Source organism: Hoeflea sp. TYP-13, from assembly GCF_040932035.1.
In the GTDB taxonomy this organism is placed as follows: domain Bacteria; phylum Pseudomonadota; class Alphaproteobacteria; order Rhizobiales; family Rhizobiaceae; genus Hoeflea_A.
Map to the genome: position 1 here is coordinate 289,429 of NZ_JBFRBB010000003.1, position 115,343 is coordinate 404,771.

Consider the following 115,343-nt stretch of genomic DNA (forward strand, 5'->3'; position numbering starts at 1 on the left):
GCCGCATCCACAAGGGGCAGAACTTGGGCCGCCGCTTCGCGGACGACTCTTGCAAAGTTTACCGACCTCAAGTCTGAGTTTGGAGATCTGGATGCATCCTCTTTTCTAGCCAAATTCAACACCTGACCGACAATGCGGGTCAGATGGGCAACGTCCCTTTCTATTTCCTGCCATTCAGCATCGCCGTTACGGTATCGCTGCAGGTGCAGACTCAGCACAGAGAGGGGGGTGCGCAGTTCATGAGCTACATTTGCGGTAAGACGCTGTTCTGCGAGATAGGCTTGTGCAAGCCGGTCGAGTGCTTTGTTCACGGCCTCCACCAGAGGCAGCACTTCACCGGGTAATCCTGCTGTCCCTATCCGCGCCGATGGGTTGCTGGGGCCTGCCAAGGCAGCTTCTCCAGAGGCCCGTCTCAGAGGTTGCAGGCTGCGACTGCTGATCAGCCACATAACGAGGATTGAAACCATGACAAAAGGCAGAAACACCAGGAATTGCTGATAATCTTCTTCCAAGAGCACGCTTTCTGCCAACAATGACGGATCAGCACGCGTTCGGGCAACGATGAGGATGTGGCTGGCCGGAGCCCTGGCTGCCAGCAAGGCGCGTTGGGATGCCCCAATCCCGGTAAATTGAACCGTGCCGTATTGATCCTGATCGGATAATTCCAGGAAAGGAAGTGGTGTTTTCAGGTTAACTGAACTTGTCACCGGCAAACCTGATCCGTCATACAGAGTGTAGGCGTAATCGGTGTTTGCATCCGAGTAGGCTTCTAACCATTCGGGGCGCTCGAACAGTTCTATTTTCCGGGCCTGATTTAAGTGCATTCCCTGTAATAGATCGCGCGCCTGTCCCTGAAGGGTCCGCTCTCGAAGATTTTCCTGTGTGCTCCGCACATCGAAATAGAAATATGTGGCGGATGCGCCGAGGCCCAGGAAAAAGACAAGCAACATTGAAAATGTCAGCCTGCGACGCAGGCTGAAGCCCCGTCTCACGCTTCGGCTCCCTTGGTCAGGCGGTAGCCAATGCCTCGCCTTGTTTCAATGCGTATATTGGTATCCGTGCCTTGGAACTTCCGGCGTAGGCGCGAAACGGCTGCCTCAACAGCGTTGGGAGTTACGGCTTCGTTAAAGCCATACAGGCGCTCTTCGAGAACGTCCTTTACAACGACGCGGCCCGCTGCGGATATCAACTCTTCCAAAAGGGCGGTTTCACGGCGACTGAGGTCAAGCGGGACGCCGGCGACCGACGCTTGTCGCGAAATTGTATCGAACGTCAATTCGGCGTAGTCGTAAGTGGTATTGTCCCTAACACCCGGTCGACGCATTACAGCTCTCAGGCGCGCTTCCAACTCCGACAGATCAAAGGGCTTTACGATATAATCGTCTGCGCCGGCATCAAGACCGTGTACCCTGTCGCTGACAGAATCCCGTGCCGTCAGGATTAAAACAGGCAGATGTTGTGTTATTCCGGTCCGCAACTCTGCCAGGATCGATAAGCCATCCATATCGGGTAGCCCGAGATCCAAAATAACTAATGCATAGTTTGCGGTACGGATGGCGCTGAGTGCCTCATCACCAAAAGCAACTGCGTCAACAGTAAATCCTCTTTGATTCAGATGCCCACTGATCATTTCATGCAATTCGGGATGATCTTCGACCAAGAGGATCCTCATCACATCAGGTCTCAAACAATCCTGGGTTAGACGTTCCTTCGTCCTCAATTTTTGTACATGACGAGGGCCTGACAGCATTTTCAATATGTCTTCCCGCAACATCCATGTGTTGTTCGTCGTTAAAACTCACGATTTGTATCGGCAAGAAGTGATACGGCTCGGGAACGCTCGGTATTGCCATCATTATCATGGTCGCTGCCACTTGCTTCTGTGCACCGGGAGCCGCCTGGTTGCAGCTCTGTGGATTGTCACACCTAGTGTTTAAACATTACTTAATGTTTAAACACTAGGTGTGACGATAACAACATCTAACAATTTTTTTGTATGGGGAATAACTTACGGCATAACGAACATTGCGTTCTGGAGATCGGAAGGATCAGGTTTGGATGCCTGGCTCAAGATCCAACGTGAAGTTGTGGAAATTGACCGGGATTATCTTCAACCGGATTGGATCTCATCAAACCAAGGGGCCGGATTTGCTTCCCTTTAAGTTTCAATTCTCGCACGAAGCAATATACCGACGGCCACCCAACTCACCGGGATCGTTCTCTTGTTGGCTAGAAAGTCTTCTTTTTTCTTCGCCTTTACGCCAAAATGTGAAGGTACTCCGTAGTCTGATGGGGCGGGGTACCGCTTGGGTGCTTTGCAAGCTCAGCCGTAATAGGCAGAAGTTGACAGTAACCAGGCATAGTCGGACCGCGATTGCCGTCAGCAGTCAAATGACCGACGCCGTTTAATTTTGGGGTGACTATGGCACGAATTCTGGTGATTGATGACGAGCCGCTCATTTGTTCCATGCTCGACATTGGACTTACACGGGCGGGCCATGAGGTTATGACGGCATCTAACGGCGAAGAGGCAATTTCCCTTTACACAAAGGCACCGGCGCAGATCGTTATCGTTGACGTGATAATGCCTGAGAAGGACGGCCTTGAGACCATTCGGGAGTTGCGCGACAAGAATCCTGGCCTGAAGATCATCGCCATTTCGGGTGGTTCGAGGATCGGAAACCTTGACTTGCTTCAACTGGCACGGGAATTTGGCGCGACCAAAGTCTTTAACAAGCCGTTGGATCACAATCAGCTATTGAGCACAATTGACGAATGCGTTGGGTCGGCTTTAGGGGAGAACGTTGTCGATTTCCAAAAGCGGACCACATAGATTCAGGACGCAATAGTCGATCAAAGCCAATAGATGACGATAGCGGCAATGTGAATCATGGAGCGAACTGTGCTTGCTGCGCGACCCAAGCCCTGTTGCCCTCGGTGGGTTAATCCTGCTGAGTCATTTGGCCGTGCTTTGGGCAAAGCGGCGGACCAACACTATTCAGCCACTTCCTTGACACCCTCGCCACATAGCCGCACTCACTGCAGATTACCTTTATTTGTCGTGTGGTTTGCTTGGTATTTCCTTTCAGATTCGCTGGCTCCATATCAGTGCTTGGCAGCTCGCCAAGGCGCTCTATGATAGGCGTTACCAGCTCGACAAATACCGCTCCCGGCTGCGATTCTTTCTTTCTACCCCGCAATCCGACCGAAATGGCAAGGTGCTTGAATAAGTAACCGTGAGTGTCGCGTGGTCCACTTGCGATACTGCACATTTGATGCGCAATTGCCGCGGTGACCTCGACAGGATCAGTTCTATCCGGCCGCACGTAAATCACGTATGACCCGGTCTCCTGTGCCCAGGATTCAGCCGTATTTCCTCCGCGCGATCCTGTACTTGGAAAACCACTCATTATGTGGATATCCGGAAGGGGAAAACCGATGTCGTCAAACCACGATTTCATGGCGGTTGCAGCAGCAGCGAGCCATTCGTCCCGGGTTTCGGAAATTCGCTTTTCTGGTTTAGTTCGACTTGCTCGCATATTGATATCGGTAAATTCTGAATGCTCTATCCGTGTTCGGTTGATGCGGCCACGAATCATATTCTCGGCTGACTATAAACCCTTTTATTAAGCAATCCGAAACATCGGGTGGTTGTCGCAGTGCCCCATGTTATGCCGGGTTGTCTCAATCTACGCGCCGGCAGTTGCGTGATTGATCTTCACTTCGATGCGTTAAGTTCGGAACCAAGTCTGGAACTAGCCTTTCCTATCACCAAAACGCGCGCTTCTTGGCGTTGTGTGCGTAATCAAATCAAAAATTGTCATCAGATAATGTTCAATTAACACACTATGTTTAAACAATATAGAGCGTTTAAACATAGTGTATTGTGAATCGGGATAGTTTTTGTCTGGTTCTCGGCACATTGGAGCTGGTGACGGCTATTATGACTATGAAGGTAAAATCGAACATTCGACGTGCCCCATCCGGGAGATACGGACCGAAATGTGGCGCAAATCCCTTCGTACCGATCAGTTTTCTAATCCTCTTTTTTCAACTAAGTGTCTTCAATTTTGGCGTTTCATCGGCCGAAGAAATTCCCTTCCCGGAATTAGGACTGACCAGCTCCGAGCAATCATGGCTCGTGGACCATCCCGAGATTCGCCTGGCAGTGGATGTATCCTGGCCTCCATTCGAGTTTGTTGATGGAAGTGGAAACTATCGGGGAATGGCCGCTGAATATGTCCGATTGGTGGAAAAGAGGCTCGGAATAAGGGTGAATGTAGACATAGAGCGGTCGTGGCCGGAAATGATGGAGGCTGTCAAAAACCGAGAACTAGATGCGTTTTCCTTGATAGCCAAAACTCCGGAGCGGGAAAATTTTGTGAGCTTCACAAATCCGTATCTTTCCTTCCCAATGGTCATTGTAACTCTGGATGACGAACAAGCTGTCGATGATATGGAAATTCTGAAGGACAAGACCGTTGCTGTTGTCAGGAGTTACGCGTCACACGAAATTCTAGCAAAGAACCACCCTGATATGCATCTCCTTCTTGAAAACACAGCCCGAGCCGGCCTTGAGGCTGTCTCTGGAGGAAGGGCGTTTGCGTTTGTCGGCAATCTTGCGGTCGTGAGCCAGGTTATCCATGATGAAGGGATTACAAACCTAAAAATTTCAGGCCAAACCCCATACCGTTTTGAGCTGGGTATGGCGGTGCGAAAGGACTGGCCGGAGCTGGTCTCGATCCTTCAAAAAGCGCTGGATTCGATCTCCGTCGAGGAACGGGACACGATCTACAATCACTGGGTTCATGTCCGGTATCAGGAAGAAATTGATTATCGGATCGTCCTGGCCGTAATAGCGGTCGGGCTTGTGATTTTACTCTTCATTCTGGGATGGAACCGCCTGCTGCAAAAAGAGATCCAACGGCGGCATAAAGTCGAAGCCGCGTTGGATCAGAAGCGGCGGAGATTGCAGGATATCATCTGGGGCACCGACGTTGGCACATGGGAATGGAACGTCCAATCGAACCACTCAAAGTTCAATGATCGTTCAGTGGAAATAGTCGGCTACACTCTGGAAGAACTTGAGCCAATAGACATGCGAACCTGGTTCGGTTTTGTACATCCCGATGATCTGGAAGTTTGCAACGATTTGATTGAAAGGAATTTCTCATGCGAACTTGAACACCTTAATTGCGAGGTTCGCTTACGCCACAAAAACGGAGATTGGCTCTGGGTTCGTGTTCGTGGAAAAGTGGTGGAGTGGTCCGCTAACAAAAAACCGTTGCGTATGTCGGGCACGCTTTACGACATAACCGAACAAAAACAAAATGAAGCAAGTTTGCAGCTTGCCGCCAGCGTTTTCACATCAGCGCTTGAAGGCATAGCGATTACCGACCCTTCGGGAAACATAATCGATGCCAATGAAGCGTTCACGCAAATTACCGGTTATGCGCGCTGCGAAGTCCTCGACCAAAATATTCTTGATCACAGTTCAAATCGGAACGATCCGGCGTTCGCTAAGTCTCTGTGGCAGCAGCTGGAGCAAACAGGCAAGTGGACCGGTGAGGTCTGGAAAAGACGCAAGGACGGTGACGAATATGTCGAGATGCTGACCGTAAGCGCAGTGTGCAATGACAAAAATGAAGTGTGTCACTATGTTGCTCTGTGCTCCGACATAACCGAAACAAAGAACCATCAACGTCAACTTGAGCATCTGGCGCATTTTGATGCGCTGACCGGGTTGCCGAACCGCGTATTATTGGCAAACCGTTTATGCAAGCTGATGAATCGGGCGCAGCGGCGGGGGCAGAATTTGGCGGTTGCCTACATCGATCTCGATGGATTCAAAGCCGTTAATGATACTCATGGACACGAAGCCGGCGACAATCTGCTCATCACGATTTCTGATCGTATGAGAAAAGCTCTGCGCAAGTCTGACACGCTTGCGCGGTTGGGCGGCGATGAGTTTGTAGCCGTTCTTACCGATTTGAGAAGCGTAGATGCTGCAAGGCCGATATTGGATCGGTTGCTCGGGGCAGCTACAATTTCACTGGATGAATCGGGGCTTTCGCTCAGCGTCTCCGCAAGCATTGGAGTGACCTTTTTTCCGCAGCCTGAAATCGTGGAAGCAGATCAGCTTTTACGTCAAGCCGACCAGGCCATGTACCATGTAAAGTTGACTGGAAAAAACCGCCATGACGTTTTTGACGACGAAGCAAACAGAGCAATCAAAGGACGTCATGAGGAGCTGGCAGAGGTCAGTCGCGCAATTGAGAAAGAAGAGTTTACCCTGTACTACCAGCCGAAAGTAAATATGCGCACGGGGGCGATTGTCGGAGCTGAAGCCCTTATCCGGTGGAAACACCCCGAGCGCGGCTTGCTGCTCCCCGGCGCGTTTCAATGGGCACTTGATGATCATCCTCAATCTATCGCGCTTGGGGAATGGGTGGTCGATTCGGCGCTCTCGCAAATTGAAACGTGGCAAAGTGCTGGATTAGATATTCCGATAAGCGTCAACATCGGTCCCAGACAGCTTCGTCAGGGTGACTTCGTTTCTCGTCTGCGTGCCATCCTTTCAACCCATCCAAACGTCGATCCGAAGTGTCTGGAACTTGAGATTCTTGAGACCGACAAACTGGAAAACGCATCGCAGGTGACCAAAAACATGGTTGCGTGTCAAAAAATGGGCGTTGGATTTGCATTGGATGACTTTGGCACCGGTTATTCTTCACTCCTACACCTGAAACGGCTGCCCGTTACATCGCTTAAGATTGATCGAGCTTTTGTGCTCGACATGCTGGAAGACCCGGAGGACTTTGCCATCGTTCAAGGCATAATGGGCTTAGCCACCGCGTTTCAGATCCCTGTAATTGCAGAAGGAGTGGAAACTCCCGCTCATGGGCAAATGCTGCTCTGGTTGGGGTGCGAATTGGCGCAGGGATACGCCATAGCCCGTCCGATGCCGGCGGAGGAGTTTCCGAATTGGGCAAGCACTTGGCATCCCGATCCGGATTGGTGGAATGTCAAAAAAGAAACGATCAAAACCGCGGCCGTTCTTGCCGAGGTGAAACTAAGTAAGGCAAGTTAAATTCGCTTCGGCCGCAGTTGTAATCCTGAAGCGCTTGCTTCTTCAGAGGTTACCCCAAAGGCGGTCATACATTTGTCAATGTTGTTTTCTGAAGGTCTTTATCCGCGCCTAAGAGACATTAGCAGAAGGGTTTGTTTCCTTCTGGCCTGAAGCCATCTGATGCATTCGGCGAATTTCCAGTCGCACGCAGAGCTCGTTCATTATCTCAACTCGCCGCAATGCGGCGCGCCGTGTATTTCAATCATCAGTGGCTTCAGTGCTGATGTTATGGCCGCTTTTCTGTCACGTGACGATGTTGTCGACATTGTGCAATAGCCGGCAGTTTTGAGGTGCCTTTGCCCCTGAAGTTGACGCCGAGATTCAGCAGAGGCTCATCGATGGCAAGGGAGTGTTTTTCGGGAATAACATTCGATTAACCAATTTTGTTTAAACAAAATAATGCGTTTAAACAGATGCATCTTTGTTCAGCCAAATGCATGGTTGCACTGGTTAAAACGGTATCGAGGCAAAGGGCCCACCTTGGGATATGCGGATGAGTGACCGGAAACACAGTATTGCGTCTGTTACCAATGCATTTCCCTTGGCGGTGCCTGCCCGATGGATTGGGCAACCTGTCACTATCGAACGATATTCCCGGTTCGGACAGTGCCCCTTGAAAACACATCTTTGAATCGAAGTCGGTGAAACCGGGGGACACTTCAATGAGTATAGTAATGGACGAAACCATGAGTATTGAACCAACTGCAGCCCAAGCTTCATCAAGAAGGTTTGGCGTTGCCGCCCGTTTGATATCGGGCCTTTCGGTTATCACCATTTTGTGTGGTTTGGTTGGAGTGCTGGGGTTGTACTACATCAGCAAGATTGAGGGTACGCTGAATGAAATTACGGATAAAGCAGCGCCCACGGTCGAATTGGCCGATGATCTCATTGCAAACATTTGGGAGGCGACGAAGGTTGCGGAAGAAATCATTGCAGATGAGGAAATCGAAGATGTGCAGCAGCTAGCAAAGGAATTTGCTGAGCAGGATGCGGCTTTCGTTCAGATACACGGCGAACTCGCGGCAATTGTCACTGATAAGAAACTGACGGCCCGGTTGCAGGCGGTTGCAACGGAGCACGAGCAGTTTGTTCAGTATTCCCAGCAAATGTTCGCCTTTCATCTAAGCGAACTGCAAGAGGAGGCAAAAGGCAAAGAACTTCTCGCAGCCTTCGATGAGATCGGAGCAACGCTTATCACAGCACTTGAGGAATTTGCCATAGAAAACGAAGCGGAAATGGCCAGGGCCGAAGAAAAAGGGGATAGCCTTCAGGCCTCAGGCGCTTCTGGCGCAGCCGTCAACAAGATATTGGGCGAACTCTTTGATCAGGATTATCCGGTTGTTGAGGCCGCTCTTAAGCTGGAACGCCTGACAATGGAGATGCAGGACACAGCCGGCGAATACTTCGCCGAAGAGTCGATTGAAAACCTTGGCAAGATCCAAAGCAATTTCATGGATTTGTTTGCCGAGACCTCCAGTCATATCGCGATCCTCAAAAATCTGGCAGAAACGCAGGAGGATACGCAGGATGCAGCAAACATCGAGGTTATGTTCAGCAGTTGGGTTGCATCAGCCAACGATGATGAAAAGCTTTTTGACACTCATAGGGACATGCTTGAGGCCGAAAGCCAGGCAGACGATATGGCCGAAGTCCTGGAAGATGAAGCAGACTCAATCGCGGCAACGCTTGATGCCATAGCCGAACAGGCTGACGCTATAAACGACAGCGCCGACGAACAAGCGGCAGCAACTACAAGTAACGCAAACATGATCGTCGCGATTGCCGTTGGCTTGGCGCTGCTTGCGGCCGTTGCATTGATCATCACCATCTTGCGGACAGTAATGCGTCCAATTAAGGCGATGACCGAAACGATGGCGGCGCTTGCCAGCGGAGATAATACTGTCGAAGTACCAGCTTTGGAACGGTCTGACGAAATCGGCGATATGGCCAATGCTGTCCTCGTGTTCAAGGAAAATGCGCTTGAGAACGAACGCCTTGAAGCTGAGCAGAAAGTTGCCGAGGAAAAGGCGGAACAGGCTCAGCGCGAAGCCGCCAAAGAGGCAGAAGCGAGGCAAATGCAGTATGTTGTCGATGCGTTTGCCGACGGGCTGACGCGCCTTTCGGAGGGGGACCTGACGGTCAGTCTGGACCAGCCGCTGATGGAGGGATTGGATCAACTACGTACGGATTTCAATGCTTCGATAGCGAAGCTCAACGAGACGCTTTGCGAGATCTGGGACAATACCGGCTCCATCGACAACAACTCCCGGGAGATACGAACTGCAGCGGACGATCTATCGCGCCGGACTGAGCAACAGGCGGCAGCGCTGGAGGAATCGTCTGCAGCGCTTGAAGAAATCACTTCCGCTGTAAAGGGTACGTCAGAACGGGCCAGCGAAGCGGCTCAGATGACAAACGCCGCACAAACAGACGCGGAGAAATCGAGTGAGGTCGTGGCCGAGGCCATCAGTGCGATGGAAGGTATAGAATCGGCGTCGAGCGAGATTTCCAACATCATCAACGTCATCGACGAGATCGCTTTTCAGACAAACTTGCTGGCGCTCAATGCCGGGGTCGAGGCGGCACGCGCGGGTGAGGCGGGTAAGGGTTTTGCCGTAGTTGCCCAGGAAGTCCGTGAGCTTGCGCAACGGGCCGCGCACGCTGCCAAGGAAATCAAGGATCTAATCACCAAGTCGGGTGATGAGGTAAACAACGGCGTAAAGTTGGTAAAGGCAACCGGTGATGCCTTGGGCCAGATTTCAGAGCACGTCACCAACGTCAACTATGCGATCACCGCAATCGCCACCGCAGCCAACGAACAACTAACCGGTGTACAGGAAGTCAACGCAGCGGTAACGCAAATGGATCAGGTCACGCAACAAAATGCAGCAATGGTCGAGGAAACAACGGCCGTTACCCATCAGTTGGCGGAAGATGTGAGTGGGCTGTCCCGTCTGGTTGGCGAATTCAAGCTCTCCAATACAGAGCCTGCTCCGATCAAAGAGGCAGATCAAACCAGCGAGAGCGTTCCGTCGCCAGCGCGCCGGATTGTTAAAGCCGTGACTCAGGCGTTCGGATTTGACGGCAATGCGGCTAAGTCCGAACAGGAACAATCGTGGGAGGACTTCTAGGCGGGATTGAATCCAATAGATCCCGCTTCGCGGCGTCCGGTTGGGTTCTGCCGGTTTTGGAGAGGCGCCCGAAACCGGCAGAACCAAGTTTCTTTCAAGAGGAGTGGTTTGCCGGAAGCCGCGCTAAAAACAATGTCCGAGTTCGCAACGAAGGTATCTCGGAAAAGAATATTGTACTGCCGACTAGAACGGAAATTGAGCAGTGTTTCGTCAACGTGAACAATCCGCCTGGAACTGGCTTCGTGACCGCTGGTTGACTAACTCGAAGGTGAAAATTGCATTCACGAGTTCAGAAATCCTCAGCGCTCGTCACTCGCAGCTTATCACTTTCCGCTACTGTACTAATTTACAGCTCAGTTCCTTTCAGCACTGAGTGTTCGGTGGCCCGATGAGGTCCAACTGGATCATGAGCATTCACACAAGCTGGGAAATAGACCTCTACGGTTGTGCCACGACCCACCGCGCTGGAGATCGTTATGACGCCTTCGTGTGATTTCACGATGCCATGAACCACCGCCAGGCCCAGGCCGGTTCCCTCTCCGACAGGTTTTGTGGTAAAAAACGGGTCGAAAATCTTGTCGAGATACTCTCCTGATATCCCACTGCCCTTGTCAGAAATCGTCATATGTATGTAGGGGCCTGTTTCGAGCCCCACATGGTGTGTGGCCTTGCTCGGATCAACGATCGCATTTGCCATTTTTAGTTCTATTTCGCCTTTTCGGTCGGGATAGGCCTGAGAAGCGTTGGTCATCAGATTTACAACAACCTGGTGAAGCTGCGTCTGGTCCGCCATCACAGTCCAGCAATCGTGGTCGATGGAGACTTTCAGGGTTAGAGAAGAAGGCAGAGCTGCACGCAGCAATGTAATTGCGTCTTCAACAACTGTCTTGATTTCCACCGGTATGCGATCCGGCAGCCGCTGCCGGCTGAACAATAAAATTTGACTCACAATCGATTTTGATCGTTGCGCAGCCTGATCGACTTTGAGAAGAAGGTCGCGGCATGGATCGCTTTGGGGTAATTGTTCGAGCGCAAGTTGATTGCAACCAATAATGACATAAAGCATGTTGTTGAAATCATGCGCGATTCCACCAGCAAGCGTACCAAGCCCTTCAAGTTTCTGTGCACGAACAAGCTGCTGTTCGAGAGACTGTCGAACAGTCAACTCTTCCTCCAAATTTTCGTTGGCTGTATGCAACTCAGCTGTACGCTGTTGCACAAGCGATTCAAGACCCTGCGTTGTTTCTGAAAGCCGTTCTTCCATATGGTCGAATGCTGCGCGAAGGCGGTCAATTTCACTGATTTGATCAAGGATTGGCTTTTTGTCTGCATCGTAGCTACTTCCGAGCTTAATCATCGCTTCCGTTATTCGGCCTACAGGGCGTATAATGGTGTTGATGAGAACTGCGATTAGACCGGCCGAGATAATGAGCGCCAGCGACAGCAATGTGACAATGGCCGTTGTTGCCTGACCGACCGCGCCAGCGGCGAGTTCATCTGCGCCCTTACTGATCGCAAGTGCGGAACTGGAAACTTGGTTCAGCGCTTCGGCCACCTTGTCAGCGTCCACTTCCAGTTGTTCTGTGAGTGCGTCTGCACGATACTCTGCGTTGAGCATACGTCGGTGCACATCGAATATCTGCCCGGAGTTGCTTGCTAGCAATAACCAGTTTTTAAACATGGACGCCAGGGCCACCGCATCTTCCTTGTCCTCCTTCGTTTCGGCAAGACGGTCCAAGACTGCGATATGTGGTAAAGCGGCTTCGTGAAGTTGAATAAATTCGTCCCTGATGGACGGGAGGTTGCCGATTGTCTCTTCGGCAACATATTCGCCGGCAGTGTCCTGCATTTCCAGAACCAGGCGCTGGAGTTTTAAAGCGGATGCGACAACCGGATAATCTTCGTCAAACAGGGCACCCAAAATACGATTGATGGCTGCGGCTGTGGCACCTGTCACTTCGAGCCGGTCGCCTTCTTCCTCGGCTACCGCCATCTCACTTTCGTTTTTGCGGGCAAATTCGTCCAAGGAAGCCGTTAGAACTGAACCGGCGGCGTCGAATTCCTTCAATAGTCGGTTCGCAAGAATCTCATTTTCCAGCTCCATGCTGTGTGCAGCGACCATTTCGTGTGTGTGTTTGGCAAACCTCTTTTGTTCATCTCTGGCAACAATCAACTCCGCTATTAATTTCCTGTCGGTTACCATGGATCTGAGGTATGCATATGTCTGGTCAAATTGCGCGGTCAATCCGTTGAATTCCTCGACCAACATAGACACGTCAGCCATCTCCTCATCGGCGATTATCTCCTCTGAGACTTTTGTTGCTTCCCGGATATTGGCTATCAGTTTGTCGGAGTTCTCGACAATTGGTGCCGCGACGTCCGTGATGTTGTTCAGCGTCTTGTTAATTCGATCGACAAAATATAGCCCTGCGCCTCCGACAAGAACGTTGAGAAGGGCTACAGCAACAAAGCCGGCTATAAGTTTTGTCGAAATCCTGATGTTCATGACTGGCGCCGCTTTCCTTCAATAGACGTCAGGACCAATCCCGTAGCACAATGAGTTCAAATTGTATGTGTTAGAGTTCCGTGAAAAGAATATCCAGAATGTGAAACGGTCTCTTAGACGCCGATCTCATGTGCAAGAGTAGTACTCGAACTGCTGCTGTCCAACGGTGCTCTTTATCGGAAATAATGGATTGTAAATGGGGCCCCACCACACCATGCCCGCCGGCAGATTAGCAGCCAAAGAGCGTTTTTCATCTGCCGTTTGTAATCCTGCTTAGTTGGCTGGCGGGTGCCGTTATAACTGCATTGTCAGCTATTCGTCAGGTTCAGCGATAATCATCTATTCTGGAGCATGCGCTACAAAGGAGATTTTCGGTAGGGTGAGCTTTTTTGGCTACCCTCTTCCAATCGAAGATCATTGGCGGAGCTCCAGCCTGAGCCAGTGCCCCGGCAGTGCGCGTCGCATTGCCGGGGTTGCTCTTGGTGCCCATATAGTATTTCAGGATTGCGGTGAGGCCTCGTTGAAACACTGGCTTTATTTCATTGTCAGCTTCGACACTCATCATGATATACGGAGTAGGTTGTCTGCAAAGCTCGTTGAGCAACGGCAGTATCTACTTTACCGTCCAAGTTCTGCAGACGGCAGGCCAGCCGCACTGGGAAATGGAACACCCGTTGCGTTTTTGTCGACAGCCGAGCTAGGGCGCAAATGTATCACGATCAAGCGATGAGGAACGGTGGATTGTGCGAAGGTAAATCCGGACCGGGGCCGCGTTGCGGTCTAAACTATTTGCAGTCTACTATCTCGATCCTGACGGCATCAAGCTGCAAGCGGTTTGCTGCGCTTAAGAGGATCGTCAGCTTCACGTCAGACAAACCGGTAACACTAGGTAGCTGACAACATCAGATGGCGGTTATTGTCTGGGATTACTCTCACGCTACCCTTGCTCCAGGCAAAGCCATTTGGGTTGTCCTAGCTCAACGCAAGCGCCCCGGCAGTGTGATTCATACTGCCGGGGCAGTGGTCGTTGAATGGCTGTGCGCGAGACAATCATGTGTCGGCTCAAGTCGCAGAGGCAGGCTCGAAGGTTCTTGCCCGCGCATGACCAGATCAACCCGATCTTCCGTTCACGCCGATACAAGCTCAACGCCGCCAGCTACCGTCACGCCAGATCCGACGCGTTCGGACTATGGGAAGATTCCACAGTCATGCAGTCGCGACAGCTGACTGGAGGACGAGGAAACACAAACGGGTGCCAACCGGTGAAGCATTCCGGCCGTTACACATTCTTGTCTCTCGATACCGGAAACCGAATTCTGTGGGACCTTGTCTGCCAACCGCAGGTATCAAAGCCTGACAAGAATCGACAAAATTCCGACTTCGTTGGGTCTCCATGTTTTACGACCGGCAGTGTGATCCGCCCCAATCACACTGCCGGGAGATACGTATTGAGCAAGGATGCATCGGAAACATACGCATCTCGTTATTGGGGAACAGATCCAAAGTAGATTGAGCAAATTTCAAGGCCCAAAAAATCCGCCCGACCTGACAGCGGTTCATGGAGGCGTTCCCGGGAACAACTTCTCGTTCAAAGCTGACGGCAAGCTGACGACTGTACAGCCGTGGGAATCGGCGGAGCGATCGGATGGGACACGGTTCGCGGTTGGTGCGGTCGGCGGATGTGAGATCACCCCTGCGGCTACCGACATTTGTGCTCGATTATGGCAAGAATCTCTGCAATGCGATCCACACTGGACGCATCGACGGAAGCCTTGCCGAAGAATTTCTTCTGGCAGCAAACCGCGAGTCGGCTGTCTGTAAATTTCCACTTGCCGCTTATGAGAGCAATGCCCACGACCGCGACATCATGGAAGCTGAGCCGTAGTCCCAGCAATCCAACACCCAGTCGCAAAATCGTATTGGAAGAGAACTCAATACCTATAGCACATCGGTTATCCTGCGAAAGGAAACAAAGTCCCATTCCGATTAGTGCCGCAGACAACATCGCTGACGGTCTGCTTGTTTTGAAATCGTAGATCGTGCGAACAAACCGGCACGGCCGTCACATGCTGTTCTCGATCATGAAAACGGGATTCCGGACATTTCATCCAACATGCGGATGTTGATCTGAAGCGGGAGGGACGCCAAGGAAGCAACCAAATTTCCGCCGGTACCGGCCAGAATGAAGAGAGTTACATAAAACAGTGCCCTTCGGCATGACTGAAACTCACTCTTCAATTAAGGAAACGCTTAGTTGGTAATAACGCAACATTGCCTTTGACAATCGTTGGCTCGACCTTACCACGTCGTAATAGGTCGATTGCTTCATTCTTCTCAACAACGTGCGATGTATCGCCCGACCCCTGCAGAATAAAGCGGTTGGAAATTACCACCAGGTAGTTAGCCACGGCGTCAAGTGTGGCCTGTTTTGCCCCCTCCAGGTTATTTGAATATCCGCATCCAACGACAAGGTTGGCCTGATTTGTAGTCACCATCCAAAACGCGGGACAGAACAGAGAATTGACTGCGGCAACCTTTAGCGTGAACCCACCATGTTCCGCAGCTCGAACCTGCCCGGGGATTGATTCTCCATATATGGGTTCCCAATTTGGCATGAATCCTAAACTCCATTTCCACTGCGTTTTCAGCACAGGTGCAGACCGCGGTCATCATCCCTACAACAAGTTATTCCCGGCATTCGGAACGCTTGCGACATCTGAACCGCGTTGGGAAACCCAAAGAGAAGATGCGGACAGAATGCCTTGCTCAAAAGTTTTGCAGCCTTCGAAAGCGCTGAACCATTCTGCCTGGCGAGCGGGAAAAACTAGTCCTTCACGGTCCCAATTGGGATCGAAAAATTCTGCAGATAGTAATACGGCAAGTCTGACGGGAAGCTGACACCAAATACATAATCAGCTGCCGCAGACTGATGTCGCTTGACATGTGGAACACCGAGCCTCGGATTGGCTCAAAAAGCCATAACCGAAGCATGCATTTTTCTTGCTTGCGAGACTGCACCGCGAAGACTACTAGAAGTGTAAAGCATTTGGGGATGGAGTGTTTTGGACATGCGTGCAATCGTGACTGCTGCCGGTAGCGGGATCGGGAAACATATTACCAAAAAATTGCGTGAGCGCGGCGATGTGGTCTTTGGCTGCGACATTCAGGAAGAATTGCTGGACGGCGCGGGTGTTCAGGCCGATGTCAGTGATGAGGCTTCCGTCGATAACATGATGGCGGCGGCGCTCGACCAACTTGGTGGCATCGATTTGCTCGTCAATGTGGCGGGCGTTGCCGGACCCACTGGCGGCGTGGAGGAGCTGATCCTGGATGATTGGCGCCGCTGTCTGGCAGTTACGCTCGATGGGAGTTTTCTGTGTAGCCGCAAGGCCGTGCCGCATATGAAAAGGCAAGGCGCAGGCTTGATCGTCAACTTTTCCTCGACCGCTGGCATGTTCGGATATCCGGGCCGCAGCCCCTATGCCACAGCGAAATGGGGCATTATCGGTTTTACCAAATCCCTGGCCATGGAATTGGGGCCGCACGGCATTCGAGCTAACGCGATTTGTCCGGGCGCCGTTTCCGGTGACCGGATGGACCGGGTGATCGCCAGTGAAGCGGAAGCGTCCGGACGAAGACCCGAAGAAATTCAGGAAATTTACGAGCGCAGCACGTCCTTGCGCGGCTTCGTCAGCGCGGACGATGTCGCCAATATGGTCCTGTTCCTGGCTTCGCCCGGTGGAGCGATGATTTCCGGTCAAGCGATTGCCGTCGATGGACATACGGAATACCTGACCGGTTAATCTCTTAACGGACGGTCGCCGATGGTCGGATGTGATCCGCATGGTCGCCCCGAATTGGCTTTGATTAGGCGTTGTCACGGTATCAATCGGCAGTGGCATAAAATCTGCAGGGAGAAATCACTCACCCTGCGGCCGTCATGATCTGCCATATGTTCATCGCTTCGCCGCGAAACTGGCGCAATGTATTTCGGGAAATCAGATGACGTTAGACGTTGAAGTTGTTGTAAACGGCAGCGTTGGTGGACAGAAATCGTTGTGCTGAGTTTGCCGATTTGAAGTGCTGCATTATTCGTTCGCGTTGCCTGTCCGGCAGGTGAGAATTGTCTTGATCAGCTCAACCTGCAAGTACTTGTGCCGGTTGAAGCGATCCAGCGGCTCGTCGAGTTCGCGTTCGGCCATATGCGGAACAATCCGGATTTTGTCCGCATCGCCGGTGTTGAAAACACCCAGCGCGGCAAGTTCATCAAAAAGATCCAGCCGGTAGCAAATGCGGTGGTCGATCTGATCGGTACAATCGATGAATTTCTCGATCGGGGCGCGCGGGCAAAGGTTCTTCGTAGCGACATCGATGCGTTTCAGCTATATATTTCGATCCTATCGATGAGCTACCTGCATCCATCCAACTGCTATACGCTTTCGGCGACCCACGGCAGGGATGTGGGAGATTCCGACTGGCTGGATACAAGACGCAATCATGTTGTCGATTTGGTTCTGTCGCATGTCCAAAGCGGAACCTAAGCGTTAACGTACACAGGTCGCAATTCGAACGTTGTATCGGTTACTTGCTTGGTTTTGCGACAAACACAAAAACCGCAGCGTTTTCAGTCGGGGTGTTCAAGCGGTAGCGGTCTCCCGCTACCAATCTTTTCAATGGCTTAGAAAGATTTCGCTGAAAAATGACCGTTTTCGCGTTAACGCGAAAAACCCTTGTTTTTCAATGCTTGTCAGATTTTCCGCATTTTCCGTTTGACATGGATTTGACATGCGGGTGCCTGTTTGTACCCGTTTTGTCTCGCGAAATTTCATGAGACTGTGCAGTTCAATTTCGTGTTGATGTTTGTCAGGAGAACAGAGCCTGCTCAGCCGCTTTGGCGGCGTTTCTTTCGTCCTGGTATTCACGCCACAGATGCCCGTAAATATCCCACGTCGTTTGGATGCTGGCATGGCCAGCCCAGGTCTTAACTTGCTTTGGTGTAGCGCCGTTTTTGATCCACAACGATATTCCTGCATGGCGGAGGCTGTGCATGCCGAAGGGAGGCTTGTCGCGCTCCTTGATAATATCGGCGAAGACCATCAGCGGAACCCAAAGCCGATTGTAGAGATTGGCATAGCTTTCGACTTTGCCGACACCATTGCCGAAGATCAAAGCATTCTGATCTGGAGGGCATGCGAGCATCCACTTGTGGAGCGCTGTGGTCGTGCGAGGCCCAATGGGTACGTCGCGAATGCTGTTCTTCGTTTTAACCCGTTCAATGTTGTTCCAGCGATCGGCCTTGCGTCGAACCTGAATTTCGGGTGTCGGGTTCTTCAAACATATGAACCGTCGGCTCAAGGCGCGCAGCTCGCTAATCCTGAGGGCTTGGAACAACAACACACCCACGAAAGCTTCAGCGCACCCTCTCTTATCGAATTTCGTCGATGCCTGGAGGAGCTTTTTCAGGACTTCCATTGGAGGAATATCAAGAGGCTCTCGGTCGGCATCCCAATCGGGCGCCGTGCGTACAGAGATCGCCCGTGCCGGATTGCTACCGATCCAGCCCCGGCCCACGGAATAGTCGACGATCATACGGAATGTCGAAAATACGCGCTGGGCGAGATCGTCGCTGCGATTTACTTCCAGTTCACGGGCGAATGCAACGCAATCCGGTCCGCTCAGCCGGGAGATTTTTGACTTCGCTATATTGAAAGGCAGGAGGTGCAAGCGGACATGTTGCTCGTATCCCTTCAACGTAATTCGCGCTCGCTTGCCGGCTTCGACAAGGCTCTCGAAATCACTGAGAAATGCATTTGCGGCATTGCTCACGGTTAAGGAACGTTTATCGGGCACATGAACGCCACGAGCAATCTGGCCTTCGACGCGAATGCGTTCGTCTTCTGCCTCGCGCTTGGTTCCAAACTGCTTCTGCTGCAGGTTCCCGTCACCATCGACGTAATTCAGCTGCCCGGCGGTACGCTTCTCGCCTGCTTTTGTTCTCCAAGACCTCTTCCTGATCTTTGCCATACACGGAGTCTGAATCTATCGCCGTCCACGTTCAAGTGCTTGTTGTTCGCGGTTTTTGAAATAGGTTTCGAGCGATGACCTGCGCGCTACCAGGCCGATACCTGGTTCATTCCAGATCGGCAGCCGACCGCACTCGGCAATGTGATAAATCCTCCTCGGCTTGCAGCCCAAAGCGGCAGCAATGGCTTTAGCGCTGCAAAGGAGATCTGTTTCAAGATTTGAATTTGTTTCGGTCATGTCCTGTCGTCGTCAGACCCGTCAAACTTAAAGCAGCGACTTCAGTATATGGCTAGTATCGTGAACGTATTCAGCTTGAACTCAATGGCGTTCAGAGCAGTGTTATCCAATTGTCGTTTGTTAGGTACGCCGTGCAGTTGGCTCCCAATGGATTGTGGTTTCTTTGTCTGCAGTCTGGAATTACTGCGCTGCCCTCCGAAGGCAGAGATCACACGTTCGAATCGTGTCGGGTGCGCCAATTTTAATAATAATAACAAAGACTTAAAAATTCATATCAATCAATTAAATTGCCAACGGTTCTTTGGTCACCACCTGGTCACCACGGGAGATCAAACTCAAGCCAATAAATGACCAAAATTATTGCGGGTTCTCTCCACAGATTTCTGCCGCTTGATGATTGTCAGGACCACTCGACAAGCCCTCAAATGCCATAAATGAGCCGGGCTCGAATTTGAGCAGGAATTTGGGATTTTAAAAATCCGCGCGCCATCGGCATCTATGGCCGCTTCAGAACAAAAATGAGGTTGACTTCGGAGACGCCGTGACCAACCGTTAACACCATTTCAAATAGGCAACAAACGCAATGAACGTAATGCTCACATGTCAAAGTCTTCAAAACAGCGCGCGACATTAAACGATGTCGCTAGGCTGGCAGGCGTGGACGTTTCGACCGCCTCACGCGTTTTGCGTGGCGATACGGCACAGCGTGTTGGCAAGGAGACCAAGGACCGAATACACAAATCGGCTAAGGAACTGGAATATCTTCCGAATTCGGTTGCCAGGGCGTTGCGTACTTCGAAGACCTATACCCTTGGCATCGTTGTGCCGCAATTGGACAATCCTGTTTTCTCAGCGGTTATTCGAGGTGCTGAAAGGGCGGCCGTCGCCAAGGGATATTCCTTGCTGATTTCGCACCGGGAGCCCGGTGAAACGGCTACGACAATAGCCAACCTATCAAAACGCAGCAGAGTTGACGGTTTGCTGGTCGCCAGCCTGGACGAAGATGAGGTTCTCCGTACTGATCTAGAGGCAGCGAATGTGCCCTATGTGCTCCTGAATCGCCAATTGCCCGGAGCATATTATGCCGTGGTTCTGAAAAGTCGCGAGGCTGCGAAACGAGCTACCGACTACCTGATCTCACTGGGCCACAGACGGATAGCACATCTCAGCGGACGCCTGGGCGGTTTCAATGCCAACGAGCGGCTGAAAGGTTATTGCGACGCCCTGCGCGAAGCGGGCATTGATTATGATAGTAGCTTGGTGGAAGAGGCCGGTTACACTTTTGAAGGCGGCAAATCTGCCATGCTCGACCTTTTGGGGGGCGATGCAACGGCGGTGATGGCGGCCACGATGGTATCCGCGGCAGGCGCCATGGTGGCGCTGCATGAGGCCGGTCGGCAAATTCCGGAGGATATGTCGATCATTGCTCTGCACGACGGTGCAATCGCCGAAATGCTGTATCCTGCGCTAAGCACGGTCGGCATGCCTACGGAGGAAATGGGAAGCGTGGCGGCGGCGATTCTGATTCAATTGTTGGCGGGCGAACAGCCTGAAGCTGTTGCCGCCTTGCCTGCCGGTCCCTTGATTGTAAGGGCTTCCACCGGGCCGATGACGATCTGAGATTTTGACCGTTGACAACGCTTCCAAACTGCTTCATGTTTTATTGAACAAACGATTGTTCAAGCTGATAACAGCCGTTATCGTCCAATCAGAATTGCGGAGCAGAAACAAAATGTCGGAATCGGAGATAGCCCCGAAGCATACCGAAACGAAAACGGATATCAGCGCAGCCATGGCGGACATCGTGGGATCGGAGCACGTTTTGACCGACGAGAAATTCGTTCGCGACTATGCCCATGACAAGCTTCCATACGCCAATTACGTTGAGCGCGAAGGCAGGCTCGCTGGCGTCGCTCCCCGCATCGCGGTTCGGCCGGGCAATGCTGACGAGGTCCAGAAGATCGCGCAATTGGCAAAGCGGTTGCAGACTCAAGTCATTCCATTCGGGAATGGATCCGGTGTTCTTGGTGGCACGATCCCGATATCAGATGAGCTGATGGTTGATCTGCGCCGTATGGATCGGATCGTCAGCATCGACGTGGAAAACGCCATGGTAACCGTTCAGGCGGGCACGAATGGCGGTCTGTTCGAAGCCGAATTGAACTCCAGGGGTTATACTTGCGGGCATCTTCCGCAATCGCTTGAAATCTCGACAGTCGGTGGTTGGGCCGCCTGCCGCGGCGGCGGGCAAGCCTCGAGCCGGTTCGGAAAGATCGAAGACATCGTGCTGGGTTTGAAGGCGGTCCTGCCGGACGGGTCGTGCATGGATATCCGCCCCGTATCGCGCCGCGCCGTCGGTCCCTCGTTGCGGGACCTCATGATCGGCAGTGAGGGTGCCTACGGCATAATAACGGAATTGACGCTGCGCATCTGGAAACTGCCGGAGGCTGAGCAAGGTGTGGTTCTGGCATTTCCTTCATTGCAGGCCGCATGGGATGCCGCAAGAGACATCATGCAGGCGGAACTGCGGCCGACCGTTGCACGAATTTATGATCAGGTGGAAAGCCATGAGCGCACGGAAGGCCTGGGCGTTTTCAAAACACATCCGTTCCTCGCGATCCTGATGTTCTCCGGCCGTGCGCAACTTGCCGCGGTTGAGGAGCAACTGTCTCTTGAGATAGCCCAGCAGCACGGGGCCGTGACCGGTCCGGTTGAGCTTTTCGATCAGTGGAAGAAGAACCGCTACGTGGCGTTCTCTCAAAAATGGCAGGCGCAGGGCTTTTACAACGACACGATCGAGGTCACCGGAAAGTGGTCCGAAATTCCGGCCATGTTTGACGCGATGGGTAAAGCGGTGAAGGCAATTTACCCGGACGTTCATTTCGGAGCTCATTGGTCGCACATCTATCCGGAAGGCGCGTGTCAGTACATGACCATCCGGTTGCCGCAGATGCCGCAGGAAAAGGCGCTGCAGCTGCATGACGCCATGTGGGATGCCATCCAGTCGCTGACCCTTGATCATGATGGATCTATCTCGCATCACCACGGAGTTGGAGTCTTTCGCAATCGTTGGCTGGCCCGGGAACTGGGCGGTGGTCTTGCGGCACTTCAGCAGATCAAGGATGCGCTGGACCCGGGCAATCTTTTCAACCCGGGCAAGGTCGGTCTTCGTCCGCCCGCCGGTTCCGTTGTTGTCGGGAAGGGCTGATCTCGTGAGAATTAACAAGGTGTGTTTGAAATGACGGATTCTCTTCTGCTTGGGATAGACCTGGGCGCCGGCTCCATGAAGGCGACGCTGATCAAACCGACCGGGGAAGTCGTTGCGGAACACTCGGTTCCGGTGACAACGAATTCCCCCCGGAGCGGATGGAGCGAGCAGGACCCTGCGGAATGGTGGCAGGCAGTATGCACGGTCACCAGACGGGTGCTGGATGCTGAAGGTGTCGTTCCGGTCGGTGTCGCCGCATTGTCCGTGTCGGCCGGGGCACACACACAGGTGCTCGAAGATGCCGACGGCCGCGTGATCCGCCCCGCCATTTTATGGAATGACCAGCGGGCCGTCCAGGAAACCAATGATCTCCGCGCTATGGCGGATGATCATATCCTTGAAATCAGCGGCAACCGCGCCAATCCGACCTGGACTTTGCCGCAAATGTTGTGGCTTGCACGCCATGAGCCTGAATCTTTCGCCCGGGTGCGCAGGTTGTATGTGGCAAAAGACTGGATCCGCAGCCGTCTGACCGAAGACTGGTTCACCGACAAGATCGACGCTGCGGGAACGCTGATGTCCACGGCCGATGGCGCCTCATGGTCTCAAGAACTGTGTGACATGATTGGTTGGTCTGTCGCTACACTGCCGCCCATTGCCGATTGCACAGACCGTGTCGGGCAGGTTAGCGCCTCGGCCAGCGCGGCAACCGGGCTTGTTCAGGGCACACCGGTGATCTGCGGCACATCCGATACAGCGGCGGAAACATATGGGGCCGGCATGGCCCGGGAAGGTTTGGGTGTCATCAAGCTGGCCACCGCCGCGACGGTCAGCATGCTGTCACCGCACCCGCGGCCGGACCGGACGGTCATAAACTACCCGCATGTGATGCCCGACATGTTCTATACGATAGCAGGAACCAACTCCTGCGCGTCGGCGCATAAATGGCTTCGCGACACTTTCTTCATGCGGTCCGGCGATGTTGGACATCAGGTATTTGCTGACATGGATGCGCTGGCCGCGCGCGTTGCGCCCGGTGCGGAAGGGCTGTTTTTTCACCCTTATCTCAACGGCGAACGCAGTCCCCATTGGGACCCGCTTTTGCGTGCGGAATTCGCCGGAATCGGCTTCAATCATGGCGCCGGCCATTTCGTTCGCGCTCTTTACGAAGGCATCGCCTATTCGCTGCGCGATTGTCTGGATTCCTTGCGGAACAAAGAGCTTGATTTTTCGACGGCGCGGTTGATCGGTGGCGGTGCGGCAAGCGCTCTCTGGCAGCAAGTTGTTGCTGATGTGGTCAATGTCAAAATCGAGATTCCGGAAAACGGCGATGCGTCCTTTGGCGCGGCACTGATCGCCGGTGTTGGCATCGGGGCCTTTTCCGACGAAGCGGACGCCGGCCGCGCGGTCCGCGTCAAGGCGGAACTGTCGCCTGACCCCGAACGGGCTGCGTTCTACGCTCGCGCACATGAAATCTATGTCGACCTGCACAAGGCGCTGGCGCCCATAAATCATCGCATCAGTGCGCTTCTGGCGGACGAGTCGTCTCCGGTCATGGAAGGAGCCCGTTGAAGATGGCTCAGGTTAAACTCGCCAAGGTCCGCAAGCTCTATGGAGATGTGGTCGCGGTTCACGGTGTCGATCTGCTGATCGACGATGGTGAATTCATCGTATTTCTCGGTCCATCAGGTTGCGGAAAATCCACCACGCTTCGCATGATCGCCGGGCTCGAAAACATATCGTCGGGCACGGTTCACATCGGTTCTCGCGATGTCACGTCGCTGGAACCCAAGGATCGCGACATCGCAATGGTGTTCCAAAATTATGCGCTCTATCCGCATAAGACCATTCGCGAAAACCTGGCCTTCGGTTTGAAGATGCGCCGGATGGACCGCGCCGAAATCGAGACGCGGGTGAACTCCACGGCAACCATGCTGGGGCTTGAGCCATTCCTTGAGCGCAAGCCCAAACAGCTTTCAGGTGGGCAGATGCAGCGTGTCGCCCTCGGCCGCGCGCTCGTGCGCAACCCCGAGATCTTTCTTCTCGACGAACCGCTGTCGAACCTGGATGCCAAGCTGCGCGTCAAAATGAGGGAAGAGATAGCGCTCCTGCAAAAGGAAGTCGGCACCTCAATGGTCTATGTCACCCATGACCAGGTCGAGGCGATGACGCTTGCCGATCGCATCGTCATCATGCGCGATGGGCATGTTCAGCAGATTGGCGCACCGCTCGAAGTTTACGACAAGCCGGCAAATCTTTTCGTGGCCGGCTTTATCGGATCGCCTGAAATGAACCTTGTCGATGGACGTCTGGACGGCGGCGTGTTTCGTGCCGACGAGTTGTCTCTCGACATGCCGGCCAATATTGTCGGTGCCGCGAATGAAAATGTCACCCTCGGCATTCGCCCTGAACACATCACCATCGGCGACGGGCCCAATGCCCGGACCTTCCGGGCCAACGTCATCGAACAGCTGGGTTCGCAAACGCTCTGCGTCGGTAGCGTCGGTGGGCAGCCAATGCGCGTTTTGATGGAACGGTCGGACACGGTCACGCGAGGCTCGGAATTCACAGTGTCATTTCAACCCGGGCGTCTGCACGCATTCGCCACCGGGGAGGGTACCCGCATTGACGCAACCAACCAGGAGGAACGTGAGTTAATAGCGTCATAAGTTCTCAACAAATCGTGGAGGAGAAAGCCATGACTACAAAAAAGACGAAATCAGGGGTGTCGCGCCGAACCTTTATTTCCGCAGTTGGGGCGGCTGGAGCTGCCGGAGCCGCGGCGACGCTGAGCGGATTGAGCGCTCCTGCGGTCTTTGCACAGGGACGCAGGAAGATCCGGTTCCTGAACACGGAAACGTCAATCGACAGCCTGCGTGCCCTCAAGGTGGCAGCGGCTGAATATGAACGTGTGAGCGGCACGGAAGTTGTTATCGATTCGGTGCCGCTCGGTGATGCATTCACCAAGGTCACGACCTCGTTGCGCAGCGGGTCGCCTTACGACATCGCGACCCTTGGCTTTGTCGGTCACGTCCTGATCCTGGCCGAGGGAGGCCATCTGGTCGAAGTCAACGATCTGACCGATCCATATGATTGGGGTCCCAATATCCTCTTCCCGATCAACGGGAAGAACTATTGGTATCCTTTTGATTACAACCTCTCCTGGATCTATTACCGCAAGGATCTGTACGACGATATCGGGCTTTCCGTTCCCACTACCTGGGACGAATTCTTGTCCAATGCCCAGAAACTGAACACGGACAAGCGCTCGGGATCGATGTATCCGATCGGCTCGAACGGGGCGACGAACTGGATGTCCACGGCGTTCATGTGGGCCGATGGCGTAGACATCTTCGATGACAACTGGAACATCGTGTTCGATCAGGGCGACAATGCCAAAAGCGTCGTAAAATACCTGGACTTCTTTGCCGAGCTTTACAAAACGATGCCAATCGGGGCGAGCCAGGCCAGCTATGGCGAGATGCTGTCGAATTTCGCGTCCGATCAGATTGCGCATAGCGCCTATGCAGGACGGCTGATCGAAGCGATCGAGCGCAATTCGCCCGATCTGGCCGACAAGTTCGGCATCATGCCCTACATGGATTCATCCGGTAAGGGCAAAGCCGTCAATCACGGCTATGATGGATGGGTGGTGCTGAATACGGAAGCATCCGAAGAATCGATGAAATTCATGAGGTGGTTCACCGAGAGCCAATTCATAAACTTCCTGCATACCGCGCCGCTGCACTTCCAGCCACCGCGTCTCGACATCTATGACGACCAGCGCTGGCGTGCTCATCCGCTGATCGAAAAATATGCGGACATCATTGAAACGACGCAGTCCTTCCTGACCGATCCGAATGTGCGCGTTACCTCGATCGATACCCAAGGGCCGGTGCCGGATCTGCGGCCTGGGAAGGTATTCGAGTCCTTTGCCATTCCGGAAATGCTGCAGAAGAAATGCCTGCAGGGATTGTCATCCGAGGACTGCTTGCAGCAGGCTGGCGAAGCAATGCGCAAGGCCATTGCCTGATCTTAGCAACCCAACGATCGGCGCTTCGCGTCGATCGTTTTCAATCAGGATGATGCTGTGAGTTCCAAAGCAACATTTATGTCGTTTCTGGTTATCGGATTGCTGATCACGGTTGTGTTGATCGCGGCTCCGGTCGCCTATGCGATTTCTTTGAGTTTCTATTCGCTCGAGTCGTTTATCGGCTCCCCGCAATGGGTCGGGCTGGACAACTACATCAGGATTCTGTCCAGCAGCGAATTCTGGAATGCGTTGAAAAACGGGATGATCTACTCCCTTGCGACCATCGTGCTCCAGGTCGTAATCGGCATTGGTATGGCGCTTCTGCTCAATCAGATTTTCGTTGGCCGCAATATCGTGCGCGGGCTGTCCATTTTACCGTATCTGCTTCCCACCGTGGTGATCGTTCTGACGTTCAAATGGATGGTCGACGGATCAATCGGCGTGCTCACGGCCGGCGTGGAGGCCGTCGGTCTGCCCCCGATTCACTGGTTCGAGAGCCCGGTCGCCGCGATGTCATCGGTCATATTGGTCAGTGTCTGGCTCTGGACGCCCTTTGTTACGACGTCATTCCTTGCCGCGCTGCAGACCGTGCCGGCATCATTGTACGAGGCCGCCAAGGTCGATGGCACGAACGCGGTCCAACGGTTTTTCCATATCACGCTGCCGATGCTGCGGCCGGTCCTGACCGTCATCATTCTGCTTCGGGGCGTTTGGATGTTCAACAAGTTCGACGTGATCTGGCTCCTGACCGGGGGCGGTCCGGTGCAGTCGACCGAACATCTGGCGGTCCTTTCCTATACAACCGCTTTTGCCAAGTTCGACATCGGTACCGGTGCGGCGATCGCCACCATTTCCTTCCTGATCCTGTCGATCACCGTCTTCTTCTATTTTCTTCTCTTTCCCCTAGATAAGGAGTGACACGAATGGTTCGGTCCTTGCCTGGTCGCATCGCTCTTTACCTGTCGGCGCTGGTCGTCTCGGTCTATTCAGCGTTTCCCATCTACTGGATGTTCGTGTCCTCCACCCGTGCACCGGCCTCGCTGTTTCGCGAGACATCCGTCCTGCCGGGACCGCTTACCCTGGAGTATTACAGCAACCTTCTCGAGCTGACGAACTATCCGTCTCAACTCGCAAACAGTCTGATCGTAGCTTTGTCGACCGTTGCCGTGACCATGTTTTTCTCGGTGATAATCGCCTACGCCGTAACGCGTCAGCGCATCCGCGGGAAAAAGCTGATCGTCGGGTCAATGCTGTATGCCTACATGTTTCCGCCGCTCCTGCTGGCGATCCCGATGTATACGTTTTTTACCAAGATCGGTCTCGGCGATACACTGCTCAGTCTGGTCGTGTCCCATTTGACCCTTACCCTGCCATTAGGGGTTTGGTTCCTTTGGGGCTTTTTCAAGAATATGCCGTTTCAGCTGGAAGAGGCAGCTATGGTCGATGGCTGTACCCGGCTCGGTGCGTTCCTGCGGGTGGTTCTGCCGCTTTCCCTGCCCGGGCTTATCACCGTTGCGATCTTCTCGTTTCTGCTGTCCTGGACCGACTACACCTTCGCGCTGATCATGATTGGGTCGGATGCAAACAAGACCGTGCCCGTCGGGCTGGCCTCTATGATCGGATCCTTCGATCTGAGATGGGGTGAGATCATGGCGGGATCGACCTTGATCGCGCTTCCGTTGTTTGGCGCATTTGCTTTGCTCAGCCAGTATTTCATCCAGGGCATGAGTGCCGGAGCGGTGAAGGGATAGCGGCGATGGACCTTGGAATAGCAGATTGCGTGGCCCTCGTAACCGGTGCGGCGAGGGGGATCGGTCGGGCCGAGGCTTTTGCACTCGCCCGTGAGGGTGCAAACGTCGTGGTGAACGATGTAGATCGTGAAGCGGCATGCGAATGTGCTGCCGAACTGGCAGATGCGGGGTTCGAAGTTGCCGTGGCGATCGGCGATGTCTCCGATCCAGACAATGCAAAAAGGGTTGTCGATGAGGCTGCGGCAAGCTTTGGACGGTTGGACATATTGGTGAACAATGCCGGCTCCGGCGGTGAGCATTTGGGGCATCTGGTTGAAGATACCAGCGCTGACAGTTGGCAGGCTCTTCTTGATTCACATTTAACCAGCACATTCCTCTGCAGCAAAGCCGCACTTGCCCATCTGGGAACTGACGGATTCGGCCGCATCATTAATACCTCGTCCATGAATTTCACGGGCGGCGGCCGGCCGGGTGTCGCCAATTACTCGGCTGCCAAGGCCGGAATTTTGGGGTTCACCCGCACATTTGCAAAAGAGGTTGGTCGTCGAGGAATCACCGTGAATGCAATAGCTCCGGGATATGTCGAAACGGCGCTTATAGCTGGCTTCACGGAAGATCAGCGCTGCGTCGTAACCTCGCAAAACCCGACAGGCAGGTTTTGCCAGGCTGATGAGGTTGGAGCGGTGGTGGCTTTTCTCTGTGCCCGGCAATCCGGATACATCAACGGCTCGCTTATTTGCATTGACGGCGGCAAACGCGATTATCACTGGAGTTGACCATGACGTTTCGAATTTTTGGCGCGCCTCATTTATACGTTCAGGGGGAAGGCGCACTTAACAACCTTCCGTCCATAGCTGCGGAATATGGAAAACGCCCATTAATCGTGGCGGACGCCGTCGTAACAGACTTGTTCGCAGACAGATTGCGCGAGCTTTTTGGCGACGTCGCCGTGGTGTTTGCCGAATTCGGCGGTGAATGTACGGCGGCAGAAATCGACCGCATTTCTGCTAAGGTTAAATCTGCCAATGCCAATGTGGTGATCGGAATGGGCGGTGGTAAAGCAATCGATACCGCAAAAGGCGTCCGAATTGCTCTGGATTTGCCGATAATCATCGTGCCCACCATCGCCTCGAACGACAGCCCCACTTCGCGATTGGCGGTGCTTTACACCAATGATCATGTGCTCAGCGAAGTTCGCCTGATGTCCACCAATCCTGACGCGGTGATCGTCGATACAGCCTTGATTGTCGGTGCACCCGTACGGTTTTTCGTTGCCGGTATCGGGGATGCATTGTCGAAATGTTTCGAGGTGCGTCAATGCGCTGAAGCCGGCGGCAAGAATTTTTTTGGCGGCCATCCAACCCAACTAGCATTAAGCATTGCACAATCCTGCTTTGAGATTATACGCAGCAAGGGACGAACGGCTGTCGGCGATGTATCGGCGCATCGTGTCAGCCCAGAGGTGGAAGACGTGGTTGAAGCTTGCGTTTTGCTCAGCGGATTGAGTTTCGAAAGCGGGGGCCTTTCCATTGCGCATTCCCTGACACGCGGGTTCTCTTCGATAGAAGGAATTAGCCGGACGCTGCACGGCGAACAGGTCGCATTCGGCCTACTTGTACAGCTTGCCCTCGAAGAAAATGGTCGAAGCGTTCTTGGCGAACTGCTCGACTTTTATGGTGAGGTCGGCCTTCCGACGAGCATTGAAGGCCTTGGCGGCAGCCGGTCGCACTGGGAGCGTATTTCCGAAGTGACAGTGGAAACAGCCCCTTATATCGTGAACTTTGAACGCTCTTTGGACGCTCAGGATATAGTGAATGCCTTTCGTCGACTTAGTGAAATTTGAGCGCTCCCGTAACATGCAGATCCTGGTTTACACTACCCGTATTTTCTCCCAAGCGCGGGGCGGTGCAAATGGCCGGCGAACGGGCAAAATCGTGTCCGTTTGCCGGCTGTTTTTCTGGTTGATCTGATTTGTCTTCACTCGCTTTGCCGAGGTCAACTCAGCTCCTTCTGAACGATTTCCTCGAACAACCGGTCCAGCATGGGTGCCAAAGGGATACTAATCAAAGGATCCACGGAAATTACCGTTTTGAAGTTGAGTGCGGCATCGCGGTTCAACTGAAATATGATTTTTGAGCCGTGATTTGTATTCACATAATAAAAAACGCCTGCGGCCGGGCGTCATAATTGCATTGTCATCTATGGACGCTCACTGATTGCAAGTGTCCAATGGAGTTTGGCAGTATTTGGGTCCCTAAGCTGTCATTTCAACAGTTGGCCATTTTCTCCCAAAACGCTTCCTGTAGTCACTTGGTGTGACACCGACCAGTCGTATGAACAATCGCCTGAACGACGTAGGATCGGAATAGCCAACCGCTAACGCAATCTCCTCAGTGGGTGTTTGGGTTTCCTCTAGAATCCTTTTCGCCAATTCAACACGGAGCTGCTGGACATACTTAACCGCGGGGATACCGGTGGCGGCCTTGAAACGCCTCTCGAAAGTCCGGTCCGGAAGCCCGCTTATTGCACGCGCTTTGGAAAGAACGTTAGCGTCGGTCAGGGCTTCGGCAATCACGCGTTGTGATCGCTGAATAAGCTGGTCGCTATGCTGGTTGGTCGCCTCCAGGCAGGCGTAAACCAGTTGATCGTCACGAGCCCAGTCAACCAGGTAGAGCTTAGATATTTGCACTGCAGCCTCGTGACTCACGAATTTTGTAATGAGGAACAGCACAAGATCCATCCACATTGAGCCGCCTCCCGCCGTAATGATGCGATGGCCTTCACCGGCGAACGACATTCCACTTCTTTTTTGCAAGGCGACCTGCGGATAGCTCGACTTGAAATCTTCGGAAAATGCCCAGTGTGTTGTTGCCCTTTCTCCATTCAGCAGACCCGCGCCAGCGAGGAAAAACGTGCCCATACACGCGGTGGCGATGATTGAGCCGGCTTTGTAGTTATTGTTTATCCAGGCCAAAACGTTTGGATCCGCCACCGGGGGTTTTTCGTCTATTGCGCCTATTGATGGAATGAATATCGCATCCACCGGGCCAACATCGTCCACTCCGAATTCCGGAGCAATTTTGACGTCATTCCAGCCAAGAACGAAGTCACAAGAGGGGCCGACAATTACGGGGTCCAGCGAACGCTCGCCTGCGATGCTCATTTCATTGGTGTTGAACCGAAGGCCGGCAATTTTGAACATCTCGTAGCCGCCATAGAGCGAACTCGCGTGAACCTTTGGAACTGCAAGGCACGCGATACGAGGTGGCCGGGGGCTTTTCTGCTTTTTCATACAACCTCTGTTGCCTGGCGGTTTTGACCTTATTTTGATCAAACTACATGTCTGGGCAAGCGTTTTTGCTGACAAACAATGGTTCCGACCAAGGCCGAGATGATTGAAGCGCCGATTGCGATGAGATGTGATCGGCTGTGAATTACGCTTGCCAAGGTATCTTGCGCCCACGCCACTACTCCAGACAGGGCACTCATTGCCATTGCCGAAACTGGCGGTTTTGACCTGAACCTGTCTGAAGCGCCCCTTATGCCATCGACCGATTACCGGCAAATTCAGGTGTGGTTTCAACAGGGGAGAATGATCGTGATCCGCAAATATCTAATGCTGGCCTATGCCGCCGGTGCATATGTCGTTGCGCTGGTGAACATCGCCTACATCGTAGGATTTCTTGCCGATTTCGGTGTTCCGAAGAGCATCAGTGATGGAGACCCGGCGCCAGTTTGGATAGCCGTCGCTATTGATGCCGGCCTTATAGGCCTCTTCGGGGTTCATCATTCGATCACCGCACGAACATCGTTCAAGCGCTGGTGGACCAAATTCATTCCGGCACCGATTGAGCGGGCGACCTACCTCTACATGACGGCGGCGATGACGGTTTTGCTGGTGGTGCTCTGGCGTCCAATCCCGATCACCATCTGGGAGGTTCTGTCAGTATGGCTAGCCGGGCTGATATATGCAGCTTATCTCGCCACGTGGGTGATGATGTTCTCGGCCACATTTCACTTTGGTCACTTCGGCTTCTTCGGCCTTGCGCAAGCGTGGGAGAATTTCAGAACCACCCCTCCCAGACCCTCAACCATGATGGCCCGGTATCTCTACGCGATCATTCGTCACCCGATAAGTTTGGGGTGGATGACGACCCCACTGATCACGCCTCATCTGACCGGGGGACACCTGGTCTTCGCGGCAGCAACATTTGCCTACATCATATTGGCGACCCGGTTTGAGGAAGCGGATCTGATTGAAGATCTCGGTGAGAGTTACCGCACCTATCGCGAGCGGGTGCCCGCATTCGTGCCGTTTCTCAAAAAGCGCGGGCAATCCGGCGCAACTACTCCAGCCGAGTAATGCAATCGCCGTGCCGGAAGCGGTGCGGCCGCCATAACAGAGACCAACACGAATGCTGATTAAAAAAGTGCCAGTCGGGATCAAAGCCGCCAGTGCGGTCGAAATTCTAATCCGTAATTTTTTCGGATGCCTGCCGAAGAACAAAGATCGTTCCACCGTTCGCATTGTGATCCCGGATGGATGGTCGAGGCCAGGGCAGACCCCGGAAATCGATGATTGCTCACTTGTCCTCGATGGCCAGCTACATCTTGAAAGCCGCTCGGCCATCGAAGTAATCCAAGCCGGACAAGCGGTCATGACGTCGAAGGGTAAATGGGCGCGCTTCTATACTCCCGAGGACCGGGGAGTGGAATACACTTTTATATGCCCGTTCGCTTGTTCATCTGATGGAGTGTGCAGCGATGACCATTAGATCCCGCCAGCCAATCATCATCGGTACCAGATTTAGAGGACCACCCCGCTCCGGCAATGGTGGATACACTGCCGGGCTGCTTGGACGAATATTCGATCGTTCCGCGGAAGTCACCTTGCTCGCTCCTCCGCCACTTCGATTGCCGCTAATTGTGGAAAAGACCGGCGACGACGTGACACTGTGGAGCAGTCAAAAGCGGATAGCCACCGCAAAACCAGCGCCGGTAGACATTCAAGTTCCGCCCGCACCCACGCTCGTTGAGGCAAACGCCGCGTCCAGTAAGGCGATAAAAGTCGAAGACCACCTGTTTCCAGAGTGTTTTGTCTGCGGACCCAACCGATGTGAGGGAGACGGTTTGAGAATTTTTTCCGGACTGGACGTGTCTGAAAAATTCGCGGCTGCGGTTTGGCAGCCATCGCGTGAATTTACCGACGAAACAGGTTACATCGCGCCGGAAATCATCTGGGCGTCACTCGACTGTCCAAGTTATTTCGGACTTATGAAACCTGGCCTGATCGCACTGTTGGGTCAATTTGCCGTCGAGATATTTCATCGTCCCGTAGCGGACCAAACCTGCATCATTTCCGCCTGGCCTATTCGTGAAGCCGGTACCAAACATATCGCCGGTTCCGCGCTGTATGACGCATCAGGTCGTCCGCTTGCGCGGGCGAGGGCCGTCTGGATCGAGCTTCAGGGAGCCACAGAAGATCAAAAAAACACTTAGCCTCGAATATCTGAAGGCTCGCAGCGCTGGCTCAGGGGCAACTCACATTATGCCGGCGCCGGCCTAATACCAGAAATGAATTCGAAGGACCGGATGATGAACAACATATCCAGATGGCAGCGTTTCGTTGCGAAATTGAGGTTTGGCAGAGCCAGAGGTCGTGGTAGGCGGCAACGATACACAGTCAGATCTGGCGAATTGAGCAGTCTGTCTGATCACACGCTGCGCGACATAGGCCTTTCCCGATCAACACCCCGCCTATATTACTCAGGCAGGGGTTGGTGGTTCTGAATTGAATTCAAAACCCAGTACCCGCGCATTTTTTTGAAAACTTGCAGTCAGCCCTTTGGTGGAGTCTCCGTCGTCGTATGAAGCTGTGGATGGTCCCCATAAACTAGGCGGTGTTTTTTTGCCCTGGACCGGGTTGGGTTCTCAGTCTCAATTCGACAGTCCGGCCAGACTGAGGGTTCAACTACCCGCGAGGTAATTGTTCTGGTGCTATCATTCGACGTAGAAATTGGCTGGGGTACAACTTAAGAGGTATTGAATTGTGGGTGAAATAATTGATCTCGACGCACTCAACGCCGCCGGAACACAATTCGGAAAATTGCTTGGTCAACGCGTTGTCGCAGCGTCGCCGGACAGGATCGAAGCAGAGCTTGCCGTAACCAAAGAGCTTTGTACGATTCCCGATGTGCTGCACGGCGGCGCGATCATGGCATTTGCAGACAATCTCGGGGCGATTGCGACAGTGTTGAATATGCCCCATGGTGCTCGCACCAGCACGATTGAGAGCAAAACCAACTTCCTGCGGGCTGTCCCCGTGGGAACCACCGCGAAAGCAGTATGCACACCCGTCCACAAAGGCCGACAAACCATGGTGTGGCGTACGGATGTCTTTAACGCAGATGGAAAACTCGCAGCAACGGTCACACAGACTCAGATCATCTTGCCAGCAAATCAATAGACGCGTTGACGTTTTAATTTTCCGAAAGCATAGGTCACACGTTCAAATCCCGTCGCGTGCGTCACTTTTCTTTTTGCATTATAATTTCAATGGCATTGTCAGAGGAACTCAGCGCAGTCGCAACTGAGTTTGATTAGCGAAACCTATGAGGCACAGACCATCCGCCAATCGGCGAGAGCAGCGGCACGAATCTGTTTAAAATTTGCTCGGCTGTTTAGTTGGCGCTCCTGGTTGAAATGGTAGTAGACTCCGGAGTATATGGCGACGAATTTCTGCAAACTTCGCATACTCCTGAAACAAAGCATGGCCCGCTCTCATCGTCGACACGGCTGGTGGGAATTTTCAGCCCTGTTGTCTGACCAGCGACCCGTTTCTTGTCTTCCGGCGTTGCCAATGACTTTCATCGCAGCGCTATAGGAACGCAGTTTATCCGTCACAACAATATGCGGATGACTGTGCCGTTTCATCGATTTCTTCAGGAATCTTGGTGCCGCCTTGTGATCCCGGCGCTTCGTGACATAGGTTTCCAGCATCTCATCCTCATGATCCACAGCCCGCCAGAGGTAGTGCGTCTGGCCGTTAATTTTCACCAACATCTCTTCCAAATGCCATCGCCAATTGGAGTAAGTGCGCAATTGTTGGACGCGTTTCTTTCGAATCTTGGCGACAAACATTGGTCCAAATCGATTCCGCCAAAATCGAATAGTTTCATGACTAACTTCGATGCTGCGCTCATGCAGCAGGTCCTCTACATTGTGAAGAGAGAGTGGAAACCTCACATAGAGCATTACCGCAAGGCGGATGATCTCGTGACTGGTTTTGAAGTATCGAAATGGACTCGGTTTGGTCACAACCAGACGCTACGAGATCGCCTTGCCGGCCTCAACCAAGTTTTCCTCTGACAGTGCCCCGACAAAATATCCTGCTCAGTCTTGTTAGCGAGCTTGTTGAATCAGCTTGTTGCAAACAGCATTCGGTTTGCGTTGCTTGTCCAATCACGTTTACCTCAAATCACACTTATCAACCCCGTCCGCACTTCTTTTATGGCTCAATTTTGAGAATTTTGTGGTTTTTGTGATTTTATTATCCGTGCAAATTTAGGATGAATTTGCGCCTCGTTTCTGCAGTAGTGCGGAGAGCGAAATTACTATATTAATTACTGAAAACCAATAAGTTATAGAGATATAGCTTGTGTTTTAGCCAATCTTTCTACCAACCAAATCAAGTGGTGGGATATTCGTTAGCTTCGGCAAGGCAGTTGTTTTTGCGGAATTTTTTCTTGACTTTATTTGAAATCCACTTATACCAATAAATCAACAAAAACCACAAAAGGCGTATGTAGTGTTTCACATCCGTTGCATCACTGAATCTGACCGCGAGCTGTCATCAATTTTCGTTGGTATTGCTGCGGTTACACCAACTGGTGATGTAATTGAATCGCCTCGTACAGCCACAAACCTCCCACAGGCGAGCCGGGCGGCTAGGGCGCACCGTTTCGGCGCTCCTGGATCTGCGTCTCAAGCTGGTGTGTTCAGGAATCGCCTGGGTGGGTGTTTGGGTGCTGCACCAGCTCAAGCCAGCTCACTTCATGTGATTTCGAGAGCATCCAATGACCTCTAACCTCTCAAAGCTTTGCTCCAGCCATCCGTTGTTTCCCTTGGGTGAGAGCAGAACGTTTTGAGTGCGGATTAGTGAAAACGTCGAAAATAACGGGAGGAGACCGATATGAAATTCGACAGACGGCAGTTCTTAAAATCATCAGCAATGGCCAGCGTGGTGCTGAGCGGTTCGATGATCAATCGCGGATTTTTCAGCAGCTCCGCATTTGCTGCTCAAAACAAACCGATCAACTTTCTGTCCGCAGAGAACCTGACCGGCAACTGGGACCCCACCTCCCATACAACCCTTGGGCAGATCAATCTTGAGAGCTTTGTCTTTGGGTATCTCACACGGGCTCCAATGACACCAGAATATCCGGATGAGATCGTTTACGAGCTCGCGGAGAGCATGACACTCATCGACGAACACACGCTTGAGTTCAAGTTGCGCAAAGGGGTCAAATTTCACAGTGGCGAGCCTTTTACTGCCAACGATGTGAAGGCAACGTTCGAATATGCATCGCAGCCAGATCGTCCTGCTGCCTGGTATCCCGGCCAGTGCCGGGTCGATGTAATCGACGACCATACCGCTCATGTGAACACGAAGGAATTCGGTTATCCGGCAAGCCTCTTCTGGTTCCTGTCAGCCTTCCTTCCGATCATGTCAGCCAAGGATGTTGCCGACACCAAGACCCTGTCATCCCGTCCGAACGGAACCGGAGCGTTCAAGTTCGTGAAACAGGACGGCAACACAACCGTCCTTGAGGCAAATCCGGATTTCCTTGGCGGCACTCCGAAGGTTCCCGGCATCAATTTCACCTTTGTTGGTGATGCCACAACACGGATGCTGTCGCTTCTCTCGGGCGAGGCGGACATCATCGAGCGGCTTGAGGGCGAGCAGGTTGAAACGATCAGCGGCAAAGAAGGGTTTGTTGTCAACGAGGCCGTTTCTGTTGAAAACAAGTATCTCTGGTTCCGTTGCTCAAAGCCTCCCTTCAATGATTGGCGTTTGCGCCGGGCGGTTGCGCATGCCATCGACCGCGATCTCATTCTCGAGGTGCTCGGAGTATCCGGAACGCCATCCAATGCGTGGGTCTCTCCGGTAAAGTTCGGCTATGTCGATACACCGAACTACCCGAAATACGACCCTGAGCTGTGTCAGAAGTTCCTGGCAGAGGCTGGTTTCCCCGGAGGTAGAGGGCTGCCGAAGCTCGAATACATAACCTCTGTTGGCTTCTATCCAAAGACCAAGGAATATGGTGAGGTCATCACGGCCATGCTTCAGGAGCAAGGCTTCGACGTCGAGTTCAGCGCGATGGAAATTGCGGCTTGGGCTGACCGTCTCTACGACCGACCCGGTGGCGGTCCCGGTCATATGATCGACTGCGGTTGGGCGACCGGGTCGCCTGAGCCGGACCTTGTGCTGCGCACTCACTTCCACTCATCGTCGAAACGCATCTGCGGCATTGAAGACCCTGAGCTGGATGCGGTTCTCGACAAGGAACGCGGTACGACCGACCCGGACCAGCGCAGACGCGTCATTCAGTATGAGGTGATGCCGATGCTGGCCGACAAGGTCCCGTCTCTGAGCCTGTTCACCTCGGTATTCATCCACGCCATGCGCGAGGGTTTGGAGGGTATCTACATCTATCCGAATGGTATGATGGACGCCTCCGAAGCCGCCAATACCTGATCCTGGAAATGAATGAAGGCCCGGCGGATTCGGTCCGCCGGGCGTTTGAATACAAAAGGGGTTGGAGAATTGTACCTTCTGAACTTTCTCATTCGAAGATTTTTGCAAGGCGCAGTCGTTCTGCTGATTGTATCCTTTGCAATCTTCGCCCTGCTGCGGGTTGTGCCTGGAGATCCCGCGCGGCTGATCGTCGGGGGTATGGCACCCGACGAAGTCGTTGTTCAAAAGGCTGAGGAACTCGGTCTCAACGACCCGCTTGCAGTTCAGTATTTGAGGTATTTGGGCGATTTTTCGCGCGGCGATCTCGGCAATTCCTTCTTCCGCCCCAAGAGCGGCGCGACCGTTGGAGCGGCGGCCTATGACGATCCGTCACGCGACGAGCGGGCCGAGGTTCTTGATCTTATCATTGAAAGAATTCCGCTGACCCTGCAGCTCGCCGGTTTGTCGGTTGTTTTTGCCCTGATTATCTCGTTCCCGCTTGGTGTTGCTGCAGGACTAAATCCAGGCAAGTGGCAGGATCGGCTCGCTTTTTTTAGCGGTTCGATTTTCGTTTCTCTTCCGAATTTCTGGTTGGGTATCGTGCTGGCACAGTTGTTCTCGGTTCGCCTCGGCATCCTGCCGTCCATCGGCTACAAGGGCTTTGAATATACAATTTTACCGGCCCTGGTTTTGGCCATAGGCATTTCCCCCTTCATCATACGCACTCTGTCGGTATCCATCGCGCAAATTATGCGGGAGGAGTTCATCACGGTCGCACCGCTACGCGGCCTGGGTCAGGCACGCATTGTCTGTGCGCATGCAATCAGAAACGCATCGATCCCGCTCCTGAACCTCTTTGGAATCCAGCTTGGTATGCTGTTAGGTGGTGTTCTGGTGGTGGAATTGATCTTCGATTATCCGGGTCTCGGCCGCCTCACCATCAATGCCGTTCTGCAGCGTGATTTTCCGATCATTCAGGGCGTGGCGATCTTCATCAGCGCCATCTTCGTTTTCATCAACATTGCTGTCGATCTCGCTGCGAGTTTCATCGATCCCCGGCTGGAGTATTAAGATGTCGGACGTCCACGCAATTCAACACCTCGAGACGCCGCACCCGTCTCAACCAAAACTAACGCCGACCCAGCGGATGCTGCGTGAGGCGTGGTCAAGTTCCGCCTTCCGAGTCGGATTCTTCATCTTCGTGCTGCTCCTGTTCGGCGCGTTGATCTATCCTGAGCTAACGTCGATTGACCCGACCAAGATGAATGTCAGAGCACGTTTGATGCCGCCCATGTTCCTCGGGGAAGGATGGTCCTGGGTCCATCCTCTCGGAACCGACCAATTGGGTCGCGACCTGCTGCTTCGGTGCCTCGTCGGTCTTCGTTACTCCGTGCTCATCGGGTGCGCAACCGTTGTCCTGATGTTCTTTGTCGGATGTGGATTGGGGCTCGTTTCCGGCTTCAAGGGCGGCTTCACCGACACAATCATCATGCGCGTCACCGATGCTCAGTTGTCGATTCCGATGATCATACTTGCAATCACGATCCTGGGCGTTTCACGTCCAACGGTACCTGCCATCATACTCGTGCTGGGACTGTCGGGTTGGCCTCTTTATGCCCGTGTCGCGCGCAGTGCGGCCCTTGCCGAAAAAGGCAAAGAGTACATCAAGGGCGAGCGCGTTCTCGGGGCATCCGATCTACGGATCATATTGCGCTTCCTCGCGCCTGCCATATTGCCGCCAATTGCTTTCGTTGCAGTCCTCGATGTCGCCAGCATCATGATCTTCGAATCCATCCTCGGTTTCATCGGATTGGGCATTCAGCCGCCAACCCCGACATTCGGCAATATCATTGCGGATGGGCGGAAATATCTGATCAATGCGTGGTGGATTGCGACCATGCCGGGCATGTTTCTGCTTATTACGCTGACAAGCTTGAATCTCATGGGTTCGGCTATGGAAAGTGCCCGCAACTCTGTATTGAAGGGGGCCGCATGATGGCCGGCGAAGAGACAGTTCTGAAAGTCAAAAATCTGAGCGTCGGGCTGGAAAACGATCCAACCCAGACAATCCTTGACGATATTTGTTTTGAACTTGATAGCGGCACGGTTCTTGGCCTCATTGGTGAGGCCGGCGCAGGCAAGACCGTACTGGCACGAGCCATTGTTAGGGGCCTTGCCGAACCGCTGACATGCACAGGTGGCGAAATACAGTATAAAGGTCAGAATATTCTAACGTTGCCTGAAAGAGACCTCGCCCGTATCCGCGGAAATGAATTCGGCTATATCGGTTCCAATCCGGCCGGTGCGCTCGACCCGACGGTCCCAGTCGGGGCTCAGATTGTCGAGAAACTGCTGTCCGTCAGCCCCGGCATGTCGAGGAAGACTGCAACCGCGAGGGTTCTTGAGGTTCTTCGATCTGTCAGAATTCCATCTCCTGAAGTTCGGTTTCACGAATATCCGTTTCAATTCAGCGGCGGCATGATGCAGCGCGTCATGATCGTCGATGCACTTGTCACTAATCCTGCGGTCCTTATCGCCGACAACATCACCCAGGCGCTGGATGTCACCGTCGCCGCGCAGATAATCCGCCTCATCCAGGATCTAAGGGATCAGTTTTCTACCGCTATCCTGTTCATTTCCTCTTCGCTGCCTGTCGTTGAGACGATTGCAGATGAGGTGATGGTTCTCCAACAAGGCAAGGTCGTTGAGAAGGCGACACCGAAATCGCTGATCGAGGACCCGGCACATGACTACACCAAGTCGCTCCTTGCAAGGCTGCCGCGTATCTGGGGCGATGATATCTCAGGCCCTATCGCGACCGAATCCCCGACCTTGATGTCCGTGGAGGATGTTCAACACACCTACTACGTCCACAAGAAAGGGACTTTTCGTGGTGTGAACGCCGTAAGAGCGGTGCGTGGCATTACGCTCGACATTCGTGAAGGTGAGAACATCGGAATTGTCGGTGAGTCCGGCTGTGGAAAATCGACTTTGACGAGGCTCCTGGCCTGGCTGGAAGCGCCCGAAATGGGAACGATCAAATTTGCCGGTCAGGACCTTGCCACCCTGAACAGGCCCGAATTGACCAGGCTCCGTCAGTCATTTCAGCTGCTTTTACAGGATCCCTACAGCTCACTGCCCTCGAGTATGCCCGTCGGCAGGATTATTGCTGAACCTCTTCTAATCCACGGAATTTGTAAGAGGTCTGAAATCCACGACCGGGTTCTGACTGCCATGAATGAGGTTGGCCTTGATCCTTCGCTCGAAAACCAACTGACTGTTGGTTTGAGTGCGGGACAAAGACAGCGCATAAATATCGCGAGGGCTCTGGTACTGGAGCCCAAACTGATGATTCTCGACGAGACCTTATCCGCTCTTGATCAGGTCGAGCAATCCAGGCTTTTTGAACTGTTCGACCGTCTCCAGAAGATACACGGATTTACATACATCTTTATTTCGCACGACATGGCGCTGGTAAGAAAGGTCTGCCACCGCGTAGCCGTGATGTATCTTGGCAGGGTCGTGGAACTTGCCGACAACAACAAGCTTTTCGACAATCCGGTTCACCCGTATTCGCGCGCGCTTTTGAGCGCCGTGCCGACATTGGACGATCATCCCTTCAAATCAAAAGACCATCTCCTTGAAGGTGAACCACCCAGTCCTGTCCACATTCCGCCGGGCTGTTCTTTCCGTTCACGCTGTCCAAAAGCATTGGATATATGCAAAAGCTTGGATCCGGAAGCCAAAATGTTGGCTGATGGAGGGCAGGCTTCTTGTCACCTAGTCGATCAAGACCACAACGCGCTTGCCGATAAACTTGAAACGGTCAGTTGAGGATTAGTGATGCTAAACAGTCATCGCCGCGAGCATATTTTAGAACGCCTTTCACATCATAACCGTGTGTCGGTTACGGATATCGCTGAAAGCCTCGATGTATCCGATGAAACGGTGCGGCGGGATTTGAAAGACCTCGAAAGAGAAGGCCTCCTAAGGCGCGTCCATGGTGGCGCAATTGGTGTTGCTCATATTCGCGACGAACCGATCAGTGAAAGGGTTCAGAAAAGCGCCAAGGAGAAAGGCGTTATCGCCAAGCTGGCGGCAGATCTCATATCAGATCACACATCAATCTTTTTGCACTGCGGATCTACGACGGAGGCTCTTGCAAGACAACTCGGCAGGTTCTCCGACCTCAAGGTTTACACAAATTCCCTGAACGTTGCTCTAATCGCAAAGGAGCATTTCGGTGTGTCTGTTTTTGTGGCGCCCGGACAATTGCGCAAGGTGGAAACCGATCTCGTCGGCTATGACACTATTTCCTTCCTGGAGGGGTATTACTTCGATACGGCCTTTGTGAGCGTTGCCGGGATCGACGCACAGCGCGGATTCATGGATTTCGAAGAGGATGAGGTCCGCGTCCGCCAAACTCTCCTAAAATCAGCGCGGAACAAGGTCGTAATGGCCGACTCCTCGAAATACGGCAAGACGGCGAACATGTGCACTGCACCGTTCAGCGCCATCGACCGGTTTGTGACCGACCGGAAACCGGATCCAGAGTTCAGCGCACAATTCAAGAAAGCGGGGATGGAAGTGATCCATGGCTGACGGACTTGATCACAAATACATCTGCGCAGCTGTTCCTGAATCCATGAGCGAGTCCTTGGGGTGCGGAACAATGTGGAGCTCAAGGGTGCGAAATGTCTAACCACAGTTCATCGACCGAGCCTGATATTATCGAGACGGCAAACGAGATTGTCTGTGCAGCAGCAGAGACAGCGCTTGGTTATTTCCGTAATCCTCTTGATATCGATCTAAAGGGCGATGATAGCCCGGTTACACTCGCTGACAGGCGGATAGAGAAGGACGCGCGCGATCTCTTGAACAGCCGGTTTCCGGATCATTCAATCCTCGGGGAGGAATACGGGGCCGGCGACCTTTCCAAAGTACATGTCTGGGTGATTGATCCAATCGACGGAACCCGCTCATTTATCAGCGGTCATCCGCTGTTCGGATTTCTGCTCGCCCATATGACTAATGGCCATCCAACGCTCGGAATAATCTCCATGCCGGCGTTAGATGAGGTTTTTGTAGGTGTGTCCGGAATGGGTGCGACGCAGAATGGCTCTCCAACAAAAGTGTCCGACCAAACGAAACTCGCTGATGCAATTCTGGCGATCAATGAGGGCGAAAAACTATATGCCTGTGAGCCAGACGCTTTTTCGCGTTTAGTTCAGGCAGGCCACACAAGGCGGTTTGGATATGATTGCTACCCGCACGCGCTCTTGGCGGCGGGACATATAGACGCCGTTGTCGACTACGATTTGAAGCCGTTCGACTATCTCCCGCTCGCTGCTGTGATCGAGGCATCCGGGGGTGTTATCAGCGACTGGAACGGGCAACCGCTTGGCTTTAACTCCGATGGCCGGGTCGTGTCGGCCTCAACTCCGGAACTCCACGCCGAACTCCTTCATCTTCTTTCGGGGAGGGCCTAAGCAATGCAGGAGCGGAGTAATGGAGAGGCCGGCCGGATTCATCAGTCGTTGTCTCATCATTCACCGGAGCCACTGTTAACCCCAGGCGACGGCCCGCCTGTCGAGGTAATCAATCGCGATGGCAAGAGCCAAGTGGTTTTGGTGTGCGAACACGCGTCCAATCGCGTGCCGGAAAACCTGAATAATCTCGGTCTTACCGAAGAGCAGTTGAACAGTCACGTGGGGTGGGACCCGGGTGCGCTGGACCTTGCAAAAGCGCTGAGTGTCTCTTTGGATTCACCGCTGATTGCCGCGCGGCTTTCAAGGCTCGTTTATGATTGTAACCGGCCGCCGGAAGCAACCAGCGCAATGCCGGATTTCACAGAGGTTTGCAGGGTTCCTGGAAACGTGTCGCTTTCCGAAGTGGATCGGCAAGCCCGTGCACGCGAAATCTATGAGCCGTTCCACGTCGAACTCGCCCATGTCATCGCCCGTAAGCGGCTTCAGGGGCTCGCACCAGTCTTGGTCACAATCCACAGTTTCACGCCGGTCTTTCGCGGCGAGCACCGGTTTGTGGAAGTTGGATACCTACACGGTCAGGACAACCGGTTAGCCAAGGCGATGTTGCTTCATGCCTCGAGCGACCAGGTTTTCGATATTCGGCTGAATCAACCCTATGGCCCCGAAGATGGCGTCCTGCACACGATAGATCGCCACACAGCCAAAAACGGTGCTGCAAACGTGATGGTGGAGATACGCAACGATCTCCTTGCCAATAATGATGACCGAAGGGCGGTCCATGAACTGCTGTTGGAGTCGCTTGGAAAGGCGCTCGATCACCTCAACAAACCATCCAAACCAATAAAAACCGGAACCGCGTAATGGCCGCTCGACCTACATTTGAAGATTTGAAGAAACAGGTGGCCGATGGCCGGATCGACACCGTGCTTTGCTGCCTGGTCGACATGCAGGGCCGGTTGATGGGCAAACGCTTCGTAGCGCGGCACTTTGTCGACAGCGCATGGGAAGAAACCCATTGTTGCAACTATCTGCTTGCCACGGATCTGGAGATGGCCACACCGGATGGGTATGCGTCGACCAGTTGGGAATCGGGTTATGGCGATTATGTCATGAAGCCCGATCTCGATACGCTGCGGCTTGTGCCCTGGCTCGATGGGACCGCCATGGTGCTGTGCGATGTGCTCGATCATCACACACACGCTCCCGTTCCGCATTCGCCACGGACGATACTGAAACGCCAGATCGAGCGGCTGGAAACCATGGGCTTGACGGCCATGATGGCGACCGAGCTGGAATTCTTTCTGTTCGCAAAGAGTTACGATGAAATTCGGAAATCCGGTTTCCGTGATCTCGAACCGATCAGTGGCTACAACGAAGATTATCACATTCTCCAGACCACCAGGGAAGAGCATGTGATGCGGCCGATCCGCAACCATTTGCTGGCCGCCGGCATTCCCATTGAAAACTCCAAAGGGGAGGCGGAAGCGGGGCAAGAAGAACTCAATATCAAATATGCCTCGACGCTCGATTGCGCGGATCATCATGCGATCTCTAAGCATGCGATCAAGGAAATCGCGTGGCAACAGGGGCATGCTGCCACCTTTCTGCCGAAATGGAGCCATGACAGGGTAGGGTCATCAAGCCACATACATCAGTCACTGTGGAAAGAAGGTACATCGGCATTTCATGACCCAAACGGTGAGTATGGAATGTCCGATCTCATGCGCCACTACACCGCTGGCCTGATCAAATATGCGCCCGACACAACCTTTTTCCTCGCGCCGTATGTCAACAGCTACAAACGGTTCCAGAAGGGAACATTTGCTCCAACCGGGATTGTCTGGTCTGTCGACAACCGAACGGCGGGATACAGACTTTGTGGGGAAGGCACCAAAGCTATACGCATCGAGTGCCGCATCGGGGGGTCCGATATAAACCCATATCTGGCGATCGCATCGCAATTGGCAGCAGGCCTCGCCGGAATCGAGGAAAAACTCGAACTGGACGCGCCTCTTTCCGGCGACGCTTATGCGGCCGCGGAGGCTGCCCAAATCCCCTCAACGTTGCGCGATTCCATGGTCGCGCTGAAGAAATCAGAAATGCTCCGTGCCGCCTTCAGCGACGATGTGGTCGACCACTACCACCGCTGCGCTGAGTGGGAACAGGAAGAGTTTGATCGCGTGGTGACAGACTACGAAATCGCTCGCGGATTTGAGAAGGCGTGAACGACAACAATGACTGAAAACTTACAGTGCATCTCTCCCGTAGATGGATCCGTTTATGCCGAACGGCCATGTCTGACCCGAAACGATGCGTTCAAAATTGTTGATCTGGCAAAGCAGTCGCAATCTGAGTGGGCGGCCAGACCGCTGGAGGAGCGTATAAACCTGGTATTGGCCGGCGTTTCGGCTGTGGGTGAGATGAACGATGAAATCGTTCCTGAACTTGCCTGGCAGATGGGCCGTCCGGTTCGCTATGGCGGCGAGTACAAAGGCTTCAAAGAGCGGGCAACTTTTATGGCATCGATCGCGGAGGATGCGCTTGCCAATATCGAAGTTTCCGACGACGAGGTCTTTCGCCGGTTTATCAAGCGTGTTCCACATGGTGTCATTCTCGTTATTGCGCCGTGGAACTACCCCTATATGACCGCCATTAACACGGTTGCGCCGGCGCTTATCGCCGGGAATTCCGTGATCCTTAAACATTCGGCGCAAACGCTACTCGTCGGTGAGCGCATGGCAATGGCGTTCCACGATGCGGGCGTGCCTAAGGACGTGTTCCAGAACGTTTTCCTGGATCATCCGACCACAGAAGAACTGATTGCGAAGGGGAGCTTTGATTTCATCAATTTCACCGGATCGGTGGGCGGCGGCAAAGCAATCGAAAAGGCTGCTGCCGGCACCTTTACCGGGGTTGGATTGGAGCTTGGCGGCAAGGATCCCGGCTACGTCATGGACGATGCCGATCTCGATACGGCGGTTGAGGCGCTGATCGACGGGGCTATGTTCAATTCGGGTCAATGCTGCTGCGGCATCGAACGAATTTATGTGGCTGAGCCGCTTTTCGAGGAATTCGTCGAAAAGGCCGTCAACATCGTCAAAGGCTACAAACTCGGCAGTCCGCTCGATCCCGACACTACGCTCGGTCCCATGGCCCATAAAAGGTTTGCTGATGAGGTGCGATCGCAGATTTCCGAGGCGATCGAAGCCGGTGCGACGGCCCATATTCCTTTGTTTCCAGAGGATGATGGCGGGGCTTACCTGACACCTCAGATCCTGACCGGCGTCACCCATGACATGCGCGTCATGCGCGATGAGAGCTTTGGGCCGGTTGTCGGCATCATGAAGGTGAAAAACGACTCTGAAGCAATTTCGCTGATGAATGACAGCGAATTCGGTCTGACCGCGTCTTTGTGGACCGGGAATGTTGAACGGGCGCAGATGGTTGGCGATCACATCGAGACCGGCACGGTCTTCATGAACCGGTGCGATTATCTCGATCCGGCACTGTGCTGGACCGGATGCAAGAACACAGGTCGCGGTGGTGGATTGTCCGCCATCGGGTACCACAATCTTACGCACCCCAAATCCTGCCATTTCAAAAGAGGTCAATAACGCGATGCTTCAGGGCAACTGGTCTTATCCAACTTCAATCCGATTTGGTGCGGGACGGATTTGTGAAATAGCCGATGCCTGTAAGTCGGCCAACATAAAAAAACCGCTGTTCGTCACCGACAAAGGCCTTGCGGAAATGGATATAACCCAGAGGACAAGATCCTTGTTGAAGGACAGCGGACTGGGCAATGATCTCTTTTCTGATGTCGATCCGAATCCTTCCGACAAGAATGTAGAGGCGGGTCTCAAGTTATACCGCGATGGCGGTTATGACGGGGTAATTGCGTTTGGCGGCGGGTCTGCGCTCGACCTCGCAAAGGTCCTTGCGTTCATGGCCGGTCAAACAAGGCCGCTTTGGGATTTTGAGGATGTCGGGGATTGGTGGACGCGGGCGGACCCTGCTGGGATCCACCCCATCATCGCCGTCCCGACAACCGCTGGAACCGGCTCGGAGGTCGGGCGAGCGAGTGTCGTAACAAACTCGCTAACGAATGAGAAAAAGATCATATTCCATCCCAATATGCTGCCCGTTCAGGTGATCTGCGATCCTGAACTGACGGTCGGTATGCCGAAATTCATTACTGCCGGCACGGGACTGGATGCCTTTGCTCACTGCGTCGAGGCATATTCTTCGCCGCATTATCATCCCATGTCGCAGGGCATTGCGCTTGAGGGGATGCGGCTGATCAAGGAATATCTACCGCGCGCCTACGAGTGCGGATCCGACATTGAAGCGAGATCCCAAGTGATGAGTGCGGCCGCAATGGGTTCGACGGCCTTCCAGAAGGGTCTCGGAGCGATCCATGCCTTGTCTCATCCGATCGGCGCCATTTACCACACGCACCACGGCACAACGAACGCGGTCTGCATGCCTGCAGTTCTGCAATTCAACAGGCCGGCCATATCGGAGCGTTTCGATATGGCCGCGGCCTATCTTGGCATCAAGGGCGGATTCGACGGATTTTGTGCATTCGTCGACGATCTCAATGCCTCCATGTCGATCCCCAAAACGCTCACCGAACTGGGTGTGAAAAATCCGGATATGGATCGCCTTGTCAATGATGCGTTGGCCGATCCGAGCACGGGCGGCAATCCGATCGAAATGACCGAAGCGACAACAAGCAAACTCATCGAAGCGTGTCTGTAACGCTGGTGGTGAAAGTGACGAAACATGATCGATAGCGTGGCACAGTTGCAGAACACAAAAGAACGACAAAGGGTTGATATCGAGTCGCTTTCTCATATGGAGCTGCGAGATGTTCAGTCAGCTCTGAGACAAAGGACACTGAGCCCGGTTGAGCTGCTGCAAACCACCATCGAACAGATTGGCGCTGTAAACGGCCAAATCAATGCACTTTATGACCTGCGTACTGAACAGGCACTTGATGAGGCGAAGGCGTCCGAGCGCCGTTATGCAAAGGGCGAACAGCTCAGCCCATTTGACGGCATCTCTGTTACAATAAAAGACAGTGTGAACGCCATCGGTATGAAATGGCATCACGGTTCAGCCATTCATGGCGCTGGTATTGTTGCGAGCAAGGATTCACCACCAGCGGCGCGGTTGAAAAAATCCGGTGCTATCATCCTTGGCAAAAGTGCGATGCCTGACTTTGGGTTAAGCGGATCAGGGGTCAGCGGATCCCATGGTGTCGTGCGCAATCCGTGGGGGCTCTCATGGAATACCGGTGGTTCGAGTGCCGGTGCCGGCGCGTCGCTGGCCGCAGGAATCGGGATGATGTCAGTTGGTTCGGACATTGCAGGGTCTGTCAGGCTGCCGGCTGCGCATTGTGGCCTTGCCGCGTTGAAACCGACGCAAGGTGTCATCCCGCATTCACCGGCGTCAACAGTGCGTTCAGCAGGGCCGATTACACGAAAGGCGGCCGATCTGCGCGCCTGGACGGAATTGTTGCTGGGACCGGATGAGGCGGATCGTTACTCGCTCCCGCTCTCCGGCAAGGTGTTGAGCGGTCAGATAAAAGTCGGCGCCTCAGCGGATTTCGGCTTCGGTCCTGATGTCGAGCCGGCCGTGCTAAACTGTTTCCAACAGGTCCGTGCAGTGTTGGATGACATGGTCGGTTCAGTCGTTGATGTTTCGAAACGGGCAGGATTTGACGCTTACCTTCCGATCGATGAATCGCTCAAGATGAAGGGATGGCTCGAATATAGTTCGGCTGATCCCAGCCTGCGTGATCTGACGCCGGTTCCCCTTTTTGAATGGTTCAGGGAGGCGGAAACCTGGACGGCGAGCAAAATCGCCGAGGTCAATTCCGGGATCGAGAAGGGGGTCGCATTCAGTGTCGATCTGTTGTCCGATGTGGATTTTCTGCTGACACCGGTCATGCCTGTGGTGAATTTTCCCGCGGAAGAAAGGGGTATCGATCCGTACATGCCGCTCCGCCACACTACATTCACATCGCTTTTTAACCAGTCCGGAAATCCGGCAGTTTCGATTTGCGGCGGTTTTGACGATCGGGGGCTTCCCATCGGAATGCAGATCGTCGGCAAACGGCTTGATGACTTTCGTCTGCTGGATCTTGCCACGAGGCTTGAGGCCGCGCTCGCTATCTTCGGTCACGGCAAGAAGAACTGGCCGACTAACCCGGTAGCTTGAAGCAGGCGGAGTAAAACCAATGTCAGAACAACTGGCCTCGAGAGAGCGGGCTGCACGCAAAATGGCTGAGGACATATTGGGCACAGCCCCCGAGCTGTTCAGCAACCCATTGACGGTTCTGGCATCTCCGGCCTGGAGAGGTATCGAGGGCGATATCTGGCGCGCCAGAAGCGTAGGCACGTCCGTGATCATCAAGAACTATCATCCGGACACGGAATTTTACGTCGATCCGGAGACGGCAATTCATGCAACAGAACAGGCGGGTAAACTCGGAGTCGGACCTGAAGTTCTGAAAAGCCGTGCTGAGGATGGATTGGCCGCTCTCGTCGACTTGGTGGATCCGTGGCGCGCCGGCGGATTGCAGGATGCGGTTGATGCGGGAATTCGCAGCAAGGTTATCGAAAACAAGAAAGCCTTCCAGGCCGGTGCGCAACTCTGCAACGATGCCAGCATATTTGATGAGATCGAAGGCCTCTTTGCCATCGTTCAGCGGGAAAATATCTATACGCACAAAGATGCGCACGTTTTCCTCGATTTCTTGCGAGACGCAAATGCAAAGCTGAACAGTCTTGGTCGGGACCGATGCCCGTGCCATCGTGACGGAAATACAGCCAATTTGATGGTCGGCCAGGACCATTCGATCCAACTGCTTGATTTTGATCTGGCAGCAAACTGTGATCCCTTCGAAGACATTGGCTGTTATCTCGTCGAATTTTTTGAAAACGATGTCGATGCCCGCGCTGGCTTCGAAGAATGGTATGGCAACTTCAACGAAGGCCTTTTTCAAAGGTCGATGATTTATGGGCTTGCCGATGACATGCGGTGGGGGCTGATTGGAGCGATCATGGCTGCAAAGTCGCCGCGCAGCCACCTTGAATTTTCAAAATATTCGGCCTGGCGCTTCATTCGCCTGGAAATGCGCGCCAAGTCTTCGGATGCAAACGACCGTATCCGAACGGCCGCCTAGGAGCGAAAATGAGTGCGGCAATAACAAAACAGCTTGAGGCGGTTATCGGTGCGGTGCCGGGCTGGACACCAGAGACGGTGGACATTCGCGCACTTGATGGCGGCGTTACCAATTCGAACTGGTTGGCAACGCATGAAGGTAAACTGCATTTCTTGAAGATTTACGGCAGTGGAACGGAGAGTTTCATCAACCGGGAAGTATCCATCGATGCGGCACGCCAGGCACAATCCATGGGTATCGCTCCGGAGGTCCTTTACTACGACAAGAACACAGGTCTGGAGGTCGTTGAGTTTTTGACGGGTTACCGTGCCTCGACGAATGCCGATTTCGCCCGAAGGGACTTCCTGGAGCACGTTATCGACCTCTACGCCGCGTTTCATTCCGGCAATCCGCTTTCTGAAACGAAAGACGTGTTTGAAATGACAGAAGAGCACATTGAGCAGGGGCGTGAGATCGGTGCTCTATTTCCGGCAGATTTTAATTGGCTGCTGAAGCAGTATTCAAAGGCAAAACAGGCTTTTTTTGCATCCGGACTTGATCTTGTTCCCTGCCACAATGATCCGATGCCAGGCAACTTCATGGTTCAGATGGACGATGACGCTATCACCGACATGAAGCTCATTGACTATGAATACGCATCCAACAATGAGCGGGCCTATGAACTCGGCGTGTTTCTTGGCGAAGTTTTTGCAGACGAGAAAACGTCTTTGGAAATGATCGAACGCTACTACGGGGAAGTTCGCGCTGAAACGGTGGCGCGCGTGACAGTCGCGCGTGCCATTGCCGACATGAAATGGGGCTCCTGGGCTGTGCAGCAGCGTCAGTTGTCAGATTGGGATTTTGACTACCAGAAATATGGCATCTGGAAATATGGAAGAGCGCGAATGTTGTTCAATGATCCGCGATGGGATGATTGGCTACGGGCGATTTAAACGGAGAGCCGGATTTTTGTTTGTGAGGCTCGAGCGTACAGAAGAAAAGGTGCGCCACTGCGCAACGGCCCTGTCCTGTGAGGCATCAGGTTTGGGTTTGGAGTCGGGCAACCTTTATCAAATTGGGGCTGTAAGTGAGTGTCGGCCTCGGTGGTTGCGTGCCTCCGATTTGAACCTTTCAACTGGCACGGATACAATCGATCGCAAGATATTCTATGTACCGCCAAATTGCGCCAAGTCTCTGGCTTTGACATAGATTTGACATTCGCCACTTAAGTCATTGTTTTCGTTCAATCGGTGACGGAATCATAATCAGCGCATCAGGGGTTCAAGTCCCTTTCCCGCTACCAAGTTTCTATAAATTTTGCAGCAGTTTAACGTGATAATGGTGCCAGATAGCGCTAGCTTCGGGATGCCGAATGGCGCCCGGTGCAATGTCGGTGCGGGTCATCAATCACGTCAGATCACGCGACTCTCAACCGTTGGGTCACGAAATATGCCAGGCAGGTGGCCGACGAAGCCCATCGCCGCAAACGCCCAACGGAGCGGTCTTGGCGGATGGACGAGACCTATATTCGCGTGAAGGGTAAATGGGTCAATCTCTTCCGAGCGGTCGATAAGTTCGGAAAGACGTTGGACTTCATGCTGTCCAGGCGGCGAGACAAGGCTGCGGCCACGAAGTTCTTCGCTCGTGCCCTCGAAGCGAACGGCATGCCGCGCAAAATCGTGATCGACAAGAGCGGTGCCAACACGGCCGGGATCAACGGGATCAATCGGATGTTGCGGCGTTTCGGCTGCACGGTGCCAATCGAGATGGCGCGGATCAAGTACCTCAACAACATCGTTGAGCAAGATCACCGTTTCATCAAGCGGCGGACCCGTCCCATGCTTGGCTTCAAATCGTTTGAGGCAGCCGCCTCAGCGCTGGCGGCATTGAGGTTGTCAGCATGATCCTCAAAGGTCAGCTCAGAGGTGCTGTCTGTCCATTCAGGCAGTTCGCGAACTTCGCCACCTGGCACGGAAAATGTGAGAGCAGCCGCTCGCTGCCGGTGGTTTTTGCGACAGAGCCCTTTATCTGGCCTCGCGCCGATTGCGTCCCCTGGTCCGGCCTTTGGCGGCGGGTGGTTTGTTGAACCGTATCCAACCGGTCCCGTGTGTGTCGTTGTCGGTGAGTAGATTTGCGGCCCGGATCGCTTCCATCTCCTTGCCCGCCCTGGGCTCAGTCGAGCCCATGCCGAATAACTTCACGAAGGTCTCGTCGTCCACGGCCGCGGGAAGAACGATCCCGGCAGCTTCGATCTCCGCCTTCTTCTCGGAGATCTTTGTCCGTGTCACAGGCAGGGCAACCGGGTTCATGATCGCGCTGGTCATGCCCGCGCCTATCGCCATGGGCAGAAAAGCGTTGTTGATCCCGTGCCGGTTGGGTAAACCGAACGAAATGTTGGATGCGCCACAGGTCGTGTTCACTCCCAATTCCTCCCGCAGGCGGCGCACGAGCGCAAAGACCTGCAAACCCGCGGTTGCCATTGCGCCGATCGGCAATACCAGCGGGTCAACAACGATGTCGTGGGCTGGGATGCCGAAATCGGCGGCGCGCTCAACGATCTTCCTGGCAACGGCGAATCGTACATCCGGATCCTCTGAAATACCGGTATCGTCGTTCGAAATCGCCACCACCGGCACATTGTGTTTCTTGACCAGAGGCAGGATCTGCTCCAAACGTTCCTCCTCGCCCGTAACGGAGTTCAGAAGCGGCCGGCCTTCACAAACCTCGAGCCCGGCCTCAAGCGCCCCGGGAACAGAGCTGTCGATGCAAAGCGGCACATCCACAAGCTCCTGTACAAGCTCTATGATCTTTCGCATCAGCGGCGGCTCGGTCACGTTGGGGTTGGGGTCGGAATCGTAGACCACACCGGCATTGATATCGAGCGCGGTCGCGCCGGCGGCAACCTGCGCCAGCGCGTCCTTCTCGACGGTTGAGAAATCGCCCGCCTCAAGTTCGGCCGCCAGCCTCTTACGCCCGGTGGGGTTTATCCTTTCGCCGATCACGCAGAACGGCTGGTCAAATCCGATGATTGCGGTCTTTGTCTTGCTTTCTAATATTGTACGCGTCATGTCTGGCCTTTCAGGACTGGTTCGCCGGGCGAGTGCTCTCGCCGCCGTTTTTAATCGCCCAAGTGGCGTTGGCCTTAATGCCGCCCAGCGGGAAGAAATGCACATTGGTGATATTGGAACCGGGACAGATCATCTTGTGCTCAGCAATGTCCCGGATCACTTCGGTTGGTTCATAGGGCCTTAGCAATTTGGAGACATCCGTTGCGCGCTTCTGAAGTACTTTCAGCGAAGGGCCAACGCCACAGGCGACGGCGAACTTGATCAGCGTTTGCAGTCTGGCCGGCCCGGCGATGCCAACATGGATCGGTAGATTAATTCCGGCCTTTTTCAGATTGTCTGCCCAGGCGATGACCGGCCCTGCCTCGAAACAGAACTGCGTGACCAAGGCCATCTCGGCATCCGAAGACTCGCTGAATTTCTGTTTCCAGCGCAGGGCATCGTTGATATTCTTCATGCTGCCGTCCGGGTCGATATCCCGGTTGCCCTCGGGATGCCCCGCCACATGCAGCCGCCTGAAGCCTGCCCTGTCAAAAAGCCCGGTTTCCATCAGTTGCATCGAGCTGTGGAAGGCTCCTTTTGGCTTGGATAAGCCACCGGCCAAAAGCAGTGCCTGCTCGACCCCGGCCTCACCCTGATACATGGCGATCCAGTTCTTCAGTGTCGCTGCGTCCTTTATGAATCGCGCTGGGAAATGCGGCATCACCGGATAGCCCTCTGTCGCTATCCGCCTGGTGGTTGCGACCATGTCCTTGATCGGCGTGCCCTCAATATGCGCGATATAGACCCGTGTACCCTTGGGCAGAAGTGAACGAAATTCCTCAATATTCTGCGCCGTCCGTGGCATCACCTCAATCGAATAGCCTTCCAAAGAGGCTTCTACAGACGGGTTCACCCCGCACGGCAGCGCCTCTTCGCGCATGCGTATATTCATAAATGACATCGTCATGTCCTCCCTGGGTTGACAGGCAGCGCCGTGAAAGCGCAACCGCATACTGAATGAAATAGTTGAGAATGAATGCGCATGCAATAGTCGCGTGAATGCGACAAAATGTTGCAGTCAGTTTGCCCCTATTGAATTGACAGATTTTGCAAGATTGCAGTAATGACTGCGCATGCAATTGGCAACTTTGTGCTATCCGAAGGATGGTTCTTGTGACAGGAGGAGGCTGGTCTCGGACATGGCGATGACCCCTAGAGAGAACTTCAAGGCAGCGATGGAGCGAAGCGGGCCGGAGTGGGTGCCGCTCGATCTGGGCAAGCACATCGGCTCGGTCCACAAGAAACACTACGCCGAGTTGGTGAAAAAACTTCCGCATCTGAACCTGGCCAGCAGCGGTGTGATCCTCGACCGGATGGCCCAGACCGTGGTGCCGGACGAGGCATTGCTGGAGTATTTCAGTGTCGATTTCCGTTGGCTGGTGCCGAACTGGGTGCAGGTGAAAGAACGTCACGATTGCGACGGCTACTTCGACATGTGGAGTGTGCCCTACAGGGGCGCGGATGGCGATCACTATGCCGTCGACAGCCTTGCCAAGGCGCCGCTGGCGGACTGCGAAACACCGGAAGATGTCGAAACGGCTGGCTGCTGGCCCGATCCAGAAGACCCGGCGCAGTTTGCAGGTCTGCGGGAGCGGGCGAAAAATCTGTATGAAAACACCGGCTACGTGCTTGGCGCCGATGCGATCAAGGCAGGCCCCCTGATGTCCGCCTTGCAGATGCGCGGCTATCAGCAGTTCTTCATGGATTTAATGATCAACCCCGAACTCGCGGACGCGATCATGGGAAAGATCACCGACCTCCTGTGCCGGATGTGGACCCGGTTCATGGAAGAGGTCGGGCCCTATATTCAGCTCGCCTACGTCACGGATGATCTCGGAACCCAGACCTCGCTCCTGGTTTCGCCCAAGGTTTACCGTCAGCGTATCAAGCCCTTTCACACCCGCTTGCATAATCATATCAAAGAGGCGGGTGGCTGTTATCTGATGATGCACACCGATGGCGCTGTATTGCCGCTGATCGAGGACCTGATCGAATCCGGCGTGGATATCCTCAACCCTGTGCAGACATCGACTTCCGGCATGGACGACACCGCCGCCCTTAAGGCTCTGTTCGGAGACCGGCTGGCGTTCCACGGCGCGATCGACGTGCAGCAGATGATGCCGAACGCCTCGCATGAGGAACTTAGATGGGAAATCGCACGGCGGATGGCTGATCTGGGCTCCGATGGCGGCTACATCATCGCACCGTGCCACAACATTGGCCACGACATTCCGCAGGAAAACACGCTGGCCGCCTTTGAAATGGTGAACGCAATGCGCCGCTACCCGATACGCGTCGATGACGCGCTGGTCTCGAACGCCTCGTATTTCGAGCGGCTGAAAAAGGAGGGCGGGGAATGACGCCGAATGCAAGCTTCAAGACAAGGCTGATCGCGCGCGAGCAGCAGGTAGGGTGTTTCATCAAGACGCCGCATCCAACAGTGATCGAAGTCCTTGGCGCGACGGCACTCGACTTTCTCGTGCTTGACGGAGAGCATTCTCCCTTCGGCCGGGCTTCGATTGACGCCTGCCTTCTGGCAGCTCGCGCGGTCGGCTGCCCGGTTCTCGTGCGGGTGCCTGATGACAATGCGGCCTTCATATTGAACGTGCTGGACTGCGGCGCCGCCGGGATCGTGGCGCCGCATGTGACCAGCGTCGAAAAAGCCGAGGCGCTGGCGCGCGCTGTGCGTTACACGCCGGGAGGGCGCGGCATCGCCGGCACCACGCGCGCGGGAGGTTACGGTGCACGTCCGCTCGCGATGCACCGTGCAGATGCCGGTTCGGAAGTATCTCTGATCTGCCAGATCGAAGATCGGGAGGGCGTGGATTGCCATGCCGCCATCGCGGCCGTGGATGGTGTTGATGCAATTTTTGTCGGGCGCGCCGATTTGAGCGTGTCCTACGGACAAGAGGATTTCGGTTCGACGGAAATCGATGCGATCAGCGGTCGCGTTCTTGGAGCGGGAGGTGCTTCAACCGGCCTCTACTGCGCGCCGGATGAGGACACCGCCCGCTGGGCCGCAGCGGGTGCCAGCTTCTTCGTGATGGGCTCCGATCACACGATGTTTCAGCAGGGCGCAAGGGCGCTCGCTGCCAGATTCAAGGCCAACACACCGACGTCAGGAGAGAAACCATGACCGGCATTCTTACCCCCGACCTTGCCCGCAATATCCGCATTCTTGGCCACTCTGACCAAGGCGGCCGCGCCGACGGCATTCAGATCATGGTCTCGGGCGGTTTTGCCTATGTGGGTCATGTGTTCAACAACGGATTTTCGGTCATCGACGTGCGTGATCCGAAGAGACCGCAATTCGTCAAACACATTCCGCAGCCCGAGGGCACGTGGTCGCAGCACCTGCAAACGCATGGCGATATCCTGATCGTCAACAATATGTGCGACATGCTGAAGGTTGAAACCTCAGGCGCGTTCGATCCGGGCGAATATTACAAAGGCTCGGTGGCCGATAAGGTAGATATCGGTGGCGGTGATAAACCCTATTCAGCCGGCATGCGCATCTACGATATTTCCGATCGGGCCAACCCGCGCGAAATTGCCTTTTTCGAGGTGCCCGGGCTGGGTGTGCACCGGACTTTCTGGGACGGCGGCGACTGGGTCTATTTCTCCGCGCTTCCCCCCGGATATTCCGACGACATTTTCATGATCGCCGATTTTCGCAATCCCGAAAAGCCCGAGATCGTCAGTGAGCTATGGCTTGACGGCATGAATACTGCGGCGGGCGAGAAACCCCATTGGGATCCGAAATACCGCTATGCACTGCACCATGCCATCGTAAAAGGCGATCTGGCGGCTGCTGCCTGGCGTGATGGAGGCATGTCGCTGATCGATGTCTCGGATCGACACAGCCCTAAGTTCTTGTCCCATGACAACCCGTGCCCGCCTTTTGCCGGCCACACGCACAATACGCTGCCGTTGCCGGGGCGGGGGCTGATGTTTGTGGTCGAGGAATCCCAGGCAGACAATTGCGAGGATGGGATCAAGCGCAACTGGGTCTATGACATCTCAGAGCCGACCAATCCGGTCACCATTGCCACCACACTGCCGCCCGAGGAAGAAGATTACAAATCCAAGGGCGGGCAGTTCGGTCCTCACAATGTACACGAGAACCGTTCCGAAGGCTTTCAGAGCGAAGAAATCATGTTTGTCAGCTACCAGAATGCGGGATTGCGGGTCTACGACATCTCGAACCCGTTCCGGCCGGAAGAGGTAGCAGCCTGTGTGCCGCCCGCGCCGAAAAAACTGATGGATTATCGCCCCAACCGTCCGGTCGTCGTCGATACAACCGACGTTTATGTAGACAAGCAGGGACTGATCTACACTACAGACATGAATGCCGGTCTTTACATCATGGAAATGGAGGGGCTGTGATGGCGAAGGTTCTGGTATCCGGGAAAATTCATCCCGCGGGCATGGCTGTATTGGAAGCCGAACCGGATCTTGAGATCGAGATGATCACCGATCCCGGGGCGGCCTTACCGATAGACAAATTGGCCCCGGCAGACGCATTGCTGATCCGCTATGGCGTGCTGACAGCGGAGCAGGCGGCACAGATGCCGAAGCTCCGTGTGGTGTCCCGCCACGGCGTTGGCTATGACAACCTTCCGGTGACCGAGCTGGGTGCACGGGGGATTCCCGTGACCATTGTAGGGCCCGTTAACGCGGTGTCGGTGGCCGAGCAGGTGTTCGCCATGATGATGGCCTTGCTCAAGCGGATCGGCCCCTATGATGCCGCTGTGCGCAATGGCAATTGGCCAATCCGAGACAGTCTTTCCGTTGGGGAGTTGTCCGGGCGCCGTTTGTTGCTTTTGGGGTTTGGCCGAATTGGACGCGAAGTTGCCCGGCGCGCCAGCGCTTTCGATATGGAGGTTTTGGTGCATGATCCGTTCGTCGACGGTGGCACGGTCAAGTCGGCAGGCTGCACTCCGGTCGATGATTGGCGGGGCGCCTTGAGTGAGACCGACGTGCTGAGCCTGCATTTGCCTGCCACGGAGGAAACCCTTGGAATTATCGGCAAGTCCGAACTGGCCAAGATGAAACCCACAACGATACTGATCAACGCCGCCCGCGGCGGTCTGGTGGATGAAGACGCACTCTGCACCGCTCTCACCGGTCCGATGAGCCAAGGCGGTGCCGGTATTGATTGCTTTGCGGATGAGCCGCCTGCGTCCGATCTGCCATTGCTGGGCTTGCCGAATGTCGTGCTCAGCCCCCATTCGGCGGCTCTCAGTGCCGAGGCGGCACAGCGTATGGGGGTTGTCGCGGCCCGAAATGTGATCGACGGCCTGAAGGGCACATTGGACCATGCGCTGATCGTCAATCGCAAGGCGCTGGAAAGCGTTGGCCATGGCTTATGAAATTCCGACCGAGGGTACGGTTCCCATACTGGGCATCGCGGTTCCGATCCACTGGGAAAACCACGCCGTTCTGATGTTTGGAATCTGGTTTTTGCTGGTACCGCTGGCGGTTCTGATCCTTCGATTTGGCAAGATCCGGCCGACGACATACGGCATCCCGCGCGGCACGTCGAAATGGGCCTGGCCTGAACTGCCCTGGACGCTGCACAAGATTTCGCTCTACGCAGCGATTGTTATGACGGTGGGCGCGGCCGGGTTCGCAACGATGCTCAGCGGAGGGTTTTCCGGCACGTTGCACGCCTGGTTCGGTACCGCAACCATCATGATGGCGGTTCTTCAGGGGGGGTCGGCCTGGCTCCGCGGCAGCCACGGCGGACGGAAGGACCCGGCCGCCGATCCGGAAGACCGGGCAACCTGGGGTGGCGATCATTTCGACATGCTGCCTCAGCGCTGGTGGTTTGAGGCATATCACAAGACCGCGGGATATTTTACGCTGTTTTGTGCGGGTTGCGCGGTGGCAACGGGCCTCGCGCAGCTCTGGATGCCCTGGGTTGCTGTCACCTTTGCGGTGTTTGTGGGCAGCGGCCTGGTTCTGGCGGTGGTCCTGCAGGGCTGTGGTCACAATCACGACACCTACATGTCGGTTTACGGCTGCCATCCGGAACACCCGTTCAACCGCCGCCGTTTTCAGCAGATGCTGGACGCGCGTCGGGAAAGGCCCTGAGCGGGTTCATAGCCGGATCGTCAGCCCGAGAAGCGAGTTCAGCGGTTGGAAGCAACCGGTTTCAGTTACCGTGACACCTTGGTTGAAGTCGTCAAAACAGCCAATCAGCGCCTGTACGCGGGCCGGGTCCCAGACCTTCCGTCCGCCACACAGATCCGAGGCCTGAACCTGCACCCGCCGCAGCCGTGCACCCGGTGACTGTGCCCGTTGCAGGCGATGCGAGCGTCGGCCTAGCTCGAATAGAACCTCTCCGGCCAGATCTGTCTGGACATGATGTGCTGCATAGTCACGGCCGAGTGCCTCGAAGGCTTCGGACTGTGAAAACCCCAGTGTCAGTAGATATGTGCTAACCTGGCCGCCTCGGGCCACGTCGCGTGCCAGATCCTCGTCATCGAGCTTGACCCGGCCGCCAATGATGACACCACTCCCGGCAACCGTTGCCGATACCGGCTTCAGCACGAGTTCCGGCCGTGCCAGTTCGCGGAGGCAGGCATCGGCCTCGACCAGCCACGCGACCAGCCCTTCGACACGGCCGCCGCCCCGCCTCAACACCCGTTGATAGGCTCTCTGGCGGCGAAGCCGTGCCAGCGCCCGGCCAAGTAGTTCAACCACCGGAACCTTGATCCGGACGACAGAATCCGGGTGTCGAATATTCAGTTCCAACTGCGCGCTCTCCACTTCGATCAGGCCGCAATCCCGAGCGTGCGCTTGACCGCCTTGACCGCGCCCGGTGCGTCCTTACCGAAGGCGTCGGCACCAATCCTGTCGGCATAATCTTGCGTTATGACCGCGCCGCCAATGACAATTTTCGCGCCGTTGCTGAACTGGCGCAAGTGGTTCACAACGCTGATCATTTGCGGCTTTGTTGTGGTTAAAAGCGCGCTGAGGCAGACGACTTGGTTGCCGCGCTCGATTGCCCGTGCGAATTCTTCGTCGGGCACGTCCACACCCAGGTCCTCGACTTCGAAACCGGCGCCCTTGAGCATCATCACAACCAAATTCTTGCCTATGTCGTGCAAGTCGCCCTTGACGCTGCCGATGCAGACCCGCGCCAACGGCTCGTGGTCGGTCTGCGCCAGCACCGGCTCGATAATGTCGATTCCTCCCTGCATCGCATGTGCAGCAACCAGCATCTCCGGCACGAAAATCTCACCGGTCGAAAATTGGTCGCCCACTTCTGTCATCGCCGGAATCATTGCATCGTTGAGAATGCCTCCCAAATCTTCTCCCGCATCACGCGCCTTGGTCACCAGCGCGACAACCGTCTCGCGGTCACCGTCGCAGATTGCATCGAACAGCGCGTCTTTTTCTTCTTCCGACAGCATGGTTGGCCTCCATCATCAATATTGAATGCGCATTCACAATGAGTGAATTGATGCTGCGAGTCAAGATTAATCCTTCCGTCGTGCTGAAAAGAAACTATTCACTAGGGGTGGGTCTCGAGCTTCTCATCATCGATTTCATCCATTACATTGCATGAAATGCAACATCATTCACAAGGGAACAGGCATGGCGAAGAGATCGGTCACATCCTATGACGTAGCGAAGCGCGCCGGCGTTTCGCAATCGGCAGTATCACGTGCCTTCTCCCCGGGTCGCCCGATCGCAAGAAATACCCGCGAACGCGTGCTCAAGGCTGCGCAGGAGCTGGGTTACCAGCCCAACGCTATTGCCCGCAGCATGTCGGCTGCACGGTCCGATCCGCACCAAAAATCAGGCATGGTCGGTGTTATCGTCACACGCCTGCAGGACCCGTTCTTTTCGCAGAGCATTGCTGATTTGAGCCACGGGTTGCAAAGCTTCGGCTGGCAGATGCTGCTGTTTACGGTCGAGTCTCAATCCGAGGTCGATGGGGCATTGAGCACGCTGATGCAGTACAAGGTCGACGGGATGCTGATCTTGTCGGCGATCCTCAGTGACAAAATGGCCGAATCCTGCAGAAAGCGGGGAATTCCGGTGATGCTGTTCAACCGCAGTGCCGATGGCCGCGATGTCAGTTCGGTTCAAATTGAGAACCAGGAGGGTGGCCGCTTGGCCGCCGAGTTTCTGCTTGAGTTGGGGCACCAGCGGATCGCGTTTGTCGCGGGCGAGGCCGGTGACGCAACCTCAACGGCCCGCGAGGAAGGATTCCGGGAGCGCCTGGTGGAATTGGGTCACACCCTGTTTCTGAGGGAAGAAGGCAACTACACATTTGAAAGCGGGCGCGAGGCGGGGCTTAGACTGTTTTCGCGAAATGAACGCCCGGACGCGGTATTCTGCGCCAGCGACGTTATGGCGCTTGGCACACTGCACTCGGCGCGATACGAGATGGGACTCGACGTGCCAAAGGACTTCTCACTGATCGGTTTTGATGACATACCGGCTGCCGGCTGGCCCGGTCATGCCCTGACCACTATCCGGCAGCCGATCCGGCGCATGATCCGCGAGGCTGTTGAGGTTTTGGTCGAGCACATGAAAAACCCCGACATGCCTGCTCGCAGTGTGTTATTTTCGGGCAAATTGATTTTGAGACAGTCGTGCCTCAAAAGGATCGCATAACAGGCATTGTCACGTTAACGGACACGTCGGCATTACGGTTGCTATGCTCTTCTTATGAGTAAAATCTCCTACAGCCGCCACCGTTTTCCCAGATCCGTCTACAACCACTTCAACATCAAACGACACTTACTTTCTCGAAAGACTATGAAACAATTTCGAGCGGCGGTGAACGACACATGGGTGGATCTCACTGCATGAAATTGCAGACACTGGGACCAGCCACATCCTCGATGGCATTAACGTGACAATGCCGGCAATTTTTTTGTCGCCATGTCCGCTAGCGTGACAGTGCCAAGAGGGCCTGTGGAAAATACTGCAGCGTAAACGCCGGTGCTGCCTCAATCGAAAGTCAAGGCGGCTCCGGCAATCGGGACCCGCTAACCGTCAGCCCAGTACCTTGGCTCAGCTTATGTCCGGGTCGATCCGCGCTTGATCAGGGTTGGTGTGAGTGCAAGTTTTTCCGGGACCGGATCGGCATTGTCGATCGCCTCAATCATCAAACGCACTGCGTTCGAAACCATCTGATTAATCGGTTGTCGAAGAGTTGTTAGCGAAAACTCCGGCATTGCAGCAAGCGGGATATCGTCAAAACCCATAATCGAGACGTCTTCAGGTATACGAAGCTTGAGCTCCGACCGGATAGAGCTCATGGCTTCGAGTGCCATATAATCGTTGACGGCGAAGACGGCATCCGGCCGCTTTGCCTCGGGCCTGTTCATCAATGCGCGCGATGCCTGGCGTGTTTCGCCGAGATGGAAATGTCCGACTACAAAATCGAAAAGCTCAACGCCTTGTGTCCGCAGTTCGGCCCGAAAGCCGAATTCGCGGTCCCTACTGGTTGATGCACGTTGCCAACCCGCCATGAGCGCGATTTTCCGGTGGCCTGTTTCCAGAAAATGCTTAGCCGCCATGCGTCCGCCGGTGACGTTGTCGGTCGTAATGCTGGAGAGCCGATCATCGTCCTGGACACGGTTGAACATGACGACAGGCACGTTTTGAACCGAACAAAACTCACATAGGCTCGATGAAAGCTCGACCGACGCGGTAATGATGCCGTCAACCTGATATTCCAGAAGCTCAGAGACGATATCGTCAACACCTTCGTCCGTGGCCGGTATCATGAAGACGAGCGCATGATAGCCTTGTCCTTGCAACTCGAGACATAATTTCTCCAGTGCTAATGCGTAGAACTGGTTGTCAAGATAGCTAAACAGCAAAGCGACGATCTTGGATTTCTGGGTGATCAACGATCGCGCCAGAGCATTGGGCCTGTAGCCGAGCTCGCCAGCCGCCTGCATTATGCGCTTTCGGGTTTTGTCGGATACACCGGATTGTGTTGGCACGCGGGAAAACGCGCGGCTCACCGCAGATTGGGATACACCGGCACGCCGAGCCACATCCACCGATGTTATCTTGTTTTTTTTCGACATTTCCCCGGCCTTACTCGTGAATGGTGCGCTGCTGATCCGTCATGATCTCGATATGACGATCAGGAGATCAATGCCAAACTGCCTTGATGTGTCAACATGATCGGTCACCACAATATTCTGCTAGAGCTTTCCTTCGACGACCGGCCGGATTTCTCGAACCAGCAGGCTGATGGATTTGCCGGAAGCGAAGAGTGTGAATCTTAATGCTTCAATCAGTCTGGGCGGTAATCTGCAGCGGGCCAGTCGCAAGGGCGGTTTGAACCCGTTTCATTTAGACCCACCGTTTGAACCGCCTGGACCTTGTCCAATTAACGCTCACCCAGGATCTGCATCAAAATCCCGAACTCATTGAATACGGTCCACTCTTTCTGGACCTGGTTATCAGAAATGAGCCATTGGGTAATGCCCCAAATATGGGCCTCGCGGTCCGTTGGCTCACCATAGGCGCCATGACCGCGATGGGCGCCGATGCCGCCCCAGCGGATCGACACCAAATAGCCATCCCGGGCATTACCCATCCAGTAAAGATCATCCACCGAGATCTGAATATTCGGAAACATCGCCACCATCGAAAGGACGTGCGACCGAAGCTGGCCAATACCGCGGTAGATCCGGTTGGTCGATCCCTCGAATACCACCGATGGCGCGTATACCCGGTTCATCGCCTGAAAATTCCGACGGTTCCAAATCGTCTCGAAAGCGGCATGGACGAATTCTCTGACATTGTTTTCAACGATGTCCGGAATCGGATACCGAGGGGGTGTGCCTTGTCCTGCCATGCGCGAAGGCTCGCTGGCATCGAAGTTAGGCGCAAACGGTCCCTGCGGGCGCCTTGCCGCAACACGCTTCGCCATTTCGACGACATCCAGTCCCATCTGCTGAACGAGCGCTGCGGTGTCATAGGCGACATATTCGTCATAGATCTCATTGTCGCGAGCGACGCAATTGGCGATGCAGAGCAACCGAAGTGATTTGTTAGTCGGGGGACCGAAGCGAGAATAGCCTGTATTGGTGCCGAGAATCATGGTCCGGTGAGACGTGTGAAAACCCACCTCCTCATTGCCTGCCCAGATGATTTCATCTGCCACCAGGCGTGCGTCTGGGATAGCGTTGTTTGTGTGTACCGTGTCGGCGACTATTTTATCCCGGCCGTATTGAAGTCCGACATCGTCCCAGACCCGGCAGTCATGGCTGTAGGTGTCGTAAATGTAGCCGATGTCCTTTTCTTCCCAGATCCGATGGGTGATGCGAACAATATAGTCGACGATGTTCCTGTACTCGGGTTCGAATCCCCGCATTGGCTGGGCAGTAATGTGATCGGCGGTTTTGTCGAGAAACTCCTTGGTGCCACCGCGCCGATATGTGTCGAGTGAGATGGAGAAATCTGTCGGCATATGCTCGTCGCGAAGAGCGGCGAATCGAAGATGGGTGTTTTTCCTATCTGCTGATGGACTGTTCGGTTTTGTCATATTTGACGGCGGTTCTTTTTTCTCAGTCATGATTGCCTCCGATGCTAATTTTACGCATACGTATGCTTATATATGAGGAAGCCTGCAAAAACAATGGAATTCCTGTCATAGCACTTTGTAAATGAAATCATTGAATTATTTCGTATTCTGCCTTGTCATTATGTGCCAAAAAACGACTACCCCGTTGCGGGTTACAAAATCTGTGAATTTTATGCGCATACGTATGACAACGTTTTGCACGCTTACCGCGTCGTCCGAGCTTCAGCGTACGATCATATTGTTCCGCGATATACAAACCGACCTGGCCACCGTCCTCCCGGAGGCGCTGGGCCGGATGACTGGCCTCATTGTGCCCTGGATTGCCCAGGGGCGGATCTTGTCCGTTTGACAAGCTGTTGAGGCATGCACAGCGCCGAAACCGTCTGGCAAAGACAGCGGAATTGCCTGAATCGTGTGCCGTGATTGGGAAAATGCGTAGATGCGAAGGTGGGCGATTATCTGCATCTGTATAAATTTGTCGTTTTTTGCATACGAATTCAAAATTGGGCTTGCCAAACTTTGGAATTGGAGTTTAGCCTTGTTGCATACCTATGCAAAATGAATTGCGCATAGTGCTGTGGCCGTTTTTGCATATGTCGTGCTGTAGCTCGATGTCGATTAATTTGAGGGTGAGGGCAAGGAAGTCTTCAACCGTGCAGAAAGCAGCCTCCAGTGCCGCAAGAGAATTGAGGAGAAAATGAAATGGCCATCGAATATCTCAAGCGGGGAAAGCCGGAGGTGGAGCGCTCAGAAGAAGATGCCAAGGTGCGCTCGATCGTGGAAGTTGCCCTCGCCGATATTGGCGCTCGCGGCGATGCGGCTGTCCGGGAACTGAGCGAAAAATTCGACAATCACTCACCGCCGTCATTTCGCCTTTCTCCCGGAGAGGTGGAGGCTTTGATGAACCGCGTACCGGCGCGCGACATGGAAGATATCCTGTTCGCACAGAAACAGGTGCGCAATTTTGCGCAGGCGCAGCGTGACTCCATGCTCGATATCGAAGTGGAGACGATGCCGGGCGTCATACTGGGTCACAAGAACATTCCGGTACAGTCTGTCGGCTGCTATGTGCCCGGCGGCAAGTTTCCGATGGTCGCATCGGCTCATATGTCGGTGGCGACGGCTTCAGTTGCCGGTGTTCCACGCATCATTGCCGCAACTCCTCCCTTCAAGGGCGAGCCCAATGCCGCGGTAATCGCCGCGATGCATCTCGGTGGCGCTCATGAAATCTACGTGCTTGGCGGAATTCAGGCGGTTGGAGCGATGGCTCTTGGAACCGAGACGATCGAGCCGGTTCACATGCTGGTGGGGCCGGGTAACGCCTTTGTCGCCGAAGCCAAGCGACAGCTCTACGGCCTTGTCGGTATCGACCTTTTTGCCGGGCCGACAGAGACCATGGTGATTGCAGACGAAACGGTGGACTCGGAGTTATGTGCTACCGATCTTCTGGGGCAGGCAGAACATGGCTTTAATTCACCGGCGGTGCTGGTGACCAATTCACGCCGGCTGGCGGAGGCGACGCTGATGGAAATCGATCGGTTGCTGACGCTACTCCCAACGTCGGATACAGCTTCCGTCAGCTGGCGTGATTACGGTGAGGTTATCGTCTGCGATACTTACGAGGAGATGCTCGATGTCGCTGACGATGTCGCATCCGAACACGTGCAGGTGATGACTGACAGGGACGACTGGTTTCTGGAAAATATGACCAGTTACGGAGCGCTGTTCCTTGGGCCGCGCACCAATGTCGCCAATGGTGACAAGGTTATCGGCACCAATCACACATTGCCGACAAAAAAGGCCGGGCGCTACACCGGTGGGCTCTGGATCGGCAAGTTCCTGAAGACCCACTCGTATCAGAAAGTGACAACGGATGAAGCGGCCGCCGAGATCGGCGCCTATTGCTCGCGGTTGTGCCTTCTTGAAGGTTTTGTCGGCCACGCCGAGCAGGCAAACATCCGTGTGCGCCGCTATGGCGGAAAGAATGTGCCCTATGGCGAGGCAGCGGGATAGGCAGGAAGGAAAGATGAGTGGGGCTGCCAATGTTCCAACAATCATATAAGCGGCGAATGGCTGACCCGCGACCGGGTCGCGATCGTTTGACAGCTGAATTGGATCTCTGGACCTGTTTGGCAGAAACGGTTGAGCACGAGGGCGCTCCGGAAATCCGCTGAATGCAAACGACACCACATCGATCGACCTGGTCCCTGCAAGGAAACGGAAAACAACAATGAGTGGGGAAACGCCACGCAGAAATTGCGGATGACAAGTGTCCTGTGCAATCGATACGGGTCATCCGGCAAAAGGAGTGGCTCGAATTCGTTGCCGGTACTGAAATGAAGATCCTCGGTCGGTAAATTTATCGGAACCGGCGCCGCCAATCTAGATATAGCCGTGCAAAGATCGACGACTTTTGAGGGGGTTGTCGTCATGACCGGTCAACGGGATTGTCACGGTCATCGCGCCGAAACTGTGTAGCTCGGGTCCTAGCTCCGTAACACCAGGCAAGCTATTGTGAATACGTATTCAGATTTTTCTTGAATACGTATTCACAATATCATAACCTGCCATTGCCGCGGAATTTTTGCGGATGTCCTAGGGAGGAGAAAAATGGTTCTAAATAGAAGAACGCTTATGACTGTTCTTTCGGCTGCGGCGCTTTCCGTTGCGATTCCGGCAACGGGATTTGCCGATGATATGAAATACGGTCTTTTGCCAGACAAGCCTTATGAAGGCACAAAGCTCAACATCCTGTCGGTGGTTACGCCGCAATTCGACGGCCTGATGCTGCGGGACGACGAATTCACAAAATTGACGGGCATTGAAACCGAATGGACCTTTATTCCGTTCGGATCACTACAGGAGAAGATTGCGGCAGAGGGTATAGCCGCGAACGGCGCCTATGACGTCGTTAACTACCTCGATAGTTGGGGGCCGCCCAATAGTCACTGGCTTATGCCGATTGACGACCTGATGTCGCGTGACGGTATTTCCATGGAGCGTTATCCGGATGCTTTTGCCCGCTCGGCGCAATTCGAAGGCAAGACGCTGGGCTTTCCGCTGCGAGCTCATCCGCAGCTCATGTTCTATCGCAAGGACCTGGTTCCCGAACCGCCCACAAGCTGGGAAGAGGTCATCGAGATCGGCAAGAAACTGAAGGAATCCAATCCTGATGTCGCGCCGCTCGCCCTCTATTACAACAATGACGGCAACCGCCAAAATCTCTTTATATGGCTGAACTTCCTTTGGGCGGCAGGGGCTGACGTCTTCAATGACGACTGGACGGCCGCATGGACAAGCGAAGAGGCGCTTAAGGCGACCGAGGACTATGTCGCACTCCACACCGCCCATGGTGTGACGAATCCAAGCTCGGTCGCATTCAACGAGCAGGATGCGCGACAGTCGTTCATGCAGGGCAAATCGGCAATGATCCCTGTCTGGTGGTGGGCCTACTCCGGGTTTTACAATCCGGACAGTTCGACCCTGAGCAAGGAACAGGTGGCGTTTGCGGGTATGCCGTCCTACAACGGCAAAACCAAAACCTATGCGATCTCCATGCCGTTTTCCATTTCTGAGTATTCCAAGAACAAGGAAGCTGCATGGGAATTCCTTAAATGGCTGTCCAATCCGGACATGGACCGTGCCAACGCAATCGAGCGGGAGGTCGGCGGAAAGAAGATCGTCAACAATGTGGTTACCCACATTTCGAGTTTGACGGATCCGGACGTTAACGCTGCCAATGACGGTATCCAGTCCGCCGCATGGGACAGCCTGAAGGAATCCGACATTATGCCTCAGATTCCAGAATGGCCAGAAGTCGGCGACATCCTGTCTGCCGCAATTGCCAAGGCAGCAGCCGGTGGCGACACGCGTGCGCTCATGATCGAGGCGGCCGAGCAGTCGAACCGCATCCTGAAGCGCGCCGGGCGCATCCAGTAAGAAAAGGCGGGGCGGGTTTTCCCGCCCCCTATACTTCAAATGCGAGACAAAACGCTCAAATATCTGCTGGTTATTCCGGCGGTGCTGGTGGTCTTTGCGACCGCGATCTGGCCGCTGATCGATTCGCTCCGGCTGTCATTCACGATCGGGCGGCTAACCAAGCCGAATTTCCCGCAGGGTTATATCGGCCTGGAGAATTATCTGTGGGCCTTCCTGGATGAGCCGGCATTCTGGAACTCGGTGCGTGTGACGGGTTTATACACTATTATTACCGTTGCGCTGACAACCCTGATCGCGCTTGGTCTGGCAATGCTGCTGGCGCCGGGAGGCAGGCTCCGCTCCGGCGTTCAAACGCTGCTTATTCTGCCTTTCGCCATGTCGCCGGCACTTATCGGGGTCTCCTTTCGGTTCATGTTCAATCCCGAATTCGGCCTGTTCGATGCCTTTTTCGGCCTGATCTTCCCGCCGCTTGCCGATATCAGTTGGCTGTCTGATCCGGTTCTTGCCTTTGCGGTCTGCGTGATGGCGGATGTTTGGGGATGGATCCCGTTTCTGACACTGGTGCTTATCGGCGGTCTCGCCTCCGTGCCGCGTGATACGGTGGAGGCCGCCCAGGTCGACGGTGCGTCCGGCTGGCGGGTGTTTCGCGATGTGACGCTGCCGCAGCTTATGCCGGTCCTTGCGGTGGTCCTGATCCTGAAGTCCATATTCTCACTCAAGACATTCGATCAGGTGTACATGTTAACGAATGGCGGGCCCGGCACAGCGACCCAGACGCTGAGCCACTACATCTATTTCAACGGCCTCAAATACGGTCAGATCGGCTACTCGGCCTCGGTTGCCTGGTTGATGGTGATACCGATGATCTTCCTGACCTACCTCTATGCCAAATTCGTATTCAAGAAGGGCTGAGGTGATGACCGGAAAGCAGAAAAAGCAATTCTGGGACGTGGTTCAACTGGCTCTGATTCTCGTTGCCGCATTCATTATGATCATCCCGATCATCTGGATCTTTCTTGCGGCCTTCAAGAGTCATGTTGATGTCTATCAGCTCAAGCTCTTCTTCGTGCCGACAGTCGAGAACTTCAAAACCGTCTTCGAACCACCCTATTATCTCGGCCACAAGCTGTTCAACTCGACGGTCGTTGCCGGCGTAACCGTGCTTTTCGCGATCCCGATCGCAACATGCGCGGCCTATTCGTTTTCGCGATTCAGCCTGCGAGGCGAGACCTCGATGCTGGTGATGATCCTGGCGACCCAGTTCGTACCGGCCGTTGTGATCATTCTTCCTTTTTTTGTGATGTTCCGCGACATAGGCCTGCTCGACACCAGGGTCGGTCTTATTCTCGTCAACCTTGCGATCGTCATGCCGTTTGCGATCTGGATGATCAAGGGATTCATCGATGGTATCCCGCTCGATACCGAAGAGGCGGCGATGGTCGACGGCTCGACGCGGCTTCAGGTCATCCGCAACATTGTTCTACCGATGGCCGCACCCGGTCTTTTCACGGCCGGCATCTTCTGTTTCATCATCGCCTGGAACGAGTTTCTTTTCGCTTTGATATTGACCAACAAGAATGCCGTTACGCTGCCGATCGGACTTGCGCTGTTCAAGGCTGAGGAAGGCGACTTGTGGAATCTTCTGTCGGCAGCCGGAATAATCATCATGTTGCCGATGTTCATCCTCGCCCTGATCATCCGAAAATATTTCGTGCAGGGCATGACAATGGGAGCCGTGCGCTGATGGCAAGGGTTCAACTGACAAATGTGACCAAACGCTGGGGCGAGTTTATCGGTGTCGACAATCAGTCGCTCGATATCGCCGACAAGGAGTTCCTCGTACTCCTGGGGCCGTCCGGCTGCGGCAAGACGACAACAATGCGTATGATCGCCGGGCTCGAGGAGCCTTCCGCCGGAGAGATCCGCATCGGCGACCGGGTCGTCAACGATGATCTGCCGAAAGACCGGGACATTGCGATGGTGTTCCAGAATTACGGCCTGTATCCGCATATGACGATCTACGACAACATCGCCTATCCTCTTAAGGTGCGCGCCACGCCGAAGCCCGAAATCGGGCCACGGGTCGAGAAGGCGGCTGCCCAGGTCGAACTGACGGAGTTTCTACACCGCAAGCCGAAGGCTCTTTCCGGCGGACAGCGGCAGCGTGTTGCGCTCGCAAGGGCAATTGTGCGCACTCCCAAGGTCTTCCTTATGGATGAGCCGCTTTCCAATCTTGACGCCAAACTGCGTGTTTCCATGCGCGCGGAACTCAAGCACTTGTCGCACCAGCTTCAGATAACGACGGTCTACGTCACCCACGACCAGATCGAGGCCATGACGCTGGCGGACCGTGTTGCCGTAATGAAGAGCGGCGTCATCCAACAGTTGGGAACGCCCGATGAGATATACAATGATCCTGCCAATCTGTTCGTCGCGGGTTTCATCGGCTCGCCGGCGATGAACCTCATCAGCGGATCGGTGAAGGACGGTTGGTTCACCACGACCGGAGGCACGCAACTGGTAAAGACCGGCGTTGGCGATTTGCCGAGTGTTACCCTCGGCGTACGGGCCGAAGATGTCGGCATCGCGGAGCCGGGCCAGGGCGATATCGATGTTCCGATCTACGCCTATGAAAATACCGGAGAGAGCGTCATGCTGACCGTTCAATTCGGCAAGCAGCGAGTAATTGCGCGCGGCGACCGCCATCTACGCAAGGATATTGAAGAAGTCGTTGGGCTGACAGTTAGCCCGGAGCATCTGTACCTATTTGATCCGAAGACCGAACAACGCATCCGTGCATGATGGGAACAAGATGAGACCGCCCCCTGCACATGAGGGTTATCACCATGGCTGAGCGCGTAACGTCCTCCGATGTCGCCCGCCGCGCCGGCGTCAGCCAGCCGACGGTCAGTCGGGTTTTTACGCCCGGCATGCGTGTTTCGCCGAAACTGGAGGAGCGGGTCAAGTGCGCGGCTGACGAACTCGGATACCGGCCCAACACGCTGGCTCGGTCTCTGATAACCGGACGGTCGCGAACAATCGGTCTGATCGTCGCCTATCTCGACAATCCGTTCTACCCGGAGGCACTCGAGAAGCTCTCACTGGCGCTGAAAGAAAGAGGCTATCATATCCTTGTCTTCCTGGCCGCCAATCAGGCCGAAGAAATAGATCCTGTTGTGGAAGATCTTCTGGCGCATCAGGTCGACGGTATCATCATCGCCTCCGTCGGAATTTCCAACAAGCTGACCGAGCGGATACACCGCGAGGGAATTCCGCTTATCCTCTTCAACCGTGGTCAGGATGACCGGCGCTTGTCGTCAGTCACATCGGCCAATTTCGATGGTGGTCGCCGGGTTGCCGAATTCCTTGTCGCCGGCGGGCACACTCGAATTGCGCACATATCCGGGTGGCAAGGTTCTTCGACGGGTCGCGACCGTCGGACAGGATTCATTGCGGGCCTGAAGGCTGCCGGCGCGGACATGATCAGATGTATCGATAGCCGTTTTCGCCGTGAGGAGGCGATGGAAGCTACGCGCAGGCTGTTTTCGGCAACCGAAGTGCCCGACGCAATTTTTGCCGGTAACGATCATATGGCCTTCGCGGTGATGGATACGGTCCGCTGCGAGCTTCTGCTTCGCATCCCGGAGGATGTTTCCATCGTCGGCTACGACGATGTGTCGATGGCCGCCTGGCCGACTTACGGGCTGACTACGGTACGGCAGCCGGCAAATCAGATGGTCGAAAAGACGGTAGAAATGCTTTTGGCCAGGATCGAAGGGGATGCAACGGAGCCGCAGAAACTAGAAATCGATGGCCCATTGATCATCCGCAACAGCGCTCGCGTCCCCGAAGGCTGGACCTGAGGTCTGCCGCCGAACGTTGGCGTCTGCCCCGAAAGCAATCGCTTTTATTGGAGATATTTGATGACACCTCAGGAAATGGAAACGCGCATCGTTCGCTACGGGGATCTTGTCCCCTGCAAAACCGCATTCATTGATGCGCACACGCCCGGATCCGAACAGAAGGAAAACTTCACCATCATCGGCGGCGGGGTGTCGGAAAGCACAGATCAGCATGTCCACATCGAGGAAACGCCGGGCTTCAATATCGGCGCAGCGGGCCAGCCGCCAAAATGCCGCAACTCATTGCATTCGCATCGTACGGCTGAAGTTTTCTTTGTTCTCAAGGGGCGCTGGCGGTTCTTCTGGGGTCGTTGGGGCGATGCCGGTGAAGTAACGCTTGAAGAGGGCGACATCTTCAACATTCCGACCGGCGTGTTCCGCGGCTTTGAGAATATCGGCAACGACTACGGGATGATCATGGCGATCCTTGGTGGAAACGACGCCGGTGGCGGTGTTCTGTGGGCGCCGCAGGTTGTCGAGGACGCCCATGACCATGGCCTTGTGCTGGCCGAAACCGGCCGGCTCTACGATACAAAGAAAGGCGAGAGGCTCCCCGATGGAGTGCGGCCGATGCCGTTGCTGACGGATGAGGAACTGAAGGAATTTGGTGAACCCGGCACATCCGATGTGGTGCCGAACTGTGTTGCCCGATACTGGGACCTCGTCGCCCTCGCCGACTGCCAGCCGGCGAAGGTTATCGGATCGGACGCGCTATTGAAGGATCGGCCAGGTTTCGAGGTCGAGTTCCTGACACGTGGATCTATCCCGCCGGAGAACTATTCTACCGACCGCCACGAGGTGCTGATGCCGGTACGCGGACACTGGCGGCTGTCCTGGGAGGGCGGATCGACCGTCCTCAATCCGGGAGACACTTGTGCTGTTCCGCCCGGACTTGTTCATTCGCTGCTTCCGTCAATGACGGGTGAAGCCAGCACGTACCGCATCCGCAACACCGACGACCCGGCCGGCGCGACATGGGTCGGGCAGGCCTGACGCATGACACCGCTCGTCTTCCTGCCCGGCATGATGTGCGACGCGCCTTTTTGCGCCGCAACTCGAAGTGCTGGGAAAGGAACGTCGGGTCTTGGTCCTACCCATTGACAGCCACGATAGCGTGGAGGCGCTCGCCGGCAACGTGCTTGACGACGCACCTGACCGTTTTGCAATTGCCGGACTGTGGATGGGCGGTATCGTTGCCATGGAGATCATCGCCAGGCTGCAGGGCGGATCGAGCGGCTGCACTGATGGACACCAATCCAAAGGCCGAACTGGAGGATGTCAGGCAGCGTCGCGCCGTGCAGATGGCACAGGTGCGTCAAGGCGACCTGAGAGCGGTGATCCGCGACGAAATGAAGCCGAACTATCTGGCCGATGGCCCGGACAAGCCGGCAATTCTGGATCTGTGCATGGAAATGGCGATGGCGCTGGGTCCGGAGGTCTTTAACCGGGTTGCGTCAGTGCCTATTGGGGCGAGATCAACGCGACGGTCCACAAGAGGTTCAGCCTGTCCGGCGCACTGACCAACGGGGTCATGCGTGATCTCGGGGATCTTCCGGACGGTCTTCCTGTTGTCGCGGGTTCGATCGGGCCGAGCCATAGCTTTGTTCATATGACGGCGATCGATGTGTCAGTCGAGGTGTTTGGCCTGACCGTCAAACCCGGTGACCTTGTCCATGCCGACCGGCACGGTGCACTCGCCATCCCCGACGAGGTCATTGGGAATTTGGCGGCTGCGATACTCAAGTTGCTCGAAACCGAGAAACTGGTACTGGAGCCAGCTCGCCGGCCGGAGTTTGATTTTACCGCATTCGAACAGGCCTGGATGGCGTTTGAAAAGGCGCGTACCTGACAAGAACGATTGGGGTGCGGTTATCATGAACTGGATAAACTATTATTAAATTTCAGTATGTTATAAGATAACTGTATGACATCTACAAAGGGAAATTAAATTGGATCTGTAGGCATCCAGTTCCATCTGTCCCATAACCTAAAGGTCGCAGGTTCAAACCCTGCCCCCACAACCAAATTGGTCTAAGATTATCCAACTGAGTCAAAGACCAGCCAAATTGGGACGGTGGTCCGCTTTTAGCTGTTCGACTGAACATCCCAGATTTTGACCGTAGGTTCAATTTACCTGCAACCAACAATTAGCGAAATCGATGATCCTGGAGCGATTTGCGGCGCCGGCGCATACAATGCGGTCGGCTATCCTTAAAAAGATCGATCCAGGCCGACACTGTCAGGTTGAAACACACACCCGTCGGCTCAAATTCAACCTCCGTCCAATCGGCGCCCCACATGTCACGGTAGGGGCGATGCAGTGTCCGGTCAGCGGGCGATCCATCTTGGCAATTTGATTAGATATTGGCGTTGTGATTTAGGGCAGGATGACAATTCCTATGGTACATGAATGTGAAGTTGTGGATAGGGGCGAGTACAACCGCAATAGCTAGTAATCAGTAGTTGCGCTTTGTTGTGTCAGCTGGCCTGATTTCTGCCAATCCGATTCGATTCACATCTTGAGGGGTGGCACCGTGATGTACAGGCTCATTTCTACAACAATGTTAGCCTTGGCTTTTGCCTTTCATGCTTTGGTTGGAGCTTATGCATCAGCGTCAGGTTTAGCAATCAACGGATTTAAACAAGCACGAGCTCTTGATGTGCAAATGGTCCGTTTCATCTCTCCAGACGATTGGGATCCAAACATACCGGGAGTTGGACCAAACAGATACTCTTACTCACAAAACGATCCGATAAACAAATCCGATCCAAGCGGACATCAGTTTGCTGATCCTGGCGTGGGTATTCTAGGAGCAGATAGGTATAGGTCTAATGCCAGTAAAACATATGGCAACTCCATCCAGCCGGTGTCACCGCATTCCAAATCGTTTGATCCGAAAAACGATTTTGGATTGCTAGGCGCTGCGTTAGGCTTAGCGATTGGATTGGCAATATTAGGTTCTGAAGATGCCCAAATCTCGAAATCGACTGGCATTAAGTCGGGTAATCCAGATGTTGACGCTATTTTTGGTGGCGCTGTTCCAACAGACAAGGGCCGCAAAGCATTTGATGTTGAGGGTACAACGAAGGGGTTTGAAGAGGCACTTGCAGGAATACCGGGTGCAAAGCAACATGGGACTGACGGTGGCACAACCACAACTCTCCCTGACGGAACAAAAGTCGATATTTATAAGGGTCGGACATCCACCAAAAGACCAGGATTTGCTGTTACAAAACCCGGCGCAAAAAAGGCACGGATCAAGGGCTCGATAATTGACCCTGCAGAAACTGATACCGGAAATACGCAAAATGGGGAGAGCGAAGAAAGTGACGGCAACAACAGTAGCGATGTGAATGCCTCTGGCAGAGGGAGAAATAATGATGGTTGAAGACTTCTTTCGGCAAGATTCGCTTACTCGATACATGACAGAGGATTTTTTCAGAGATGATCGGGATAAGCTTGAAGCTCTTGGTGGTCGCTTTTTGACGGTCTCAGAAGCCAACGAAATACATCATCAGTTGTTTTTTGATAGCCTAATAAGCAGCCAAGAGTCAGAACATTCAAATTTTGAGTGCCTTCCCAGATTTGATGCCGACTTCGTGAACAATCCAATACCTTTTGATGTTGCGAACCATGAAGACCATTCAGTGGGAGGTAAGTCGCTCGAAGCGATTGTAAAAAAACATGTCAAGAATAATTTCGCGAAAACAAAATATCTATTTTCAGGCGACCCGAGACACTGTTTTGCTTTACAGTTTGAGGAATTCACTCATGACATATTGTGGGTTATTTACGGTTCAAATCTAAATACACCATTTATTCTATTTGATAAGATGTTCGACAAATGTTTCAATTTTCATTTTGATCTTAATATTTCAATATACTCCCGCAAATGCAGTCTCTCTGAGATGTTGTTAGGTGGCAAGGATGACGCGTTCTGGACCAAATATTTCAATAAACATTTTGTTGAAGGAGTTGTAACAGGAAACGATCATCACCTGAATGTAATCAACAATAACTACGTGCCCCGCTTACCCGGTGTTCAGAGATTTTCTTGGTGATACAAGTGAACAATGAGCCGGTCCGATATTTAGCGCTCTTAGTGTTGCTGCTGTATCCCCTACAGGTTCACGCTGAGAACCCGCACCACAATTTGATTGCTGAAAACGTCAGAAATATAGTTTTTTCTTCCCCATACAAGATGAACTACACCTCTGCCAAGCTGCAAATTGATGCCCTGATCGATCCGTCCACCAATGTGGGGGCAACTGTAGATACCCTCGATGAGATGTCAGGCACTGTGCGGAAGATGTTGACCACAATCCCGATAGAGGAAGCTGATAAGAGCGTCGAGCGGCTGCGGGCGCTCAAGGCATTCCTGTATCAACCCGGTCACTGGAACAGCTTTGAGCCGTTTCAATACGACCTTAACGATCCTTTCGGCGAAAGGATCGAAAACAAGTTGTTGGCCACATATCTTGAAACCCGCCAGGGCAATTGTGTTTCCATGCCGATCTTACTTCTTGTTCTCGGCGAACGGCTGGATCTTGATCTCACCCTTTCAACAGCACCACTGCATGTTCTGGTGAAATACACGGATGATGGAACTGGCAAGACCTATAATCTTGAAGCCACCAGCGGCGCAGGATTTACCAGAGACACTTGGTATCAGAAAAAATCACCAATGAGCGAGGTGGCTATAAAGAACGGCGTTTACCTGAAAAAGCTCTCTCGGCGCGAGACATTGGCGGTGATGGCAACTACCGTTTTGGAGTTTCTGCTTGAACAAGACCAGCGTGAGGAGGCCATTGCGGTTGCTGACGTGCTTCTAGAGGCATTCCCCACACACGCCTATGCCATGGTGAAAAAGGGCACGGCATATTATCATCTGCTGAATGAAAATATCCTGGAGCCGTTCCCCGATCCGAAATCCATTCCTAAAGAACTGCGCCCTTTAGCTGACTTTTGTTACAACCAAAACCAGATGGCTTTTCAAAAGGCCGAGGCTTTGGGATGGCAGATGCCGCCTGATTGAGTGAATATGAGGGGTGTTTCCTGTTTGCACATCACAATACGCGCCACTAAGTATCGTTATAGAGCATAGCCGCGTGCGTCGAGGTTTTGCATCATGCTGAGCAGCAATACCGTGCGTGCTCCAAGCCCCTTCCGCCCTCAATGTCTAAGCCGGGTATTGCGCCTAATCGGCCAACAAATGTCCGGATTGAGGTTACCTCCGGACCTTCGCCGCACTTGGCGCGTTGGGCCGGATACCTCTATCAGATCGGTATGGCGAGTGAGTGTCGGTCTCGGTGGTTGCGGGCCCGCGATTTGAACCTGCCTGGCAAGGCGGGCGGGTTTTTGTGTGATTTTTTAGACGTAATTGTGAAAAAATATTAGATGAAAGCAAGTTAGAGCGCCGGCCCCTCAAACACAAAAACAGCAATGTTTTCAGTCTGGGGTTTCAGGTGGTAGCAGTCTCCCGCTACCAATTTTCTTCAAATATATAATACACTTAGTTGAAGCATGGCATCGGATTGCACATCAGTGGATACCACGTTGTTGACATTGCCAGTGAAATGCCTGGTCACCTGTCAGCGCGCTCCAGCATGGAGCCATGGACGGCACGGGCGCCGGTTACGAAAACCCTGACGTCGTTTTCGATGACACGATCGATGTCCTTTGCGATTGGCAGCCCGTAGGCAAAATGGCGAACAGCGCGGTAGAAGAACATGCCGTGCAGCCCCCAGGCAAGCTCCAGCTCCTCGTTGTTGAACGGCACGTCCTCCATTGGCGGCAATCCATTGTCGTGACGCAGTTCCCGGCAAACCGGAACCAGTATCTTGTCCTTGATGATTGCCAGATAGCGATCGTTGATATCAACGCCCTTCAGGCCCGAATAGAGAAAGATTCGCACCCAGACAAAATCGTACACCGCCCGCGCATACTCCTTGTAAAATCTTGTCAGGCGATCCACCAACGGACGGTCGCGATCGGGAATGAGGCTCTCCCATTCGGGGTTCCAGCGCTGCAGATAAATTTCCTGATAGACCCTTTCAATGAGGCTCTCCTTGCTGGGGAAATATCTGTAGAGGAGCGGTTGGGTGATACCGAGGCGTTTGGCGAGATCGCGCGTCTTGCCTTCAAATCCGTGTTCGGCAAAAAAACCGATCGCCCCTTCGACGATCTGAGCCTCGCGCTCCGAGGGATTCATCCGCCGGCGCTTGTCCGCCAATGGCTTCGTTTTGCTCTGTCCTGCCCGCGATAAGGGGTCGTCCATCGTTTCCACCATCCGTGCCTGTCGGTTGTCTGTGTTGTCGTCACGCCGGAGCCTTGCCGATTCGTCACATCATAATTGAGTGTTGACTCATTATTTATCAAGCGATATATAATTAATTATCAAATGATAAATAACGAAAGCGGGAGGATCCGGCGTGAAGCCGACGCCATTCGAATATGTCCGGGCCGGATCACTGGGTGAAGTTCTCTCAGTGCTTGAAGAGCGGGGCGACGAGGCGAAGGTTCTGGCCGGCGGGCAAAGCCTCATTCCCACCATGAACATGCGATTTGCCGCCCCCGAGGTTCTTATCGACATTTCCAACGTGGCTGAGTTCCGCGGGATCGAGGTGCGGGACGACGTGCTCCGCATTGGAGCCATGTGCCGTCATGTCGAGGTTCTCAACGCGCCGGAGGTGGCAAAACACGCTCCGCTGATCGCAATGGCCATGCCGAGTATCGCGCACGCAACGATCCGAAATCGGGGCACTTTCGGGGGGTCGTTGTGCCACGCAGACCCGGCGGCGGAACTGCCCGCATGCGTGCTTGCCCTTGATGCCCGTTTCAATATTCATGGAAAAACCGGCCCGCGCTCGGTATGCGCACAGGATTTTTTTCTAGGAACCTACATGACCTGTCTCGCCGATGATGAGGTTCTCATTTCGGTCGATGTGCCCACGGCGAACCCTGAAAATGTGTTTTTCTTTGACGAGGTTGCGCGACGCAAGGGCGACTATGCCATCGCCGGGCTTGCTTCGCAGGCAACCGTGCGCGACGGGATAATTGCCGACGCGCGACTGGTGTTTTTTGCTGTAAGCGAAGTGGCCATACGAGCGGACCGCGCCGAGCTCGCCCTGCAGGGAGTGCCGCTTGAGAATATCGATGCCGAGGCCATTTGCGGCGCCATCGCGGACACGATCACACCGTTTGACGATCTCACCACATCGAGTGCCGCCAAGCTGACCATGATGCAGGTGCTGACGCGGCGGGCGCTGGAAACCTTTGCAAGTCAGGGAGTTGCAGTATGACATCGCCCATTGCAATCACCATCAGGGTCAATGGCGAGCCGGCGAGCCGTGCCGTCGAACCCCGGCTCAGCCTTGCCGACTTTCTTCGAGCGGAAGGATATACCGGCACGCATCTGGGGTGTGAGCACGGCGTATGCGGTGCTTGCACGGTTCGGGTCGAAGGCAGGACGGCGAGAGGCTGTCTGACGCTGGCAATCCAATGCGACGGCCTGGAGGTTGAGACGATAGAGGGTGCGACGGGCAATGGCCGTGTGGCGGACCTTCAGGAGGCTTTCATTGAAAACAATGCACTGCAGTGCGGCTTCTGCACACCCGGAATGCTGCTGACGGCGGATGAACTTCTGCAAGATACCCTTTCGCCGTCACGCACAGAAATCCGGGAACACCTGTCGGGCAACTATTGCCGGTGCACCGGTTACCAGTCGATCGTCGACGCTGTCGAACAGGTCGCCAGGAAAAGGGCGGAGCGGAGCTGATGAACGAGCACCTGAAACCTTCCGTGCTGGACCAACCGAATTCCTATGTCGGCAAGACCGTGCGAAGGCCCAATGCAAAGCGGCTGGTGCAGGGTCAAGGCACATTTGTCGATGACATAGAACTGCCGCGCATGGTGCATCTGGCGTTTCATCGAAGCTCATTCGCCCACGCAAAAATCGTTTCTATCGATACACAAGGCGCGCTGGCAATGCCGGGTGTGGTCGGTGTCTTCACCATGGACGATATCCGCGAGGTGATAACGCCCTGGGTCGGCGTCCTTGATCATCTGAAAGGGATCAAATCCGCCGAGCAATGGCCTTTGGCCAACGGCAAGGTATTCTGGCAGGGCGAGCCGGTGGTGGCCGTGGCAGCGGTTTCACGGGCTTTGGCAGAGGACGCCGCCGAGCAGATCTTTGTAGAATATGAGGAACTGACGCCAGTCACCGACATGTCTACGGCCCTGGCGCCCGATACCCCGGTGATCCATCCGGAACTGGGAGACAATCTGTGCTTCCACCGTGTTGTCGATTCGGGAGATGTCGATGCTGCCTTTGCCGACGCTGCAGCTGTGGTTGAAGATACATTGCATTTTAACCGGCATACCGGCGTGGCAATGGAACCGCGCTCGATCATATGCGATTACCGGACCGCAGAAGGCGAGCTGACGCTCTACATGTCGGTGCAGTGCCCGCACATGTCGAAGAACATCTTTGCCAAGCACCTCGGCATCGATGAGAACAAGGTCCGTGTCATCTGCAAGGATGTCGGCGGCTCCTTCGGTCTCAAGATCCACACCTATTCGGACGAAATGGCGGCCGGTGCGATCGCTGTTGTCCTTGGCCGTCCGGTCAAGTTCATTGCCGACAGGCTTGAAAGCTTCGTCACCGACATCCATGCCCGCGATCATTTGGTCAAGGCGCGTGCCGCGTTCAACAGCCGGGGCGAGCTACTGGCTATCGATATGGATGACCTCACCGGGGTCGGTCCGTATTCGGTCTACCCGCGCACCAGCGGCATTGAACTGAACCAGGTCGTGAACCTGACCGGTGGACCTTATAAACACACAAGCTACCGGGCCGACGGCAAAGTCGTTTTTCAGAACAAGAACGTCATGTGCCAATATCGTGGCGTCGGTCACCCGATCGCGGTCGCGGTCGGAGAGCACCTGATGGATCTCGGCGCGCGGAAACTGGCGATGGATCCGGTGGCGGTGCGGCGTAACAGTTTTATCCCGGACGACGCGTACCCCTATACTTCGCCCTCCGGCTCCATCTATGAGCGGCAGTCTCATCACCAGTGCATGGACAAGCTGATTGAGATCATGGATTACGCCGGATTGCGCAGCGAACAGGCAAGGATGCGTGACCGGAAAACCTATCGCGGCATAGGATTTGCCAGCCTCATAGAAGTAACAAATCCCAGTCCGGCCTTTTATGGCGTTGGTGGTGCACGCATCGCTTCGCAGGATGGCTGCACGATCCGGCTTGACCCGACGGGCGGCATTACCGCAACGACCGGCGTTACCGAACAGGGGCAGGGCACTGAAACCATCATTGCGCAGGTCGCGGCAACCGCCGTCGGTGTGCCCATCGAACAGGTGCGCGTATTAACGGGCGACACGGAAATTGTCCCCTATGGCGGCGGCACCTGGGCGTCACGCGGTGCGGGGATCGGCGGCGAGGCGGCACTGCAGGCCGGCAAGGCGCTCAAGGCGAACATACTCGATCTTGCAGCCGCAATCCTGCAGGCCAAGCCTGACCAGCTTGACGTGCGCGGGGGGGCGGTCGTCGACCTTGCCACGGGAAACGAGCGTATGCCGCTTTCCGAACTCGGCAGAATTGCCTATTTTCGCGGCGATACTTTGCCAGAGGGCGTGCAGCCCGAGCTGGTCGCCACCCGGCACTATACGCAGCGGCAGTTTCCGTTCGTTTTCACCAATGCGGCCCATGCCTGCCACCTGGAAGTCGATGTGGAAACGGGTCTCGTCAATCTGCTTAACTACTGGGTGGTCGAAGATTGCGGTCGTGTCATCAATCCCAAGCTGGTGGCCGAACAGACCCGCGGCGGTGTCGTCCAGGGGCTGGGCCCGGCGCTCTACGAGGAATGCCTTTACAGCCAGGAAGGGCAGCTCTTGAACGGTTCGCTCGCCGATTACCTTGTACCGATGGCCGCCGAGATGCCGGATATCGTGGTCGACCATATCGAAACACCGACCGGCACCTCTGAGCTCGGCGCCAAGGGGGTTGGCGAAGCCGGAACCGCAGGCGCTCCGGCCGCGGTGATGAATGCAATCAATGACGCACTTGGTCCGTTTGGCGTGACTCTGACCCACATGCCATTCACACCGGACAAAATTCTGAAGGGTCTTGGGAAGGCGTAACGCTGGATATTGGAGCAGGAGGAAAGCCTGAATTCCGGCATTGCAAACAACCCATGAAGTTGAGATCAGGGAGGATCACAATGAGCAACGAGAAAAGCAAAGCGGGACGGACCGCGGTAAGCAGACGCGAAATCATCAAATCGGCCGCCGCCGGTGCAGCGGTGCTGGGCACGAGCCCGTTTCTGTTCAATATCGCCCGGGCCGCCGGCGATCCCATCAAGATCGGCTTCCCGGTACCGCTAACCGGGCCTTATGGCTCGGAAGCAAAGGAACAGGCACGCTGCGCGCAGATGGCGGTGGACGAGTTCAACGCGGCTGGCGGGATGAACGGCCGTATGGCTGAGCTGCTGGTGCGCGACGACAAGCTCAAATCCGGCGAGGCGGCGAAGCGCGCCCAGGAACTGATCGAGAATGACGGCGTGCATTTCGTCTCGGGATCGCTCTCGGCATCGGTGCAACTGGCCGTCAACACCATCTGCAAGGATCGGGGCATTCCTTACGTCTCAATCTCGCAGTCCGATGCGATCAATGAGGACAAGCATTTCTCAAAATATACGTTCCATGAGGCAATGAACCCGCATATGACCGCCGGCTCAGTCGGCCGTTATGTGTTCCCCCGCGAAGGCAAACGTGTCGCCTTTCTCATTGCCGATTACGCCTACGGCCATGAAATGGCGCGCGGCTTCAAGCGTGCGGGCGAGGAGTTCGGTATCGAAGTCGTTGCCGAGGTCAATCACCCGTTGGCAACCAAGGACTATTCCACTTTCTTGCCGCGCATCCAGGCTGCCAAGCCGGATGTCCTTTGCCTCTGCAATTTCGGCTATGACCAGATGAACTCGCTGAAACAGGCAACGAATTTCGGCATGAAGGAGCGCATGCGCATGGTCGCCCCGGCTCTTTTGTACAATCAGCGCCGCGCCGGCGGCGCCGATGCCTATTCCGGTGTTGTTGGCGGCACGAATTTTTATTGGGGAATTGAGGACAAGGTGCCAACGGCAAAGGCGTTCAACGATGCCTACCGGAAACTGAATGACGGTTCGCCGCCCTCCGACTACGGCGCTTACGGCTATGCCGGTGTCGGTGGATTGCTGCAGGCCGTTTCCGCGGCAGGCACGACCGATGCCGACGCGGTTGTGGCCGCCTTGGAAAATCTCGAATACGATCTTTACAAGGGTCGGCAATATTACAGGCAGTGCGATCACCAGTCGGTGCAGCCGGTCTACATCATCGAAAGTAAAAACGCCGATGATCAAGCCGATGAATACGATGTCTTCAAAGTCGTTCACCAGGAAACAGCGGACGAAAGCATGCTGCGGACCTGCTCGGAACTGGGGCACGGTTAAGCCTGCAGTTCCAATGCGAGCCGCTCCCTCTTTTTGGGGCGGCCCGCTTCTTCTTTCAATGGTCGGAATCCCCGGGTCGTTCGGCGTCGAACGTGGCCGGTTGATGGATGTTAACTCATGAGTGGAATCACATTGGACCTCCTGGCTTTACAGCTGTTCACGGGGCTCGCGCTCGGGTCTGTATTCGTGCTGTTAGCAGTCGGATTGTCGCTGATATTCGGTCTGCTGACCGTGGTGAATTTCGCGCATGGCGCGTTTTACATGGTTGGCGCCTATGTCGGCGTTTTTCTGCTGGGGTTGACCGGAAATTTCTGGATATCGCTGGTGTTTGCGCCGATCCTGGTTGGCACATTAGGGTTGGCGGTGGAACGGTTTCTTGTGCGGCCGTTATATGGCCGTGGTATCGACTATCCGCTGCTTTTGACCTTTGGTCTCGGCCTTGTGCTCGTTGAACTGGTTCGTATTCTCTACGGGCTGGAGGGCGTGCCGTTCGATACACCGCCGTTGCTTCGCGGCGCAGTTGATATCGGTATCGGCTATTTTCCGTTGTACCGCCTGTTCCTGATTGCGGTGACGGCGCTGCTTGTTCTTGCCCTCTGGCTGTTTATTGAAAAAACATCCTACGGGCTGATCATCCGCGCCGGCGCGCGGGATCCGGAAATCGTGCGCGTACTTGGCGTCGACATATCGAAAGTCTGGCTGATCGTCTTTGCCATCGGAACCGGTGTTGCGGGCCTTGCCGGCATCTTGTCGGCACCGATGCGCAGTGTGATCCCGGACATGGGCTCGACGGTGCTGGTGGAAGCGTTTGTGGTCACCGTCGTCGGTGGAATGGGATCGCTGATCGGCGCCGTCGTCGCCGGTTTGCTGGTTGGCGTCGTCGTCGCTTTCACGTCGCTGTTCTGGCCCGATTTTTCCGACCTTTCCATGTTTGTGCTGATGGCGGCTGTTCTGCTGGTCCGCCCACATGGCCTGTTCGGACAAAAGGGGCTGATGGGATGAATAAGCCAATGGAAAATGTCGCTGAAGTTCAGATTTCCGGCCGCCGTCTTGCCTCACTGGTGCGTGTTGTCGCTGAGCACCGGGTCGCTGCGGTCATTGTTTTTTTGATGGTGTTTCCGTTTCTCGCACCGTACAAGGCGCTGGCCATCGACGTGCTGATATACGGATTGTTCGCCCTGGGCTTCAACATGGTTTTCGGCTATCTGGGCGTGCTTTCATTCGGCCATGCCGCTTTTTTTGGCGTTGGCGCCTATGGAACCGGTATAGCCATGGTCCATTTTGGCGTCCCGTGGCTGCCGGCAATATTCCTGGGCGTGCTGGCGTCCGGTTTTACCGCCATGGTCATGGGCGCCATGGCGATCCGCACCAGGGGCATCTACTTTGCCATGGTGACGCTCGCATTGGCACAGTGCGTTTATTACATCATCTATCACATGGAGGAGTACTCGGGCGGCGAGGACGGATTGACCGGCGTGTCGGTCAGGACAGTCGACTTGGGCATTGCCACAGTGAACATGATGCAAGACCCGATGGGCAAATATTACATCATGCTCACGTTCGCTGCTGTTGCGATCTTCCTGTTCTCACGCATCCTCAACTCTCCATTCGGCGCCGTCCTGGAGGCGATCCGCGAAAATGAGAACAGGGCAAGAGCCTGTGGTTACAACGTGCTTTTGACCAAATGGGTCACGTTTGTCCTGTCCGGCCTGTTTTGCGGCCTCGCCGGTGCCTTGAGCGCCATTCACCTTTCCGTCGTGCCGATCGAATATCTGCACTATCACCAGTCCGGACTGGCCGTGATGATGGCCCTTCTGGGTGGCATGGGAACGTTCTTCGGCCCGTTTATCGGGGCGATGGCGTTTTTGATGCTGGAGGACGTGATTACCCTGATGACCACCCATTGGCAGCTGTTCCTCGGCGCCATATTCATGATCTTCGTGCTGTTCTTTCCGCGCGGCATCTGGGGATCCATTTTGCACTGGATTTCACGATGACGCCTGAATTAGTCACAGATACCAACATCATCCGCGCCGAAGGCATTACCAAGCGGTTTGGAAAATTCACGGCGTTGAATGATGTGTCCGTGTCGTTCCCACGCGGTCAGCTGACAGCCGTCATAGGCCCGAACGGAGCAGGCAAGAGTACGTTTTTCAATGTCATCTCCGGAGCATTCCCACCCACCGAGGGTCGGGTAATATTTGAAGGGTGCGACATTACCGGAACGCCGCAGCACGCGTTCGCCCGCCTCGGCATAGCCAAGTCGTTCCAGATCACCAACGTGTTCCCGGAACTTACGGCGCTGGAAAATGTGCGCATCGCCATTCAGGCCATGCATAGCCGTTTCGATATCTGGACACCGCGCGGCCGGCTCACTGAAATGCAGGAGCAGGCCGGCGACCTGCTCGACCTGGTCGGCCTCAGGGAGCACCGGACGCGTCATGCGGAAAATCTTGCCCATGGCGAACAGCGGGCGCTGGAGATAGCCATGGCGCTGGCGTGCGACCCGCGGCTGTTGCTGCTCGATGAACCCACCGCCGGTATGAGCCCGGAGGAAACGCTGGTCATGATGGAGCTGATCACCAGGCTCGCCGATGAGCGCACCGTGATACTGGTCGAGCACAAGATGAAACTGGTTATGGGCATTTCCAACCACCTGATCGTATTGCATCACGGTGAATTGCTCGCGGAAGGAACGCCCGACGACATTCGCGAAAACGACGAAGTCCGGCGTGTCTATCTCGGTCAGGGGAGCCACTGATGTTGACGGTTGAAAATCTCCACGCATGGTACGACCACAGTCATGTCATTCAGGGTATTTCGCTCTCAGTGAATGCGGGTGAGATTGTGTCCATCATCGGCCGCAATGGGGCCGGCAAGACCACCACGCTGCGTACGGTCATGGGACTGGTCGCCAAACGCAGGGGCCAGGTCGTATTCGATAACGCGGGCGATATATTGATGGAATCGACCCACATACGGTTTCACAACGGGTTGGGCTATGTGCCGGAAGACCGACGTATCGTGCCGGCACTGACGGTGCGCGAGAATCTGCGCCTCGGACTGGTCGCATCAGTGCTGAAAGCGCAGGAGGATGCGGTCATCGACAGGATCGCCGAAACGTTCCCGCGACTGAAGGAGCGTTTGAACCAGATCGCCGAGACCATGTCCGGCGGCGAGCAGCAGATGCTGGCGATCGCACGGGCGACGGCGTCGGAACCGAAGATGATCATGCTGGATGAACCGTCCGAAGGCATCATGCCTGTCCTGGTCGACGAGATGTTCGAGCTCTTCGTCCGGCTGAAAGAACAGGGCACGACGATCCTTCTCGTCGAGCAGAACGTGGAGCGCGCGCTGGGCATATCGGACCGCGCCTACATCATGGATCAGGGTGTCATCGTTCATGAAGCGCCTGCCGCCGATCTGTTGGCGAACAAGGACATCCAGGATCGCTACTGCTCGGTCTGACAACGCTTTTCGGCCCAGAAAGGGAGCACTTACACCATGAACCTGACCGGACAATACACCATCGCCGCCCCGCGCCAGGACGTCTGGATGGCACTGAACGACCCGGATGTTCTTAAACGCTGCATTCCCGGATGCGAGTCGCTGGAAAAGATTTCCGATACCGATTTCATAGGCCGGGTCACCATGAAGGTTGGCGCTGTGAAAGCACGGCTGAAGGGAAATGTGATCCTGGCCGATGTCGAGCCACCGAACGGATATACGATTGTCGGCCAGGGACAGGGAGGTGTCGCCGGCTTCGCAAAGGGCCGTGCACAGGTCACCCTTACGGAAACGGATGATGGCGGTACCGTGCTGCAATACGAGGCAGCCGCGGAACTGGGCGGCAAGCTGGCGGCAGTGGGCAGCCGGGTGTTGCAGGGCATTGCCAAGAAAATGGCCGATGACTTTTTCGGCAAGTTTGCTGCTCATTTTTGCAATGAGGGCAAGGTGAGTGCGCCGGTTTTACAAGTTGCTCCCGCCGGGACGGCTTCCGTGGCTGAAACAGACTCCGTTCGGGCAACGCCAGCTGAGACAACGCGCTTGCCAAGCACTCGTAATCTTGCCGGCACTGCGCGCGATCTGATTTGGTTTGTCATAGGTGTTGCCGTCGGCGCGGGCTTGATTTTGGGTTTTGCCGTCTGAACAAACGCTGTCCGTACAGCCCGATTGGCGGGCGATACAGCAAGCAGGGCAAGGCCGAGGCTCATTCCAACGGGTCGGCACCCTTGGGGTGAACTACAGTGATGCCACACCAGCCAGGTGATCCGCGGCCAGTCGGACGCGATGCAAAACGAGCAGGTGCCGAACTCTCAGCAAGGATCGACGCGGTGAGAAAAATCTCTTGTTGTGGTGCAATTGGACCATCATGCCGCGGTCCGGAAAGGCCCCTGCTGACAGCGTTGGTTGCGGGCCCACACAACCAAATAAGTCCAAGACAATCCAGATGAATCGAACACCAACCAAAACGGGTTGGTGGCCCGCCCTTTGTTGCTCGACCAATCATCCGAGATTTGGACCGCAGGTTCAAATTACCTTGCAACCAACAATTCGCGAAATCAGTGGATCTGAATCGATTTGGTATGGCAGCGCTTTCAACGCGGTCGGTGTACAAATCCAAGATTGCAGCCAGGGTTTTTCCACTAAAGCCTTGGGGTCATTTGTGTCGAAAAACGAATGTTGCGTCGCACGTTATGGGCAATTCGGGGGAGGCGGGCATTCGTCGCAATGCAATTGAACGGCGGTCTCGCGGACTTTTCTGCCGTCGATCAAAGCTAATCGAAGGTCTGCCCATGATACCATAGCAGCCATTGATACGCGTTGCGTGATGGATGCTGTAGCGGCGCAAGCAAAGTCAGGTGTGGGCTGCTTGACTGCAACCAACAGAAGTCATACTTAAAACGTGGCCTTCACGCAGGCCGGTGTGCCCGCCAAGCAAGCGATCTTCGTGTACATCGAACTGTTCTACAACAGACAATGGCGGTATTCGTCCATCAGAAACCAGGCGCCCCAATAGAAATTCACTTTAAGCTCCTGGGAAATCGCTGCATAATCTTCACACTAAATCTGTCCGGAAATTGGAACGCCCCCCTTGCCAGGAGACACTAAAATGGCTGGCGTCATCAGGTTGGATCCCCATAACCCCACAGGCGAAGGTCTGAAGATCTGGGAGGTTATCCCGCCCGACTGGCTGATCGGGCCGGTGCCGGACCAGCGTGGGGTGAAGGCATTTGAGTACAACGGTCTGTGCACCGGCACTTGGGAAAACCATGGCGGCAGCGCAACGGGCAGCCATCCATACCCGCTGTTTGAGTTGATGCAACTCATCGACGGAGAAGTCACCATCATCGATGAAGCGGGTAAAAAAGATGTCATTTCAGCCGGGCAGGCCTTCTTCCTGCCTCAGGGTTTTAATTGCGCATGGGATATGACGAAGTACTATCGGAAATATTTCATGACCTTCCATAAGGAAGACTATCCGGCAGAGACTGACCAAGCCAAACTGAAATGCATCCGCCTCATTTCAAACCCGACAGACGCTGAGCTGGACGATGTGAGCAAGCTGACCGATGGGCTTGATACGTTGGAACCGCACCAACGACAAAACCTCGCCTATGAATCGAGCGACGGGCGGATCCAGGTAGGAACACTGGTGTCCGGACCGTGCGAGATCCCCATCAAGTCATTCAACCGCAACGAATTTTTTTGTGTGCAGAACGGAACTGTCATTGTGACAAGTCCGGACCGCGAGGAAACCTTCACTGCTGGCGAGAGTTTTTTCGTGCCACTGCATGCGTCGGTCGGTTGGCGTTTGGAAGGCGAGTTCCGCGCATATTTTTTCGCGGTGTGGCCGTAGGCAAGAAAGGCGTCCGTCGAGCAATGATCAGAGTGTCCCAAAACATTTGAAGACGAGCAGATATATTCCTACAATTTCCTGCACACAACCCAAAGCAACGGTACTTTGATGACAGTTCTTGTATTTGGTGGCTCCGGGACAATCGGCCGATCGCTTGTGCCGATCCTGGATGAAAGCGGCATGCAAATCCGGGTTGCAACACGGTCGAAGGAGTTTGCTGCAACTCTGCCCGTCGGTGTGGAGGCGGTTATTGCCGACATGGATGATCCGGCCAGTCTGCGGCGCGCTTTCGAAGGCGTTGAGACTGTGTTTCTGCTGGTTGCCAATGATCCCCTGGAAACCCAGCGCGGGCTGGTAACCCTCGCAATCGCAGACGAGGCTTCCTGCAAGTATATTGTCTATTTGTCGAACTATATGTCGACGCTCTCACCGCTCGTCCCGCACTCAGGTCCAAAAATAGCGATCGAAGCGGCTATACGGCACACTGGGATTGCGCACACGATCCTGCGACCTACGAACTTTGCTCAAAACGATCTGTGGCTGAAAGATGCTATTATTGCAGGCGCTTACCCTTGGCCGATAGGCAATTTTCCTATGTCCCGCGTCGACGCTCGAGACGTTGCGCTTGCAGCAGCGAACGCGCTCCTGAACCCACGTGCGAACAATGAAGCTTTCACCTTGGCGAGCTTGGAGGCGCCCAACGGCGAAGAAACCGCTGCGCTGTGGTCCAAGGCACTAGGCCGCACTGTCGTATACCCCGACTATACGCCGGAAGAATTCGAAGCAAGTATGGAAACGATGATACCATCATGGTTCAACTTCGATTTTCTGATCATGAACCGCTACTTTAAACGATATGGCTGTCCTGTAGATGCGCAAGACTTTGAAGCGCAAGCTGCCCTTCTGCCGGATGGTCCCCGCAGTTACACATCCTTTGTTGAGGAGACGGCGGCGGTGTGGAGAAGCCTGCTGTAGTGCGGCTGACAACAAGCGCTGTATTCCCGTCTAGATGTGAGCTTTCTGCAGGTTGTCCATTCGGACCGAACCAAGGAGACTGGAGTTACCACATTTCAGATTTGCTTGGAGGGTCCGAATGAACATCCACAAGAATGCCCGTCTGACGCCTCGCCGTCGAGAGGAAATGGCACTGAGTATCATCGAAGGCGGCTTCGTTTGCGGCTCTGTGCGTCACTAGCAATTTCACCACGTCTGCATATCCATTCATCGTAGCCCCGTGGAAGGGCGAAGCTGAACTAACAGCCTCCGTCAGATCGGTATGGCGAGCGAGTGTCGGTCTCGGTGGTTGCGGGCCCGCGATTTGAACCTGCCTGGCAAGGCGGGCGGGTTTTTTGTGTGATTTTTTAGACGTAATTGTGAAAATATTGGATGAAAGCAAGTTAGACCGGCGGCACCTCAAACACGAAAATCGCAGTGTTTTCAGTCGGGGGTTTTAGGCAGCCGGGGCTGGGTGCATGCGGACTGTGCTTAATAAGACAAAACTACCTCCGTGGCGGTGTATTTTAGATCTCGTCGTCGGCAGGCCGCGAGTTCGCTGAACTGATGGAAACTGCCTTTCCATTTCGATCATTATCTTTTCAGAACAACTGCGGGTCCACTCTCCCCCGAATCCGGCAATTCCGGATAACCGGCTGAATTGGTTGAACCAACCGAGATTGGCACGGCGATTGCTTATTCCATTGCTGACGGGCGGATTGATTTGGTCCGCAATTGGCAAATTGGAGGAGACGCCAGGCATGATCGAAACCTTCTACGAGGTTATGCGCCGGCAGGGAATAACCCGGCGCAGTTTCCTGAAATTCTGCAGTTTGACGGCGGCTTCGCTTGGTCTCGGACCCAGTTTCGCGCCGCAGATTGCCCATGCGATGGAAAACAAACCGCGCCTGCCGGTGCTGTGGCTGCATGGCCTCGAATGCACCTGCTGTTCGGAGAGTTTCATCCGCTCGGCGCATCCTTTGGCCAAAGACGTCATATTATCGATGATCTCGCTCGACTATGACGACACGATCATGGCCGCCGCCGGTCACCAGGCCGAGGCAATCATCGACGAGACCATCGAAAAATATGACGGCCAGTACATACTGGCATGCGAAGGCAACCCGCCGCTGAACCAGGAGGGCATGTCCTGCATTATTGCCGGCCGGCCTTACCTTGAACAACTCACCCACGCGGCCAAGCACGCCAAGGCGATCATCTCGTGGGGGTCGTGCGCATCCTGGGGCTGCGTGCAGGCGGCGCGGCCGAACCCGACCAGGGCCGTCCCCATTCACAAGGCGCCCGGCATTCCGAACGACACACCGATTATCAAGGTGCCCGGATGTCCGCCCATCGCGGAGGTGATGACGGCTGTGATCTCCTATATCGTCACGTTCGACCGCTTCCCCGAACTGGACCGTCAGGGGCGGCCGAAAATGTTCTACTCGCAACGCATTCACGACAAGTGCTACCGCCGGCCCCATTTCGACGCCGGTCAGTTTGTTGAATCCTTCGACGACGAGGGCGCGCGCAAGGGCTATTGCCTCTACAAGGTCGGTTGCAAGGGCCCGACCACATACAATGCCTGTTCCACCGTTCGCTGGAACGGCGGCCTGTCTTTCCCCATCCAGGCGGGTCATCCGTGCATCGGCTGTTCCGAGGACGGTTTCTGGGACAAGGGCAGCTTCTACGACCGGCTGACGAACATCCAGGGATTTGGCGTGGAGTCTGACGCGGACAAGATCGGTGTGACGGCGGCTGCGGTGGTTGGTGCCGCTGCGGTCACCCATGCAGCGGTCAGTGCCGTCAAACGCGCACGTCACAAGGGAGATGAAAGCTGATGACGACACTTCGTACACCAAACGGTTTTGATCTCGACACGTCCGGCCAGCGCGTGGTCGTCGATCCGGTCACCCGGATCGAGGGACACATGCGCTGCGAAGTGAATATCGATGACAACAACATCATTCGCAATGCGGTCTCCACCGGCACCATGTGGCGCGGGCTCGAGGTAATTCTGAAGGGGCGCGATCCGCGCGATGCCTGGGCCTTTACGCAGCGCATCTGCGGCGTATGCACCGGCACCCACGCGTTGACCTCTGTACGGGCGGTCGAAGATGCGCTCGGCATTGACATTCCGGAAAACGCCAACTCGATCCGCAACATCATGCAGCTGTCGCTGCAGGTCCATGATCACCTGGTGCATTTTTATCATCTGCACGCGCTCGACTGGGTCAATCCCGTCAACGCACTGAAGGCGGATCCCAGGGCAACCTCGGAACTTCAGCAGAAGGTATCGCCGAAACACCCGAACTCATCGCCCGGATATTTCCGCGACATTCAGAACCGGCTGAAGAAGTTCATTGAATCCGGGCAGCTCGGCCCGTTCAAGAACGGTTACTGGACCAATCCGGCCTATATCCTGCCGCCCGAAGCCGATCTCATGGCGGTAACGCACTATCTCGAGGCGCTGGATTTTCAAACGGAGATCATGACGGTACGCACGATCTTCGGCGGCAAGGACACCCATCCCAACTGGCTGGTCGGCGGGGTTCCGTGCGCCATCAACATGGATGGCGACCTGTCCGCCGGTGCACCGGTGAACATGGAGCGCCTGAACTATGTCAAACAGATTACCAACCGGTCGATCGAGTTTGTCGAAAATGTCCTGATCCCGGATATCCTGGCCGTGGGCAGCTTTTACAAGGGCTGGCTCTATGGCGGCGGGATTTCGAACCAGAGCGTGCTGGCCTATGGCGACATTCCGGACAGGGCGAATGATTATTCGCCGGAAAATCTGATGATGCCTTCAGGCGCCATTATCAACGGCAAGCTGGAGGAAGTGCATCCGGTGGATCTGCGCGATCCGGAGCAGATCCAGGAATTCGTGCCGCACTCCTGGTACAAATATCCCGACGAGGCGAAGGGCCTGCATCCCTGGGACGGTATCACCGAACCGAACTATGCGCTGGGTCCCGACGCCAAGGGCAGTTCCACCAATATTGTCGAGATCGACGAAAAGGCGAAATACTCCTGGATCAAGGCGCCGCGCTGGCGCGGACATGCCATGGAGGTCGGGCCTCTGGCCCGATATGTAATCGGCTATGTGCAAGGCCATGAGGAGATCCGCGAGCAGGTCGATTTCACGCTCAAGACACTCGATGTGCCGCTGCCCGCCCTGTTCTCGACGCTCGGACGCACCGCTGCGCGGGCACTCGAATGTCAGTGGGCGGCGCGCAAGCAGGCCTATTTCGTCGACAAGCTGATCGCCAATATCAAGGCCGGCGACACATCAACGGCCAATGTCACAAGGTTCGATCCGAAAACCTGGCCAAGCGAGGTCAAGGGTGTCGGCTTCACCGAGGCACCGCGCGGTGCGCTGGCCCACTGGGTGCGCATCAAGGACACCAAGATCGACAACTACCAGTGCGTCGTTCCGACGACCTGGAACGGCAGCCCGCGCGACAGTCAAGGCAATATCGGCGCGTTTGAAGCCTCGCTCATGAACACGAAGGTGGAACGCCCGGAGGAGCCCGTTGAAATCCTGCGCACGCTGCACAGCTTCGATCCCTGCCTTGCCTGTTCGACCCATGTGATGGGGCCGGACGGCGAGGAAATGGCCGATGTCAAAGTTCGCTGAGGAGGATTTTCTATGACTGGTTTCTGTAAAACTGCCCTGGTCGCAGTCGCATTGGTCTTCGCAACCGTGGCGCAGGCGCATGACGGTCACGGGCTGAACGCTTTCCACGGCGGCTTCGTGCATCCCTTTATCGGCCTTGACCATCTGCTTGCCATGCTGGCTGTTGGCCTTTGGGCTTCCACACGGCCATCCAGCGCAGCCTGGCAAGCGCCGCTCGTATTCGTTGTTATGCTCGCGGCAGGCAGTATTCTGACAGCGGGTGGACTGACCTTGCCGCTCGTTGAGCCCGTCATCTTGTTGTCCCTGATGACGCTCGGCCTGATGATGGCCGCTGCCCGCCGCATCCCGGCACGGCTCGGAAACCCAATCATCGGTGCTTTCGCGTTGTTTCACGGCGCTGCCCATGGTTCCGAAGCAGCGGGTGCCGTGCCGCAGGCCCTGGCCGGTCTGCTGGCAGCGAGTGCCGTGCTTCACCTTGCCGGCGGCTGTGGCGGCCGGTTCCTGTCAAAAACCGCATACGGATATGCCGGATCGGGTCTTGCCATTGCCGCTGCCGGGCTCGCCCTGGCGGTAGGTTAGGAGGCAATCATGAGTACGACAGCCAATCACAAGGAAGAGGCGGTTTATGTCTATGAGGCGCCGTTGCGCCTGTGGCACTGGGTCAATGCAATCTCGATCCTGGTTCTGTGCGTCACCGGCTATCTGATCGGCTCTCCTCCCAAGTCCATTGGCGGCGAAGCCTATTTCAGTTTCCAGTTCGGCTGGATACGCTATCTGCACTTTGCAGCGGGATACGTGTTTGCCATCGGTTTCGTCTTTCGCGTTTACTGGGCGTTCGTCGGCAACAAGCACGCACGACAGATTTTCCTGCCGCCCCTGTGGCAGGCCAGCTTCTGGAGGGAATTGGCCCATGAGATCAAATGGTATGCCATGATCGCCAACCAGCCGATGAAGTATTCGGGCCACAATCCGCTTGCCAACCTGGTCATGCATTTCGTGTTTGTGTGGGGCGCGGTCTTCATGACCGTCACCGGGTTTGCACTTTACGGCGAGGGGACCGGCATGGGTTCCTGGCAATACGCCTGGTTCTCGAGCTGGGTCATTCCCCTCTTCGGGCAAAGCCAGGACGTGCACACATGGCATCATCTCGGGCTGTGGGTGATGGTCTGCTTCGTCATCATCCATGTCTATGCCGCCATTCGCGAGGACATCATGTCCCGCCAGTCCATCATGTCGTCGATGTTTTCGGGTTGGCGGACATTTCGCGACGATGGCAAGCTTGCCGACGAGTAACACGGCACACTCCGTCGCATATCGCGCCTCTGAAACGGGACCGTTCGGTCCCGTTTCTTTTTGGAAGTCTGCATTCCATGCGGTGCGATGCCGCTAAAAGGCTGGAGTGACGAAGAATATTTAACTGGAAAGAATTCTTCCAAAACAAAACAATTTTGGTAAGTTACCATCCGAAACGTGACAATGCTGATCGCAAAAATGCAATAAAATCAAAAGTTTGCCTGTCATCGAAAACTGGCACGACGCTTGCAGAATTGGTGATACCCGGTCGCATTCAGGATCGGGTGGGTGTGACGGGAGGAGAACGCCATGGCCGATGGGCCGCTTTCTGTGCTTGTGCTCGGTATCGGCAACCTGTTGTGGGCCGACGAGGGTTTTGGCGTGCGTGCCGTGGAGGCGTTTCATCGCCTTTACGAGTTTCCGCCAAATGTGCGGGTCATGGACGGCGGCACGCAAGGCATCTACCTCGTGCAGCACATCCGCAAAGCCGATATTCTCATTGTATTCGACGCCGTCGATTACGGCCTGCCGCCCGGAACCATCAAAATCGTCGAGGGTGATGAAGTTCCGCAATTCCTTGGCATTAAGAAGATCTCCCTGCACCAGACCGGATTCCAGGAGGTGCTCGCCATGGCGCAAATGCTGGGCGACTACCCGAGCCACCTGCTGCTGATCGGCGTCCAGCCGGAAGAGTTGGAAGATTACGGTGGCAGCCTGCGGCCGGTCGTCAGGAAGAAGATCCTGCCGGCCACCGAAACGGTGATCGCCTATCTCGAAAAGCACGGAGTTCCGGTTCACCGCCGCTGCGATGCGCTGTCGGAAACCGATACGATCGCGTCCGGAGAAATAACCCTGTCGAACTATGAAAACGGCCGGCCCGGTGCCCACTCCGCCTTTCGCCATGGCGATGACCGGGTGGTTTCCAGCGACAGGTGGCAGGGGCCGAAAGACTTTGAATTGGAAGTAGAGCGCCTTGTCTACGGAGAGCGCAAGTAATGTGCATAGGCGTTCCGATGCAGATTATCGAGATACTCCCCAGTTGTGCCCGCGCCAGGTCCCGCAGCGGCGAACACATCGTCGACACGGCACTTGTCGCCGGTATCGAACCGGGCTCGTGGGTCATGGTGTTTCTGGATGCCGCCCGCGAGATCATATCCGAGGAGGCGGCGGAACAGTCGGCCAATGCCCTGGAAGCGCTGGAAATGGCGATGCAGGGTAAGAGCGGGTTTGATCACCTGTTCGCGGACCTTGTCGGCCGCGAGCCGCAACTGCCCGATCATCTCAAACCAGCGCCGGAAGAAAACACATGAACCCGAAGGAGACGCCCATGTTCTCGGCTTTGCTGCAATCAACTATCGAGCGCCACGGATTTGATACCGTCGATGCGGCTGGTCTGGATGTTTATGCGCAAGCGCGCGAGCATGTGGTGCTGTTCTTTCCCGGCGATGCCGTCCGGTTGGCGGAAAGCGATGATGTGGCGGTTGTCCTGCCCGAGTTGATCAAGGTCTTCGGCGATCGTATCACGCCGGCCGTGGTGCCGCGCGACAGCGAGCGCGAGCTTCAGAGACGCTACCGTTTCAACGCATTTCCGGCACTGGTGTTCCTTCGAAACGGACAATATCTCGGTGTGCTTCAGCGCATTCTTGACTGGGGCGATTATCTGGAGCAGATCCCGGAAATCCTTTCACGCGAGGTGAGCGATCCGCCGCCCTTCGCCTTCCCCGAACATTGCGTCGCGTCGGCGCCCGGGCTCCAGCAGTAAGCGGCCCGACCGGAGGAGACATTGATGAATAATCCGACAGAAAACAATATCATGGACGCGCTCGTTGGCCCCGGCAGCCAACCGGAGGACGACGACGGCGGCAGGCTCGAATATATGAAAATGCCGGCCGGCATGATGACCTATTCCGCGCCGGACCTGCCGGAGGCGGAAGAGACCAGCGGGCTTGAAAAAGGCAAAGCCGTTCTCGAGGCCACATTGGACCTGCTGAAGGACTTTTCGGGAGACGATCCCGCCAGCTACGTTGATGTAACCGGTGTGAACGCTGCAAATCTCAAGCTGATTGATCAGGTGCTCGGAGAGGGGGAAGTGTCCGTCATAGCCGGTGCCAATATCCAGGCGCAGGAATCCGTGCTGGCTGGCGTATGGCGCATACGCTGCTTCGATGACAACGGTCTCATCGTCGGCGATGCAATTGAGGTGGCGAGCTTTCCCCAAATGGTCATGAGGCAAGCCTTTTCGGACGCGAAACCGGCGGTCGAGATACCGGACTGTTTCGGGCCGAACATATTCAACGCGCCGCCGCTGCTGCCGGAGATCAATGCGCACATACCGGGCTCGATGAATGGCGCGCCGGCGCACGTGATCAACCTGTCGCTCCTGCCGCACACGCCGGAAGACCTGGAATTTCTCGACCATATCCTTGGCGATGGCGGCATCAGCATCCTGTCGCGTGGCTATGGAAACTGCCGCATCAATGCTGCCGGCACGCGCAATGTCTGGTGGGTGCGGTTCTTCAATTCGCAGGAGACGCTGATCCTGAATACAGTTGAAATCACCACGATCCCGGAGGTCGCATGTGCAGCGCGGGAAGATATTTCCGATTCTGCCGAACGTCTGGACGAAATCCTGGAAATGTACCGATGAGCGAATCCTTCTTTGCAGGCTCCTATGGCGGCGATGCTTCCAAGATCGGAGCGCGGACCCGGCTGGAATGCAAAATCTGCTGGCATGTCTACGATCCGTCGCAAGGGGACGATTACTGGCAGATACCTGCCGGCACGCCGTTTTCATCACTGCCGGATCACTGGACCTGTCCTGAGTGCGATGCCGCCAAAGAGGGCTTCATGATCCTGAGTGGGGATGACGATGACGCGTGACGCTGAAATAGCCGGCATTCTGGAAACCTGTTTCCACGAAATTGCTGAAACGCGCATGGATGGGATTCCCATTCTCAACCCGGCGATATCCGTCCGTGCGTTGGGCCTGCAAAAATGGAACGGCTACCGGATTTGCGTTTTGCTGACGCCCTGGTTCATGAATGTGTTGTTGCTGCCCGAAGATGCCGAAATCGAAGAGGCGGTGCCGGGAGACAAGCGGCTGTTTTCGTTGCCGGCGGGTCGATTTGAATTTATCCGAGGTGAGGAGCCTGCGATTGGGTCCTTCTGGGCATGCTCGCTTTTTTCGCCTGTTTTGGAGTTTTCGGATCAGCACACGGCTGAGGAGGCGGGTCTGGCGGCGATCGAGGAACTGTTGAGCAAACCTGCAGATGAAAGCCCAGCCGGCAATCAACCCGCAAGTCCGGAAGACAAGGCCGGATCGGAAGATGACGGGAATAAAACTCCGAGGCCATTGAGCCGGCGGGCATTCCTGTCAGGAGCACGTCACGCGGAGGAAATGTCGTGAGCGCTGAGGGCAGGGTTGTGGTTCATATTGAACGGACGGGCGATCCGCGCGCGCGTTTGGATTTTGTGCCGCCCGCAGATATTTCCGGCGTTCTTGCCGGAAGAGTGCCGCGGGAGGCAACCGCCATCATCGGCGCGGTCTACCGCCTGTGTGGTATTGCCCAATCTCATGCGAGCGCGATCGCAATGGAGGAAGCCCTCACTTTGGATCCCCCGACAAACACGCAGGTCACACGAACCGTTCTGACCATGGCGGAATCACTGCGCGAGCATCTGGTGAGGATCGCCCTGGACTGGCCGCGTCTTGTCGGCCGCGATGTAAATGTAAAACCGCTCCGGCCACTGTTTGATCTGGCCGACCGTCTGGCGGCAAACTACAATGGCGATATGGATGCCTTCGCGGTTGCTGCAGATTGCGAAATGGATATTCCGGTCACTTTGAGGGTGATCGCGGAGACGGAAGCACGATTGTCAAAACACATATTCTGCGAGCCGTTGACCGACTGGCTTGCCCGCCGCAGTTTGGATGAATTGTTTTCATGGGCTGACCGGGCCGGTTCCGGTGCAGCCGGCATAATCGCATCCGTGCGCACAAGCGGCGGTTTTCTTATCGGCGCCAAGGCATCGGACTTGTTGCCGGCGGACCACGACAGCCTGATCGATCTTTGCAACATGGCCCTTGGGCGGGAGGGCGATGTTCCTGAAACCGGGGTTTATGCGCGTCGGGCGAATGATCCACTGATTGCCAGCCTGGGCCAAGTCACGCTTGGCGTCAGGCTCGTCAGCCGGCTTGTGGAACTGGCGCGTCTGCCGGCAGAGTTACGGGCGATGCTGACCGGTGCGGCTCCGGCGCCGCGAGGCGGATCTGTGACGCACGGTACCGGTTCCGGTATCGTAGAAGCCGCCCGCGGTCTGTTGCTGCACCGTGCCCGCATGGAGGACGGCCGCATTGCCGATTACCGCATAATGGCGCCGACGCAGTGGAATTTTCATCCAAGAGGCATTGCGGCACGTTGTTTAAGCCGTATCGATGGTGAAGATATGCACAATGTTGAAATGCAGGCGCATATGGTCGTTCAGGCGATCGATCCCTGTGTGGCCTGTGAGGTGAGGGTTCACTGATGCACGAAATGGCGATCTGCGAGAACATTCTCGGCATTTTGAAGGAACAGGCGCGGTCGCAGAACTATGATCGGGTAACCCGCATATGCCTGGAAGTCGGTCCCTTGTCGGGTGTTGAGATCGAGGCGCTGAAATTCGGATTCGACGTAGTTACGCGCAACTCCCTGGCGGAAGGTGCAGTGCTTGAGATCAAGGAAACCGACGCCGTCGCATGGTGCATGCCGTGCGGTCGCGACGTGCCTATCGGAGCGCGATACGACCCTTGCCCGCATTGCGGCTCGCATCAATTGCAGGTCACTTGCGGGGAAGAACTGCGGATCAAGGAATTGGAGGTGAACTGATGTGCAATATATGCGGCTGTGGCCACGACGAGGTTCAGATCGAAAACGCCTCCAAAATGGGTGGGGACAAAACCGGTAAGACGGCAATACACCATCATCACGACCACCATCATGATCATAACGGTTCGTTGCACGACTACGCATCGGGGCCGGCCGGGGTCGCCGTGCCCGGCATGAGTCAGACGCGTTTGATCCAGCTTGAACAGGACATTATGGCCAAGAACGACCGCTATGCGGCGGCGAACCGGCAATATTTCAACGATCGTGGCATTCTGGCGTTGAACCTGGTTTCAAGTCCCGGTTCAGGCAAGACGACCCTGCTGGTGGAAACGATCCGAAGATTGTCCGGACTGGTCGACTGCTCCGTCATCGAAGGCGATCAGCAGACATCCGCCGACGCAGAACGGATAAGATCGACCGGCGCACCGGCCTTGCAGATCAACACCGGCAAGGGCTGTCATCTCGATGGGCACATGGTCGGCCATGCACTGGAAAGCCTATCGCCGAATGAACGCAGTGCCGTATTCATCGAAAATGTCGGCAACCTGGTATGTCCTGCCGCGTTTGATCTTGGCGAAGCCTTCAAGGTCGCCATCCTTTCCGTTACGGAAGGCGAGGACAAGGCGCTCAAATATCCGGACATGTTTGCCGCTGCGGGGCTCGTCCTCGTCAACAAGATCGATCTGCTGCCCTATCTCGATTTTGATATCGACCTTGCCATTGCAAACACCCGAAAGGTCAGTCCGGCAGTCAAGGTGCTGCGGGTTTCGGCCAAGACCGGAGAGGGTATGGATGGTTGGATCGAATGGATCAGGACCGCGCATGCTATGGCGCTGGCGGGCAGCGAAACCGCCACGATGGAGCTCTAGGGAGATAGGCGAATGTGTCTGGCAATACCGGCCCGGGTGGTTTCTCTGGAGGAAGGCGGCATGGCTGTCGTCGCCCTGGAAGGCGTGAAGAAGAAGATATCTCTCGCTCTTCTGGAGGATATTGCGGTGGGTGATTTCGTGCTGGTCCACGTAGGATATGCCCTGCACAAGGTCAGCGCCGAGGAAGCCGAACGCACGCTCGAACTCATGGCGAGTGCCGGCATCCTTGAAGAAGAGCTTGATGAAATGACCGGGGGTGCAGCATGAAATATGTCGACGAATTCCGCGCCCGCGATCTTGCCACGAAGCTTGCCTCCGCTATTCGCAATGAGGCCGATCCGGCACGAAGCTACCACCTCATGGAATTTTGCGGCGGGCACACCCACGCGATCTTCCGTTACGGCGTCCAGGATCTGATGCCGGACAATGTCAAGTTCGTTCACGGCCCCGGCTGTCCGGTCTGCGTGCTGCCGGTCCGCCGGCTCGACGATGCCGTCGAACTGGCCGAACGCCACGACGTGATCCTTTGTACCTATGGTGACATGATGCGCGTGCCGGGCACCAAGCAGCGCAGCCTGATCCGGGCAAAGGCGGACGGTGCGGACATCCGCATGGTCTATTCGACGCTCGACGCGCTGAAGATCGCCCGGGACAATCCCGACCGTCAGGTCGTGTTCTTTGCTATCGGTTTCGAAACCACCACACCGCCAAGTGCCGTGGCGATCAAACAGGCCGAAAGGGAAGGCCTTGGGAATTTCTCTGTCTTCTGCAACCACGTTCTGACGCCGGCTGCCATCCAGCACATCCTGCAGTCACCTGAAGTGCGAGAGATGGGAACGGTGCGTATCGACGGTTTCCTCGGGCCCTCCCATGTCAGTTCGATCATCGGCTCGCAGCCGTACGAGTTCTTCGCTGGGGAATTTGCCAAGCCGGTGGTCATTGCCGGTTTCGAGCCGCTCGATGTCATGCAGTCGGTGCTGATGCTGGTGCGGCAGATCAATGAGGGGCGTCATGAAGTCGAGAACGAATACACCCGCGTCGTCACCCGTGAGGGCAATTTGAAGGCGCAGGAACTGGTATCCGAGGTGTTTGAACTGCGGCGCAGTTTCGAGTGGCGGGGGCTCGGCTCAGTGCCCTACAGTGCGCTACGGATCCGCGAACGCTTCGCCGCCCTCGATGCCGAAAAACGCTTTGAAGTGTCGGACAAGAAGTCCCGGGAAGTGAAGTCCTGCGAATGTCCGGCGATCCTGCGCGGTGTCAAAAGACCCACAGACTGCAAACTCTTCGGTAAAGTCTGCACGCCGGACAATCCGATGGGCTCCTGCATGGTCTCATCCGAGGGCGCCTGCGCCGCTTACTACACCTATGGCCGCTTCCGCGAAATGCCGAAGCCTGCAGGGGAGGTCGCGGCATGAACATGATGGAAGCAAAAACATCGGTTCGCCGCGGTTCAGTCGACATGACCCATGGCGGCGGGGGCCGCGCGATGGCCGACCTCATCAAGGACCTGTTTCATCGCCATTTGAGCAATCCGATCCTGGATCAGGGAAATGACGCTGCCCTGTTCGACGTCCCGCCCGGCCGGCTGGTTATGTCGACGGACGGTCATGTGATATCGCCGCTTTTCTTTCCGGGTGGCGACATCGGATCGCTCTCCGTCCACGGAACGCTCAACGATGTGGCGATGGCCGGTGCCCGGCCGCTCTATCTCACCGCGTCCTTCATCCTTGAGGAAGGCTTCCCGCTTGCCGATCTGGAGCGGATCGTCCAGTCCATGGCAATGGCCGCTAAACATGCCGGTGTGCCGGTCGTCACCGGTGACACGAAGGTCGTCGAAAAAGGTAATGGCGACGGTGTTTTCATCACCACCACCGGGCTAGGCGTGGTTCCTGACGGCGTAAATATTTCCGCCATGAATGCAAATCCTGGTCAGGCGATTATCGTTTCGGGCCCGATTGGTGATCACGGCGTTGCCATTCTCTCAAAACGCGAAAATCTCGAATTCGAGACCGAAATTTGTTCCGACTCTGCGGCGCTGCACAAGATGGTGGCGGATATGATTGAAGCCGTGCCCGGCATTGCCGTTTTGCGCGATCCGACGCGCGGCGGATTGGCATCGACGCTGAACGAAATTGCCGCCGCGGCAAATGTCGGCATGACGCTTGACGAAACGCTTATACCGGTCAGCCGCGACGTTTCGGCCGCCTGCGAACTCCTGGGCCTCGACCCGCTCTACGTCGCCAATGAAGGCAAGCTGGTGTGTATTTGCGATGCGGCGGATGCAGATGCGCTTGTGACCGTGATGCAGAGCCATGCTGAAGGACGGCAGGCGGCAATTGTCGGCCAGGTGACCGACGATCCCGCTGGTCTCGTGCAGATGAAAACCGAATTCGGCGGCAGCCGCGTGGTCGACTGGTTGTCCGGAGAACAATTGCCAAGGATATGCTGAAATGATGCGCGTCCTGCTGTTGTGCCATAGTTTCAATTCGCTCAGCCAGCGGCTGCATGCCGAGTTGCGGGCGGCCGGATACGACGTGTCGGTCGAACTGGACATCAATGACGCGGTGGCGCAAGAGGCGGTCCGGCTCCATGAGCCGGACGTGATCGTCGCGCCGTTTTTGAAGCGTGCGATCCCGCAATCCGTCTGGCAGGATCATATCTGCCTGATTGTGCATCCCGGACCGGTTGGAGACAGTGGTCCGTCATCCCTGGACTGGGCGGTTGCCGAAGGCCGTAAGACATGGGGCGTAACCGTCCTGCAGGCGGAAGAGGAACTGGATGCCGGACCCGTTTGGGCGCATCGCAAATTTCCCATGCGCAAGGCACCCAAATCGAGCCTCTACAGGCATGAAGTAACCGAGGCGGCAGTGGAAGCCGTCTTCGAAGCGCTCGGTAAAATCGGAAAAGGCGATAAGCAGCCAATATCGCCCGATGCATTTGACGGTGTCGAACGGGTCTGGCGAAACGCCATGCGCCAGAGCGACCGGAAGATCAACTGGAGCCAGGACGAAGCGGATACGGTGGTCTGCAAGATCAACGCCGCGGATGGTATGCCGGGCGTGCTGGATGAGCTGTTCGGAGAACCTGTCTATCTGTTTAATGCGCGGCCTGCTCCAGGCTTGAACGGTGCGCAGCCGGGACAGGTCGTGGCAAAATCCGGCAAGGCGATTGCGCAGGCTACCTGTGACGGCGCGGTCTGGATCGGCCATGTGCGTGTCAATCACCCGGAAGCCATCAAACTGCCGGCAACCCATGTGTTCGCGACGCAGTCAGGCTCCCTTCCTGAAAGGTCCGGGTACAGGGAGATCAGCTACGTGGAACGGGGCCCGGTCGGTTTTCTCAATTTCGCTTTCTACAACGGCGCCATGGGCACAGGTGACTGCGAGGAGCTGCTTGCCGCCTATCGCAATGCTATTGCGCGGCCGACCAAGGTGCTGGTGCTCATGGGCGGTCCGGACCACTGGTCCAACGGCCTCAATCTGAATCTGATCGAGGATGCGGAAAGCCCCGCCGATGAATCTTGGCGCAATATCAACGCGATGGACGATCTGACCGAGGCGGTGATCCGGACGACGGACAAGTTCGTCATATCTGCGATTTGCGGAAATGCAGGCGCTGGCGGCGTGTTCCTGGCCCGTGCGGCCGACGAGGTCTGGCTGCGTGCGGGTGCGATCCTCAACCCGCACTACAAGGATATGGGCAATCTTTACGGCTCGGAATACTGGACCTATCTGCTGCCTATGCATGTCGGGGCGGAAAGGGCGGAAAAGATCGCTGCGGCACGGCTGCCGATGGGTGCCGAAGAGGCCCGCGCGCTCGGTCTTGCCGACCTGGTGCTGAATGTCGGCAGAGGCGGATTTGATGCGGAGGTCGAGCGGCTTGCCGGTGCGGCGGCTAGCGATGCCGCACTGGACGGCAGGCTGAAGGCCAAGGCGGAACGCCGTAATCGCGATGAGGCGGTCAAGCCGCTTTCGGCTTACCGCACCGACGAACTTTCTCGCATGAAGCGCAATTTTTACGGCTTTGATCCAAGCTATCATGTCGCCCGCTACAATTTTGTTCGCAAGGTACCGAAATCCAGGACACCGCTGACGCTGGCCCGTCACCGGGCCGGTGGAGCGGTCGTGCGCCGGGCAGGGGAGGTTGCCTGATGGCTGCGATGCCGACCATTTTGATCATCGACGATGAGGTCCGCTCGCTTGAATCGATGGAGCGGATCCTGCGCGGTGATTTCGACGTCAAGACCGCGTCGAATATTGCCGATGCCAATGCCATATTGGCGGAGCACTGGCTGCAGGTTGTCGTCTGCGATCAGCGCATGCCGGATCAGACCGGTGTCGAGTTCCTGAAGAGCGTGAGGGAGCGCTGGCCGGATATTATCCGCATGATCGTGTCCGGCTATACCGATGCAAATGACATTATTGACGGTATCAACGATGCCGGGATCTTTCAGTACATCACCAAGCCCTGGCACCCCGAAAACCTTATCTTGACGTTAAAGAACGCCTGCCGTCTCTACGACCTTCAGCGCGAGAACGAGCTTCTTGCGGTGGAACTGAAAATGTCGCCATCCGCCGCCGGCAAAAAGCTTTCCGAACGGCGTGATCAGCTGCGCAAGGACTATGATTTCGACGATGGCATCGTCCGCGGTCCCGACAGCCCGATGAACGCTGTTTGCGCAACCCTGCGCCAGATCGCGCCTTACGACGTTTCGGTGCTCCTGTCGGGCGCATCCGGTACCGGCAAGGAACTGGCTGCAAGGGTGCTGCACTACGGATCGCTGCGCTGGAACAAGCCCTTTGTTGTCGAAAATTGCGGTGCGCTGCCCGACGAGCTGCTGGAAAGCGAACTCTTCGGCCACAAGCGCGGTGCGTTCACCGGCGCGATCGAGGATCACGTCGGCATATTCGAGCGGGCAAATGGCGGCACCGTTTTCCTCGATGAGATCGGCGAGGTCTCACCGGCCTTTCAGGTCAAGCTGCTTCGTGTCCTGCAGGAAGGCGAAATCCGCCCCGTCGGCGCTGCCAACACACGGAAAGTGGATGTGCGGGTCATCGCCGCCACGAACCGGGACCTGGAGGAAGAAGTCAGGATGGAGCGGTTCCGGGCGGATCTGTATTACCGTCTCGCCGGCATCGTCGTCCGCCTGCCGGATCTGAAGGATCGGCGCAATGACATTCCGGTTCTGGCGAGGACACTTTTGACGCGGGCCATGAGCGCTCTCGGCAAGCGCGTTGAAGGATTGAGCGAAGAGGCCATCGAGTGCCTGACAAACTATCCGTGGCCGGGAAATGTGCGTGAGCTGCAAAACGAGATCCAGCAGATGCTGGTGCTCGGTCAGGAAGACAGCGTGCTCGGAGCGGAGCTTTTGTCCGGGCATATATTGAGATCGGATCCGGCTGGCGGAGATGTGGACGACATTGACGACATCGCTGCGATGGAGGGAACGCTGCGGGACCGGATCGGAGCCCTGGAATCCCGCATCATTCGCGAGACGCTGATCCGCAACCGCTGGAACAAGTCGAAAGCAGCGGCCGAACTCGGCCTGTCCCGCGTTGGGCTGAGGGCCAAACTTGAAAGATATGGATTGGGGAAAGTCAAACCCTTGCCAACGCGCAAGGTTGCTGGCTCCAATAAATAGATGCTGACACCGGACGACATGGGTCCAAAGAGGACCGCTGGAAAAACACCCCGTCAGGCCCTCAATCTCGCGGGTGCGGGCGAAGACGTCTGGATTGAGGTCATCCAGAAGATGGATGAGGTTTATGCGGATCTCGTCCGGTCGCAGACTGAACTGGAGGAAAAGAACGCCAGTCTTGAAGAGGCACATGCCTTTATCGGGTCGGTGGTCGATTCCATGAGCGACGTTCTCATCGTATGCGATGTCAAAGGATATGTGCAGCAGATCAATCCCGCTTTGAAAGCCGTCGTAGACAAGCCTGACACGGCGCTCATCGGCCGGCAGATCGAGGAGCTGTTCACGGCAGAAAGCCGCGCGAACATTTCTGCCCTTATGCAAGCGCTGAATGCGGACGGACATGTTGAGCAGTGCGATGTCCAGCTGAACAATCCGGATCATCCCAATGCGCTGGTTTCGGTCAGTTGCACGGCGCGCCGGGATCATCGCGGCCGGCTTGTCGGCATGGTGCTTGTCGGCCGCCCGATCGGCGAACTGCAGCGTGCCTATCGGGAACTGGACGCCGCGCATAAAAAACTGACCCAGACGCAGCAGCAATTGCTGGTTTCGGAAAAAATGGCGGCGCTCGGTCGTCTTGTCGCCGGAGTTGCCCACGAGTTGAACAATCCGATCAGCTTTGTGTTCGGCAATATGTATGCGCTGAAACATTATGGCGAGGCCATTACCCAATACCTGGAAGCGTGCAGCAGGACCGGCTTGCCGGACGAGATGCAGGCGCTGAGGGACGAATTGCAGATTGACCAGGTTTTGAACGACATCGGACCGCTTGTTGAAGGAACGCTCGAGGGCGCCGAGCGGGTTCGGGACATTGTTCAGGACCTGCGGCGGTTCTCGGGCAATCAGGCCGAATCCCCGGAAAATTTCAATCTCGTGAAACTGATCCGCACGGCGACGGACTGGGTTGTCAAGGCCGTGAGGACAAAGCCCGATGTCCGTTTCGATATGCCCGAGAAAATGGATATCACCGCTCGAAAAGGCCTTGTTCACCAGATTGTCGTGAACCTCGTCCAGAACGCCGCCGATGTTTTGGACGGCCACAAGGACGGCATCGTCGAAATCGCCTGCAGCGCGACCGGTGAGAGTGTTTTTGTCAGCGTCGCCGACAATGGTTCCGGCATCGCTCCGGATGAAATCGACAAGATCTTCGAGCCGTTCTTCACGACGAAACCGATCGGCACCGGCACGGGGCTCGGCCTCTATGTCAGCTACGCCATGGCGCAAAAGCTGGGCGGCGACCTTTCCGCCGCCAACCGGCCCGAAGGCGGCGCCATATTCACCCTGAGGATCCCCATCGATGAGTGACCGATCGCACAGACCCGGAAAAATCCGCCTGTTCTGGATGCAGTCCGGCGGCTGCGGTGGCTGCACGCTGTCTCTCATCGGGGCGGAAGGTCCGGACCTTTTGACTGCGTTCGAGGCGGCCGATATCGAGGTCGCCTGGCATCCATCTCTCAGCGAGGCCAGCGGCGCGGCCGTGGTCGATGTGATGGAACGCATCTGCAACGACGAAGAACCGCTCGACATTCTGTGCCTTGAAGGCTCGGTGATGCGGGGGCCGAACGGCACGGGCAAGTTTCACCTGATGGCGGGAACGGGAAAACCGGTCATGGAATGGCTCGAACGGCTTGCGCGCAAGGCCCGCTATGTCGTGGCCGTCGGCAGCTGCGCTGCCTTCGGCGGTATTACCGCTGCCGGCGACAATATCGCTGAAGCCTGCGGGCTGGCCTATGACGGCCGCAGGCCGGGCGGCCTGCTGGGTCCCGGTTTCCGCTCCGGTGCAGGTTTGCCGGTAATCAACGTTGCCGGTTGCCCGATCCATCCCGGCTGGCTGACCGAGACCCTGCACCAGATAGCATCGGGACGTTTCGAAAAATCCGACATGGATGAGTGGGAGCGGCCACTCTCCTATACAATGCATCTTGTCCATCACGGCTGCGCCCGCAACGAGTTTTACGAATTCAAGGCGAGCGCTGAGCGGCTGTGCGATATGGGATGCATGATGGAAAATCTGGGCTGCAAGGGAACCCAGGCCCGCGCCGATTGCAATATCCGGTCCTGGAACGGTTCCGGCTCGTGCCTTGACGGCAACTATCCCTGTATCAACTGCACGGCGCCGGGTTTTGAGGAGCCCGGACACACCTTCACGCAGACACCCAAGATCGCAGGCATTCCGGTGGGGCTTCCGACAGACATGCCGAAGGCGTGGTTTGTCGCGCTGGCTTCGCTCTCCAAGGCGGCCACACCGCCACGCCTGAAGGACAATGCGGTGTCGGCAAAGCTGACGACCGCGCCGGTCGACAAACAGAAGAAACTGCCATGACCCGTCTGATCGTAGGCCCTTTCAATCGCGTTGAAGGCGACCTTGAGGTCAAGCTCGATATCGAGGCAGGCACCGTTACCCGCGCCCATGTCGTCTCGCCGCTGTTTCGCGGATTTGAGCGCATGTTGCTTGGAAAGCCGCCTCTCGATGCGCTGGTCTACGCACCGCGTATCTGCGGCATCTGCTCGGTCTCGCAATCCGTGGCGGCAGCGCGCGCGCTTGCCTCGGCCATGGATCTGACAATGCCGCCCAATGGCGAGATTGCCATCAATCTCGTGCATGCCACCGAAAATGTCGCCGACCACCTGACGCATTTTTATCTGTTCTTCATGCCCGATTTCGCCCGTCCGGCCTATTCCGGGGAGAGCTGGTATCCGGCGGCGGCGGAGCGCTTCAGGGCGATCGAGGGAACGGCCTCGCAGGATGCCCTGCCGGCGCGGGCGCAGTTCATGCACATTATGGGCCTGCTTGCCGGCAAATGGCCGCATACATTATCCGTTCAGCCGGGCGGTTCCACACGCACCGTCACGGGCGGAGAGATCGCCCGCCTGGCAGCGATCCTGGCGGCGTTCCGCAAATTCCTCGAACGCACATTGTTCGGTGACAGGCTGGAGCGCATCGGCGCACTCTCCTCGGCGCAAGAGCTTGGCGAATGGGCCGCCGAAAAGCCGGAAACGAGCAGTGATTTCAGGCATTTCCTGCACCTTTCAAATGCGCTGGATCTGGCACGGCTCGGCCCTTCGGTGGAACGCTACATGAGTTACGGAGCCTACGGTTCGCTGTTCAAGCGCGGTTTGTTTGTCAAAGGAAATCAGGTGCCACTCGATACGACGGTGATCGCCGAGGATCTGAGCCATGCATGGTACGCCCGTGAAGACGGGCCCCGAAAACCGGAAGAGGGCCGAACCGATCCCGATGCCGACCAGTCAGAGGGCTATTCCTGGTGCAAGGCGCCTCGGCTTGACGGACAGGTTGTCGAAGTCGGCGCGCTGGCACGGCAGGTGGTGGATGGTCACCCGCTTATACGCGATATCGTCGTAAGCTCCGGCGGCAGCGTTCATTCAAGGGTCGTTGCCCGGCTACTCGAAATCGCCCTTGTCGTCATGGCGATGGAAAACTGGGTCGGAGCACTCAATCCGGACGAACCCTTCATCATGCATGGCGAGCTGCCGCGTGAAGGTCACGGGCAAGGCATGACGGAAGCAGCGCGCGGCTCGCTCGGCCATTGGCTGGAAATCGAGAAAGGACGGATCGCGAATTATCAGATTATCGCGCCGACCACGTGGAATTTCTCGCCGCGCGACGCACAGGGGACGCCGGGCCCCCTGGAGCAGGCGCTGATCAATGCGCCGGTGCTCGCAGGTGAAAAAGAGCCCGTATCTGTCCAGCACATCGTACGCTCTTTCGATCCCTGCATGGTCTGCACCGTGCACTGACGCTGACCATGACGAGCCAGGCACAATCCATCATAGGTGTACGGATCCGGGTCCGCGGTCTCGTGCAGGGCGTCGGATTCCGGCCGCATGTATGGAGGTTGGCGAGGGAATACCGGCTTGCGGGGCTGGTGAAAAACGACGGCGCGGGTGTGGAGATCGAGGTCTGGGGATTGGGTAGTGATCTCGTTGCATTCCAGACGGCGCTGAAATCCGAGGCACCGCCGCTCGCCAGAATTTCGTCGATCTCAGACCGGCCGATCGACGGTCCGCCACCGGTTACCGAATTCTCGATCGTGGAGAGCGCGAGCGGCAATATTTCGACCGGCATCGTTCCGGATGCCGCGACCTGTCCCGAATGTCTGGCGGAGATTGTCGATCCGCTGGACAGGCGGTTCGGCTATGCTTTTTCCAATTGCACCCACTGCGGCCCGCGCCTGTCGATTATTCGCTCCATTCCCTATGACCGGCCGAACACCTCCATGGGTTCCTTTCAGATGTGTGAGGCCTGTTCCCGCGAATATGAAGATCCGGGTGACCGGCGGTTTCACGCACAGCCCAATGCCTGTCCCGAATGCGGTCCGCATATCTGGCTCGAGGACCGGAGGGGGCGAATTACATGCGCCGATCCCCTCGATCATGCGGCCAGCATGATCGGGCAGGGCGCCATCGTCGCGATTAAGGGCATTGGCGGATTCCATCTTGCCTGCGATGCGACGAACAATGATGCGGTCAACGAACTGCGCCTGCGCAAGAAACGGGCCGCCAAGCCGCTGGCGCTGATGGCCGCAAGCATCGAACAAATAGGCAGATATTGCCGGGTCAGCGAACCGGAGGAAGCCCTGTTGAAGGACAGGGCCGCGCCGATTGTGCTGCTTGAGAAGAAAACCGGTGAATTGGCCAATGGAACAGCACCCGGACAGGACCGGATCGGTTTCATGCTGCCCTACACGCCTCTGCATCATCTGCTGATGGCACGGCTTGCAAACCCGGCCGTCATGACGTCGGGCAACCTGTCGGACGAGCCGCAGGCGACCGGCAATGCCGATGCCAGGGAGCGGTTGTCGCAGATTGCTGATCTGTGGGTGATGCACGACCGCGAGATTGTCAATCGCCTGGACGACTCGGTCATGCGCGTCGACAAGAGCGGGCCGCAGATCCTGCGCCGCGCGCGCGGGCTGGCGCCCGAGCCGGTGCAGTTGCACGGCCTGTTTGAGGATGCTCCGCCGGTATTGGCCTTGGGCGGTGAGCTGAAGTCCACCTTCTGCCTGCTCAGGCGGGGCGAGGCGGTTCTGTCACAGCATATGGGCGATCTGGAGGACGCAGCTGTCCGCGCGGACTACCGGAAGAACTTGACGCTCTATCGGGACATCTTCCGGTTCGATCCGGAGGTTATCGCCGTCGATGTGCATCCCGATTACGCCTCGAGCCGGCAGGGACGGGCACTGGCGGACGAAACCGGCGCAGTGCTGGTGACCGTCCAGCACCATCATGCTCATCTCGCCAGCGTTCTGGCGGAACATCGGATTGAGCCGGGTGACGATCATTGCCTGGGCATTGTTCTCGACGGGCTTGGGTTTGGCGATGACGGAACCATTTGGGGCGGGGAACTGCTTGTCGGTGGATATGACGGCTATGAACGCGTGGCCCATTTCAATCCGGTGGCGCTGCCCGGCGGCGATCTGACGATGCGGGAGCCGTGGCGCAATACGGTTGCGCATCTCGGGGCTGCTTTTGGTGAGGAATGGATGAGCCGCCTTGCGCAAACACCCCTCGCAAGCCGCCTTTCCGAAAAGCCGCTCACTATTGTCGGGCAGATGATCGACAAGGGTGTCAACGCACCGCTTTCATCGTCTGCCGGCCGGCTGTTCGATGGGGTCGCTGCTGCTCTGGGCGTCTGTTTTGATCGGCAGCATTACGAGGGGCAGGCCGCAATGGAGATGGAGGCTATGGCAAGGCCGCACATCGACACCTGCGGGCACTATCCGGTCGCGATCGATGTCGGTGAAACAGCCGTCCTTTCCTGGGCGCCGCTCTGGCGTGGCGTCATCGACGATCTTCAAAACGGTGTCGAAGCCGGCGTCATTGCGGCGCGCTTTCATACCGGTCTGTCAACGGCGCTGGCCCGGCTGGCGGAGCAGATCGTCGCGGAGAGGGGCCTTTCCCGTGTCGTGTTGTCGGGCGGCGTGATGCAGAACCGGATTCTTCTGGAACAGCTGCATGATGAGTTGCAGCGTCGCGGACTTGAAGTCCTGGTCCACCGGCTGGTTCCTGCCAATGATGGCGGTCTTTCCCTCGGGCAGAGTGCCGTTGCCGCCACGTGTTGCCGATGAAAGCTCCGAAATCAGTCGAGCTGCAGCTGTCTCGATAAATCTGAAACCAGTGAAGTGACGGCCCTGCGGACCGGCTCCGACATCACGTCGGCCATGCCGAAATTTTTGCCTTCGATGGCAAAAATCGTGCAGCTTTTCGGCATCGTGCCCATCACCCTGGCAAGTGCAATAGCCTCCGCAACGCCAAAGCCGTGGCAGGAAATACTCCCCTGATAAGGCTCCGTACGACCGGCATCGAGGCAATGAAGCGTGCCCGCAGGTGCTCCGGATTTGCAGGCATCGACAATGATGACGTTGTCCCGCTCGCAAAGGTGCTCGACCAAACCGGTGCAAGCGCCGGTGATGGCTTCAAGATCGATCCGGGAGCCCGCCCGGCTGCCGATCTGTTCGATGACGAGCGGGCCGGCGGCATCGTCCCCGCACTGCGGATTGCCTACCCCGATGACAAGTGGCCTTTCCCGTTGCATCCGTCACCCCCGGTCTATTTCGAGCTTGAGGAAGTGCGTGGCGCAGGAAATACAGGGATCGTAGTTGCGGATTGTCTGTTCGCAGCGCAGCCGGATTTCGTCTTCGGGCTGGTCCAGAATGTCGCCGATAAAACTGGAAAGGTCCTCCTCTATGGACGGCTGGTTCTGCGATGTCGGCGGAACGATTTGAGCCTCGGCGATGGTTCCATTCGCCTCCAGGCGGTAGCGGTGGAACAGCAGGCCGCGCGGCGCTTCGGTTGCAGCGTAGCCGGTTGAGCTGCGCGGCTCGTAGGCGACACACGGCGCGTCCGGCTCCTGATATGCATCGATAATGCGCAGCGCCTCGTCGACCGCATAAAGGATTTCGACGGCCCGTACGATGATGCTCCTGTAAGGATTCTTGCAACTCGGTCCCAGACCGGCGTCCTTTGCCGCCTGCCTGGCCATCTCGCTCAGTCGTTCATGATTGAGGTTGTACCTTGCAAGCGGTCCACACAGATAAGACGAGCCATCAGTCATGAACCCCTGCAGTGCGTTGGAGTGGGCAACATGCTCTTCGCGAAAGTGCCGGTTGAAATCGCCGACGTCTATATCCAGTCCGCCGGAAGATGCAATCCGGCCCTCATTCATGGGATATTCGGCATCATGCAGCAGCGAAACGAAATTGTAGTCCCTTTCATGATCAGGAAAGTCGAAGCCGGAAGTCCATTTCACCAGATTGAGCGCGTGTTCGCGGGCCGCTTTGAGGGTTTCGGTCAAGGGAGCGAAGTCCCTTTTGCGGGGAACCTTGTAGAAGCCGCCGACACGAATATTGATCGGATGGATTTCACGGCCGCCGATAAATGCAACGATCGCATTGCCGGCCTTTTTGAGATCGAGCGCCATCCTGACGGCATCCTGGTGTCCCGCTGCGGCCATGTCGAATGCGCCATCGAAACCCAGAAAATCCGGGGCATGCAGCATGGCCACATGCAGGGTGTGGCTCTCGATCCACTCGCCGCAATAAACGAGACGGCGCAGATCCCGCAGCGGTCCGCCAACCTTTATGCCGAACGCATCCTCCATGGCATGGACGGCGCTCATTTGATAGGCGATCGGACAGATCCCGCAGATCCGTGCCGTGATATCCGGC

102 protein-coding genes and 4 pseudogenes (2 of these 106 only partly in view) are annotated in these 115,343 nt (G+C 55.6%); 87 read left to right on the top strand and 19 right to left on the bottom strand.

Features of this window, described 5'->3' with window-relative positions; all coding sequences use genetic code 11:
• Both ABVT35_RS18475 and ABVT35_RS18480 read right to left on the bottom strand, forming a co-directional pair.
• Positions 1 to 992, bottom strand: partial view of a sensor histidine kinase gene (locus ABVT35_RS18475; RefSeq protein ID WP_368468312.1) — the 5' portion only. 418 nt of this gene lie to the left of the window's left edge; the window shows 992 of its 1,410 coding nt (coding positions 1–992); it begins with the start codon at positions 990 to 992; its stop codon lies beyond the left edge, outside the window.
• Positions 989 to 1,660 (bottom strand): response regulator transcription factor, encoded by a 672-nt coding sequence (locus tag ABVT35_RS18480; protein WP_368468314.1) that lies wholly within the window; start codon positions 1,658 to 1,660, stop codon positions 989 to 991. Before ABVT35_RS18480 ends, ABVT35_RS18475 begins: the two co-directional genes overlap by 4 nt.
• A 762-nt stretch (positions 1,661 to 2,422) precedes the next feature.
• Between ABVT35_RS18480 and ABVT35_RS18485 the strand changes: the two genes are divergently transcribed.
• The 3 genes from ABVT35_RS18485 (at position 2,423) to ABVT35_RS18495 (ending at position 10,260) form a co-directional block, all read left to right on the top strand.
• Positions 2,423 to 2,833 (top strand): response regulator, encoded by a 411-nt coding sequence (locus ABVT35_RS18485; protein WP_368468315.1) that lies wholly within the window; start codon positions 2,423 to 2,425, stop codon positions 2,831 to 2,833.
• Between the two features lie 1,110 nt (positions 2,834 to 3,943).
• The gene (locus tag ABVT35_RS18490; RefSeq protein ID WP_368468316.1) at positions 3,944 to 7,090 is read left to right on the top strand and encodes a bifunctional diguanylate cyclase/phosphodiesterase; all 3,147 of its coding nucleotides are present in this window, start codon (positions 3,944 to 3,946) and stop codon (positions 7,088 to 7,090) included.
• Between the two features lie 713 nt (positions 7,091 to 7,803).
• On the top strand, positions 7,804 to 10,260 hold the full coding sequence (locus tag ABVT35_RS18495; protein WP_368468317.1) for a methyl-accepting chemotaxis protein: 2,457 nt from the start codon (positions 7,804 to 7,806) through the stop codon (positions 10,258 to 10,260).
• Between the two features lie 346 nt (positions 10,261 to 10,606).
• On the opposite strand, the gene ABVT35_RS18500 is transcribed toward ABVT35_RS18495, so the two are convergent.
• A complete protein-coding gene (locus ABVT35_RS18500) occupies positions 10,607 to 12,766 on the bottom strand; it encodes an ATP-binding protein (protein WP_368468318.1) in 2,160 nt (719 codons plus the stop codon).
• A 1,040-nt stretch (positions 12,767 to 13,806) separates the two neighbouring features.
• Here ABVT35_RS18500 and ABVT35_RS18505 point away from each other — a divergent pair.
• Both ABVT35_RS18505 and ABVT35_RS18510 read left to right on the top strand, forming a co-directional pair.
• Positions 13,807 to 13,965, top strand: a pseudogene (locus ABVT35_RS18505) (IS6 family transposase); the annotation flags it as partial.
• A gap of 446 nt (positions 13,966 to 14,411) precedes the next feature.
• Positions 14,412 to 14,651 carry a hypothetical protein gene (locus ABVT35_RS18510; protein ID WP_368468859.1) on the top strand — a complete coding sequence of 80 codons (240 nt, stop codon included), beginning with the start codon at positions 14,412 to 14,414 and terminating at the stop codon, positions 14,649 to 14,651.
• 12 nt (positions 14,652 to 14,663) lie between these two features.
• On the opposite strand, the pseudogene ABVT35_RS18515 reads toward ABVT35_RS18510, so the two are convergent.
• Positions 14,664 to 14,771, bottom strand: a pseudogene (locus ABVT35_RS18515) (putative sulfate exporter family transporter); the annotation flags it as partial.
• 229 nt (positions 14,772 to 15,000) lie between these two features.
• Positions 15,001 to 15,381, bottom strand: coding sequence for a hypothetical protein (locus ABVT35_RS18520; protein ID WP_368468320.1), 381 nt, complete (start codon positions 15,379 to 15,381; stop codon positions 15,001 to 15,003).
• Between the two features lie 453 nt (positions 15,382 to 15,834).
• Here ABVT35_RS18520 and ABVT35_RS18525 point away from each other — a divergent pair, with 453 nt between their 5' ends.
• Entirely contained in the window at positions 15,835 to 16,569 is a 735-nt protein-coding gene (locus tag ABVT35_RS18525; protein ID WP_368468321.1) for an SDR family oxidoreductase, read from the top strand.
• A gap of 208 nt (positions 16,570 to 16,777) precedes the next feature.
• On the opposite strand, the pseudogene ABVT35_RS18530 reads toward ABVT35_RS18525, so the two are convergent.
• A pseudogene (locus ABVT35_RS18530) lies at positions 16,778 to 16,894 on the bottom strand (IS6 family transposase); the annotation flags it as partial.
• A 26-nt stretch (positions 16,895 to 16,920) separates the two neighbouring features.
• Between ABVT35_RS18530 and ABVT35_RS18535 the strand changes: the two are divergent.
• Positions 16,921 to 17,307 (top strand): hypothetical protein, encoded by a 387-nt coding sequence (locus ABVT35_RS18535; RefSeq protein ID WP_368468322.1) that lies wholly within the window; start codon positions 16,921 to 16,923, stop codon positions 17,305 to 17,307.
• A gap of 322 nt (positions 17,308 to 17,629) precedes the next feature.
• Here ABVT35_RS18535 and ABVT35_RS18540 read toward each other — a convergent pair whose 3' ends face one another.
• Both ABVT35_RS18540 and ABVT35_RS18545 read right to left on the bottom strand, forming a co-directional pair.
• On the bottom strand, positions 17,630 to 18,790 hold the full coding sequence (locus ABVT35_RS18540; protein ID WP_368468324.1) for a tyrosine-type recombinase/integrase: 1,161 nt from the start codon (positions 18,788 to 18,790) through the stop codon (positions 17,630 to 17,632).
• A gap of 15 nt (positions 18,791 to 18,805) precedes the next feature.
• On the bottom strand, positions 18,806 to 19,027 hold the full coding sequence (locus ABVT35_RS18545) for a hypothetical protein (RefSeq protein ID WP_368468326.1): 222 nt from the start codon (positions 19,025 to 19,027) through the stop codon (positions 18,806 to 18,808).
• A gap of 600 nt (positions 19,028 to 19,627) precedes the next feature.
• Here ABVT35_RS18545 and ABVT35_RS18550 point away from each other — a divergent pair.
• The 9 genes from ABVT35_RS18550 (at position 19,628) to ABVT35_RS18590 (ending at position 29,862) form a co-directional block, all read left to right on the top strand.
• Positions 19,628 to 20,647: a LacI family DNA-binding transcriptional regulator gene (locus tag ABVT35_RS18550; protein ID WP_368468327.1), complete on the top strand. Its 1,020-nt coding sequence runs from the start codon at positions 19,628 to 19,630 to the stop codon at positions 20,645 to 20,647.
• Between the two features lie 112 nt (positions 20,648 to 20,759).
• Entirely contained in the window at positions 20,760 to 22,235 is a 1,476-nt protein-coding gene (locus ABVT35_RS18555) for an FAD-binding oxidoreductase (protein WP_368468328.1), read from the top strand.
• A 30-nt stretch (positions 22,236 to 22,265) separates the two neighbouring features.
• Positions 22,266 to 23,807 carry a xylulokinase gene (gene xylB / locus ABVT35_RS18560; protein WP_368468329.1) on the top strand — a complete coding sequence of 514 codons (1,542 nt, stop codon included), beginning with the start codon at positions 22,266 to 22,268 and terminating at the stop codon, positions 23,805 to 23,807.
• Positions 23,808 to 23,809: 2 nt separating this feature from the next.
• Positions 23,810 to 24,904, top strand: a complete 1,095-nt coding sequence (locus tag ABVT35_RS18565) for an ABC transporter ATP-binding protein (RefSeq protein WP_368468330.1) — start codon at positions 23,810 to 23,812, stop codon at positions 24,902 to 24,904.
• Positions 24,905 to 24,933: 29 nt separating this feature from the next.
• Complete coding sequence (locus tag ABVT35_RS18570) at positions 24,934 to 26,268, top strand: ABC transporter substrate-binding protein (RefSeq protein ID WP_368468332.1); 1,335 nt, start codon at positions 24,934 to 24,936, stop codon at positions 26,266 to 26,268.
• Positions 26,269 to 26,325: 57 nt separating this feature from the next.
• Positions 26,326 to 27,186 (top strand): carbohydrate ABC transporter permease, encoded by an 861-nt coding sequence (locus ABVT35_RS18575; RefSeq protein ID WP_368468334.1) that lies wholly within the window; start codon positions 26,326 to 26,328, stop codon positions 27,184 to 27,186.
• Positions 27,187 to 27,191: 5 nt separating this feature from the next.
• A complete protein-coding gene (locus ABVT35_RS18580) occupies positions 27,192 to 28,019 on the top strand; it encodes a carbohydrate ABC transporter permease (protein ID WP_368468335.1) in 828 nt (275 codons plus the stop codon).
• 5 nt (positions 28,020 to 28,024) lie between these two features.
• The gene (locus ABVT35_RS18585; protein WP_368468336.1) at positions 28,025 to 28,795 is read left to right on the top strand and encodes an SDR family NAD(P)-dependent oxidoreductase; all 771 of its coding nucleotides are present in this window, start codon (positions 28,025 to 28,027) and stop codon (positions 28,793 to 28,795) included.
• 2 nt (positions 28,796 to 28,797) lie between these two features.
• Positions 28,798 to 29,862 (top strand): glycerol dehydrogenase, encoded by a 1,065-nt coding sequence (locus tag ABVT35_RS18590; protein WP_368468337.1) that lies wholly within the window; start codon positions 28,798 to 28,800, stop codon positions 29,860 to 29,862.
• Positions 29,863 to 30,273: 411 nt separating this feature from the next.
• Here the strand turns inward: ABVT35_RS18590 and ABVT35_RS18595 are convergent, their stop codons facing one another.
• Positions 30,274 to 31,311: a GlxA family transcriptional regulator gene (locus ABVT35_RS18595; RefSeq protein WP_368468338.1), complete on the bottom strand. Its 1,038-nt coding sequence runs from the start codon at positions 31,309 to 31,311 to the stop codon at positions 30,274 to 30,276.
• 306 nt (positions 31,312 to 31,617) lie between these two features.
• Between ABVT35_RS18595 and ABVT35_RS18600 the strand changes: the two genes are divergently transcribed.
• The 5 genes from ABVT35_RS18600 (at position 31,618) to ABVT35_RS18620 (ending at position 34,485) form a co-directional block, all read left to right on the top strand.
• The gene (locus ABVT35_RS18600) at positions 31,618 to 32,382 is read left to right on the top strand and encodes an isoprenylcysteine carboxylmethyltransferase family protein (RefSeq protein WP_368468340.1); all 765 of its coding nucleotides are present in this window, start codon (positions 31,618 to 31,620) and stop codon (positions 32,380 to 32,382) included.
• A 52-nt stretch (positions 32,383 to 32,434) separates the two neighbouring features.
• A complete protein-coding gene (locus ABVT35_RS18605) occupies positions 32,435 to 32,794 on the top strand; it encodes a hypothetical protein (protein ID WP_368468341.1) in 360 nt (119 codons plus the stop codon).
• The gene (locus ABVT35_RS18610; protein WP_368468343.1) at positions 32,784 to 33,518 is read left to right on the top strand and encodes a hypothetical protein; all 735 of its coding nucleotides are present in this window, start codon (positions 32,784 to 32,786) and stop codon (positions 33,516 to 33,518) included. The genes ABVT35_RS18605 and ABVT35_RS18610 overlap by 11 nt, the downstream gene beginning before the upstream one ends.
• A 96-nt stretch (positions 33,519 to 33,614) precedes the next feature.
• Complete coding sequence (locus tag ABVT35_RS18615; protein WP_368468850.1) at positions 33,615 to 33,809, top strand: DUF1127 domain-containing protein; 195 nt, start codon at positions 33,615 to 33,617, stop codon at positions 33,807 to 33,809.
• A gap of 259 nt (positions 33,810 to 34,068) precedes the next feature.
• On the top strand, positions 34,069 to 34,485 hold the full coding sequence (locus tag ABVT35_RS18620) for a PaaI family thioesterase (protein ID WP_368468344.1): 417 nt from the start codon (positions 34,069 to 34,071) through the stop codon (positions 34,483 to 34,485).
• Positions 34,486 to 34,799: 314 nt separating this feature from the next.
• Here ABVT35_RS18620 and ABVT35_RS18625 read toward each other — a convergent pair whose 3' ends face one another.
• The gene (locus ABVT35_RS18625) at positions 34,800 to 35,273 is read right to left on the bottom strand and encodes an IS6 family transposase (RefSeq protein WP_368468851.1); all 474 of its coding nucleotides are present in this window, start codon (positions 35,271 to 35,273) and stop codon (positions 34,800 to 34,802) included.
• Here ABVT35_RS18625 and ABVT35_RS18630 point away from each other — a divergent pair.
• From ABVT35_RS18630 to ABVT35_RS18700, 15 genes and pseudogenes are all read left to right on the top strand, one after another.
• Positions 35,196 to 35,387: a hypothetical protein gene (locus tag ABVT35_RS18630; RefSeq protein ID WP_368468860.1), complete on the top strand. Its 192-nt coding sequence runs from the start codon at positions 35,196 to 35,198 to the stop codon at positions 35,385 to 35,387. The two genes, ABVT35_RS18625 and ABVT35_RS18630, sit on opposite strands and share 78 nt — an antisense overlap.
• An 862-nt stretch (positions 35,388 to 36,249) precedes the next feature.
• Positions 36,250 to 37,776: an ABC transporter substrate-binding protein gene (locus ABVT35_RS18635; RefSeq protein WP_368468852.1), complete on the top strand. Its 1,527-nt coding sequence runs from the start codon at positions 36,250 to 36,252 to the stop codon at positions 37,774 to 37,776.
• Between the two features lie 69 nt (positions 37,777 to 37,845).
• Complete coding sequence (locus ABVT35_RS18640) at positions 37,846 to 38,826, top strand: ABC transporter permease (RefSeq protein WP_368468346.1); 981 nt, start codon at positions 37,846 to 37,848, stop codon at positions 38,824 to 38,826.
• Between the two features lies 1 nt (position 38,827).
• Positions 38,828 to 39,751, top strand: coding sequence for an ABC transporter permease (locus tag ABVT35_RS18645; RefSeq protein WP_368468348.1), 924 nt, complete (start codon positions 38,828 to 38,830; stop codon positions 39,749 to 39,751).
• Complete coding sequence (locus ABVT35_RS18650) at positions 39,748 to 41,589, top strand: dipeptide ABC transporter ATP-binding protein (RefSeq protein ID WP_368468349.1); 1,842 nt, start codon at positions 39,748 to 39,750, stop codon at positions 41,587 to 41,589. The genes ABVT35_RS18645 and ABVT35_RS18650 overlap by 4 nt, the downstream gene beginning before the upstream one ends.
• A 9-nt stretch (positions 41,590 to 41,598) precedes the next feature.
• Positions 41,599 to 42,357 (top strand): DeoR/GlpR family DNA-binding transcription regulator, encoded by a 759-nt coding sequence (locus tag ABVT35_RS18655; RefSeq protein ID WP_368468350.1) that lies wholly within the window; start codon positions 41,599 to 41,601, stop codon positions 42,355 to 42,357.
• Between the two features lie 92 nt (positions 42,358 to 42,449).
• A complete protein-coding gene (locus tag ABVT35_RS18660) occupies positions 42,450 to 43,244 on the top strand; it encodes an inositol monophosphatase family protein (protein WP_368468351.1) in 795 nt (264 codons plus the stop codon).
• Between the two features lie 3 nt (positions 43,245 to 43,247).
• Complete coding sequence (locus ABVT35_RS18665; protein ID WP_368468352.1) at positions 43,248 to 44,105, top strand: N-formylglutamate amidohydrolase; 858 nt, start codon at positions 43,248 to 43,250, stop codon at positions 44,103 to 44,105.
• The gene (locus ABVT35_RS18670; RefSeq protein ID WP_368468353.1) at positions 44,105 to 45,469 is read left to right on the top strand and encodes a glutamine synthetase family protein; all 1,365 of its coding nucleotides are present in this window, start codon (positions 44,105 to 44,107) and stop codon (positions 45,467 to 45,469) included. The genes ABVT35_RS18665 and ABVT35_RS18670 overlap by 1 nt, the downstream gene beginning before the upstream one ends.
• 9 nt (positions 45,470 to 45,478) lie before the next feature.
• Positions 45,479 to 46,858: an aldehyde dehydrogenase family protein gene (locus tag ABVT35_RS18675; RefSeq protein WP_368468354.1), complete on the top strand. Its 1,380-nt coding sequence runs from the start codon at positions 45,479 to 45,481 to the stop codon at positions 46,856 to 46,858.
• A 4-nt stretch (positions 46,859 to 46,862) separates the two neighbouring features.
• A complete protein-coding gene (locus ABVT35_RS18680; RefSeq protein ID WP_368468355.1) occupies positions 46,863 to 48,005 on the top strand; it encodes an iron-containing alcohol dehydrogenase in 1,143 nt (380 codons plus the stop codon).
• Between the two features lie 24 nt (positions 48,006 to 48,029).
• Positions 48,030 to 49,469 (top strand): amidase, encoded by a 1,440-nt coding sequence (locus ABVT35_RS18685; protein ID WP_368468356.1) that lies wholly within the window; start codon positions 48,030 to 48,032, stop codon positions 49,467 to 49,469.
• A 19-nt stretch (positions 49,470 to 49,488) separates the two neighbouring features.
• Positions 49,489 to 50,436, top strand: a complete 948-nt coding sequence (locus ABVT35_RS18690) for a phosphotransferase (RefSeq protein ID WP_368468357.1) — start codon at positions 49,489 to 49,491, stop codon at positions 50,434 to 50,436.
• Positions 50,437 to 50,444: 8 nt separating this feature from the next.
• Entirely contained in the window at positions 50,445 to 51,368 is a 924-nt protein-coding gene (locus ABVT35_RS18695) for a phosphotransferase (protein ID WP_368468358.1), read from the top strand.
• 453 nt (positions 51,369 to 51,821) lie between these two features.
• Positions 51,822 to 52,366: pseudogene (locus tag ABVT35_RS18700) on the top strand (IS6 family transposase); the annotation flags it as partial.
• Between the two features lie 73 nt (positions 52,367 to 52,439).
• On the opposite strand, the gene ABVT35_RS18705 reads toward ABVT35_RS18700, so the two are convergent.
• Positions 52,440 to 53,483 (bottom strand): methyltetrahydrofolate cobalamin methyltransferase, encoded by a 1,044-nt coding sequence (locus ABVT35_RS18705; protein WP_368468359.1) that lies wholly within the window; start codon positions 53,481 to 53,483, stop codon positions 52,440 to 52,442.
• 10 nt (positions 53,484 to 53,493) lie between these two features.
• The gene (locus ABVT35_RS18710) at positions 53,494 to 54,402 is read right to left on the bottom strand and encodes a methylenetetrahydrofolate reductase (protein WP_368468360.1); all 909 of its coding nucleotides are present in this window, start codon (positions 54,400 to 54,402) and stop codon (positions 53,494 to 53,496) included.
• A 259-nt stretch (positions 54,403 to 54,661) separates the two neighbouring features.
• On the opposite strand from ABVT35_RS18710, the gene ABVT35_RS18715 reads away from it, so the two are divergent.
• Genes ABVT35_RS18715 through ABVT35_RS18735 form a run of 5 tightly spaced genes read left to right on the top strand, consistent with a single transcriptional unit; the run spans position 54,662 to position 59,618 of the window.
• Entirely contained in the window at positions 54,662 to 55,882 is a 1,221-nt protein-coding gene (locus ABVT35_RS18715) for a uroporphyrinogen decarboxylase family protein (RefSeq protein ID WP_368468361.1), read from the top strand.
• On the top strand, positions 55,879 to 56,658 hold the full coding sequence (locus ABVT35_RS18720) for an HpcH/HpaI aldolase/citrate lyase family protein (protein WP_368468362.1): 780 nt from the start codon (positions 55,879 to 55,881) through the stop codon (positions 56,656 to 56,658). Before ABVT35_RS18715 ends, ABVT35_RS18720 begins: the two co-directional genes overlap by 4 nt.
• Positions 56,655 to 57,908 (top strand): LVIVD repeat-containing protein, encoded by a 1,254-nt coding sequence (locus ABVT35_RS18725; RefSeq protein ID WP_368468363.1) that lies wholly within the window; start codon positions 56,655 to 56,657, stop codon positions 57,906 to 57,908. The genes ABVT35_RS18720 and ABVT35_RS18725 overlap by 4 nt, the downstream gene beginning before the upstream one ends.
• Complete coding sequence (locus ABVT35_RS18730; RefSeq protein ID WP_368468365.1) at positions 57,908 to 58,894, top strand: hydroxyacid dehydrogenase; 987 nt, start codon at positions 57,908 to 57,910, stop codon at positions 58,892 to 58,894. The genes ABVT35_RS18725 and ABVT35_RS18730 overlap by 1 nt, the downstream gene beginning before the upstream one ends.
• Positions 58,884 to 59,618 carry a cytochrome b561 domain-containing protein gene (locus ABVT35_RS18735; protein WP_368468366.1) on the top strand — a complete coding sequence of 245 codons (735 nt, stop codon included), beginning with the start codon at positions 58,884 to 58,886 and terminating at the stop codon, positions 59,616 to 59,618. Before ABVT35_RS18730 ends, ABVT35_RS18735 begins: the two co-directional genes overlap by 11 nt.
• A gap of 6 nt (positions 59,619 to 59,624) precedes the next feature.
• On the opposite strand, the gene ABVT35_RS18740 is transcribed toward ABVT35_RS18735, so the two are convergent.
• Complete coding sequence (locus ABVT35_RS18740) at positions 59,625 to 60,281, bottom strand: hypothetical protein (RefSeq protein WP_368468367.1); 657 nt, start codon at positions 60,279 to 60,281, stop codon at positions 59,625 to 59,627.
• Between the two features lie 20 nt (positions 60,282 to 60,301).
• Entirely contained in the window at positions 60,302 to 60,943 is a 642-nt protein-coding gene (locus tag ABVT35_RS18745) for a cobalamin-dependent protein (RefSeq protein WP_368468369.1), read from the bottom strand.
• A 184-nt stretch (positions 60,944 to 61,127) separates the two neighbouring features.
• Here ABVT35_RS18745 and ABVT35_RS18750 point away from each other — a divergent pair, with 184 nt between their 5' ends.
• Positions 61,128 to 62,156, top strand: coding sequence for a LacI family DNA-binding transcriptional regulator (locus tag ABVT35_RS18750; protein WP_368468370.1), 1,029 nt, complete (start codon positions 61,128 to 61,130; stop codon positions 62,154 to 62,156).
• A gap of 407 nt (positions 62,157 to 62,563) precedes the next feature.
• Here the strand turns inward: ABVT35_RS18750 and ABVT35_RS18755 are convergent, their stop codons facing one another.
• Entirely contained in the window at positions 62,564 to 63,586 is a 1,023-nt protein-coding gene (locus ABVT35_RS18755; RefSeq protein ID WP_368468371.1) for a LacI family DNA-binding transcriptional regulator, read from the bottom strand.
• Positions 63,587 to 63,894: 308 nt separating this feature from the next.
• Positions 63,895 to 65,085, bottom strand: coding sequence for an ester cyclase (locus ABVT35_RS18760; protein ID WP_368468372.1), 1,191 nt, complete (start codon positions 65,083 to 65,085; stop codon positions 63,895 to 63,897).
• A gap of 711 nt (positions 65,086 to 65,796) precedes the next feature.
• On the opposite strand from ABVT35_RS18760, the gene hisD reads away from it, so the two are divergent.
• The 12 genes from hisD (at position 65,797) to ABVT35_RS18820 (ending at position 77,971) form a co-directional block, all read left to right on the top strand.
• Positions 65,797 to 67,107: a histidinol dehydrogenase gene (gene hisD / locus ABVT35_RS18765; RefSeq protein WP_368468374.1), complete on the top strand. Its 1,311-nt coding sequence runs from the start codon at positions 65,797 to 65,799 to the stop codon at positions 67,105 to 67,107.
• Positions 67,108 to 67,728: 621 nt separating this feature from the next.
• On the top strand, positions 67,729 to 69,033 hold the full coding sequence (locus ABVT35_RS18770; protein WP_368468375.1) for a sugar ABC transporter substrate-binding protein: 1,305 nt from the start codon (positions 67,729 to 67,731) through the stop codon (positions 69,031 to 69,033).
• Between the two features lie 39 nt (positions 69,034 to 69,072).
• Positions 69,073 to 69,945, top strand: coding sequence for a carbohydrate ABC transporter permease (locus tag ABVT35_RS18775; protein WP_368468376.1), 873 nt, complete (start codon positions 69,073 to 69,075; stop codon positions 69,943 to 69,945).
• Between the two features lie 4 nt (positions 69,946 to 69,949).
• Entirely contained in the window at positions 69,950 to 70,777 is an 828-nt protein-coding gene (locus ABVT35_RS18780; protein WP_368468377.1) for a carbohydrate ABC transporter permease, read from the top strand.
• Positions 70,777 to 71,835, top strand: a complete 1,059-nt coding sequence (locus ABVT35_RS18785; protein WP_368468379.1) for an ABC transporter ATP-binding protein — start codon at positions 70,777 to 70,779, stop codon at positions 71,833 to 71,835. Before ABVT35_RS18780 ends, ABVT35_RS18785 begins: the two co-directional genes overlap by 1 nt.
• 44 nt (positions 71,836 to 71,879) lie before the next feature.
• A complete protein-coding gene (locus ABVT35_RS18790) occupies positions 71,880 to 72,896 on the top strand; it encodes a LacI family DNA-binding transcriptional regulator (RefSeq protein WP_368468380.1) in 1,017 nt (338 codons plus the stop codon).
• Positions 72,897 to 72,956: 60 nt separating this feature from the next.
• A complete protein-coding gene (locus ABVT35_RS18795) occupies positions 72,957 to 73,928 on the top strand; it encodes a cupin domain-containing protein (RefSeq protein WP_368468382.1) in 972 nt (323 codons plus the stop codon).
• Positions 73,929 to 74,179: 251 nt separating this feature from the next.
• Positions 74,180 to 74,455 carry a hypothetical protein gene (locus ABVT35_RS18800; protein WP_368468383.1) on the top strand — a complete coding sequence of 92 codons (276 nt, stop codon included), beginning with the start codon at positions 74,180 to 74,182 and terminating at the stop codon, positions 74,453 to 74,455.
• Positions 74,452 to 74,784 carry a hypothetical protein gene (locus tag ABVT35_RS18805; protein ID WP_368468853.1) on the top strand — a complete coding sequence of 111 codons (333 nt, stop codon included), beginning with the start codon at positions 74,452 to 74,454 and terminating at the stop codon, positions 74,782 to 74,784. The genes ABVT35_RS18800 and ABVT35_RS18805 overlap by 4 nt, the downstream gene beginning before the upstream one ends.
• A gap of 688 nt (positions 74,785 to 75,472) precedes the next feature.
• Positions 75,473 to 76,324, top strand: coding sequence for an RHS repeat-associated core domain-containing protein (locus tag ABVT35_RS18810; RefSeq protein ID WP_368468385.1), 852 nt, complete (start codon positions 75,473 to 75,475; stop codon positions 76,322 to 76,324).
• Positions 76,314 to 76,997 (top strand): hypothetical protein, encoded by a 684-nt coding sequence (locus tag ABVT35_RS18815; protein ID WP_368468387.1) that lies wholly within the window; start codon positions 76,314 to 76,316, stop codon positions 76,995 to 76,997. Before ABVT35_RS18810 ends, ABVT35_RS18815 begins: the two co-directional genes overlap by 11 nt.
• A 5-nt stretch (positions 76,998 to 77,002) precedes the next feature.
• Entirely contained in the window at positions 77,003 to 77,971 is a 969-nt protein-coding gene (locus tag ABVT35_RS18820; RefSeq protein WP_368468389.1) for a transglutaminase family protein, read from the top strand.
• 549 nt (positions 77,972 to 78,520) lie between these two features.
• Here the strand turns inward: ABVT35_RS18820 and ABVT35_RS18825 are convergent.
• Positions 78,521 to 79,213, bottom strand: a complete 693-nt coding sequence (locus ABVT35_RS18825; protein WP_368468391.1) for a TetR/AcrR family transcriptional regulator — start codon at positions 79,211 to 79,213, stop codon at positions 78,521 to 78,523.
• 154 nt (positions 79,214 to 79,367) lie between these two features.
• Here ABVT35_RS18825 and ABVT35_RS18830 point away from each other — a divergent pair, with 154 nt between their 5' ends.
• The 33 genes from ABVT35_RS18830 (at position 79,368) to hypF (ending at position 113,744) form a co-directional block, all read left to right on the top strand.
• Positions 79,368 to 80,237: a xanthine dehydrogenase family protein subunit M gene (locus ABVT35_RS18830; protein WP_368468393.1), complete on the top strand. Its 870-nt coding sequence runs from the start codon at positions 79,368 to 79,370 to the stop codon at positions 80,235 to 80,237.
• Positions 80,234 to 80,713 carry a (2Fe-2S)-binding protein gene (locus ABVT35_RS18835; RefSeq protein ID WP_368468395.1) on the top strand — a complete coding sequence of 160 codons (480 nt, stop codon included), beginning with the start codon at positions 80,234 to 80,236 and terminating at the stop codon, positions 80,711 to 80,713. The genes ABVT35_RS18830 and ABVT35_RS18835 overlap by 4 nt, the downstream gene beginning before the upstream one ends.
• Positions 80,713 to 83,094 (top strand): xanthine dehydrogenase family protein molybdopterin-binding subunit, encoded by a 2,382-nt coding sequence (locus tag ABVT35_RS18840; protein WP_368468396.1) that lies wholly within the window; start codon positions 80,713 to 80,715, stop codon positions 83,092 to 83,094. Before ABVT35_RS18835 ends, ABVT35_RS18840 begins: the two co-directional genes overlap by 1 nt.
• 80 nt (positions 83,095 to 83,174) lie before the next feature.
• A complete protein-coding gene (locus tag ABVT35_RS18845) occupies positions 83,175 to 84,437 on the top strand; it encodes an ABC transporter substrate-binding protein (protein WP_368468397.1) in 1,263 nt (420 codons plus the stop codon).
• A 117-nt stretch (positions 84,438 to 84,554) separates the two neighbouring features.
• Positions 84,555 to 85,439 (top strand): branched-chain amino acid ABC transporter permease, encoded by an 885-nt coding sequence (locus ABVT35_RS18850; RefSeq protein WP_368468399.1) that lies wholly within the window; start codon positions 84,555 to 84,557, stop codon positions 85,437 to 85,439.
• An 8-nt stretch (positions 85,440 to 85,447) separates the two neighbouring features.
• Positions 85,448 to 86,434: a branched-chain amino acid ABC transporter permease gene (locus ABVT35_RS18855; RefSeq protein ID WP_368468400.1), complete on the top strand. Its 987-nt coding sequence runs from the start codon at positions 85,448 to 85,450 to the stop codon at positions 86,432 to 86,434.
• Positions 86,431 to 87,198: an ABC transporter ATP-binding protein gene (locus ABVT35_RS18860; RefSeq protein WP_368468401.1), complete on the top strand. Its 768-nt coding sequence runs from the start codon at positions 86,431 to 86,433 to the stop codon at positions 87,196 to 87,198. The genes ABVT35_RS18855 and ABVT35_RS18860 overlap by 4 nt, the downstream gene beginning before the upstream one ends.
• Complete coding sequence (locus ABVT35_RS18865) at positions 87,198 to 87,905, top strand: ABC transporter ATP-binding protein (protein ID WP_368468403.1); 708 nt, start codon at positions 87,198 to 87,200, stop codon at positions 87,903 to 87,905. The genes ABVT35_RS18860 and ABVT35_RS18865 overlap by 1 nt, the downstream gene beginning before the upstream one ends.
• Positions 87,906 to 87,941: 36 nt before the next feature.
• The gene (locus tag ABVT35_RS18870; RefSeq protein ID WP_368468405.1) at positions 87,942 to 88,586 is read left to right on the top strand and encodes a carbon monoxide dehydrogenase subunit G; all 645 of its coding nucleotides are present in this window, start codon (positions 87,942 to 87,944) and stop codon (positions 88,584 to 88,586) included.
• Between the two features lie 964 nt (positions 88,587 to 89,550).
• Complete coding sequence (locus tag ABVT35_RS18875) at positions 89,551 to 90,297, top strand: cupin domain-containing protein (protein WP_368468407.1); 747 nt, start codon at positions 89,551 to 89,553, stop codon at positions 90,295 to 90,297.
• Between the two features lie 108 nt (positions 90,298 to 90,405).
• A complete protein-coding gene (locus tag ABVT35_RS18880) occupies positions 90,406 to 91,272 on the top strand; it encodes an SDR family oxidoreductase (RefSeq protein ID WP_368468855.1) in 867 nt (288 codons plus the stop codon).
• A 779-nt stretch (positions 91,273 to 92,051) separates the two neighbouring features.
• Positions 92,052 to 93,131, top strand: coding sequence for a hydrogenase small subunit (locus ABVT35_RS18885; protein WP_368468409.1), 1,080 nt, complete (start codon positions 92,052 to 92,054; stop codon positions 93,129 to 93,131).
• Positions 93,131 to 94,930, top strand: a complete 1,800-nt coding sequence (locus ABVT35_RS18890) for a nickel-dependent hydrogenase large subunit (protein WP_368468411.1) — start codon at positions 93,131 to 93,133, stop codon at positions 94,928 to 94,930. The genes ABVT35_RS18885 and ABVT35_RS18890 overlap by 1 nt, the downstream gene beginning before the upstream one ends.
• A 12-nt stretch (positions 94,931 to 94,942) precedes the next feature.
• Positions 94,943 to 95,509 carry a HupE/UreJ family protein gene (locus ABVT35_RS18895; RefSeq protein ID WP_368468413.1) on the top strand — a complete coding sequence of 189 codons (567 nt, stop codon included), beginning with the start codon at positions 94,943 to 94,945 and terminating at the stop codon, positions 95,507 to 95,509.
• Between the two features lie 9 nt (positions 95,510 to 95,518).
• Positions 95,519 to 96,223 carry a Ni/Fe-hydrogenase, b-type cytochrome subunit gene (cybH, locus tag ABVT35_RS18900; RefSeq protein WP_368468414.1) on the top strand — a complete coding sequence of 235 codons (705 nt, stop codon included), beginning with the start codon at positions 95,519 to 95,521 and terminating at the stop codon, positions 96,221 to 96,223.
• Positions 96,224 to 96,532: 309 nt separating this feature from the next.
• Positions 96,533 to 97,219, top strand: coding sequence for a HyaD/HybD family hydrogenase maturation endopeptidase (locus ABVT35_RS18905; protein WP_368468415.1), 687 nt, complete (start codon positions 96,533 to 96,535; stop codon positions 97,217 to 97,219).
• Entirely contained in the window at positions 97,219 to 97,533 is a 315-nt protein-coding gene (locus ABVT35_RS18910; protein ID WP_368468417.1) for a HypC/HybG/HupF family hydrogenase formation chaperone, read from the top strand. Before ABVT35_RS18905 ends, ABVT35_RS18910 begins: the two co-directional genes overlap by 1 nt.
• A complete protein-coding gene (locus ABVT35_RS18915; protein WP_368468418.1) occupies positions 97,530 to 97,985 on the top strand; it encodes a hydrogenase-1 expression HyaE in 456 nt (151 codons plus the stop codon). The genes ABVT35_RS18910 and ABVT35_RS18915 overlap by 4 nt, the downstream gene beginning before the upstream one ends.
• A 24-nt stretch (positions 97,986 to 98,009) precedes the next feature.
• On the top strand, positions 98,010 to 98,870 hold the full coding sequence (locus ABVT35_RS18920; protein ID WP_368468420.1) for a hydrogenase expression/formation C-terminal domain-containing protein: 861 nt from the start codon (positions 98,010 to 98,012) through the stop codon (positions 98,868 to 98,870).
• The gene (locus tag ABVT35_RS18925) at positions 98,867 to 99,103 is read left to right on the top strand and encodes a rubredoxin (RefSeq protein WP_368468421.1); all 237 of its coding nucleotides are present in this window, start codon (positions 98,867 to 98,869) and stop codon (positions 99,101 to 99,103) included. Before ABVT35_RS18920 ends, ABVT35_RS18925 begins: the two co-directional genes overlap by 4 nt.
• Positions 99,093 to 99,629 (top strand): [NiFe]-hydrogenase assembly chaperone HybE, encoded by a 537-nt coding sequence (gene hybE / locus ABVT35_RS18930; RefSeq protein ID WP_368468422.1) that lies wholly within the window; start codon positions 99,093 to 99,095, stop codon positions 99,627 to 99,629. Before ABVT35_RS18925 ends, hybE begins: the two co-directional genes overlap by 11 nt.
• Positions 99,626 to 100,750 (top strand): nickel-dependent hydrogenase large subunit, encoded by a 1,125-nt coding sequence (locus tag ABVT35_RS18935; protein ID WP_368468424.1) that lies wholly within the window; start codon positions 99,626 to 99,628, stop codon positions 100,748 to 100,750. The genes hybE and ABVT35_RS18935 overlap by 4 nt, the downstream gene beginning before the upstream one ends.
• Positions 100,750 to 101,091 carry a hydrogenase maturation nickel metallochaperone HypA gene (gene hypA / locus ABVT35_RS18940; protein WP_368468426.1) on the top strand — a complete coding sequence of 114 codons (342 nt, stop codon included), beginning with the start codon at positions 100,750 to 100,752 and terminating at the stop codon, positions 101,089 to 101,091. The genes ABVT35_RS18935 and hypA overlap by 1 nt, the downstream gene beginning before the upstream one ends.
• The gene (gene hypB, locus ABVT35_RS18945; RefSeq protein ID WP_368468427.1) at positions 101,091 to 101,960 is read left to right on the top strand and encodes a hydrogenase nickel incorporation protein HypB; all 870 of its coding nucleotides are present in this window, start codon (positions 101,091 to 101,093) and stop codon (positions 101,958 to 101,960) included. The genes hypA and hypB overlap by 1 nt, the downstream gene beginning before the upstream one ends.
• A 12-nt stretch (positions 101,961 to 101,972) precedes the next feature.
• Complete coding sequence (locus ABVT35_RS18950) at positions 101,973 to 102,227, top strand: HypC/HybG/HupF family hydrogenase formation chaperone (protein WP_368468429.1); 255 nt, start codon at positions 101,973 to 101,975, stop codon at positions 102,225 to 102,227.
• Positions 102,224 to 103,375 (top strand): hydrogenase formation protein HypD, encoded by a 1,152-nt coding sequence (hypD, locus tag ABVT35_RS18955; protein WP_368468430.1) that lies wholly within the window; start codon positions 102,224 to 102,226, stop codon positions 103,373 to 103,375. Before ABVT35_RS18950 ends, hypD begins: the two co-directional genes overlap by 4 nt.
• The gene (gene hypE / locus ABVT35_RS18960; RefSeq protein ID WP_368468432.1) at positions 103,372 to 104,409 is read left to right on the top strand and encodes a hydrogenase expression/formation protein HypE; all 1,038 of its coding nucleotides are present in this window, start codon (positions 103,372 to 103,374) and stop codon (positions 104,407 to 104,409) included. Before hypD ends, hypE begins: the two co-directional genes overlap by 4 nt.
• Position 104,410: 1 nt before the next feature.
• Complete coding sequence (locus tag ABVT35_RS18965; protein ID WP_368468433.1) at positions 104,411 to 106,111, top strand: hydrogenase maturation protein; 1,701 nt, start codon at positions 104,411 to 104,413, stop codon at positions 106,109 to 106,111.
• Entirely contained in the window at positions 106,111 to 107,601 is a 1,491-nt protein-coding gene (locus ABVT35_RS18970; protein ID WP_368468434.1) for a sigma-54-dependent transcriptional regulator, read from the top strand. The genes ABVT35_RS18965 and ABVT35_RS18970 overlap by 1 nt, the downstream gene beginning before the upstream one ends.
• Positions 107,602 to 108,960, top strand: coding sequence for an ATP-binding protein (locus ABVT35_RS18975; RefSeq protein ID WP_368468435.1), 1,359 nt, complete (start codon positions 107,602 to 107,604; stop codon positions 108,958 to 108,960).
• Positions 108,953 to 109,978: a HupU protein gene (locus ABVT35_RS18980; RefSeq protein WP_368468437.1), complete on the top strand. Its 1,026-nt coding sequence runs from the start codon at positions 108,953 to 108,955 to the stop codon at positions 109,976 to 109,978. Before ABVT35_RS18975 ends, ABVT35_RS18980 begins: the two co-directional genes overlap by 8 nt.
• Entirely contained in the window at positions 109,975 to 111,414 is a 1,440-nt protein-coding gene (locus ABVT35_RS18985) for a nickel-dependent hydrogenase large subunit (protein WP_368468439.1), read from the top strand. Before ABVT35_RS18980 ends, ABVT35_RS18985 begins: the two co-directional genes overlap by 4 nt.
• 8 nt (positions 111,415 to 111,422) lie before the next feature.
• On the top strand, positions 111,423 to 113,744 hold the full coding sequence (gene hypF, locus ABVT35_RS18990; RefSeq protein WP_368468440.1) for a carbamoyltransferase HypF: 2,322 nt from the start codon (positions 111,423 to 111,425) through the stop codon (positions 113,742 to 113,744).
• A gap of 11 nt (positions 113,745 to 113,755) precedes the next feature.
• On the opposite strand, the gene ABVT35_RS18995 is transcribed toward hypF, so the two are convergent.
• Complete coding sequence (locus ABVT35_RS18995) at positions 113,756 to 114,211, bottom strand: hydrogenase maturation protease (protein WP_368468441.1); 456 nt, start codon at positions 114,209 to 114,211, stop codon at positions 113,756 to 113,758.
• Positions 114,212 to 114,214: 3 nt separating this feature from the next.
• Positions 114,215 to 115,343 carry the 3' portion of a Ni/Fe hydrogenase subunit alpha gene (locus ABVT35_RS19000; RefSeq protein ID WP_368468442.1) on the bottom strand. 176 nt of this gene lie beyond the right edge of the window, so the window shows 1,129 of its 1,305 coding nt (coding positions 177–1,305); its start codon lies beyond the right edge, outside the window; its stop codon occupies positions 114,215 to 114,217.

Bases quoted from the DNA above. Each gene is read 5' to 3' on its own strand.
- ABVT35_RS18645 (WP_368468348.1), top strand. From the start codon at position 38,828: ATGTCGGACGTCCACGCAATTCAACACCTCGAGACGCCGCACCCGTCT.
- ABVT35_RS18995 (WP_368468441.1), bottom strand. From the start codon at position 114,211: ATGCAACGGGAAAGGCCACTTGTCATCGGGGTAGGCAATCCGCAGTGC.
- hybE (WP_368468422.1), top strand. From the start codon at position 99,093: ATGACGCGTGACGCTGAAATAGCCGGCATTCTGGAAACCTGTTTCCAC.
- hypB (WP_368468427.1), top strand. From the start codon at position 101,091: ATGTGCAATATATGCGGCTGTGGCCACGACGAGGTTCAGATCGAAAAC.
- ABVT35_RS18795 (WP_368468382.1), top strand. From the start codon at position 72,957: ATGACACCTCAGGAAATGGAAACGCGCATCGTTCGCTACGGGGATCTT.
- ABVT35_RS18670 (WP_368468353.1), top strand. From the start codon at position 44,105: ATGGCCGCTCGACCTACATTTGAAGATTTGAAGAAACAGGTGGCCGAT.
- ABVT35_RS18550 (WP_368468327.1), top strand. From the start codon at position 19,628: ATGTCAAAGTCTTCAAAACAGCGCGCGACATTAAACGATGTCGCTAGG.
- ABVT35_RS18825 (WP_368468391.1), bottom strand. From the start codon at position 79,213: ATGGACGACCCCTTATCGCGGGCAGGACAGAGCAAAACGAAGCCATTG.
- ABVT35_RS18745 (WP_368468369.1), bottom strand. From the start codon at position 60,943: ATGCTGTCGGAAGAAGAAAAAGACGCGCTGTTCGATGCAATCTGCGAC.
- ABVT35_RS18705 (WP_368468359.1), bottom strand. From the start codon at position 53,483: ATGACGCGTACAATATTAGAAAGCAAGACAAAGACCGCAATCATCGGA.
- cybH (WP_368468414.1), top strand. From the start codon at position 95,519: ATGAGTACGACAGCCAATCACAAGGAAGAGGCGGTTTATGTCTATGAG.
- ABVT35_RS18655 (WP_368468350.1), top strand. From the start codon at position 41,599: ATGCTAAACAGTCATCGCCGCGAGCATATTTTAGAACGCCTTTCACAT.
- ABVT35_RS18770 (WP_368468375.1), top strand. From the start codon at position 67,729: ATGACTGTTCTTTCGGCTGCGGCGCTTTCCGTTGCGATTCCGGCAACG.
- ABVT35_RS18860 (WP_368468401.1), top strand. From the start codon at position 86,431: ATGACGCCTGAATTAGTCACAGATACCAACATCATCCGCGCCGAAGGC.
- ABVT35_RS18980 (WP_368468437.1), top strand. From the start codon at position 108,953: ATGAGTGACCGATCGCACAGACCCGGAAAAATCCGCCTGTTCTGGATG.
- xylB (WP_368468329.1), top strand. From the start codon at position 22,266: ATGACGGATTCTCTTCTGCTTGGGATAGACCTGGGCGCCGGCTCCATG.
- ABVT35_RS18735 (WP_368468366.1), top strand. From the start codon at position 58,884: ATGGCTTATGAAATTCCGACCGAGGGTACGGTTCCCATACTGGGCATC.
- ABVT35_RS18895 (WP_368468413.1), top strand. From the start codon at position 94,943: ATGACTGGTTTCTGTAAAACTGCCCTGGTCGCAGTCGCATTGGTCTTC.
- ABVT35_RS18510 (WP_368468859.1), top strand. From the start codon at position 14,412: ATGGGACACGGTTCGCGGTTGGTGCGGTCGGCGGATGTGAGATCACCC.
- ABVT35_RS18715 (WP_368468361.1), top strand. From the start codon at position 54,662: ATGGCGATGACCCCTAGAGAGAACTTCAAGGCAGCGATGGAGCGAAGC.
- ABVT35_RS18675 (WP_368468354.1), top strand. From the start codon at position 45,479: ATGACTGAAAACTTACAGTGCATCTCTCCCGTAGATGGATCCGTTTAT.
- ABVT35_RS18760 (WP_368468372.1), bottom strand. From the start codon at position 65,085: ATGACTGAGAAAAAAGAACCGCCGTCAAATATGACAAAACCGAACAGT.
- ABVT35_RS18710 (WP_368468360.1), bottom strand. From the start codon at position 54,402: ATGCGCGAAGAGGCGCTGCCGTGCGGGGTGAACCCGTCTGTAGAAGCC.
- ABVT35_RS18850 (WP_368468399.1), top strand. From the start codon at position 84,555: ATGAGTGGAATCACATTGGACCTCCTGGCTTTACAGCTGTTCACGGGG.
- ABVT35_RS18540 (WP_368468324.1), bottom strand. From the start codon at position 18,790: ATGGCAAAGATCAGGAAGAGGTCTTGGAGAACAAAAGCAGGCGAGAAG.
- hypF (WP_368468440.1), top strand. From the start codon at position 111,423: ATGACGAGCCAGGCACAATCCATCATAGGTGTACGGATCCGGGTCCGC.
- ABVT35_RS18680 (WP_368468355.1), top strand. From the start codon at position 46,863: ATGCTTCAGGGCAACTGGTCTTATCCAACTTCAATCCGATTTGGTGCG.
- ABVT35_RS18580 (WP_368468335.1), top strand. From the start codon at position 27,192: ATGGTTCGGTCCTTGCCTGGTCGCATCGCTCTTTACCTGTCGGCGCTG.
- ABVT35_RS18660 (WP_368468351.1), top strand. From the start codon at position 42,450: ATGTCTAACCACAGTTCATCGACCGAGCCTGATATTATCGAGACGGCA.
- ABVT35_RS18840 (WP_368468396.1), top strand. From the start codon at position 80,713: ATGAACGAGCACCTGAAACCTTCCGTGCTGGACCAACCGAATTCCTAT.
- hypD (WP_368468430.1), top strand. From the start codon at position 102,224: ATGAAATATGTCGACGAATTCCGCGCCCGCGATCTTGCCACGAAGCTT.
- ABVT35_RS18485 (WP_368468315.1), top strand. From the start codon at position 2,423: ATGGCACGAATTCTGGTGATTGATGACGAGCCGCTCATTTGTTCCATG.
- ABVT35_RS18565 (WP_368468330.1), top strand. From the start codon at position 23,810: ATGGCTCAGGTTAAACTCGCCAAGGTCCGCAAGCTCTATGGAGATGTG.
- ABVT35_RS18635 (WP_368468852.1), top strand. From the start codon at position 36,250: ATGGCCAGCGTGGTGCTGAGCGGTTCGATGATCAATCGCGGATTTTTC.
- ABVT35_RS18915 (WP_368468418.1), top strand. From the start codon at position 97,530: ATGAACCCGAAGGAGACGCCCATGTTCTCGGCTTTGCTGCAATCAACT.
- ABVT35_RS18570 (WP_368468332.1), top strand. From the start codon at position 24,934: ATGACTACAAAAAAGACGAAATCAGGGGTGTCGCGCCGAACCTTTATT.
- ABVT35_RS18750 (WP_368468370.1), top strand. From the start codon at position 61,128: ATGGCGAAGAGATCGGTCACATCCTATGACGTAGCGAAGCGCGCCGGC.
- ABVT35_RS18880 (WP_368468855.1), top strand. From the start codon at position 90,406: ATGACAGTTCTTGTATTTGGTGGCTCCGGGACAATCGGCCGATCGCTT.
- ABVT35_RS18870 (WP_368468405.1), top strand. From the start codon at position 87,942: ATGAACCTGACCGGACAATACACCATCGCCGCCCCGCGCCAGGACGTC.
- hypA (WP_368468426.1), top strand. From the start codon at position 100,750: ATGCACGAAATGGCGATCTGCGAGAACATTCTCGGCATTTTGAAGGAA.
- ABVT35_RS18890 (WP_368468411.1), top strand. From the start codon at position 93,131: ATGACGACACTTCGTACACCAAACGGTTTTGATCTCGACACGTCCGGC.
- ABVT35_RS18815 (WP_368468387.1), top strand. From the start codon at position 76,314: ATGATGGTTGAAGACTTCTTTCGGCAAGATTCGCTTACTCGATACATG.
- ABVT35_RS18495 (WP_368468317.1), top strand. From the start codon at position 7,804: ATGGACGAAACCATGAGTATTGAACCAACTGCAGCCCAAGCTTCATCA.
- ABVT35_RS18910 (WP_368468417.1), top strand. From the start codon at position 97,219: ATGTGCATAGGCGTTCCGATGCAGATTATCGAGATACTCCCCAGTTGT.
- ABVT35_RS18605 (WP_368468341.1), top strand. From the start codon at position 32,435: ATGCTGATTAAAAAAGTGCCAGTCGGGATCAAAGCCGCCAGTGCGGTC.
- ABVT35_RS18780 (WP_368468377.1), top strand. From the start codon at position 69,950: ATGACCGGAAAGCAGAAAAAGCAATTCTGGGACGTGGTTCAACTGGCT.
- ABVT35_RS18845 (WP_368468397.1), top strand. From the start codon at position 83,175: ATGAGCAACGAGAAAAGCAAAGCGGGACGGACCGCGGTAAGCAGACGC.
- ABVT35_RS18905 (WP_368468415.1), top strand. From the start codon at position 96,533: ATGGCCGATGGGCCGCTTTCTGTGCTTGTGCTCGGTATCGGCAACCTG.
- ABVT35_RS18965 (WP_368468433.1), top strand. From the start codon at position 104,411: ATGATGCGCGTCCTGCTGTTGTGCCATAGTTTCAATTCGCTCAGCCAG.
- hisD (WP_368468374.1), top strand. From the start codon at position 65,797: ATGGCCATCGAATATCTCAAGCGGGGAAAGCCGGAGGTGGAGCGCTCA.
- ABVT35_RS18500 (WP_368468318.1), bottom strand. From the start codon at position 12,766: ATGAACATCAGGATTTCGACAAAACTTATAGCCGGCTTTGTTGCTGTA.
- ABVT35_RS18665 (WP_368468352.1), top strand. From the start codon at position 43,248: ATGCAGGAGCGGAGTAATGGAGAGGCCGGCCGGATTCATCAGTCGTTG.
- ABVT35_RS18775 (WP_368468376.1), top strand. From the start codon at position 69,073: ATGCGAGACAAAACGCTCAAATATCTGCTGGTTATTCCGGCGGTGCTG.
- ABVT35_RS18555 (WP_368468328.1), top strand. From the start codon at position 20,760: ATGTCGGAATCGGAGATAGCCCCGAAGCATACCGAAACGAAAACGGAT.
- ABVT35_RS18800 (WP_368468383.1), top strand. From the start codon at position 74,180: ATGGACACCAATCCAAAGGCCGAACTGGAGGATGTCAGGCAGCGTCGC.
- ABVT35_RS18720 (WP_368468362.1), top strand. From the start codon at position 55,879: ATGACGCCGAATGCAAGCTTCAAGACAAGGCTGATCGCGCGCGAGCAG.
- ABVT35_RS18925 (WP_368468421.1), top strand. From the start codon at position 98,867: ATGAGCGAATCCTTCTTTGCAGGCTCCTATGGCGGCGATGCTTCCAAG.
- ABVT35_RS18755 (WP_368468371.1), bottom strand. From the start codon at position 63,586: ATGTCGAAAAAAAACAAGATAACATCGGTGGATGTGGCTCGGCGTGCC.
- ABVT35_RS18790 (WP_368468380.1), top strand. From the start codon at position 71,880: ATGGCTGAGCGCGTAACGTCCTCCGATGTCGCCCGCCGCGCCGGCGTC.
- ABVT35_RS18585 (WP_368468336.1), top strand. From the start codon at position 28,025: ATGGACCTTGGAATAGCAGATTGCGTGGCCCTCGTAACCGGTGCGGCG.
- ABVT35_RS18690 (WP_368468357.1), top strand. From the start codon at position 49,489: ATGTCAGAACAACTGGCCTCGAGAGAGCGGGCTGCACGCAAAATGGCT.
- ABVT35_RS18725 (WP_368468363.1), top strand. From the start codon at position 56,655: ATGACCGGCATTCTTACCCCCGACCTTGCCCGCAATATCCGCATTCTT.
- ABVT35_RS18685 (WP_368468356.1), top strand. From the start codon at position 48,030: ATGATCGATAGCGTGGCACAGTTGCAGAACACAAAAGAACGACAAAGG.
- ABVT35_RS18525 (WP_368468321.1), top strand. From the start codon at position 15,835: ATGCGTGCAATCGTGACTGCTGCCGGTAGCGGGATCGGGAAACATATT.
- ABVT35_RS18520 (WP_368468320.1), bottom strand. From the start codon at position 15,381: ATGCCAAATTGGGAACCCATATATGGAGAATCAATCCCCGGGCAGGTT.
- ABVT35_RS18650 (WP_368468349.1), top strand. From the start codon at position 39,748: ATGATGGCCGGCGAAGAGACAGTTCTGAAAGTCAAAAATCTGAGCGTC.
- ABVT35_RS18985 (WP_368468439.1), top strand. From the start codon at position 109,975: ATGACCCGTCTGATCGTAGGCCCTTTCAATCGCGTTGAAGGCGACCTT.
- ABVT35_RS18730 (WP_368468365.1), top strand. From the start codon at position 57,908: ATGGCGAAGGTTCTGGTATCCGGGAAAATTCATCCCGCGGGCATGGCT.
- ABVT35_RS18875 (WP_368468407.1), top strand. From the start codon at position 89,551: ATGGCTGGCGTCATCAGGTTGGATCCCCATAACCCCACAGGCGAAGGT.
- ABVT35_RS18625 (WP_368468851.1), bottom strand. From the start codon at position 35,273: ATGCTCTATGTGAGGTTTCCACTCTCTCTTCACAATGTAGAGGACCTG.
- ABVT35_RS18855 (WP_368468400.1), top strand. From the start codon at position 85,448: ATGGAAAATGTCGCTGAAGTTCAGATTTCCGGCCGCCGTCTTGCCTCA.
- ABVT35_RS18975 (WP_368468435.1), top strand. From the start codon at position 107,602: ATGCTGACACCGGACGACATGGGTCCAAAGAGGACCGCTGGAAAAACA.
- ABVT35_RS18615 (WP_368468850.1), top strand. From the start codon at position 33,615: ATGAACAACATATCCAGATGGCAGCGTTTCGTTGCGAAATTGAGGTTT.
- ABVT35_RS18695 (WP_368468358.1), top strand. From the start codon at position 50,445: ATGAGTGCGGCAATAACAAAACAGCTTGAGGCGGTTATCGGTGCGGTG.
- ABVT35_RS18835 (WP_368468395.1), top strand. From the start codon at position 80,234: ATGACATCGCCCATTGCAATCACCATCAGGGTCAATGGCGAGCCGGCG.
- ABVT35_RS18785 (WP_368468379.1), top strand. From the start codon at position 70,777: ATGGCAAGGGTTCAACTGACAAATGTGACCAAACGCTGGGGCGAGTTT.
- ABVT35_RS18630 (WP_368468860.1), top strand. From the start codon at position 35,196: ATGACTAACTTCGATGCTGCGCTCATGCAGCAGGTCCTCTACATTGTG.
- ABVT35_RS18970 (WP_368468434.1), top strand. From the start codon at position 106,111: ATGGCTGCGATGCCGACCATTTTGATCATCGACGATGAGGTCCGCTCG.
- ABVT35_RS18885 (WP_368468409.1), top strand. From the start codon at position 92,052: ATGATCGAAACCTTCTACGAGGTTATGCGCCGGCAGGGAATAACCCGG.
- ABVT35_RS18490 (WP_368468316.1), top strand. From the start codon at position 3,944: ATGACTATGAAGGTAAAATCGAACATTCGACGTGCCCCATCCGGGAGA.
- ABVT35_RS18920 (WP_368468420.1), top strand. From the start codon at position 98,010: ATGAATAATCCGACAGAAAACAATATCATGGACGCGCTCGTTGGCCCC.
- ABVT35_RS18810 (WP_368468385.1), top strand. From the start codon at position 75,473: ATGTACAGGCTCATTTCTACAACAATGTTAGCCTTGGCTTTTGCCTTT.
- hypE (WP_368468432.1), top strand. From the start codon at position 103,372: ATGAACATGATGGAAGCAAAAACATCGGTTCGCCGCGGTTCAGTCGAC.
- ABVT35_RS18865 (WP_368468403.1), top strand. From the start codon at position 87,198: ATGTTGACGGTTGAAAATCTCCACGCATGGTACGACCACAGTCATGTC.
- ABVT35_RS18950 (WP_368468429.1), top strand. From the start codon at position 101,973: ATGTGTCTGGCAATACCGGCCCGGGTGGTTTCTCTGGAGGAAGGCGGC.
- ABVT35_RS18610 (WP_368468343.1), top strand. From the start codon at position 32,784: ATGACCATTAGATCCCGCCAGCCAATCATCATCGGTACCAGATTTAGA.
- ABVT35_RS18595 (WP_368468338.1), bottom strand. From the start codon at position 31,311: ATGAAAAAGCAGAAAAGCCCCCGGCCACCTCGTATCGCGTGCCTTGCA.
- ABVT35_RS18545 (WP_368468326.1), bottom strand. From the start codon at position 19,027: ATGACCGAAACAAATTCAAATCTTGAAACAGATCTCCTTTGCAGCGCT.
- ABVT35_RS18590 (WP_368468337.1), top strand. From the start codon at position 28,798: ATGACGTTTCGAATTTTTGGCGCGCCTCATTTATACGTTCAGGGGGAA.